Source organism: Variovorax sp. CCNWLW225 (genome assembly GCF_037204045.1).
GTDB lineage: Bacteria > Pseudomonadota > Gammaproteobacteria > Burkholderiales > Burkholderiaceae_C > Variovorax.
In genome coordinates this window covers 341,187-451,294 of record NZ_JBBCBV010000002.1, presented here as the reverse complement: position 1 = coordinate 451,294, position 110,108 = coordinate 341,187, and the positions used below count along the sequence as shown (strand labels likewise).

At 66.1% G+C, this 110,108-nt stretch carries 109 protein-coding genes, 2 tRNA genes and 1 other RNA gene (2 of these 112 cut by a window edge); 71 read left to right on the top strand and 41 right to left on the bottom strand.

Annotation, left to right across the window (positions count from 1 at the left end):
- From V9L20_RS06735 to V9L20_RS06720, 4 genes are all read left to right on the top strand, one after another.
- Positions 1-117, top strand: partial view of an ATP phosphoribosyltransferase regulatory subunit gene (locus tag V9L20_RS06735; RefSeq protein WP_337295974.1) — the final stretch only. The gene continues 1,044 nt to the left of window position 1, outside the view; the window shows 117 of its 1,161 coding nt (coding positions 1,045-1,161); the start codon falls outside the window, past its left edge; it ends in the stop codon at positions 115-117.
- A gap of 23 nt (positions 118-140) precedes the next feature.
- Positions 141-1,472, top strand: coding sequence for an adenylosuccinate synthase (locus V9L20_RS06730; RefSeq protein WP_258505860.1), 1,332 nt, complete (start codon positions 141-143; stop codon positions 1,470-1,472).
- 18 nt (positions 1,473-1,490) lie between these two features.
- Positions 1,491-2,015, top strand: coding sequence for a phosphoribosyltransferase (locus V9L20_RS06725; RefSeq protein WP_258505861.1), 525 nt, complete (start codon positions 1,491-1,493; stop codon positions 2,013-2,015).
- Positions 2,016-2,196: 181 nt separating this feature from the next.
- The gene (locus V9L20_RS06720; RefSeq protein ID WP_337295973.1) at positions 2,197-2,730 is read left to right on the top strand and encodes a hemerythrin domain-containing protein; all 534 of its coding nucleotides are present in this window, start codon (positions 2,197-2,199) and stop codon (positions 2,728-2,730) included.
- Positions 2,731-2,759: 29 nt separating this feature from the next.
- Here V9L20_RS06720 and V9L20_RS06715 read toward each other — a convergent pair whose 3' ends face one another.
- The gene (locus tag V9L20_RS06715) at positions 2,760-3,212 is read right to left on the bottom strand and encodes a VOC family protein (RefSeq protein ID WP_258505864.1); all 453 of its coding nucleotides are present in this window, start codon (positions 3,210-3,212) and stop codon (positions 2,760-2,762) included.
- Positions 3,213-3,297: 85 nt separating this feature from the next.
- Between V9L20_RS06715 and V9L20_RS06710 the strand changes: the two genes are divergently transcribed.
- From V9L20_RS06710 to V9L20_RS06700, 3 genes are all read left to right on the top strand, one after another.
- Positions 3,298-4,491 carry a PLP-dependent transferase gene (locus tag V9L20_RS06710; protein WP_337295972.1) on the top strand — a complete coding sequence of 398 codons (1,194 nt, stop codon included), beginning with the start codon at positions 3,298-3,300 and terminating at the stop codon, positions 4,489-4,491.
- Positions 4,492-4,506: 15 nt separating this feature from the next.
- Positions 4,507-5,472 (top strand): hypothetical protein, encoded by a 966-nt coding sequence (locus V9L20_RS06705; protein ID WP_337295971.1) that lies wholly within the window; start codon positions 4,507-4,509, stop codon positions 5,470-5,472.
- A gap of 69 nt (positions 5,473-5,541) precedes the next feature.
- Positions 5,542-5,745 (top strand): hypothetical protein, encoded by a 204-nt coding sequence (locus V9L20_RS06700; protein ID WP_126747299.1) that lies wholly within the window; start codon positions 5,542-5,544, stop codon positions 5,743-5,745.
- 76 nt (positions 5,746-5,821) lie between these two features.
- On the opposite strand, the gene V9L20_RS06695 is transcribed toward V9L20_RS06700, so the two are convergent.
- On the bottom strand, positions 5,822-6,502 hold the full coding sequence (locus tag V9L20_RS06695; protein WP_337295970.1) for an arylesterase: 681 nt from the start codon (positions 6,500-6,502) through the stop codon (positions 5,822-5,824).
- Between V9L20_RS06695 and V9L20_RS06690 the strand changes: the two genes are divergently transcribed.
- The 3 genes from V9L20_RS06690 to rlmB are packed head-to-tail and all read left to right on the top strand — an operon-like array spanning position 6,501 to position 8,980.
- Entirely contained in the window at positions 6,501-7,223 is a 723-nt protein-coding gene (locus tag V9L20_RS06690; protein ID WP_126747300.1) for an ABC transporter ATP-binding protein, read from the top strand. The genes V9L20_RS06695 and V9L20_RS06690 overlap by 2 nt on opposite strands.
- A complete protein-coding gene (locus V9L20_RS06685) occupies positions 7,220-8,200 on the top strand; it encodes a hypothetical protein (protein WP_337295969.1) in 981 nt (326 codons plus the stop codon). Before V9L20_RS06690 ends, V9L20_RS06685 begins: the two co-directional genes overlap by 4 nt.
- A 33-nt stretch (positions 8,201-8,233) precedes the next feature.
- Positions 8,234-8,980 carry a 23S rRNA (guanosine(2251)-2'-O)-methyltransferase RlmB gene (gene rlmB, locus V9L20_RS06680; protein ID WP_258505868.1) on the top strand — a complete coding sequence of 249 codons (747 nt, stop codon included), beginning with the start codon at positions 8,234-8,236 and terminating at the stop codon, positions 8,978-8,980.
- Between the two features lie 232 nt (positions 8,981-9,212).
- Here rlmB and V9L20_RS06675 read toward each other — a convergent pair whose 3' ends face one another.
- Both V9L20_RS06675 and V9L20_RS06670 read right to left on the bottom strand, forming a co-directional pair.
- Positions 9,213-9,383 (bottom strand): SoxR reducing system RseC family protein, encoded by a 171-nt coding sequence (locus V9L20_RS06675; RefSeq protein WP_148110631.1) that lies wholly within the window; start codon positions 9,381-9,383, stop codon positions 9,213-9,215.
- A gap of 121 nt (positions 9,384-9,504) precedes the next feature.
- Positions 9,505-10,092, bottom strand: coding sequence for a helix-turn-helix domain-containing protein (locus tag V9L20_RS06670; RefSeq protein WP_337295968.1), 588 nt, complete (start codon positions 10,090-10,092; stop codon positions 9,505-9,507).
- A gap of 70 nt (positions 10,093-10,162) precedes the next feature.
- Between V9L20_RS06670 and V9L20_RS06665 the strand changes: the two genes are divergently transcribed.
- A complete protein-coding gene (locus tag V9L20_RS06665) occupies positions 10,163-10,684 on the top strand; it encodes a GNAT family N-acetyltransferase (protein WP_337295967.1) in 522 nt (173 codons plus the stop codon).
- A 14-nt stretch (positions 10,685-10,698) separates the two neighbouring features.
- On the opposite strand, the gene V9L20_RS06660 is transcribed toward V9L20_RS06665, so the two are convergent.
- From V9L20_RS06660 to V9L20_RS06650, 3 genes are all read right to left on the bottom strand, one after another.
- Positions 10,699-11,664 (bottom strand): aldo/keto reductase, encoded by a 966-nt coding sequence (locus V9L20_RS06660; protein ID WP_337295966.1) that lies wholly within the window; start codon positions 11,662-11,664, stop codon positions 10,699-10,701.
- Between the two features lie 27 nt (positions 11,665-11,691).
- On the bottom strand, positions 11,692-12,300 hold the full coding sequence (locus V9L20_RS06655; RefSeq protein ID WP_337295965.1) for a chromate transporter: 609 nt from the start codon (positions 12,298-12,300) through the stop codon (positions 11,692-11,694).
- Between the two features lie 79 nt (positions 12,301-12,379).
- Entirely contained in the window at positions 12,380-12,970 is a 591-nt protein-coding gene (locus V9L20_RS06650; RefSeq protein WP_258505872.1) for a chromate transporter, read from the bottom strand.
- 82 nt (positions 12,971-13,052) lie between these two features.
- On the opposite strand from V9L20_RS06650, the gene V9L20_RS06645 reads away from it, so the two are divergent.
- Positions 13,053-13,970 (top strand): YihY/virulence factor BrkB family protein, encoded by a 918-nt coding sequence (locus tag V9L20_RS06645; RefSeq protein WP_258505873.1) that lies wholly within the window; start codon positions 13,053-13,055, stop codon positions 13,968-13,970.
- Here the strand turns inward: V9L20_RS06645 and V9L20_RS06640 are convergent.
- Positions 13,967-14,518 carry a DUF924 family protein gene (locus tag V9L20_RS06640; RefSeq protein ID WP_337295964.1) on the bottom strand — a complete coding sequence of 184 codons (552 nt, stop codon included), beginning with the start codon at positions 14,516-14,518 and terminating at the stop codon, positions 13,967-13,969. The two genes, V9L20_RS06645 and V9L20_RS06640, sit on opposite strands and share 4 nt — an antisense overlap.
- A gap of 125 nt (positions 14,519-14,643) precedes the next feature.
- On the opposite strand from V9L20_RS06640, the gene V9L20_RS06635 reads away from it, so the two are divergent.
- The 6 genes from V9L20_RS06635 to V9L20_RS06610 all read left to right on the top strand — a co-directional run bounded on the left by V9L20_RS06635 (position 14,644) and on the right by V9L20_RS06610 (position 20,409).
- Positions 14,644-15,093, top strand: coding sequence for a CHRD domain-containing protein (locus V9L20_RS06635; RefSeq protein WP_337295963.1), 450 nt, complete (start codon positions 14,644-14,646; stop codon positions 15,091-15,093).
- 51 nt (positions 15,094-15,144) lie between these two features.
- On the top strand, positions 15,145-16,353 hold the full coding sequence (locus V9L20_RS06630) for a patatin-like phospholipase family protein (RefSeq protein ID WP_337295962.1): 1,209 nt from the start codon (positions 15,145-15,147) through the stop codon (positions 16,351-16,353).
- An 84-nt stretch (positions 16,354-16,437) separates the two neighbouring features.
- Entirely contained in the window at positions 16,438-17,220 is a 783-nt protein-coding gene (locus V9L20_RS06625; RefSeq protein WP_258505876.1) for a 3-hydroxybutyrate dehydrogenase, read from the top strand.
- Positions 17,221-17,345: 125 nt separating this feature from the next.
- Positions 17,346-18,368: a tripartite tricarboxylate transporter substrate binding protein gene (locus tag V9L20_RS06620; RefSeq protein ID WP_337295961.1), complete on the top strand. Its 1,023-nt coding sequence runs from the start codon at positions 17,346-17,348 to the stop codon at positions 18,366-18,368.
- A gap of 43 nt (positions 18,369-18,411) precedes the next feature.
- A complete protein-coding gene (locus V9L20_RS06615) occupies positions 18,412-18,885 on the top strand; it encodes a tripartite tricarboxylate transporter TctB family protein (RefSeq protein WP_258505879.1) in 474 nt (157 codons plus the stop codon).
- A 15-nt stretch (positions 18,886-18,900) separates the two neighbouring features.
- Positions 18,901-20,409, top strand: coding sequence for a tripartite tricarboxylate transporter permease (locus V9L20_RS06610; RefSeq protein WP_337295960.1), 1,509 nt, complete (start codon positions 18,901-18,903; stop codon positions 20,407-20,409).
- Here V9L20_RS06610 and V9L20_RS06605 read toward each other — a convergent pair.
- The gene (locus V9L20_RS06605; RefSeq protein WP_337295959.1) at positions 20,396-21,352 is read right to left on the bottom strand and encodes a bifunctional helix-turn-helix transcriptional regulator/GNAT family N-acetyltransferase; all 957 of its coding nucleotides are present in this window, start codon (positions 21,350-21,352) and stop codon (positions 20,396-20,398) included. The two genes, V9L20_RS06610 and V9L20_RS06605, sit on opposite strands and share 14 nt — an antisense overlap.
- A gap of 155 nt (positions 21,353-21,507) precedes the next feature.
- Between V9L20_RS06605 and V9L20_RS06600 the strand changes: the two genes are divergently transcribed.
- On the top strand, positions 21,508-23,907 hold the full coding sequence (locus V9L20_RS06600) for a YgiQ family radical SAM protein (protein ID WP_337295958.1): 2,400 nt from the start codon (positions 21,508-21,510) through the stop codon (positions 23,905-23,907).
- 7 nt (positions 23,908-23,914) lie between these two features.
- Here V9L20_RS06600 and V9L20_RS06595 read toward each other — a convergent pair whose 3' ends face one another.
- Positions 23,915-24,370 carry a DUF1294 domain-containing protein gene (locus tag V9L20_RS06595; RefSeq protein ID WP_337295957.1) on the bottom strand — a complete coding sequence of 152 codons (456 nt, stop codon included), beginning with the start codon at positions 24,368-24,370 and terminating at the stop codon, positions 23,915-23,917.
- Between the two features lie 222 nt (positions 24,371-24,592).
- On the opposite strand from V9L20_RS06595, the gene V9L20_RS06590 reads away from it, so the two are divergent.
- Together V9L20_RS06590 and V9L20_RS06585 are read left to right on the top strand one after the other, a co-directional pair.
- The gene (locus tag V9L20_RS06590) at positions 24,593-25,357 is read left to right on the top strand and encodes a hypothetical protein (protein ID WP_337295956.1); all 765 of its coding nucleotides are present in this window, start codon (positions 24,593-24,595) and stop codon (positions 25,355-25,357) included.
- A gap of 132 nt (positions 25,358-25,489) precedes the next feature.
- The gene (locus tag V9L20_RS06585; RefSeq protein WP_337295955.1) at positions 25,490-27,604 is read left to right on the top strand and encodes an esterase-like activity of phytase family protein; all 2,115 of its coding nucleotides are present in this window, start codon (positions 25,490-25,492) and stop codon (positions 27,602-27,604) included.
- On the opposite strand, the gene V9L20_RS06580 is transcribed toward V9L20_RS06585, so the two are convergent.
- Positions 27,605-28,483 carry a CoA transferase gene (locus V9L20_RS06580; protein ID WP_258505886.1) on the bottom strand — a complete coding sequence of 293 codons (879 nt, stop codon included), beginning with the start codon at positions 28,481-28,483 and terminating at the stop codon, positions 27,605-27,607.
- A gap of 146 nt (positions 28,484-28,629) precedes the next feature.
- Here V9L20_RS06580 and V9L20_RS06575 point away from each other — a divergent pair, with 146 nt between their 5' ends.
- Together V9L20_RS06575 and V9L20_RS06570 are read left to right on the top strand one after the other, a co-directional pair.
- Positions 28,630-29,532: an SDR family oxidoreductase gene (locus V9L20_RS06575; protein ID WP_337295954.1), complete on the top strand. Its 903-nt coding sequence runs from the start codon at positions 28,630-28,632 to the stop codon at positions 29,530-29,532.
- A gap of 70 nt (positions 29,533-29,602) precedes the next feature.
- A complete protein-coding gene (locus tag V9L20_RS06570) occupies positions 29,603-30,211 on the top strand; it encodes a glutathione S-transferase (protein ID WP_337295953.1) in 609 nt (202 codons plus the stop codon).
- A gap of 1 nt (position 30,212) precedes the next feature.
- On the opposite strand, the gene V9L20_RS06565 is transcribed toward V9L20_RS06570, so the two are convergent.
- Together V9L20_RS06565 and V9L20_RS06560 are read right to left on the bottom strand one after the other, a co-directional pair.
- On the bottom strand, positions 30,213-30,605 hold the full coding sequence (locus V9L20_RS06565; RefSeq protein WP_337295952.1) for a DUF488 domain-containing protein: 393 nt from the start codon (positions 30,603-30,605) through the stop codon (positions 30,213-30,215).
- A gap of 28 nt (positions 30,606-30,633) precedes the next feature.
- On the bottom strand, positions 30,634-32,487 hold the full coding sequence (locus V9L20_RS06560) for a PhoX family protein (RefSeq protein WP_337295951.1): 1,854 nt from the start codon (positions 32,485-32,487) through the stop codon (positions 30,634-30,636).
- Between the two features lie 96 nt (positions 32,488-32,583).
- Here V9L20_RS06560 and V9L20_RS06555 point away from each other — a divergent pair, with 96 nt between their 5' ends.
- A complete protein-coding gene (locus tag V9L20_RS06555) occupies positions 32,584-33,411 on the top strand; it encodes a crotonase/enoyl-CoA hydratase family protein (protein WP_337295950.1) in 828 nt (275 codons plus the stop codon).
- A 244-nt stretch (positions 33,412-33,655) separates the two neighbouring features.
- Positions 33,656-33,967 (top strand): hypothetical protein, encoded by a 312-nt coding sequence (locus V9L20_RS06550; RefSeq protein ID WP_126747326.1) that lies wholly within the window; start codon positions 33,656-33,658, stop codon positions 33,965-33,967.
- A gap of 68 nt (positions 33,968-34,035) precedes the next feature.
- Here V9L20_RS06550 and V9L20_RS06545 read toward each other — a convergent pair whose 3' ends face one another.
- The 3 genes from V9L20_RS06545 to V9L20_RS06535 all read right to left on the bottom strand — a co-directional run bounded on the left by V9L20_RS06545 (position 34,036) and on the right by V9L20_RS06535 (position 36,621).
- On the bottom strand, positions 34,036-35,178 hold the full coding sequence (locus V9L20_RS06545; protein WP_337295949.1) for a DSD1 family PLP-dependent enzyme: 1,143 nt from the start codon (positions 35,176-35,178) through the stop codon (positions 34,036-34,038).
- 115 nt (positions 35,179-35,293) lie between these two features.
- The gene (locus tag V9L20_RS06540) at positions 35,294-35,608 is read right to left on the bottom strand and encodes a hypothetical protein (protein WP_337295948.1); all 315 of its coding nucleotides are present in this window, start codon (positions 35,606-35,608) and stop codon (positions 35,294-35,296) included.
- Between the two features lie 65 nt (positions 35,609-35,673).
- Positions 35,674-36,621: a LysR family transcriptional regulator gene (locus V9L20_RS06535; RefSeq protein WP_337295947.1), complete on the bottom strand. Its 948-nt coding sequence runs from the start codon at positions 36,619-36,621 to the stop codon at positions 35,674-35,676.
- 109 nt (positions 36,622-36,730) lie between these two features.
- On the opposite strand from V9L20_RS06535, the gene V9L20_RS06530 reads away from it, so the two are divergent.
- Both V9L20_RS06530 and V9L20_RS06525 read left to right on the top strand, forming a co-directional pair.
- Positions 36,731-37,795, top strand: coding sequence for a tartrate dehydrogenase (locus V9L20_RS06530; protein ID WP_337295946.1), 1,065 nt, complete (start codon positions 36,731-36,733; stop codon positions 37,793-37,795).
- Between the two features lie 127 nt (positions 37,796-37,922).
- Complete coding sequence (locus tag V9L20_RS06525; RefSeq protein ID WP_337296126.1) at positions 37,923-38,861, top strand: tripartite tricarboxylate transporter substrate binding protein; 939 nt, start codon at positions 37,923-37,925, stop codon at positions 38,859-38,861.
- Positions 38,862-38,881: 20 nt separating this feature from the next.
- Here the strand turns inward: V9L20_RS06525 and V9L20_RS06520 are convergent, their stop codons facing one another.
- Entirely contained in the window at positions 38,882-39,916 is a 1,035-nt protein-coding gene (locus V9L20_RS06520) for an antibiotic biosynthesis monooxygenase (protein WP_337295945.1), read from the bottom strand.
- Positions 39,917-39,927: 11 nt separating this feature from the next.
- Here V9L20_RS06520 and V9L20_RS06515 point away from each other — a divergent pair, with 11 nt between their 5' ends.
- Together V9L20_RS06515 and V9L20_RS06510 are read left to right on the top strand one after the other, a co-directional pair.
- Complete coding sequence (locus tag V9L20_RS06515) at positions 39,928-41,019, top strand: AraC family transcriptional regulator (protein ID WP_337295944.1); 1,092 nt, start codon at positions 39,928-39,930, stop codon at positions 41,017-41,019.
- Positions 41,016-41,906 (top strand): LysR family transcriptional regulator, encoded by an 891-nt coding sequence (locus V9L20_RS06510; RefSeq protein ID WP_337295943.1) that lies wholly within the window; start codon positions 41,016-41,018, stop codon positions 41,904-41,906. Before V9L20_RS06515 ends, V9L20_RS06510 begins: the two co-directional genes overlap by 4 nt.
- On the opposite strand, the gene V9L20_RS06505 is transcribed toward V9L20_RS06510, so the two are convergent.
- Positions 41,894-42,802, bottom strand: coding sequence for a LysR family transcriptional regulator (locus tag V9L20_RS06505; protein ID WP_337295942.1), 909 nt, complete (start codon positions 42,800-42,802; stop codon positions 41,894-41,896). The genes V9L20_RS06510 and V9L20_RS06505 overlap by 13 nt on opposite strands.
- 214 nt (positions 42,803-43,016) lie before the next feature.
- Between V9L20_RS06505 and V9L20_RS06500 the strand changes: the two genes are divergently transcribed.
- Together V9L20_RS06500 and V9L20_RS06495 are read left to right on the top strand one after the other, a co-directional pair.
- Positions 43,017-43,493 (top strand): (R)-mandelonitrile lyase, encoded by a 477-nt coding sequence (locus V9L20_RS06500; protein WP_337295941.1) that lies wholly within the window; start codon positions 43,017-43,019, stop codon positions 43,491-43,493.
- An 88-nt stretch (positions 43,494-43,581) separates the two neighbouring features.
- A complete protein-coding gene (locus V9L20_RS06495) occupies positions 43,582-44,244 on the top strand; it encodes a carboxymuconolactone decarboxylase family protein (RefSeq protein ID WP_337295940.1) in 663 nt (220 codons plus the stop codon).
- A 21-nt stretch (positions 44,245-44,265) separates the two neighbouring features.
- Here the strand turns inward: V9L20_RS06495 and V9L20_RS06490 are convergent, their stop codons facing one another.
- The gene (locus V9L20_RS06490) at positions 44,266-44,706 is read right to left on the bottom strand and encodes a MarR family winged helix-turn-helix transcriptional regulator (RefSeq protein WP_337295939.1); all 441 of its coding nucleotides are present in this window, start codon (positions 44,704-44,706) and stop codon (positions 44,266-44,268) included.
- Between the two features lie 125 nt (positions 44,707-44,831).
- Here V9L20_RS06490 and V9L20_RS06485 point away from each other — a divergent pair, with 125 nt between their 5' ends.
- The 9 genes from V9L20_RS06485 (at position 44,832) to V9L20_RS06445 (ending at position 53,819) form a co-directional block, all read left to right on the top strand.
- Positions 44,832-45,569 carry an SDR family oxidoreductase gene (locus tag V9L20_RS06485; RefSeq protein ID WP_337295938.1) on the top strand — a complete coding sequence of 246 codons (738 nt, stop codon included), beginning with the start codon at positions 44,832-44,834 and terminating at the stop codon, positions 45,567-45,569.
- A 30-nt stretch (positions 45,570-45,599) separates the two neighbouring features.
- Complete coding sequence (locus V9L20_RS06480) at positions 45,600-46,286, top strand: response regulator transcription factor (RefSeq protein WP_337295937.1); 687 nt, start codon at positions 45,600-45,602, stop codon at positions 46,284-46,286.
- Entirely contained in the window at positions 46,255-47,673 is a 1,419-nt protein-coding gene (locus V9L20_RS06475; protein WP_337295936.1) for a sensor histidine kinase, read from the top strand. The genes V9L20_RS06480 and V9L20_RS06475 overlap by 32 nt, the downstream gene beginning before the upstream one ends.
- A gap of 153 nt (positions 47,674-47,826) precedes the next feature.
- Positions 47,827-48,828, top strand: coding sequence for a glycosyltransferase family 2 protein (locus tag V9L20_RS06470; RefSeq protein ID WP_337295935.1), 1,002 nt, complete (start codon positions 47,827-47,829; stop codon positions 48,826-48,828).
- Entirely contained in the window at positions 48,828-50,378 is a 1,551-nt protein-coding gene (locus V9L20_RS06465; RefSeq protein ID WP_337295934.1) for an ArnT family glycosyltransferase, read from the top strand. Before V9L20_RS06470 ends, V9L20_RS06465 begins: the two co-directional genes overlap by 1 nt.
- Positions 50,366-50,920 (top strand): phosphatase PAP2 family protein, encoded by a 555-nt coding sequence (locus V9L20_RS06460; protein WP_337295933.1) that lies wholly within the window; start codon positions 50,366-50,368, stop codon positions 50,918-50,920. Before V9L20_RS06465 ends, V9L20_RS06460 begins: the two co-directional genes overlap by 13 nt.
- A 39-nt stretch (positions 50,921-50,959) precedes the next feature.
- Positions 50,960-52,603, top strand: a complete 1,644-nt coding sequence (locus V9L20_RS06455) for a S8 family peptidase (protein WP_337295932.1) — start codon at positions 50,960-50,962, stop codon at positions 52,601-52,603.
- A gap of 5 nt (positions 52,604-52,608) precedes the next feature.
- Positions 52,609-52,851, top strand: a complete 243-nt coding sequence (locus tag V9L20_RS06450) for a hypothetical protein (protein ID WP_148110632.1) — start codon at positions 52,609-52,611, stop codon at positions 52,849-52,851.
- 53 nt (positions 52,852-52,904) lie between these two features.
- A complete protein-coding gene (locus tag V9L20_RS06445; RefSeq protein ID WP_337295931.1) occupies positions 52,905-53,819 on the top strand; it encodes a DNA/RNA non-specific endonuclease in 915 nt (304 codons plus the stop codon).
- 1 nt (position 53,820) lies between these two features.
- On the opposite strand, the gene V9L20_RS06440 is transcribed toward V9L20_RS06445, so the two are convergent.
- Positions 53,821-54,345 (bottom strand): arsenate reductase ArsC, encoded by a 525-nt coding sequence (locus V9L20_RS06440; RefSeq protein WP_337295930.1) that lies wholly within the window; start codon positions 54,343-54,345, stop codon positions 53,821-53,823.
- A 301-nt stretch (positions 54,346-54,646) separates the two neighbouring features.
- Here V9L20_RS06440 and V9L20_RS06435 point away from each other — a divergent pair, with 301 nt between their 5' ends.
- The gene (locus V9L20_RS06435; RefSeq protein WP_337295929.1) at positions 54,647-55,570 is read left to right on the top strand and encodes an arginase family protein; all 924 of its coding nucleotides are present in this window, start codon (positions 54,647-54,649) and stop codon (positions 55,568-55,570) included.
- 69 nt (positions 55,571-55,639) lie between these two features.
- Here the strand turns inward: V9L20_RS06435 and V9L20_RS06430 are convergent, their stop codons facing one another.
- A complete protein-coding gene (locus V9L20_RS06430; RefSeq protein WP_337295928.1) occupies positions 55,640-57,709 on the bottom strand; it encodes a hybrid sensor histidine kinase/response regulator in 2,070 nt (689 codons plus the stop codon).
- Between the two features lie 315 nt (positions 57,710-58,024).
- On the opposite strand from V9L20_RS06430, the gene V9L20_RS06425 reads away from it, so the two are divergent.
- A complete protein-coding gene (locus tag V9L20_RS06425) occupies positions 58,025-58,495 on the top strand; it encodes a DUF6130 family protein (RefSeq protein WP_337295927.1) in 471 nt (156 codons plus the stop codon).
- Between the two features lie 73 nt (positions 58,496-58,568).
- Here the strand turns inward: V9L20_RS06425 and V9L20_RS06420 are convergent.
- The 4 genes from V9L20_RS06420 to V9L20_RS06405 form a co-directional block, all read right to left on the bottom strand.
- Positions 58,569-58,645, bottom strand: a tRNA-Arg gene (locus V9L20_RS06420).
- Between the two features lie 45 nt (positions 58,646-58,690).
- Positions 58,691-58,767 (bottom strand) — tRNA-Pro (locus tag V9L20_RS06415).
- Positions 58,768-58,802: 35 nt separating this feature from the next.
- Entirely contained in the window at positions 58,803-59,507 is a 705-nt protein-coding gene (locus V9L20_RS06410; protein WP_258505919.1) for a glutathione binding-like protein, read from the bottom strand.
- A 129-nt stretch (positions 59,508-59,636) separates the two neighbouring features.
- A complete protein-coding gene (locus V9L20_RS06405; protein WP_337295926.1) occupies positions 59,637-61,316 on the bottom strand; it encodes an FAD-dependent oxidoreductase in 1,680 nt (559 codons plus the stop codon).
- Positions 61,317-61,487: 171 nt separating this feature from the next.
- Here V9L20_RS06405 and V9L20_RS06400 point away from each other — a divergent pair, with 171 nt between their 5' ends.
- The 4 genes from V9L20_RS06400 to V9L20_RS06385 all read left to right on the top strand — a co-directional run bounded on the left by V9L20_RS06400 (position 61,488) and on the right by V9L20_RS06385 (position 66,169).
- The gene (locus V9L20_RS06400; protein WP_337295925.1) at positions 61,488-62,363 is read left to right on the top strand and encodes a GNAT family N-acetyltransferase; all 876 of its coding nucleotides are present in this window, start codon (positions 61,488-61,490) and stop codon (positions 62,361-62,363) included.
- Positions 62,364-62,539: 176 nt separating this feature from the next.
- Positions 62,540-64,678 carry a polyphosphate kinase 1 gene (gene ppk1 / locus V9L20_RS06395; protein ID WP_337295924.1) on the top strand — a complete coding sequence of 713 codons (2,139 nt, stop codon included), beginning with the start codon at positions 62,540-62,542 and terminating at the stop codon, positions 64,676-64,678.
- Between the two features lie 19 nt (positions 64,679-64,697).
- Positions 64,698-65,159 carry a SixA phosphatase family protein gene (locus tag V9L20_RS06390; protein WP_185868070.1) on the top strand — a complete coding sequence of 154 codons (462 nt, stop codon included), beginning with the start codon at positions 64,698-64,700 and terminating at the stop codon, positions 65,157-65,159.
- Between the two features lie 248 nt (positions 65,160-65,407).
- Positions 65,408-66,169 carry a hypothetical protein gene (locus V9L20_RS06385; protein WP_337295923.1) on the top strand — a complete coding sequence of 254 codons (762 nt, stop codon included), beginning with the start codon at positions 65,408-65,410 and terminating at the stop codon, positions 66,167-66,169.
- Positions 66,170-66,175: 6 nt separating this feature from the next.
- Here V9L20_RS06385 and V9L20_RS06380 read toward each other — a convergent pair whose 3' ends face one another.
- Positions 66,176-67,696, bottom strand: coding sequence for a Ppx/GppA phosphatase family protein (locus V9L20_RS06380; protein ID WP_337295922.1), 1,521 nt, complete (start codon positions 67,694-67,696; stop codon positions 66,176-66,178).
- 249 nt (positions 67,697-67,945) lie between these two features.
- Here V9L20_RS06380 and pstS point away from each other — a divergent pair, with 249 nt between their 5' ends.
- From pstS to phoR, 7 genes are read left to right on the top strand one after another with little or no spacing between them, the layout of a single operon-like run.
- Complete coding sequence (gene pstS / locus V9L20_RS06375) at positions 67,946-68,983, top strand: phosphate ABC transporter substrate-binding protein PstS (protein ID WP_126746522.1); 1,038 nt, start codon at positions 67,946-67,948, stop codon at positions 68,981-68,983.
- A gap of 34 nt (positions 68,984-69,017) precedes the next feature.
- Entirely contained in the window at positions 69,018-70,097 is a 1,080-nt protein-coding gene (gene pstC, locus V9L20_RS06370) for a phosphate ABC transporter permease subunit PstC (protein ID WP_126746521.1), read from the top strand.
- Positions 70,094-70,984 carry a phosphate ABC transporter permease PstA gene (gene pstA, locus V9L20_RS06365; RefSeq protein ID WP_126746520.1) on the top strand — a complete coding sequence of 297 codons (891 nt, stop codon included), beginning with the start codon at positions 70,094-70,096 and terminating at the stop codon, positions 70,982-70,984. The genes pstC and pstA overlap by 4 nt, the downstream gene beginning before the upstream one ends.
- Positions 70,985-71,004: 20 nt before the next feature.
- Positions 71,005-71,784 carry a phosphate ABC transporter ATP-binding protein PstB gene (gene pstB / locus V9L20_RS06360; RefSeq protein ID WP_021007056.1) on the top strand — a complete coding sequence of 260 codons (780 nt, stop codon included), beginning with the start codon at positions 71,005-71,007 and terminating at the stop codon, positions 71,782-71,784.
- Between the two features lie 16 nt (positions 71,785-71,800).
- Positions 71,801-72,502 carry a phosphate signaling complex protein PhoU gene (phoU, locus tag V9L20_RS06355; protein ID WP_126746519.1) on the top strand — a complete coding sequence of 234 codons (702 nt, stop codon included), beginning with the start codon at positions 71,801-71,803 and terminating at the stop codon, positions 72,500-72,502.
- Between the two features lie 27 nt (positions 72,503-72,529).
- Positions 72,530-73,222, top strand: a complete 693-nt coding sequence (gene phoB / locus V9L20_RS06350; RefSeq protein ID WP_126746518.1) for a phosphate regulon transcriptional regulator PhoB — start codon at positions 72,530-72,532, stop codon at positions 73,220-73,222.
- Between the two features lie 44 nt (positions 73,223-73,266).
- Positions 73,267-74,604, top strand: coding sequence for a phosphate regulon sensor histidine kinase PhoR (phoR, locus tag V9L20_RS06345; RefSeq protein WP_337295921.1), 1,338 nt, complete (start codon positions 73,267-73,269; stop codon positions 74,602-74,604).
- Here phoR and V9L20_RS06340 read toward each other — a convergent pair.
- From V9L20_RS06340 to V9L20_RS06330, 3 genes are all read right to left on the bottom strand, one after another.
- A complete protein-coding gene (locus V9L20_RS06340) occupies positions 74,593-75,936 on the bottom strand; it encodes an MATE family efflux transporter (protein ID WP_337295920.1) in 1,344 nt (447 codons plus the stop codon). The genes phoR and V9L20_RS06340 overlap by 12 nt on opposite strands.
- A 3-nt stretch (positions 75,937-75,939) precedes the next feature.
- Complete coding sequence (locus tag V9L20_RS06335) at positions 75,940-77,676, bottom strand: hypothetical protein (protein ID WP_337295919.1); 1,737 nt, start codon at positions 77,674-77,676, stop codon at positions 75,940-75,942.
- Positions 77,677-77,757: 81 nt separating this feature from the next.
- A complete protein-coding gene (locus V9L20_RS06330; RefSeq protein ID WP_019653042.1) occupies positions 77,758-78,027 on the bottom strand; it encodes a type B 50S ribosomal protein L31 in 270 nt (89 codons plus the stop codon).
- A gap of 151 nt (positions 78,028-78,178) precedes the next feature.
- On the opposite strand from V9L20_RS06330, the gene V9L20_RS06325 reads away from it, so the two are divergent.
- Entirely contained in the window at positions 78,179-79,249 is a 1,071-nt protein-coding gene (locus V9L20_RS06325; protein WP_337295918.1) for an oxidoreductase, read from the top strand.
- A 53-nt stretch (positions 79,250-79,302) separates the two neighbouring features.
- On the opposite strand, the gene rho is transcribed toward V9L20_RS06325, so the two are convergent.
- Together rho and trxA are read right to left on the bottom strand one after the other, a co-directional pair.
- A complete protein-coding gene (rho, locus tag V9L20_RS06320; RefSeq protein ID WP_012747432.1) occupies positions 79,303-80,568 on the bottom strand; it encodes a transcription termination factor Rho in 1,266 nt (421 codons plus the stop codon).
- A gap of 179 nt (positions 80,569-80,747) precedes the next feature.
- On the bottom strand, positions 80,748-81,080 hold the full coding sequence (trxA, locus tag V9L20_RS06315; RefSeq protein WP_012747433.1) for a thioredoxin TrxA: 333 nt from the start codon (positions 81,078-81,080) through the stop codon (positions 80,748-80,750).
- A gap of 158 nt (positions 81,081-81,238) precedes the next feature.
- On the opposite strand from trxA, the gene V9L20_RS06310 reads away from it, so the two are divergent.
- From V9L20_RS06310 to V9L20_RS06300, 3 genes are read left to right on the top strand one after another with little or no spacing between them, the layout of a single operon-like run.
- Positions 81,239-83,836 carry a PD-(D/E)XK nuclease family protein gene (locus V9L20_RS06310; protein WP_337295917.1) on the top strand — a complete coding sequence of 866 codons (2,598 nt, stop codon included), beginning with the start codon at positions 81,239-81,241 and terminating at the stop codon, positions 83,834-83,836.
- A complete protein-coding gene (locus tag V9L20_RS06305; RefSeq protein ID WP_337295916.1) occupies positions 83,833-87,093 on the top strand; it encodes a UvrD-helicase domain-containing protein in 3,261 nt (1,086 codons plus the stop codon). The genes V9L20_RS06310 and V9L20_RS06305 overlap by 4 nt, the downstream gene beginning before the upstream one ends.
- On the top strand, positions 87,090-88,334 hold the full coding sequence (locus tag V9L20_RS06300; RefSeq protein WP_337295915.1) for a TIGR03862 family flavoprotein: 1,245 nt from the start codon (positions 87,090-87,092) through the stop codon (positions 88,332-88,334). Before V9L20_RS06305 ends, V9L20_RS06300 begins: the two co-directional genes overlap by 4 nt.
- A gap of 68 nt (positions 88,335-88,402) precedes the next feature.
- On the opposite strand, the gene V9L20_RS06295 is transcribed toward V9L20_RS06300, so the two are convergent.
- Both V9L20_RS06295 and ffs read right to left on the bottom strand, forming a co-directional pair.
- Complete coding sequence (locus V9L20_RS06295) at positions 88,403-88,735, bottom strand: YegP family protein (protein WP_337295914.1); 333 nt, start codon at positions 88,733-88,735, stop codon at positions 88,403-88,405.
- A 256-nt stretch (positions 88,736-88,991) separates the two neighbouring features.
- An RNA gene (gene ffs, locus V9L20_RS06290) (signal recognition particle sRNA small type) lies at positions 88,992-89,088 on the bottom strand.
- Between the two features lie 179 nt (positions 89,089-89,267).
- On the opposite strand from ffs, the gene dnaX reads away from it, so the two are divergent.
- The 7 genes from dnaX to V9L20_RS06255 all read left to right on the top strand — a co-directional run bounded on the left by dnaX (position 89,268) and on the right by V9L20_RS06255 (position 95,406).
- Positions 89,268-91,133: a DNA polymerase III subunit gamma/tau gene (dnaX, locus tag V9L20_RS06285; RefSeq protein ID WP_337295913.1), complete on the top strand. Its 1,866-nt coding sequence runs from the start codon at positions 89,268-89,270 to the stop codon at positions 91,131-91,133.
- Positions 91,134-91,185: 52 nt separating this feature from the next.
- Positions 91,186-91,518, top strand: a complete 333-nt coding sequence (locus V9L20_RS06280) for a YbaB/EbfC family nucleoid-associated protein (protein WP_012747441.1) — start codon at positions 91,186-91,188, stop codon at positions 91,516-91,518.
- Between the two features lie 7 nt (positions 91,519-91,525).
- Positions 91,526-92,116 (top strand): recombination mediator RecR, encoded by a 591-nt coding sequence (recR, locus tag V9L20_RS06275; RefSeq protein WP_126746508.1) that lies wholly within the window; start codon positions 91,526-91,528, stop codon positions 92,114-92,116.
- Between the two features lie 15 nt (positions 92,117-92,131).
- On the top strand, positions 92,132-92,524 hold the full coding sequence (locus tag V9L20_RS06270; RefSeq protein ID WP_337295912.1) for an MAPEG family protein: 393 nt from the start codon (positions 92,132-92,134) through the stop codon (positions 92,522-92,524).
- Positions 92,525-92,671: 147 nt separating this feature from the next.
- Complete coding sequence (locus V9L20_RS06265; RefSeq protein WP_258505943.1) at positions 92,672-93,706, top strand: ABC transporter substrate-binding protein; 1,035 nt, start codon at positions 92,672-92,674, stop codon at positions 93,704-93,706.
- Between the two features lie 54 nt (positions 93,707-93,760).
- Positions 93,761-94,576 (top strand): ABC transporter ATP-binding protein, encoded by an 816-nt coding sequence (locus V9L20_RS06260; protein WP_258505945.1) that lies wholly within the window; start codon positions 93,761-93,763, stop codon positions 94,574-94,576.
- Positions 94,573-95,406 carry an ABC transporter permease gene (locus V9L20_RS06255; protein WP_126746504.1) on the top strand — a complete coding sequence of 278 codons (834 nt, stop codon included), beginning with the start codon at positions 94,573-94,575 and terminating at the stop codon, positions 95,404-95,406. The genes V9L20_RS06260 and V9L20_RS06255 overlap by 4 nt, the downstream gene beginning before the upstream one ends.
- Positions 95,407-95,411: 5 nt before the next feature.
- Here the strand turns inward: V9L20_RS06255 and V9L20_RS06250 are convergent, their stop codons facing one another.
- Entirely contained in the window at positions 95,412-97,025 is a 1,614-nt protein-coding gene (locus V9L20_RS06250; protein ID WP_337295911.1) for a transglycosylase SLT domain-containing protein, read from the bottom strand.
- Positions 97,022-97,801, bottom strand: a complete 780-nt coding sequence (gloB, locus tag V9L20_RS06245) for a hydroxyacylglutathione hydrolase (protein WP_337295910.1) — start codon at positions 97,799-97,801, stop codon at positions 97,022-97,024. The genes V9L20_RS06250 and gloB overlap by 4 nt, the downstream gene beginning before the upstream one ends.
- Between gloB and V9L20_RS06240 the strand changes: the two genes are divergently transcribed.
- Together V9L20_RS06240 and rnhA are read left to right on the top strand one after the other, a co-directional pair.
- Positions 97,800-98,573: a class I SAM-dependent methyltransferase gene (locus V9L20_RS06240; protein ID WP_337295909.1), complete on the top strand. Its 774-nt coding sequence runs from the start codon at positions 97,800-97,802 to the stop codon at positions 98,571-98,573. The genes gloB and V9L20_RS06240 overlap by 2 nt on opposite strands.
- Before the next feature lie 41 nt (positions 98,574-98,614).
- Positions 98,615-99,064: a ribonuclease HI gene (rnhA, locus tag V9L20_RS06235; protein ID WP_126746501.1), complete on the top strand. Its 450-nt coding sequence runs from the start codon at positions 98,615-98,617 to the stop codon at positions 99,062-99,064.
- A 17-nt stretch (positions 99,065-99,081) separates the two neighbouring features.
- Here rnhA and moeA read toward each other — a convergent pair whose 3' ends face one another.
- The 4 genes from moeA to V9L20_RS06215 all read right to left on the bottom strand — a co-directional run bounded on the left by moeA (position 99,082) and on the right by V9L20_RS06215 (position 103,020).
- A complete protein-coding gene (gene moeA, locus V9L20_RS06230; protein ID WP_337295908.1) occupies positions 99,082-100,398 on the bottom strand; it encodes a molybdopterin molybdotransferase MoeA in 1,317 nt (438 codons plus the stop codon).
- Entirely contained in the window at positions 100,395-101,045 is a 651-nt protein-coding gene (gene mobA, locus V9L20_RS06225; RefSeq protein WP_337295907.1) for a molybdenum cofactor guanylyltransferase MobA, read from the bottom strand. Before mobA ends, moeA begins: the two co-directional genes overlap by 4 nt.
- Complete coding sequence (gene moaA, locus V9L20_RS06220; RefSeq protein ID WP_337295906.1) at positions 101,042-102,193, bottom strand: GTP 3',8-cyclase MoaA; 1,152 nt, start codon at positions 102,191-102,193, stop codon at positions 101,042-101,044. The genes mobA and moaA overlap by 4 nt, the downstream gene beginning before the upstream one ends.
- A gap of 65 nt (positions 102,194-102,258) precedes the next feature.
- A complete protein-coding gene (locus V9L20_RS06215) occupies positions 102,259-103,020 on the bottom strand; it encodes an SDR family oxidoreductase (RefSeq protein WP_258505951.1) in 762 nt (253 codons plus the stop codon).
- A 205-nt stretch (positions 103,021-103,225) separates the two neighbouring features.
- Between V9L20_RS06215 and V9L20_RS06210 the strand changes: the two genes are divergently transcribed.
- Entirely contained in the window at positions 103,226-104,110 is an 885-nt protein-coding gene (locus V9L20_RS06210) for a ZIP family metal transporter (protein WP_258508389.1), read from the top strand.
- A 31-nt stretch (positions 104,111-104,141) separates the two neighbouring features.
- On the opposite strand, the gene V9L20_RS06205 is transcribed toward V9L20_RS06210, so the two are convergent.
- Positions 104,142-105,575 (bottom strand): aldehyde dehydrogenase family protein, encoded by a 1,434-nt coding sequence (locus V9L20_RS06205; RefSeq protein ID WP_258505952.1) that lies wholly within the window; start codon positions 105,573-105,575, stop codon positions 104,142-104,144.
- A gap of 48 nt (positions 105,576-105,623) precedes the next feature.
- Positions 105,624-106,178 (bottom strand): peroxiredoxin, encoded by a 555-nt coding sequence (locus tag V9L20_RS06200; protein WP_258505954.1) that lies wholly within the window; start codon positions 106,176-106,178, stop codon positions 105,624-105,626.
- 149 nt (positions 106,179-106,327) lie between these two features.
- Between V9L20_RS06200 and V9L20_RS06195 the strand changes: the two genes are divergently transcribed.
- The 4 genes in view from V9L20_RS06195 to V9L20_RS06180 are tightly spaced (at most 9 nt apart) and all read left to right on the top strand, a layout consistent with a single transcriptional unit that may run on beyond the window.
- Complete coding sequence (locus V9L20_RS06195; protein ID WP_337295905.1) at positions 106,328-107,902, top strand: phospholipase D family protein; 1,575 nt, start codon at positions 106,328-106,330, stop codon at positions 107,900-107,902.
- 9 nt (positions 107,903-107,911) lie between these two features.
- On the top strand, positions 107,912-108,700 hold the full coding sequence (locus tag V9L20_RS06190; RefSeq protein WP_258505957.1) for a sterol desaturase family protein: 789 nt from the start codon (positions 107,912-107,914) through the stop codon (positions 108,698-108,700).
- On the top strand, positions 108,684-109,655 hold the full coding sequence (locus V9L20_RS06185; RefSeq protein WP_258505959.1) for a fatty acid desaturase family protein: 972 nt from the start codon (positions 108,684-108,686) through the stop codon (positions 109,653-109,655). Before V9L20_RS06190 ends, V9L20_RS06185 begins: the two co-directional genes overlap by 17 nt.
- A 3-nt stretch (positions 109,656-109,658) precedes the next feature.
- On the top strand, positions 109,659-110,108 hold the 5' portion of the coding sequence (locus tag V9L20_RS06180; protein WP_258505961.1) for a 3-oxoacyl-[acyl-carrier-protein] synthase III C-terminal domain-containing protein. Its footprint extends 1,506 nt past the window's final position; 450 of the gene's 1,956 nt are visible here — the first part of the coding sequence; its start codon is at positions 109,659-109,661; the stop codon falls past the right edge of the window.

Sequence of the window (110,108 nt, the reverse complement as noted above, 5' to 3'; positions counted from 1 at the left end):
AAGGCCGGCGAAACCGTGGTCTGCGTACTGCCCGGCCACGGCAGCGAAATCGATGAATTCCATTGCGACCGTGAGCTCGTCGAGCAAGCAGGGCAGTGGCAAGTCCGAGCCATCTGAATTTTTGAAGTAATGGAACGAGCATGAGCGTAACCACCGGAAGAAACGTGGTCGTCGTCGGTACCCAGTGGGGCGACGAGGGCAAGGGCAAGCTGGTCGATTGGCTGACGGAAAGCGCCCAGGGCGTGGTCCGCTTCCAGGGCGGCCACAACGCGGGCCACACGCTGGTCATCAACGGTGTGAAAACCGCGTTGCACCTGATCCCGAGCGGCATCATGCGCCCGGGCGTCAAGTGCTACATCGGCAACGGCGTGGTGCTGTCGGCGGCCAAGCTCTTCGAGGAAATCGAAGGCCTGGAGAAAGCCGGCGTCGAAGTGCGTTCGCGCCTGCGCATCAGCGAGGCCTGCCCGCTGATCCTGCCGTTCCATGCCGCGCTCGACATCGCGCGCGAGACCTACCGCGAAAAGGGTGGCGTCGAGAAGATCGGCACCACCGGCCGCGGCATCGGCCCGGCCTACGAAGACAAGATTGCCCGCCGTGCGCTGCGCGTGCAAGACCTGAAGCACCCCGAACGCTTTGCCACCAAGCTGCGCGTGCTGCTCGACCTGCACAACCATGTGCTGACCCAGGTGCTCGGCGCGCCCGCCATCGACTTCGACCTAGTGTTCGACGAGGCCATGCGCCATGCGGCACTGCTCAAGCCGATGATGGCCGACGTGTCGCGCGAACTGAACGACGCGCACAAGGCCGGCGCCAACCTGCTGTTCGAAGGCGCGCAAGGCACGCTGCTCGACGTCGACCACGGCACCTACCCGTACGTCACTTCGAGCAACTGCGTGGCCGGCAATGCCGCCGCCGGTTCGGGCGTGGGCCCGGGCATGCTGCACTACATCCTGGGCATCACCAAGGCCTACTGCACGCGCGTGGGCGGCGGTCCGTTCCCGACGGAGCTCGACTGGGCGACGCCGGGCACGCCCGGCTATCACATGAGCACCGTGGGCGCTGAAAAGGGCGTGACCACGGGCCGCAGCCGCCGCTGCGGCTGGTTCGATGCCGCGCTGCTCAAGCGCTCGGCGCAGGTCAACGGCCTCTCGGGGCTGTGCATCACCAAGCTCGACGTACTGGACGGCCTCGAAAAGCTCGAGCTGTGCACCGGCTACGAACTCGACGGCGAGATCACCGACATCCTGCCGATGGGCGCGGACGAAATCGAACGCTGCACGCCCATCTACGAAACCCTCGAAGGCTGGAGCGAAAGCACCGTCGGCGTCACGCAGTACGACAAGCTGCCCGTCAATGCGCGGCTCTACCTGCAGCGCATCGAGCAGATCACGGGCGTGCCGATCCATATGGTGTCGACCAGCCCCGACCGCGATCACACGATCATGATGCGCCACCCTTATCTTGCCGACTGAACAGGAACGAACCAGACCATGTTGACCGAAGACGGCAAACATCTCTACGTCAGCTACGACGAGTACCACAACCTGATCGAGAAGCTCGCGATCAAGGTGCATCAGTCGGGCTGGGAGTTCGACACCATTCTTTGCCTTGCGCGCGGCGGCATGCGTCCGGGCGACGTGCTTTCGCGCATCTTCGACAAGCCGCTCGCCATCATGTCGACCAGCTCGTACCGCGCCGACGCCGGCACGGTGCAGGGCCACCTCGACATCGCCCGCTACATCACCACGCCCAAGGGCGAGATCGCCGGCAAGGTGCTGCTGGTCGACGACCTCGCCGATTCGGGGCACACGCTGCATGCGGTGATGGACATGCTGCGCAACAACTACGCACCGATTACCGAGCTGCGCAGCGCCGTGCTCTGGACCAAGGCGCTGTCGACGTTTACGCCCGACTACTCGGTCGAATACCTCGCGACCAATCCCTGGATTCACCAGCCCTTCGAAGGCTACGACTCGCTCGGGCCTGAAAAGCTGCTCGAGAAGTGGTCGGTCTGAGCTGATAGCGGCCCCAGGGGCTGCAACTCATCAGTTCCCCAGGCTCCCCGGCATGTAGGCGCACGGCGCGTATGCGCCGCCACGGCTTGCAGTCCCTGCTGCAACGATGTAGAACGATAGCGTTAAAGCTTGAAGTTCACAGGCAGTTTTGGAGCCGTCAGCGGCTCCAAAGGAGTCAGGCATGTTGGCAGCCGAATGCGCGTGGGCCATCTTGCGCGCGGAGCACGTTCGCACCCGGGAATTGCTGGATTGCCTCCGCGAGGCGATGAAGGCGGGGGGCGAGGCGAGCGTTCGGCAACGCGCAACGTCCGCCATCGAGATCATCGAGCGGCTTCGGGCCTTCGAAGAAAACACGCATCGCCCCAAAGGCGTTGTCATGCTGAACATACTTCGCGGCAGGTCACGCGAAGCCGACGAGCTCCTTGAGCAGCTCGATGCCGAGAGCGAGTGCTGCAACGGCCTCATCTCGCAGGCGCGGCTGCTGCTCGAGCGCGCCCGGTCCGGCGACACCGATGCGGCCGGGCAGGCCGGCGCCCTGTTGCGGCAGCACCGGCAGTTCATGTCCACGCATCTGGACAAGGAAGACACGCTCCTGCATTCGCAAACCGCGCTGCTGCTCACGGCCGAAGAGTGGGCGACCGTGGTCTCGTCCATCTCGAAGGAAGTAGGCGCAGCGAGAAAGCGCGAGCATCGGCGCCCAACGGTGAACGGGTAAACCTCTCGGAAACCCAGTGCGACCGGTGCCTACGCTCCGCCGGAATCGAACATCGCGGTGTAGCGACGCTGCATCTCTTCAGGCGTCAGCTTCTCGATGCTGTGGCCCACGTTCCAGCGATGCCCGAACGGATCGCGGAACACGCCCGATCGCTCGCCATAGAACTGGTCCTGCGGCGCCATGTCGAGCGTGGCACCGGCCTCGACGGCCCGCGCCACCACGGCATCGGCATCGTCCACGTGCAGATGCAGCGTGACCGCGGTGCCGCCTAGCGTCCTGGCGCTGTGGATGTTGTATTCGGCGAACTCGTCTGAAAGCATCAGGATCGCACCGTTGTGGAAGTCGAGTTCCGCATGCCCGATGCGGCCGCTCGGTTCGGTCAGCCGGAAGATTTCCTTGACCTCGAAGACCTTGCAGTAGAAGTCGATGGCGGCGCCGGCGTTGTCGACGCAGAGATACGGAAAAAGCTCGTGGATGGCCATGGAAGCTGCCTTTCGGGTGAGGGGAAAAACAGGCTGTTGCCCATCGGCGCATTGTGCGGCGAAACGCCGCGCTAGCATCGGGGCCATGAGCAAGCCCTCCACGACCCTGATTCACCATCCCTACAAGCCCCCCGCCAACTTCGCCGCGCCGCAGCCGGGCATCTACAAGGCCTCGACCGTGTTCTTCGCCGACGTGGCCGCCATGCGCGCGCGTGACTGGAAGACCAAGGCCGGCTACACCTACGGCCTGCACGGCACGCCGACCACCTTCACGCTCGAGGAACGCCTGGCCACCCTCGAAGGCGGCACCGAATGCCTGCTGGTGCCGAGCGGGCTTGCCGCCATCTCGCTGGTTGCCTTCGCTTTCCTGAAGAGCGGCGACGAGGTGCTGATTCCCGACAATGCCTATGGCCCCAACAAGGCGTTGGCCACCGGCGAGCTGGCCAACTTCGGCATCACGCATCGCATGTACGACGCGATGAACCCGGCCGACCTGCAGGCCAAGCTCTCGGAGCGTACGCGGCTCGTCTGGGTCGAGGCGGCGGGTTCGGTGACGATGGAGTTTCCCGATCTGCCGGCGCTGGTGGACATCTGCCGCGCCCGCGGCGTGGTCACGGCGCTGGACAACACCTGGGGCGCGGGGCTGGCGTTTGCCCCCTTCGACTTCAACGGCAGCGGGCAGGGCGTGGACATCTCGGTGCATGCGCTCACCAAATACCCGAGCGGCGGAGGCGACGTGCTGATGGGCAGCGTCATCACGCGGGACGAGCGGCTGCACCGCGCTCTCAAGCTCACCCACATGCGGATGGGCTTCGGCGTCGGCGTGGGCGACGTGGAGACGCTGTTGCGCTCGCTGCCCAGCGTCGGGCTGCGCTACGCCGCCCATGACCGCACCGCGCGCGAACTGGCACGCTGGCTCAGCGGCCGCGAAGAGATCGCGCAGGTGCTCCACCCGGCGCTGGAGGAATCGCCGGGCCATGAAAACTGGCGCGCCCTCTGCGGCGAAACCGACCTGGCCGCGGGCCTGTTCTCGGTCGTGTTCGATGCGAGCTACAGCACCGAACAGGTCGACCGCTTCTGCGACAGCCTGAACCTGTTCCGTCTCGGCTACTCATGGGGCGGCCCGGTCAGCCTGGTGGTGCCCTACGACATCGGCCTGATGCGCGATGCCAACGTGGCGCCCTGGCCGCACAAGGGCACGCTCGTGCGCTTCTCGGTCGGCCTGGAGGACGTGGAAGACCTGCGCGCCGACCTGCAGCAGGCGCTACTGCAGATGTAGGCCTTGCCCAGGCGCATGGCAAGAAAGAATCGCAAGAGCCAGTCCATCGCCGCGCCGGCCGCCCGCGGCATGGCGCCGGCACGCGCAGCGGATGCCCATGTCGCCGTGCCGCGCGTGCTCGAGGTTCCCGCGAACGTGCTGGAAGCGCTCGCGCGTGATGGAGCGGTGGAGGGTGTGCCGGACCTCGTCGCCACGCGGCTCCTGCTGGGCGGCTTGGTGGCGCTTTTTGCGCTGATGGCGCTCTCCTTTGCCGCCGCGGTGGTGCTGCAGGACGACTGGTCGAACTTGCACGGCAACGAGGGGATCGTCGCGCTGGCCGTGCTCGCGCTTCTCGCCGGTCTGGGCGGCGGCCTCTGGTATCTGCTGCGGCAGTTTGCGCACGTGGGCCAGGGCTCGATCCGGATCGACGCCGACGGCATGCGCTGGGGCAATCCGGCGTCGCCGCAGGCGGTGGCCTGGCGCGAGGTCTGCCGCGTGCGCACCGGCCTGCAGGATGTGAAAACCGAATTCATTTCGAGCGATGCGATCGTCAAGCGGCTGGTCTTCCAGCGGGCTGCGGGCGGTGGTGAAACCATGGATGTGAGGCTGCCCTTGGCGCTGACCATGGACGCCCCGCGCGTGCTGCGCTTTCGCAACCGCGCCGCGCTCCTGCGGGCGCTGCTGCTGCGGCTCGCCACCCGGCCCCGGCCTCGGCTGCGCTTTGCCGCTGAGGTGTTCATCGACGCCGGCATCGATCCTCAGACCTGGGAGCCCATGCTGGCACCTAGGCGGTGGATGTGGTTTTCGTCCCTTGCCGCGCTGCTGCCGGTACTGGCCGTGTTTCTGGTCTGGCCGCTGGGCGAACACGTCGGCTGGATGATTGCGGTCCTTGTCCTGGCAATGCTGGCCGGCGCCGGTGCCATGGGCTGGTTCATGGACCAGCGCTATCCAGGTTTGCAAGGTGTGTTCGAGTTCGAAACACCCGCCGGCCCCGCGCCTTGAGACTGCACCGTTATCGCTTACAGTAGGCTACGCACAGTCACCGTGACTGTCTCGCCTCAAGGAGAAGCAGTGGCAACACCAAATTACGGCTACGAAAAGCGCCAGAAGGAGCTGGCCAAGAAGAAGAAAAAGGAAGAGAAGCTCCGCGAGAAGGCCAATCGCAAGCTCTCTCCAAGCAGCGAAGGACTCGCCCCGGGCGACCCGGAAACCGACGTGGCATCGCTCGAGCGCGACCCGCCGACGGTGCCCGAGTTGCCGACCAAGAACGGTTGATTCACCGATCGACGCTTTCGAAAAAAAGCCGCTGCAAGCCCTAAGGCCTGCAGCGGCTTTTTTGTTTGTGCCGGGCCTATTTGGCAGCGAGCAGCTTGCGCAGTTCCGGCCACACGTTCTCTAGCAACTGGGGCTGTGCCGCGGCCGTGGGATGAATGCGGTCGGCCTGGAAGAGCGCAAGCGCATCGGGGGCATCGGCCACGCCCTTGAGAAGAAAGGGCACCAGTGCCGCCTTGGTGGCGCTGGCCACCTTGCCGAACACCGCTTCGAAGCGCCGCGTGTAGTCGCCGCCGTAGTTGGGCGGCACCTGGATGCCGACGATCAGCACCTTGGCTCCGGCCGCCTGCGCCGCCTTGGTGATCTGCAGCAGGTTTTCCTCGGTGTTCTGAAGCGGCAGGCCGCGCAGCGCGTCGTTGGCGCCAAGCTCCACCACCACGTGGCTGGGCTTGTGCTGCGTCAGCAGCGAGGCAAAGCGAGCGCGGCCGCCCGAGCTGGTGTCGCCGCTGATGCTGGCGTTGACCACCGTGGCCGGGATCTTTTGCTCGGCAAGCCGCTTCTCAAGCAGGGGCACCCAGCCTTCGCCGCGCTTCAGGCCGTATTCGGCGCTCAGCGAATCGCCGAGCACCAGAATCACCGGTTTGCGAGGCGGCGCAGCCTGCGCGGTCTGGGCGTGCGCCGTTGCCGATGCCCCTGCAATGCCGGATGCGGCGGCGGTCAAGATAAAGTCACGTCGATTCAAAACGAAAAGCCTTTCCATGTCCCAACTCCCGTCTGAAGCCATTGTCGCCGTCGAGCACGTGTTCAAGTCCGTTACAGACTCGACCGGTACGCTGGACATTCTGCAGGACATCGATTTCACCCTGGGCGCGCGGGAAACCGCCGCCATCGTGGGGGCTTCGGGCTCCGGCAAGAGTACCTTGCTGTCGATCATCGCGGGGCTGGACACGCCCACGCGCGGCACCGTCAAGCTCGCGGGCGACGACATCTTTGCCATCGACGAAGACGCGCGCGCCGCTCTCAGGGCCCAACGCGTGGGTTTCGTCTTTCAGAGCTTCCAGTTGCTCGGCAACCTGAGCGCACTCGAAAACGTGATGCTGCCGCTGGAGCTGGCCGGCCGCAAGGACGCGCGCAAGGCCGCCACAGAGATGCTCGGACGGGTCGGGCTCGGGCAGCGGCTCGGCCACTATCCCAAGGTGCTTTCGGGCGGCGAACAGCAGCGCGTGGCGCTGGCCAGGGCCTTTGTGGTCCAGCCGGCCCTGCTGCTGGCCGACGAGCCCACCGGCAGCCTCGACTTTGCGACGGGCGAGCAGGTGATGCGGCTGATGTTCGACCTGAACCGCGAACTCGGCACCACGCTCGTGCTCGTTACCCACGACCGCGGCATTGCGGCACAGTGCGAGCGCCGCATCACCATCGAAGCGGGGCGCATGGCGCTCAATGAGTCGAAGCCTGTGCTGGTGGCCTCGCTCGAGGCATGATCGTTCCGCAGTTCTGGGCCGAAGGCCGAATTCAGGAGCGGGTCGCGGGCAAGCAGATCACCGTGCGGCGCTACGGCTGGTCCGACGACAGCCCGATTGCCGCGCAGGCGCATGCCGACCAGCGCACGCAGGAAGCCTTCGAGCGCATCGCCCGTGGCGAGCAGCTCGACCGCCGCGAGCGCAAGCTGGCCTACAACGGCGCCCACGGCGTGCCCATCCGCGAGGAAATCGTCGAGCGGCAGGGCGACACCGTCATTACCCGCAACAGCTACGGCGCGCGCTGCCTCAACACGCCCGATGTGCTGTTCGTGGACATCGACTTCGACGAGCCGCTGCGAGGCAGCGTGTTCGGCTTTGCGCTGGCGCCTGCGCTGATTGCGGGCGTTGTCGGCGGATGGGCCGCCAAGACGTGGCTGGGCGGCCTGATTGCGGCTCTGGTGGTCTTCATCGTTGCCTACCGCATCGGCCTGGCCAGGAAGCGCGGCGAGGCCAGCAGCAACCCCTCGCCCGAAAAGCGCGCTGCCGAGCGTATCGGGCGCTTCGTGTATCAAAACCCGGACTGGCACCTGCGCCTTTACCGCACCCCGGCCGGCTTTCGCGTGCTGGCGATGCACGACGTCTTCAGCCCGGCCGACCCGGCGGTGGCCGAGTGCTTTGAAGCGCTGGGCGTCGACAAGACCTATGCGCGCATGTGCCGCAACCAGAACTGCTTTCGCGCCCGGTTGAGCGCCAAGCCCTGGCGCATCGGCATCGGCGAACACATGCGGCCGCAGCCGGGTGTCTGGCCCGTGTCGCCCGAGAAGCTGCCGGTGCGCGACGCCTGGGTGGCGCGCTACGAAAAAGCCGCCGAAAGCCATGCCGCGTGCCAATATCTGGAAAGCGCTGGCAACAGCGATCGGGTGCATCCGAACGCGCTGGCCGTGCAGGAACTGCACGACGAAAAAACCCGGGCGCACAGCGGATTGCCGATTGCCTGAAAGGCAGGGCGCGCGGCCCTCGATAATCAGGGGATGTCTTCCCCTAAAGTGATCTTCGGCTTCCATGCCGTGGGCGTGCGCATCAAGACCGCGCCCAAATCGGTGCTCGAAGTGATGTTCGACACCAGCCGGCGCGATGCGCGCATGAAACAGTTCATTGCGCGTGCGCAGGAAGCCGGCGTGAGGCTGGTCGAGGCGGATGGCCTGCGCCTTGCCAAGCTCAGCGGCAGCCACGGCCACCAGGGCGTGGTGGCGCGGGTCGAACCCATCGCGCAGGTCCGCTCGCTCGACGAACTGCTCGAGGGCCTCGAAGAAGCCGGCACCGTGCCCCTTCTGCTCGTGCTCGACGGGGTGACCGACCCCCACAACCTGGGCGCCTGCCTGCGCGTGGCCGACGGCGCCGGGGCGCATGCGGTCATCGCCCCCAAGGACCATGCGGCCGGCATCAACGCCACCGTGGCCAAGGTGGCGAGCGGTGCCGCCGAAACCGTGCCGTATTTCATGGTGACCAACCTGGCGCGCACGTTGAACGAGCTCAAGGAACGCAACATCTGGTGCGTGGGCACCAGCGACGATGCGCCCGGCACCCTCTACCAGAGCGACTTCAAGCGGCCCCTGGCGCTGGTGCTCGGCGCCGAAGGCGAGGGCATGCGCCAGCTCACCCGCAAGACCTGCGACGAGCTCGTGAGCATTCCGATGGCCGGAGCGGTCGAAAGCCTGAACGTCTCGGTGGCCAGCGGCGTGTGCCTCTACGAGGCGATGCGCCAGCGCGGCACCTGAGGCCGATTGCTCGGCTGGAGGTGATCGAACCCCTGTTCGGCCACCATCAGCGGGGCAGCCGTGCAACAACGGGAGAAGAGGCGTCGCCGAGACGGCGAAGGACGTGAGGCGGAGATGGGCGAGCTGACTTGCAGGGATACGCACCGCGACCTGCGATGCGCACACGAAGTCAGCTACGCCATGCGCGTGCGGCGTGAAGCCTGTGTGGAATGGGCTGCAGCCAGCATCGAACTCAGGAAGGGTCTTTGCTGCGCGTGCGTCCCACGGCGCTGAAGATGCCGATGCCCAGGATGATCAGCGCGCCAATGCCGATGTAGAGCGTGGGCACGCCGGCGACCGATGCGCCCCAGGCGAGACCACCCAGGAAAATCAGAAAACCGATCATGTAGAGCACAAAAGACATGCTTGTTTCCCCGAAACTGTGATGCCTTGCAGTATCCCGGCCAGTGCCGGAGCCGGCACAGGCCTTCGTCGCCAGTCGCTGTGGGAACTTGCCTACTACTTCTGGGCGGGCCGGCGCCGGCTTACGGGGGCGATGCAACCAGCAGGTAGCGGCAGCCAGTGCGGCCAAGCGCCTTGAAGACCAAGGGGCGGTCCACGCCAAAATCCAGGCAATCGCCCTCGGCCAGTTCGAAACGCTCGTCGCCATAGTCCACTCGCAGCGCGCCTTCGAGCATCCAGAGGCACTGGCGATACGGCTTGCCGCTCCATCGCGGATAGCCGACCTGCGCCGAGCGCGGCAGTTCGATCTCCACCATCTCCACGCCGCCGTTTGCACCGCGCTCGGCAATCTGGCGGCGCAAATAGCCGGCCTCGGGGTCGCGCCAGACCTCCTGCTGCGCCCGGGCGCGTAGCCGGCGCGGCGAGCCCTTGTCTTCGGTCAGCAGCTGCGCAAGCGGCACGCCCAGTCCCGCGGCAAGCCGGCCCAGCAACACGGCGGTCGGGCTGCTTTCCGCACGCTCGACTTTCGAGATCATCGCCTTGCTGACGCCTGAAAGACTGGCCAGCTCCGCAAGGCTCAGCCCCTTGGCCTGGCGCAGCCCAAGAAGCCGGCCGGCGATGAGCGAGTCGATGTCGGCGGGTTCGTCGGGCGGAGAAGAATTGTTTCTCATATGAGACTATTATTCTCCTATATTAGACAAAACTACCCCACACGTCGCCGCCAGTTCGAAAGGAACCCACATGCGCCTGATTACCTGCACCGAAGAAGCCCACGCGGGCGCGATCCTCGCCATCCTCAACGAAGCCATCGTCAATTCGACCGCGCTGTACGACTACAAGCCGCGCACGCCCGAGAGCATGGTTGCGTGGTTCGCCACCAAGCGCGCCAACGGTTTTCCCGTGATCGGCGTGGAAGACGAGAGCGGCAAGCTGCTGGGCTTTGCAAGCTACGGCGCGTTCAGGGCCTTTCCGGCCTACAAGTACACGGTGGAGCACTCGGTGTATGTCGAGGCCGGGCACCGCGGCGCGGGCCTCGGCCGCACGCTCATGGAGGCGATCATTGCAGAGGCGGCGGCACGCGATGTGCATGTGATGGTCGGCGCCATCGATGCTGCGAACGCCGGCAGCATCGGCCTGCACGAACGGCTGGGCTTCGAACATGCTGGCACGGTTCGGCAGGCCGGGTTCAAGTTCGGCCGCTGGCTCGACGTAGCCTTTTATCAGCGGATTCTCTCGACGCCGCTGAATCCGGTCGACGGGTAGGCAGGCCCCCGGTGTCAGGCCGGGGTTTCTTCGCTGGCACGGTCCAGCATCTGGATGGTGCCGGCGTCCAGCTTGAGCTGGGTGGCCACGACCAGTTCTTCCAGCTGGGCAATCGAAGTTGCGCTGGCAATGGGCGCCGTGACCGAAGGCCGAGCGATCTGCCATGCGATGGCGACCTGCCCCGGCTTGGCGTTGTACTGCTGGGCCACCTTGTCCAGCGCCTCGAGAATGCGCAGCCCGCGCGGGTTCAGGTACTTCTTGGTGGTATTGGCACCGCGAGCGCTCTTCGAGGCGTCGGCCTCGGTGCGGTACTTGCCGGTCAGAAAACCGGCCGCCAGCGCATAAAAGTTGATGACGCCCACTTCGCGCTTCACGCACAGCGGTTCCAGTTCGTCCTCGAACACTGCGCGGTCGTACAGGTTGTACAGCGGCTGCAGGCTTTCGTAGCGCGCAATGCCAAGCCGCTCGGATATATCGAGCGCTTCGGCCAGCCGCGGCGCGCTGTAGTTCGAGGCACCGATGGCACGCACCTTGCCGGCCTTGATCAGCTCGTCGAAAGCGCCCAGTGAATCCTCCAGCGGCGTGGCGGTATCGTCGTCGTGCGCCTGGTACAGGTCGATGAAGTCCGTCTGCAGGCGCTTGAGCGAAGCCTCCACCGCTTCGCGGATGTACGTAGGCGACAGGCCCGACTTGCCTTCACCCATGGGCTTGCCGACCTTGGTGGCCAGCACCACGCGGTTGCGCTTGCCGCTCTGCTTGAGCCACTTGCCGATGATGGTTTCGGACTCACCGCCGGTATGGCCCGGCACCCAGCTCGAATAGACGTCGGCCGTGTCGATGAAGTTGAAGCCCGCATCCAGCCAGGCGTCCAGCAGGCGGAACGAGGTGGCTTCGTCCACCGTCCAGCCGAACACGTTGCCGCCGAAGGCGAGCGGTGAAACCAGGAGGCCCGAGCGGCCCAGCGAGCGAAGTTGCGACATGAATTTCTTCCCTAAAAAGAGCGAGGATCAGACAAAACCGATGGCGCCGAGCAGCGCGCCCGCGCCGAGCAGCCACAGCAAATGAATGCGCGTGCGCCACACGACAAGGGTTGCCGCCGCGCTCAGCAGCCACAGATGCCAGGCGGGCGCGTCGCCCGAATGATTGCCCGCTGCGAGCACCCAGCCGGTGGCAATCAACAGGCCCACCACCACCGGCGCCATGCCCTGCTTGAAGGCGCGCACGCCGCGCTTGTCGCGGTTGCGGTGGCCCCAGCGGGTGGCAAGATAGGTGAGGGTGGTGCTCGGCAGCATGATGCCGACCATGGTGATCGAAAGCCCGAGAAAGCCGAGCAGCCAGGCGCTCGGCCCGGCGCCGATGCCGCCGCCCGCATTGAGGCCGACGTTCCAGCCCATGAGCGCGACAAAAAGCACGTTGGGCCCAGGCGCTGCCTGGGCTATGGCCACCGACGAGCTGAACTGCGCTTCAGTGAGCCAGCCGTGCTGCGCAACCAGGTAGCGGTGCATGTCGGGCACCGTGGTGATGGCGCCGCTGATCGACAGCAGCGACAGCAACAGGTATTGGCCGAAGAGTGCAAGCCAGTCGTGCCACTGCATCGCGATCGTGACAGGGCTCATGTGGCCCCCACGCTCGGCACTGGCGTGTGCTCGCTGCCCCCCGAGGGGGCGCTCGCACCTTGGGGCGGTCCGGCGGTGCTCATGGCGCAATCCTCCGCCAGGTCCACGCACAGGCCACGCCGCCCACCGCCAGCAGCACCCAGCCGAGCGGAATCTTCAGTACCGCGATGGCGCCGAACACCAGTGCCACGAACACCAGGCAGGCGGCAAAGCCCAGCGGGTGCTTGCGCAGCTGCGGAATCAGCTTGATGCCGGTGGCGGCAATCAGCCCGCCTGACACCGCGCCCATGCCGCGCAGTGCGCCCGCCACCTGCGGGTTGCCGGCGTAGTGCGCGTACAGCACGGCCAGCATCAGGATGACGACGAGCGGTATTGCGAGCATGCCGGCCACGGCGGCGATGGCGCCGCGCAGTCCGAAATACCGGTCGCCGATCATCAGCGCAAGGTTGACCACGTTGGGGCCCGGCATCACCTGGGCCACGGCCCAGTCTTCCAGAAACTGCTCGGGCGTGAGCCAGCGCTTTTTCTCGACCATTTCGCGCTGGACGATAGCCAGCACGCCGCCGAATCCCTGCAGCGCAAGCCAGGTGAATGAAACAAAAAGGTCGCGTGGCGACTTCGGTTGCGGAGGGTCGGATGGCGCCGCCGCGCCTGAGGGAGACGGATGCATGTGGAGCGATTATCGTAGTCCTACCTGCAACACGCCGGGCAGCGGGCTGACATGCCGTTGTGTCATTCAAAAGGGAGACTTCATGATCATGCAGATGCGAGCGCTGTTCGAACTGTGCAAAGAGGCCGTGGCCTCATGGTCGAACGACTATGCCCCGAGCATGGGGGCCGCGCTGGCCTACTACACGGTGTTTTCCATTGCGCCGCTGCTGCTGATCGTGATCGCCGTGGCGGGCCTGGTGTTCGGGCAGGAGGCCGCGCGAGGCGAAATCTTCCTGCAGCTTGCGGGCCTCATGGGCGAGCAGGGCGCGGCCGCGGTGCAAAGCATGCTGCAGGCGGTCAACAAGCCGGCCGAAGGCATCGTGGCCACGGTGGCCGGCATCGGCCTGCTGGTGATTGGCGCGACCACCGTCTTCGGCGAACTGCAGGACGCGCTCGACCGCATCTGGCGCGCACCGGCCCGCGCAAAGAACAAGGGGCTCTTCAACTTGCTGCGCGTGCGCCTGCTGTCGTTCAGCATGATCATGGGCATCGGCTTTCTGCTCATGGTGTCGCTGGTGGCGAGCGCGGCGCTGGCTGCGCTCAGCAAGTGGTGGTCGCCGGTGTTCGGCGCCTGGGCGACGCTGGCGCAAGCGGTGAATTTCGTCTTCAGCTTTGCAATGGTGACGGTGATCTTCGCGATGATCTACAAGATCATGCCGCGGGCCAAGGTGCAATGGCGCGACGTGTGGGTGGGCGCCGCGGTCACGGCGCTGCTCTTCACCGTGGGCAAGCATCTCATCGGCCTGTACATCGGCAAGAGCAGCGTGGCCTCCGGATATGGCGCCGCGGGCTCGCTGGTGGTGGTGCTGGTGTGGGTGTACTACTCGGCGCAGATTTTTCTTCTGGGCGCCGAGTTCACCTGGGTGTATGCCAAGACTTACGGCTCGCTCAAGAACGCCAGGGACAGCGCCAGCGCGAATCCTTCGCCCACCCGGTCGGAGCCGCTGCCCCAGCGCTAGCCGGCAAAGCCGCCTTCGTCGAGAAAGCGCTGTTCCTCGGCGCTGCTGGTGCGCCCGAGCAGCTTGTTGCGGTGCGGAAAGCGGCCGAAGCGCGCAATGATGTCGCGGTGCAATACCGCAAAGCGCTGCGTGTTGGCATCGAGCGCCGCATTGAGCTCGACCGAACGCTCCTGGTCGGCCAGCGATTCGGAGTGCATGAAGGGCAGGTAGAAAAAGCGCCGCAGCGCTTCGTCCACCTTCAGGTCGAGGCCTGCCTCGATCGCCTTGCGGGCCACCGCCAGCGCCTTGGCGTCCGTAGCGAGTATGCGCGCGTTGCCGCGCCAGGTGTTTCGCGGGAACTGGTCCAGCAGCACCATCAGCGCAAGCGCGCCCTCGGCGTCGTTCGCCCAATCGTCGAGCTGGCCGAGAGCTGCGGCTTCGTGCGCAGAGAGAAAGCGCCCGCCGAATTCGGCATCGAAGGCATCGTTCTTGGCAAACCATCGGTCGGGTCCGGCGCTGCGCCAGAAGTCGACCACATCACGGGCGGTGGGAAGGTTGGCAGGGTTCATCGCCGCATTCTCTTTCAGCCTGGGGCGCCGCACCGGCGGCCCTGAAAGTCGCGGTGGTGGCCGACATCGGCTCGGGCCGGGGCTGCCTATGCTGAAGCGGTTTCATAACTCAGGAGATAAAGCTCATGAACCGATATGGCACTCTTTTGCGCGCAACCCTCATCGCCGGCGCAGCCAGCGCTGCGCTGGCCGGCTGCGGGATGATGTCGAAGTCGAACGTCGCGAGCTTCAGCGGCACCATGAACGCCGCCAGCGAAGTGCCGCCCAACATGACGCGCGGCAGCGGCCTGGCTGAAGCCTGGCTGAACAGGGACACCAATGTCCTGAAATACAAGATCACCTACAGCGGCCTCAGCGGCCCGGCCACCGCCGGCCACTTCCACGGACCCGCGGCAGCGGGTGCCAATGCAGGCGTGGTGCTGCCCTTTGCCAGGACGGAGAGCCCGATCGAAGGCCAGGCCACGCTCACGCCGGCACAGGCCGCCGACCTGCTTGCAGGCAAGTGGTACGCCAACATCCACACGGCGGCCAATCCGGCGGGTGAGATCCGGGGACAGATGCTGCCCAAGATGTAAGGGCGACTGCGGTCAGCTTGCAGTCGCGGGGCTGGTGTCAAATGACACCATATGACGACGAAGAAGCCCCGGAAGCCTCGCACGGCAAGCAAGAAGACCCTGAGCCCGTTCGCAGCGCCCCGCGAAGACATGCGCTCCGCGCGCAAGGCGCTGGTGCTGCAGGGCGGAGGCGCCCTCGGCGCCTACCAGGCCGGCGTTTATGCCGCGCTCAGCGAGACCGACCTGCAGCCGCACTGGATTGCCGGCGTCTCGATCGGCGCCATCAACGCCGCGCTGATCGCGGGCAACGCGCCCGACAAGCGGGTCGACAGGCTGCGGGAGTTCTGGCACCTGGTGTCTTCCGGGCCGGCGCAGCGTCTGCCGGCATGGCTGGGCGACCGCGCCGCGCAGAACCAGTGGAGCGCCTCCATGGCGATGCTGGTCGGCATTCCGGGTTTCTTCGAGCCGCGCTATTCGCCCGCATTGTTGATGGGGGCCGCGGCACCGCTCCTGAGCTACTACGACACCACGCCGCTCAAGCTCACGCTCGAGCGTCTGATCGATTTCGACCGCATCAATGCGTGCGAGGCGCGCTTCAGCGTGGGCGCGGTCGATGTGCGCACCGGCAACTCGGTGTACTTCGACAACACGCGCCAGCGCATCGGCCCGGAGCACATCATGGCCAGCGGCGCGCTGCCGCCGGGCTTTGCGCCGGTGACCATCGACGGCGACGATTACTGGGACGGCGGCATCGTCTCGAACACGCCGCTGCAATACGTGCTCGACATTCACCCGCGCTCCGAGCCGCTGGTGGTGCTGCAGGTCGACCTTTTCAATGCGCGCGGCGAGATGCCGCGCACGCTTTCCGGCGTGCTGGAGCGCCAGAAGGACATCACCTATTCAAGCCGCACCCGCATGAACACCGATGCGCTGGCCGCCAACCTGAACCTGCAGCAGGCCATTGCGGACCTGATCTCCAAGCTGCCCGCGAACCTGCGCAACGACCCCTCGGTGCTTGCGGTGCAGGCCGAGCTCACGCACCACCCGATCGACATCTTTCACCTGATCTACCGCGACAAGCCCTATGAGGCCGAATCGAAGGACTACGAGTTCTCGCGCGCCGCGGTCGAAGAGCATTGGGAAGCCGGCGCGCGCGACATGCGGCGAACCCTGGCGCACCCCGAAACGCTGCGCAGCGATGCCACGGTGAACGGCGTGACCACCTTCGACCTCGGCGAGCCGGGTGTGGGGCGCATCAAGCGGCCCGGGCTCTCCCGCTGATGCAAGGCGCCGCTCGCGTGCTCGCCTGAATCCCGCAGTTCCGTTTTCTTTCTTTTTCTTCTTTCAACCTCAAGGACGTTCACCATGCAACTCAAGGACAAGGTCGCCTACATCACCGGTTCGGCCAGCGGCATCGGCAAGGAGATTGCCGTTCTGTTTGCGCGCGAAGGCGCCAAGGTCGTCATTGCAGACCTCAACAAGCAAGCGGCCGAGGCTACGGCTGCCGAGCTCAAGGCCGCCGGCGCGCAGGCCATCGGTGTGGCGGTGGACGTGACGAGCGAAGAGCAGGTCAACGCTTCGGTCGAAGAAGCGGCCAAGGCCTTCGGCGGCATCGACATTCTCATCAGCAATGCCGGCGTGCAGATCGTGCACCCGGTCGATGAGTTCAGCTTTGCCGACTGGAAGAAGATGCTCGCCATTCACCTGGACGGCGCCTTCCTCACCACCAAGGCCTGCCTCAAGCACATGTACGCCCAGGGCCGCGGCGGCAGCGTGATCTACATGGGCTCGGTGCATTCGAAGGAAGCTTCGCTGCTGAAGGCACCGTACGTCACGGCCAAGCACGGCCTCATCGGCCTGGCCAAGACCGTTGCGAAGGAAGGTGCCAAGCACGGCGTGCGCGCCAACGTGATCTGCCCGGGTTTTGTGCGCACGGCGCTCGTTGAAAAGCAGATTCCGGAGCAGGCCAAGACGCTGGGCATCACCGAAGAGCAGGTCATCAAGAACGTGATGCTCAAGGAAACCGTCGACGGCGAGTTCACCACCACCGAAGACGTCGCCCGCGTGGCGCTGCTGTTCGCGGCCTTTCCGACCAATGCGCTGACCGGGCAATCGCTGGTGGTGAGCCACGGCTGGTTCATGCAGTAACCAAATCACGCCGCCGGGTGCGGCACACGATGGTTCACCCTAATGTCTCCGGCGAGTGAACTGTGCGAAAAATCGCATGGCCATTCAAACGTCATACCAATGACCTTCGCCAGGAGACAACAACCATGCGTGTCAGTTCGTCCCGTGACAGTTCGTCCAATTTCTTTTCGCGCCGCTCCTTCGTTGCCCATGCCGCGGGCGTTGCGGCCGGGCTTGCCATGTTTGCAGCGGCGGCTCCCGCAGCCGCGCAGGCTTATCCGAGCCGCCCGGTTACGCTGATCGTTCCCTGGGGCGCCGGCGGCGGTACCGATGCCACGGCGCGCATCATTGCGAGTCTGCTCGAAAAAGAACTGGGCCAGCCGTTCACCGTGGTGAACCGCACCGGGGGCAACGGCGTGGTGGGCCATTCCGCCATTGCCGCCGCACCGCCCGATGGCTACACCATCGGCATGGCCACCGTCGAGATCGGCATGATGCATTGGCAGGGGCTCACGCAACTGACCAGCACGTCGTACACCCCTATCGGCCTTGCCAACCTCGATCCGGCCGGCATCCAGGTTCGCGCCGATGCGCCCTACAAGACCGTGGCCGAATTGCTCGCAGCCATCAAGGCCAGCCCCGGCAAGCTGAAGGCATCGGGCACCGGGCAGGGCGGCATCTGGCACCTAGCCATTGCGGGCCTCTTGCGCGACCAGAAGATCGATCCCGCGGCCGTACCCTGGGTGCCGAGCAACGGCGCTGCGCCAGGGCTGCAGGACGTGGTGGCCGGCGGCGTCGACATCGCGCCGGTCTCGCTGCCCGAGGCGCGCTCGCTCATCGACGCCGGCAAGGTCAAGAGCCTTGCAATCATGAGCGACAAGCCTTCGGCGCTGTACCCGAATGTGCCCACGCTCAAGGCGTCCATCGGCAGCGACTGGTCGATGGCGGCCTGGCGCGGCATCGTCGCGCCCAAGGGCCTTCCGGCCGACGTGCGCGACAAGCTCGCGGGCGCGCTCAAGAAAGTGGTAGCGAGCAAGGAGTACACCGACTTCATGGCCTCGCGCGGCTTTGGCGTGATCTATGCGGGCCCCGAGGACTTTGCCGCCTACATGGCCAAGTCCGACGCCGAACTCGGCGCAACCATGAAGGCCGTGGGTATCGTCAAGTGAGCGCCGCGCGGCGTGCATGCGCGCCCGGCAAGCGGGCAGCGCAATGAAGTTCAACGACGCGGTCTTCGGCTTGATTCTGCTGGTGCTCGGCGCGTTGGTGCTGGCCGTGGTGCGCAGCTATCCGGGCATACCGGGCCAGCAGGTCGGGCCGGCGCTTTTCCCTGGGCTGATTGCCATCGGCCTATGCGTCTGCGGCCTCATGCTGCTGGTCAAGGGCTGGCGCGAACGCCAGGCCGTGGCCTGGATGCGGCTCGGCGACTGGGCCGCTTCGCCGCGCCACGTGCTGTCGGCCGCGCTGGTCATCGGCTCGGTGCTGTTCTACATGTTCGCCTCGGAGCGGCTGGGCTTCCTGCTGACCGCTTCTGTCTCGCTGCTGGCACTGATGCTTGCCATGCGCGTGCCGGCGGGCCGCGCGGTGCTCATTGCGCTGGTTGCCTCGCTGCTCATCCATGCCGCGTTCTACAAGCTGTTGCGCGTTCCTCTTCCCTGGGGCGTGCTGACGCCCATTGCCTGGTAACCGGGGCCTCTACTCATGTCGGCAGCACTCTTGCAGGCTTTCTCGATGGTCTTCGAGCCCTACACCCTCCTTGTGATGGTGCTGGCCTCGCTCTATGGCCTGTTCGTTGGCGCGGTACCGGGGTTGTCGGCCACCATGGCGGTTGCGCTGCTGGTGCCGGTCACTTTTTTCATGCCGCCCATTCCCGCCATCGCGGCCATGGTGACGGCCACCGCCATGGCCATCTTCTCGGGCGACATTCCCGGCTGCCTGCTGCGCATCCCGGGCACGCCCGCATCCGCCGCCTATACCGACGAAGCCTTCGCGATGACGCGCAAGGGCATGGCCGAAACCGCGCTGGGCGCGGGGCTGGTGTTCTCCGCCGTGGGTGGGCTCTTCGGCACCGTGGTGCTCATCGTGGCGGCGCCTGCGCTGGCCGACTTTGCGCTCAACTTCAGTTCGTTCGAGTACTTCTGGCTCGTGCTGCTGGGTCTGACCTGCGCGGTGTTCATCACTTCGGACCGGCCGCTCAAGGGCATGGTCACGCTGCTGCTCGGCCTGCTGGTGGCCTGCGTGGGGCTCGGCAACCCGGCGGGCTTTCCGCGCTTTACCTTCGGCAATGCCGAGATGACGGGCGGCATCGGCATGATCCCGATGATGATCGGCATGTTCGCCATCTCGGAGGTGATCCGCTTCGCGGTCGACACGCTGCCGCCCGGCGAGATCGTGGTCGAGAAAGTGGGCCGCGTGCTCTCGGGCCAATGGGCGCTGGCCAAGAAGTACCCCGTGCAGATATTGCGCGGCAGCGTGCTGGGTACGGCGGTGGGCGCGCTGCCGGGCGCGGGCGCCGACATCGCGGCATGGATGTCGTACGCCATGAGCAAGAAATTTTCGAAGGAGCCCGAGAAGTTCGGCACGGGCCATGTCGAAGGTATTGTCGAATCGGGTTCGGCCAACAACAGCGCGCTGGCCGGCGCGTGGATTCCGGCGCTGGTGTTCGGCATTCCGGGCGACTCGATCACCGCCATCGTGATCGGCGTGCTCTACATGAAGAACCTCAACCCGGGCCCGACGCTCTTCACCACCAACCCGCAGAACATCTATGCGGTGTTCATGCTGTTCATCATTGCCAACATCATCATGATTCCGCTCGGCATCCTGTGCATCAAGGTGGCCAAGCGCATCTTGCGGGTGCCGCGCAACGTGCTGATGCCGCTGATCCTGCTGTTCTGCATCGTCGGCGCATTCGCCATCAACAACTCGCTGTTCGACGTGGGCGTGATGCTCGCGGCCGGCATCGTGGCCTACCTGCTCGAGGAGAACGGTTTTCCGATTGCGCCCGCCATTCTGGGCGTGGTGCTCGGCGGCATGCTCGAAGAGAACTTCATCACCTCGATGATCAAGTCCGGCGGCAACCTGGCGGGCTTCGTGTCGCGGCCCATTGCCGCTTCGCTGGCCGCGGTGGTTGTGCTGGTGTGGCTCGCACCCCTGCTTCGAAAGCTGTGGGTCAGGGGGCGGCGAACCGCTTCGTCTACTGCAGCTTGAGCGACCAGGTCTCGCCCACGAGCTGCTGGCCGAAGCCTTCATAGGGCTCGGACTTGTCCAGCTTGAAACCGCGCTTGGCGTAGATGGCACGGGCGGCCTCCAGGCAGCTGTTGGTCCAAAGCACCATCTTCCTGTAGCCCTTGGCGCGTGCGAAGGCGATGCATTCGTCGGTAAGCCGGCCGCCAAGCCCCAGGCCGCGTGCAGACGGCGCGAGCAAAAGCAGCCGCAGCTGGGCCGTGGTGGCCGATTTGCGCACCACGAAGATCGCGCCCACCCGCTCGCCGTCGAGCTCCGCAATCCAGCACTTCTCCCATGCCGGTTGAAACTTGCGGACGAACTGAGCCACGATTTCGGCCACCAACGCCTCGAACTCGCTGTTCCAGCCGTACTCGCGCGCATACAGCTCGCCGTGCTGCTGCACCACCCAGCCCATGTCGCCGGGCAACGGGTCGCGCAGCACGACGGTGCGGGTGCGCGCCGCAGGGGCGGTGGCCGGATCGAGCAGGCGCTCGATGCGCGCCATGGCATCGACCACCTGCTGGCGGTCGTGCGGCGGCAACGGGGAGAGCAGGGCGGCCGCCTCGTCGCGCGACTTTTGTTGCAGCGGCGCAAATGCGGCGTGGCCGGCTTCGGTAAGGCGCAGCACGCTTTGCCGCGCGTCGCGGGCGTGGGGCTGGCGCGTGAGCCAGCCTTCGGCTTCGAAGCGGCGCAGGATGCGGCTCAGGTAGCCGGCGTCCAGCCGCAGGTCGCGGCCGATCTCGCTTGCCACGGGCGTTGGCCGGTGGGCCAGCTCGTACAGCACGCGAACGTCGGTCAGCGACATGTCGCTGCCAAGGTACGGATCGAGCACGCCGATTCGGCTCGTATAGAAGCGGTTGAACTGCCGGATCGCCTTGACGGCGGCGGTATCGGGAGTGGCCAGGGTGCTCGACATGGTTGCCATTGTCATATTGATAGTTGACTTTGGCAACTAATAAAAGGCCTTGCCGCAGTCACGCCAAAGCGACCGGACGCGACAGAAGTGATGGAAAACCCTAAAATCGTGGGTTGCCCACTGCGGCGCCGAGCCCGCCAAGCCGCGCCGCCAACTTCCCACTGATGAACGCCCCCGTCGACGTCTCCTTTTTTGCGCGTGCCGCCAAGCCGCTGACCAGCTACCGCAAGTACTGGGCGGCCCGTTTCGGCACGGCCAAGTTCTTGCCCACCACGCGCAAGGAAATGGACGCGCTCGGCTGGGACAGCTGCGACATCATCGTGGTGACGGGCGACGCCTACGTCGACCATCCGAGCTTCGGCATGGCGGTGATCGGCCGCATGCTCGAGGCGCAGGGCTTTCGCGTGGGCATCATCGCGCAGCCCGACTGGCAGAGCGCCGAGCCCTTCAAGGCGCTGGGCAAGCCGAACCTGTTCTTCGGCGTGACCGCCGGCAACATGGATTCGATGATCAACCGCTACACGGCGGACCGCAAGATTCGCAGCGACGACGCCTACACGCCCGGCGACGTGGGCGGCGCGCGGCCCGACCGCGCGGCCATCGTCTATTCGCAGCGCTGCAAGGAAGCCTGGAACGACGTTCCCATCATCCTCGGCGGCATCGAAGGCTCGCTGCGCCGTATTGCGCATTACGACTACTGGCAGGACAAGGTCCGCCGCTCGATCGTGGTCGACTCGAAGTGCGACCTGCTGCTGTACGGCAACGCCGAGCGGGCCATCGTCGAAATTGCCCACCGCCTGGCAGCCCGCGAACCGGTGCACGAGATCACCGACGTGCGCGGCACCGCATTCGTGCGGCGCGACACGCCAGAAGAGTGGTTCGAGATCAACTCCACCAGCGTGGACGAACCCGGCCGCGTCGAGGCGCACGTCAACCCGTACCTCATGGTGTCGGAGCAGGCCAAGGCCAACGGCGCGACCTGCGCGAAGGAAGACGAAGCCCAGGCCGTGGCGCAAGCTGCTGAAGCAGGCGCCGCGGCCAACCCGGTGAACCCGGCCATCAAGCCGCTGACCTTCGTGCCGAACCCCGCGCTCCAGCAGCGCGCCAAGATCAAGGTGCCTCCGCGCGACCGCAGCGTGATTCGCCTGCCTTCGTACGAGCAGGTGCGCGCCGATCCGGTGCTCTATGCCCACGCCAACCGCGTGCTGCATCTCGAGACCAACCCCGGCAACGCCCGCGCGCTGGTGCAGGCGCACGGCGAGGGCGCCACGGCGCGCGACGTGTGGATCAACCCGCCGCCCATTCCGCTCACCACGGCCGAGATGGACTACGTGTTCGACCTGCCGTACGCACGCAGTCCGCATCCGCGCTATGCCGACGAAAACGGCAGCCACGACGGCCCGACCAAGATCCCCGCGTGGGAAATGATCCGCTTCAGCGTGAACATCATGCGCGGCTGCTTTGGCGGCTGCACCTTCTGCTCCATTACCGAGCATGAGGGCCGCATCATCCAGAGCCGCTCCGAAGAATCGATCATCAAGGAGGTCGAGGCCATTCGCGACAGCGTGAGCGGCTTTACCGGCACCATCTCCGACCTGGGCGGCCCCACGGCCAACATGTACCGTCTCGGCTGCAAGAGCCCCGAGATCGAAGCCGCCTGCCGCAAGCCAAGCTGTGTGTACCCGGGCATCTGCCAGAACCTGGGCACCAACCACGATCCGCTCATCAAGATCTACCGCCGTGCGCGCGCGCTGCGGGGCATCAAGAAGATCCTGATCGGCTCGGGCCTGCGCTACGACCTGGCCGTGCAGTCGCCCGAGTACGTGAAGGAACTGGTGCAGCACCACGTCGGCGGCTATCTGAAGATCGCGCCAGAGCACACCGAGCAGGGCCCGCTCACCAAGATGATGAAGCCCGGCATCGGCAGCTACGACAAGTTCAAGCAGATGTTCGAGAAGTTCTCGGCCGAGGCGGGCAAGAAGCAGTACCTTATTCCGTACTTCATTGCCGCGCATCCGGGCACCAGCGACGAGGACATGATGAACCTCGCGATCTGGCTCAAGAAGAACGGTTTCCGCGCCGACCAGGTGCAAACGTTCTACCCGAGCCCGATGGCCACGGCCACGACGATGTACCACACCAACAAGAACCCGCTGCGCAAGATCACGCGCGACAGCGAGACGGTGGACATCGTGCGCGGCGACAAGCGCCGCCGCCTGCACAAGGCGTTCCTGCGCTACCACGACGCCAACAACTGGCCGCTGCTGCGCGAGGCCTTGAAGAGCATGGGCCGCGCCGACCTCATCGGCAACGGCAAGCACCACCTCATTCCAACGTGGCAGCCGCTGACCGACGGCGGCTACACGAGCGCGCGGCGCAAGAACTCGACCACTGCGCCAGTGGCGGCCAAGGCATCGGCACCGGTCAGGCTCGCGCCCGTGAAGCCCTCGAAGGGCCGCATGCTCACCCAGCACACCGGCCTGCCGCCGCGCGACAACGGTTCGGCACCACCGCGTAAGGCTGCGGCCGGCCCGGTGCGCGGCAGCATTCGCAAGCCACGCTGAGCCGAGCTCAGCCCGCGAGCAGTCCGGCCGGCACCAGCTTGCCGACCCAGGCAGCCACAGCGGCGATATTCAGCAGCACGGTGGCCCAGTAGCCCGCCATGAAGCTCGCCTTGCGCGACTTGTGGCGAAAGAGCCGCTGCGCGCACCATGCGCCCGGCCATCCTCCCGCCAGAGACAGCAGATGCAGCGTGCTCTCCGCGGTGCGCCAACGTCCGGCTTGCGCAGCGCTCTTGTCAAAGCCGTAGACCGCGAAGGTCAGCAGGCTGACCAGCAGCACCACGCCCAAGGCAAGCGGAGGCAGCCGCGCGGTCCATGCGCCATAGCCGAGCAGGGCCGCATAGCCCAGGAGCAGCTGGCCCATCGGCAGCATCGACGATGAGGAGGACGGCGCTGCTCCGCTGCGTCGTCGCGAATCGGCTGCGGTGCGGCCTGCATTCGGCGATGCGGGAGCTTGGCGCTTCACGGTTTGCAGACTGAAAGAGAAGGATGCATGGCGGGATTCTCGCCGCCCGTTGTATCGTGTGGCCCCATGAGTACTTTGTTCTCTCCGCCGGTTTCATGGTTGCGAGCCCTGGCGGGGGGCATTCTGTTCGCCACTTCAGTGCATGCGTTGGCGGCGCCTTCCGAATCTCCATCTGCATCGGCCAGCGCTTCGGCTGAAGCGCTGCGCGCTACGCACCAGCGCATGAAGGGCAAGCTCGAGCGCAGCGGCTTCGGAAGGCCCATTCAGCTCGATTCGCTGGAAACGCCGGGCGGGCTGCAGGGCGACATCTACGCGGTGGTGGACCACTCGCTGCCGGAGATCAGCGCTGCGCTCAAGGAGTCGTCCCACTGGTGCGAACTGCTCAAGCTGCACGTCAACAATCGCCGATGCCGCGCGGGCACCACGCCGCAGGGGCAGGACATGCTGACGCTGTTCGTCGTGCGGCGCTACGACAAGCCGGTCGATCAGGCGTTTCAGCTGCCCTTCATCTATCGCGTGGCCAACGCAACGCCGGAGTACCTGTCGGTCGAGATGAACGCCGCCAGCGGGCCGCTGGGCACGAGCAACTACCGCGTCACGCTCGAAGCGGTGGCGCTCGACGAGAAAAAGAGCTTCCTGCATTTTGGCTACAGCTACGACCACAACATGATGGTTCGCATGGCCACGCAGGCATACCTGGCCACCTTCGGCCGCAACAAGGTGGGCTTTACCGTGGTGGGCAAGGAGGACGATGGGCAGCCCGAGTACATCCGCGGCGCGCGCGGGCTGGTGGAGCGCAATGCGATGCGCTACTTTCTGACTCTTGACACGTACCTCTCTTCGGAAGCGGGCGCGCCGGCCGAGCGCCGCGAGCGCTCCTGGTTCGCTGCGGCCGAGCAGTATCCGCGGCAGCTGCACGAGATCGAACTCGAAACCTACCTTGCGATCAAGCGCGAGGACCGCGAACGCGACGGCACAAAGCGCTAAGAGGCACTGAAGGGGCGCTGGAAAAGCGAACCCGCCGCAACCTTTCGACTGCAATTTCACGGACTTGTCATCTGCCTCGGCGCTAATCGCCGGGGCCTGCGCCTTTGCGCGGGCGCTTCACAAGGACAAGCAATGCGGAAGACAAGAGGATCGAGGATGGGTTGGCTGGCGCTCGCAGGTGCCAGCGTGCTGTTGGGTGCCTGCGGCGGCAGCGGCGGCGGGGGGAGCGGCGGATGGGCGTTTCCCCCCGCGTCCGGCGGCGGGGGCGGCGGCGGTGGCGCCACGAATCCACCGGCCGCCCAGTCGAAGACCGGCACCTTCCTCGATTCGGCGGTCGAAGGCCTGGACTACGTTGCCGGCAGCGCCGCCAAGGCCACCACCAACGCAGCGGGCGAATTCACCTGCAAGGACGGCGAGACCGTTGTCTTCAGCGTCGGTGCGCTCGCGCTCGGCAGTGCCGCCTGCGGCGACGCGATCACCCCGTTGACCCTGGCCGGCGGCACCGACGTAAAGGCCGATGCCGTCGTCAACCGGCTGCTCGCGCTGCAGAGCTTCGACGAGGACCGCGATCCTTCGAACGGCATCCGCCTGACCCCGGCACTGAAGGCCGCGCTCACGGCCGGCGCCATCGATTTCAGCGCCGCGGCCGCGAGCTTCGACACCGCTCTCAACGCGGTGCTCGCGGGCCTGCCTGCTCCCTACAATGCCCGCATGGTCGATTCAAGCCGCCGCACGCTGGCGCGTGAACACTTCGAGGACACGCTGGCTTCGCGCCTCGGCGCGCCGGTGACCGAAACCTCGACGCAGACCAACGCGCTCGGCACCATCGGCATCGACGTCACGCGCTACCAGCTGCAGGCCGATGCCAGCTTCAACGTGCCCTACGAGGGCGACAACGAGAAGACCAAGGCCGACTTTCCCGCGGGCTTCCTGCCGGCCTACGGATCGGGCCTGGCGTTCAAGGGCAAGGCCGACGACGGCACGCTCGAGTTCTATGCCATTACCGACCGCGGCCCGAACGGCGACGGCCCGACGGCGCCAGTGCCCAATGGCGGCGGCGCCACCAGCATCAGCAAGGTGTTTCCCGCGCCGTCGTTCGCGCCGAGCTTCGGCATCGTGCGCATCGGCAAGACGGGTGCGGTGCTCTCGTCGAGCCTGCCGCTCAAGCTCGATGCCGGCAAGAAGATCACCGGCCTGCCCCCGCAGTCGGGCGTGGGCTCGACGGGCGAAACGCCGCTGACCGACCGCTATGTGTTCGATGCCGCCAAGGCGAACTACGACGCCAACGGCCTCGACCCCGAGACGATGGTGCTCGACAAGGCGCGCAACGTGCTGTGGACCAGCGACGAGTACGGCCCGTTCATCGCACGCATCAACATCGCAACCGGCGTGATCGAGAAGAAATACGCCCCCGGCAGCGGCGCCGCCGACCTGCCGCTGGTGCTCGCGCAGCGCCGCGCCAACCGCGGCATGGAGGGGCTGACGCTCGACGCGGCAGACGGCAAGCTGCACGGCTTTCTGCAGAGCCCGATCGATCCGAAGGACGGCGCGGGCAAGTCGATCCAGGCCACGCCGCCGGGCGGCAGCAAGACCGATGTGCGCCACATCGCGAAGTTCACGCGCTGGCTCGCATTCGATCCGGCCACCGAGACATCGAAGCTCTACGCTTACCCGATCGACGGCAGCCAGTACGACAAGAACCGCACCGGCAACGCCAAGCTCGGCGACGTGGTGAGCCTGGGCAACGGTCGTTTCATCGTGATCGAGCAGGGTGCGCGCAAGAGCGACGGCAAGGTGTTCAACAAGCTCATGCTGGTCGAACTGCCGGCCAATGCAACCGACATTGCGGGCTTCGACCACAACCTGGAAATCAGCAGCATCACGCAGGCGCCTTCGGGAGCCGCTGACTACTCTGCGGTGGTAGCGATGCGCAAAACCGAGCTGCTCGACCTCAACGCGCTGGGCTGGCTGGCCGAAAAGGCCGAGGGCCTGACCGTGGTGGACGACCAGACGCTGGCATTGGTGAACGACAACGACTTCGGCCTGAGCACGATCCTGCTCGATGCCGACGGCAAGACTGTCGCAGGCAGCGTCGAGGATTGCACGGTGGATGCCACCGGCGCGATCATTGCCAAGTGCCCGGCGGGCGTGACGGGCGCGCGCATTACGCGCGGCAGCGACCTGGAACGGCCGGTGCGCATCTGGCTCATCAAGCTCGATCGCAAGCTGAGCGAACTGCGCCTTTGATCAGTCGGCGAGCGTGAGCAGCGGCACGTCGCGCTCGCGCGCCATGGCTTCGAGCTGTGCGCGGGTGCGGGTGCCAATCCATGCGGCAATGCCCTCGTGCGTGGATGCGGCGAACATGTCGCGCGAAGCCACGCCGGCGGCTTCGCAGAGGCGCTCCGCAAAGTGCGGCTCCAGCGCGGCAACCGCCACGCGTCCGTCCGCGCAGGGATACACGCGGTAGCCCGCGTGCGCGCCGCCCACGGCGCCCTGGGGCCGGGTGAGGCCCCAGGTGCGCGGCAGCGCCAGCCAATCGGCCGATGCATTGAGTGCCACCTCGAGGTACACGCCGCTCGCCTTGGCCGCGGACCGGGCATGCAACGTGGCCTGCAGCACTGCTTCACTCGCGAGCAGGGCGCCGCCCATGTCGGCGTAGAGCGTGGGCGGCAGTTCAGTGCCGGTGACCAGGCCGCTTTCCGCAACGTAGGTGAGATCGTGGCCCGGCTCCTCGGCACGCTCGCCGGGGGCGCCGACGATGGCGACCTGGGACAGCGACGGATGGCGCGCCTGCAGCGATGCCCAGTCGAGCTTCAGCTTGACGAGCGCTGAAGGCCGGAAAGAGGTGAGCAGCACGTCCGTGCGCGAGAGTTCGGCGTGCAGCTGTTGCTGGCCGGCTTCGGTCTTCAGGTCGGCCGTGCGAACCTCGATGCCCTCGTGCAGCGCGGCGTACGCGGCCTTGTCGTAGAGCGCCATCGGGTCGCGGGCGGGCGGTTCGAACTTCAGGCAGGTGGCACCCATGCCGCGGCAGCGCAGCAGTGCCGCGGGGCCCGGCAGGTTGAGCGCAAGGCTCAGCACACGCACGCCGGCGAGCGATTGGAAAGACGAAGCAGCGGGGCTTTGCATGGTCATGTATCCGGTGATCAGGGCGAAGGACATTTTTACCCGCGCAGAGCCAGATTTCGCAAGCCATGGCATTTGCCGGCGGCGTAGCATGCGCCATGGCGGCGCCGCGCCTTGCCGCTCTGTTGCAACCACCAAGGAGATTCACCATGTTTGAAGCTTCCCTCATGAGCGGCCAGCGCATTCTCGTGACAGGTGGTGGCACCGGCCTCGGCCGTGCGATGGCCGAGCGCTTTCTGGGCCTGGGGGCCGACGTTGCAATCTGCGGCCGGCGCCAGTCGGTCTGCGAAGAAACCGCTGCAGAGTGGCGCCAGCAGTTTCCCGGGCGCCGCATCGACACCTTCGGCGTGGACATCCGCATTGCGCAAAACGTGGACGAGATGGTCGAGAGCCTCTTCCAGAGCGGCGGCCTCACGGGGCTCGTCAACAACGCGGCGGGCAACTTCGTGGCCCCGACCGAAAGCCTCTCGCCACGCGCTTTCGACGCCATTGCCAACATCGTTTTTCACGGCAGCTTCTACGTCACGCAGGCCGTGGGCAAGCGCTGGGTGGCCGAAGCGAAGGCCGGCAAATGGAAGGAGGGCGACGCGCTGCGCAGCGTGATGAGCATCATCGTGACCTGGGTCGACAACGGCAGCCCCTACGTGGTGCCTTCGGCCATGAGCAAGGCCGGCATCGAAGTCATGACCAAGTCACTGGCGGTGGAGTGGGCGCGCCACGGCATTCGCCTGAACGCCGTGGGGCCGGGCGAAATTCCGACCGAGGGCATGAGCAAGCGCCTGAACCCCGGCGAGGAGCCCGGCGCGCGCAGCAAGAAGACCAACCCGATGGCGCGCACCGGCCGCATGAGCGAGCTGCAGAACCTGGCGGCCTTTCTCATGGCGCCGGGCCAGTGCGACTGGCTCACCGGCCAGAGCATCATGATGGACGGCGGCAACGCGCTGGCCACGGGCGGCAACTTCTACGAGCTGCGCCAATGGAGCGATGACGACTGGCAGGCCGCGCGCGAGCGCATCGAGGCGCAGAACCAGAAGGACAAGGCGCAGCGCTGACGGGCCCACCCTGCCGCCGGCAGCCGATCGCGCGGTATCGTTGCGCCATATCAACCAGGAATAAAAGCAGATGCAACTCATCGGCATGCTCGATTCGCCCTATGTCCGCCGCGTGGCTGTCTCGCTGCGGCTGCTCGGGCTTTCGTTCGAACACCGGTCGATTTCGGTCTTCAGCACCTTCGAGCAGTTTCGGGAGATCAATCCCGTGGTCAAGGCACCGACCTTGGTGTGTGACGACGGCACGCTGCTGATGGATTCCACGTTGATCATCGACTACGCCGAAACACTCGCCGGCCGCAGCCTCATGCCTTCTGGACTGGAGGAACGGCAGCATGCGCTGAAGGTGCTCGGGCTTGCGCTGGCAGCGTGCGAGAAGTCGGTTCAGATCGTCTATGAGCGCAAGCTGCGCCCACCGGAAAAGCAGCACGCGCCATGGGTCGACAGGGTACGAGGCCAGCTTGGTGCGGCTTACGCAGGGCTCCAGGCCGAGCTGCGGAAGCTGCCTGCGCCCAGCGCCGAAGGCACCATCGGGCAGGCCGCGCTGACAAGCGCCGTGGCATGGAGCTTCACCCAGCTGGTGCTCCCGGACGTGATTGCGCCCGCCGATTACCCCTCGCTTGCAGCCTTTGCGGCCGATGTGGAAAAGCTGCCTGCGTTCGTGGCTCTTCCGCAGGTCTGAATCAGTTCGCGGCGATGTCCGCCCCGCGCTCGGCCAGCAGGGCGCGCAGCAGCGAGCGATGGCAGCGCGACTCGTCTTCGCAATAGCAGCCCACCGAAAACGCCGTGCTGTGGGAGAGCGCCGCGAGCAGGTCGAGGCTGCGGCTCGCGTCGGCCTCGGCCATCTCGGCCTTGTACTTGCGCATGAAGGCGTTCCATTGCACGGGCGTTTCCGCTTCCTGGCCGAGCTTCATGGTCTCGGCCGAAGGTGCAAGGTTCGGGTACCACACGTCGTACCAGTCTTGCGAGGCGAACTCGGTCTTGGGAACGCCGCGCGGCGGACGGCGCACGGTGCCGATGCGCAGGCCCTCGCCCTGGGCGCGCGGTGTGCCGAGGCGAACGATGCGAATGCTCATGCAGGGTCTCCTTTTTTTTGGACGGGCTTCAGCTGCCGACGATACCGCCGTCGCGCCGGCGAATGGCCAGCGTGGCCGAGCGTGGGCGTGCGCTGCCTGGCTCGGTGCCGTCGGGCCAGGCGCTGGTCGGCGTTCCGCTGCCGTCGTCGCGCGATTCGCCCGGGTGCTGGATGTTGACGAACAGCGTGTGCCGGTCGGGCGTTACCACGCAACCCGTCACCTCGCTGCCGTTCGGTGCGGTCAGAAAGCGCTTGATGCGGCCCGTCGCCGGATCGGCGCACAGCATCTGGTTGTTGCCCAGCGATGCATAGGGCGGCTTGCCGATGAGCTGGCCGCTCATGTCGGTCTGTATCCAGAGCAGGCCGCCGCTGTCGAAGTGCAAGCCGTCGGGGCTGCCGAAGACGTCTGCATTGGCGGAGGGATAGCGCGCGCCGCTGTCCGTTTGTGCCGGGTCGCCGGCGAGCGCGAAATGGTCCCAGGCGAAGCCTTCGCTGCCTGCATCGCCGCCGTCCTCGCGCCACCGCAGGATGCCGCCGAAGAGGTTGCCGGCGCGCGGATTGGCTGCGTCCGGCGCTGGCTTGCCGGGCTCGCCGCGCTGGCTGTTGTTGGTGAGCGTGACGTACACCTCGCCGGTTTGCGGATGCACCGCAATCCATTCCGGGCGGTCCATGCGGGTGCCGCCCACCACGTCGCCCGCCAGCCGGGCGTGGATCAGTACCTCGGCCTGGTCGGCAAAGCCGCCCGCCGCATCGAGGCCGTTGCGCCCGTGGATGAGTTCGAGCCATCGGCCGCGGCCGTCGGCGTCGAACCGGGCGACGTAGAGCGTGCCTTCGTCGAGCAGCCGGCCGTTGGCGGCACTGCCGCCGCCGGATGAAACTTTTCCGTGGCTGACGAACTTGTAGATGTATTCGAACCTCGCATCGTCGCCCATGTAGACCACCAGGCGCTGGTCCTTGGCGAGTGTGCAGGTGGCGCTTTCCTGGCGCTTGCGGCCGAGCGCCGTGCGCTTGACGGGCTTGGCCGCGGGATCGAAGGGATCGATTTCGACCACCCAGCCGAAGCGGTGGGCTTCGTTCGGATGCCGGCTCATGTCGAAGCGTTCGTCGAAGCGCCAGTAGTCCACCCAGTGCGAGCCCGGCACCGTGCCGTAGCGGCGCTGTGCGGGTGTGAGGTCATTGGCCGCTTCCTTCGGGCCGCCGAAGTAGCCATGAAAGTTTTCTTCGCAGGTCAGGTAGGTGCCCCATGGCGTCACACCCATCGCGCAGTTGGCGAAGGTGCCGAACACCTCGTCACCGGCGGGGTTGGCCTGTGTGCGCATCAGCGGCGTACCCGCTGCGGGGCCTGCAATGCGCATGGACGTGTTGCCGTGCACGCGGCGGGCATAGGGCGACGGGCGCACCTGCCGCCAGCCATCGCGCGTGCGCCGGATTTCGATGACCGACACACCCATGGCATACAGCGACTTGCGCACCTTCTCGGCGGTCCATTCCTTGATGCCGTCCGCGTGGAGCAATTGCTCGTCGGTGTATTCGTGGTTCATCACGAGCAGTGCGCGGTCCGGTGTTGCAAGCGGAAAGAAATGCATCCCGTCGTGGTGCATGCCCGCCTGCAGTGCCTGGTCGGCTGCGCTGTGGGAGCCATCGGGCGCAAAGGCCGGCATCGGCTGGCCCTTCACGCCCGTGGGCGTGCCCCACGGATAGAGCAGCTGCCATTCGTATTCCGGCGGCACCACGACCGCGTCGCGCAGCGAAGCGGGCACGGCGGTAAAGCCGAGCATGGCCGGCTCGTTGGGGCTGGGGGATGCGTGGGCACCGCTTCCGTGGAGCAGCGCCACCACGGCGGCGGCGCCCGATTGCAGAAAGATCCGGCGATCCAGGGGCATGGGTCGAAGCAGGTGTTGGGTGGGCGACAGGCGCCATCATCGCCGAGCGCCCGCACCGGGCGATACTGGCGCAAAGAAAACCGAAGGAGACACGACATGGCCGACCGAATCGAATGGACCCGCCACCCCGACGGCGTGGTGGAACTGCAGCTTGCGCGCGCCGACAAGATGAACGCGCTCGACCCCGCGATGTTCGACGCGCTGATCGAGGCCGGCGAATCCTTGCGCCGTGATGCCGCGGTGCGCGCCGTGGTGATCTCGGGCCAGGGCAAGGCGTTTTGCGCCGGGCTCGACATGGCTTCGTTCGAGCGCATGGGGCAGGGCGCCGCGAGTGCCGTGCTGGGCGCCGCGGCCGGCGGCACCGACCTGGCGACCCGGACCCACGGCATTTCGAACGCGGCCCAGTACGTGGCGATGGTCTGGCGCGAAGTGCCGGTGCCCGTCATCGCCGCCGTGCATGGCGTGGCTTTTGGCGGCGGCCTGCAGGTGGCACTGGGCGCCGACGTCCGCATCATGGCGCCGGACACCAAGCTTTCGGTGATGGAGATCAAGTGGGGCCTGGTGCCTGATATGGGCGGCATGGTGCTGATGCGTGAACTCGCCCGGAGCGACGTGGTGCGCGAGCTCACCTTCACCGGACGCATCTTCTCGGGCGAGGAGGCGCTGCAGCTTGGCTTTGCCACCCGGCTGGCCGCCGAACCGTTGGCCGAAGCCCTTCAGATGGCGCGGGACATCGCGGGCAAGAGCCCCGACGCCATCCGGGCAGGCAAGCGCCTGCTCAACGCCGCGCTGTCGCAAAGCGCGGCCGATCTGCTGGTTGCCGAGTCGGTGGAGCAGCGCGCGCTGATCGGGAGCGCAAACCAGACCGAGGCGGTCAAAGCCAACATCGAGCGGCGGCCGCCCCGATTCAACGCAGCCGCCTGACTGCATCGCCCCGGCAGAAAACCCGGTGTTTTTCGCCTTTGGCCGCTAAAAGCAGCCAATTCCGCGCGGCTGGATCTTGATTGTAAGAATTAAGCGTTCTTGCCAAGGGCTGGTCGCCGCGCGGACAAACATGACCTTTGTGTGACTAAGGTCACGTCTTGGTTGGGATTAAGGGTTCGGAAGGGTGGCTGATTCAGTCACATTCCTTAACAATTAATCCTTTTGACTGCGACGGCGATCCTGCATGTCGACCACGTTTTTCTGCAATCTCAGTGTGCCCATCCTGGTGGGCGAGGATCGCTACAAGTACATCCCTGTCGTCGGCGTCTTCCGAAGCATTCCGTTCGAGCAAATAGACGAGTGGGTAATGCACCCCGACGGCAAGCCCCGGAGCGACCGCGAACTCGCGGCCGAAGTTCTTGTCGAGATCCGCGTACCGCCCGAAATGAGCGGAAGCGCTGCTGCGCGCGCGTTCGACGTTGCGGACATCCTGCAGCTGGACCGCGCGGCGGCGATCGTGGTGTCTACCTATCTGGCGGCGCTGCCGAGGGTTTGACCGCCCGCTCGGCGATTCTTCGCCATTGCCTCAGCCCGGAGTCGCAGCGCCAGCCCTAGCGCCCGGCCCTAGTGCCTGCCGCGCGCATCCACCGGCCAGATGGCCACCAGGGTGTCGCCATCGACCACGTGGTAGGCGTCATGCAGGTTGACCGTCGGGTCGCAATGCGGGGTGACGAACTCGACACGCTCCCCCAGCGCCGGCCGCGCCCCGGCAAACAGCAGCTTGCCATGCTCGTCGCCAAAAAACGCGTAGCGGCTCGCCGGGTCGGCGCCGCGCGCCACCAGCGGCACGCCGGCGTCGGTGGCAAAGCACTTGGTGCCACCGTCGACCGTGACCCAATCCGCCGCATTGGCGCTCACCACTGCCGTCTGCACGAACAATGACACCTCGAAGGGCGACGGCTGCCCGGGGGCACCAAGCACCTGGGCGTATTCCGCGTCCATGAAGACATAGGAGCCCGCCTGCAGTTCGGTGAACGCGTCGCGCTGCGCGTCGAGATCGTGCGTGCCGGTGCCGGCGCCCGTCACGATCTCGAAATGAATGCCCTCCTGCCCGGCCTGCGCGACGATCCTTGCAACGGTTTCTCGCAGGCCGGCAGCCGCGGCGCTGCGCTCTTCCCGATCAACAATGTGCTGCAGGTTGCCGGCGTAGGCCTGCAAGCCGCGCAGCTTGAGGCGCGGCTCGGCCGCGATCCGGCGCGCCAGGTCGAGCACCTGCGCTTCGGTTGCGGCGCCGGTGCGGTTGTAGCCCGCGCCGTAGTCGACCAGCACCTCGAGCGGGTGCGGCAGCCCGAGCGTGGCGGCGGCAAGGTCCGCGGCATTGCGCGGGTCGTCCACCACCACCATCATTCCGCCGGGGCCCGCGAGCCTGGCAAGCTTGACCACCCGCGCGATCTTGCTCGGCGTCACGGCGGGCGAGGTGATCAGCACATCCGGAATGCCCGCCTTGACCATGACCTCCGCCTCGCCCAGCGTGACGCAACTCACGCCGATGGCGCCCGCGGCCACCTGGCGCCGCGCAATCTCCACCGACTTGTGCGTCTTCACGTGCGGGCGCAGGCCCACGCCGCGCGCCTTGGCAAAGGCGGCCATGCGCTCGATGTTGCGCATGAGAGCGCCAAGGTCGAGCAGGAGCGCGGGTGTATCGAGCGATTGCCGGCCGCCGGCCAGGCCGATCAGCGGCGTGTTGACTTGCGTATCAGGGAGCATGGGAAACCTTCGTATGCAGAGTTCAGGGTGCGCGCGCCAGGCACGAGGCAGGCGAAATGATCGCATCGAAAAGCCGCTTGCGGTACTGGGCGCAGCGGCTGAAAAAGAGTGTCGCTCAGTCGGCCCGTGACGGCGCCCGGTGCCCCGAGCGCCCCGAGCGCCTGAGCGCCAGCCACCAGAGCAGCGCCGCATTGACGGCCCAACCACCCGCGAGCAGGAGCAGCGCCGTCTGCGCAACGCCCGGTTCGAGATCGAGCGTCAGCAGCGCCAGCGACCATGGCAGCGCCCCCGCAATGGCCGCCAGCATGGCCAGTTCGTTTGCGGGAAAGGCGGCGGACGACACCACGCACACCACGCCCACCGTGGAGTAGGCGAGCGCGCCAATGCGCCACCAGGAGGGGAAGGGCGGCCGACGGTCTGTGGTGTCCATGTGGCAACGATTGCAGGCACCCGCAGTGTGCCGCGACAGCCGCCTGCGCGAAGCGATGTAAGTCTTCAGGCGATGCCTGCAGAGCCAGGGTCGCTTTTGTTCCCCAGGCGCGCGAAGGCGTCGGACAGGCAATCCACGAACACCCGTATGCGCGAAGAAAGCTGATGCCGTTGCGCGTACACGGCGTAGATGTCCGCGCCGGGCGTGCGGTACTGCGGCAGCACCTGCACGAGGCGGCCGCTCGCGAGATACCGCTCGATGTCCCATTCGGCCCGCATGACGATGCCATGGCCGTCCAGCGCCCAGCGCACCGCAATCTCCCCGTCGTTGGTGGTCAGCGCGCCGCGGACCTTGATGGTCTCGGTCTGTTCGCGGCGGCCTTTTCCGCTGGAAAGGCGCCACACCCCATAGGCGTCGTTGCCCTGGCGAATGCCGATGCAGTCATGGCGCGCCAGGTCGCTCGGAACCACCGGCATTCCGCGTTGGGCCAGGTACTTGGGCGAGGCGCACAGCAGCCGCCGGTTCGGCGCCAGGCGCTTGGCGATCACTCTCGCGTCCGGCGGCTCGCCGAAGCGCACGCAGACGTCGAAAGCATCGTCCGTCAGCGGCGGCGGATCGGCGGACAGCTGCAGCTGCACCTCCACGTCGGGACACAGCCGGCTGTAGCGCGAGATCACCGGTGCCACATGCATGCGGCCGAACCCCAGGGTCGCGTTCACCCGCAGCAGGCCCTTCGGCGACCCTCTGCCCTTGGCCAGGAGCTGGTCGAGGTCATCGAGCTCGCCGAGGATGCGGCGCGCATGCTCCAGGAACACCTCGCCCTCCGGCGTCAGGCTCATGCGCCGCGTGGTGCGGTTGACCAGCGGCATACGAAGCCGTTGCTCCATCTGCGAAAGCCGCTTGCTCACCGCCGGCGTGGACACCCCCAGGTTGCGCGCCGCGGCGCTCAAGCTGCCGCCGGTAGCAATCTGCACGAAAAAGCCCAATTCGGAGGGCTGGATGCCGTGGCTCATGGTCGATTGATTGTTGACTTGCGGTTAATGATGGATTCACTTTACCCGTGCGACGCCATCGGGTGCAAACCACAGAATCGGCCGAACCACTCAAAGGACGACGGCCCAAATGAAGACGTACAAGATTGCAACCATTCCCGGAGACGGCATCGGCAAGGAAGTGATTCCCGCAGGCCAGCAGGTGCTCCAGGCGCTGGCCTCGGCCGGCGGAAGCTTCAATTTCGAGTTCGAGAATTTCGATTGGGGCGGCGACTACTACCGCGAGCACGGCGTGATGATGCCCAACGATGGCCTGGAGGCGCTGCGCGGCAAGGACGCCATCCTGTTCGGCTCGGCGGGCGACCCTCACATTCCCGACCACATCACGTTGTGGGGGCTGCGCCTGAAGATCTGCCAGGGCTTCGACCAGTACGCCAACGTGCGCCCGACGCGCATCCTGCCTGGCATCGACGGCCCCCTGAAGCGCTGCGGGCCAGGAGACCTCAACTGGGTGATCGTGCGCGAGAACTCCGAAGGCGAATACGCCGGCGTCGGTGGCCGCGTGCACCAGGGGCACCCCATCGAAGCCGCTACCGATGTCTCGATGATGACCCGCGCGGGCGTCGAGCGCATCATGCGCTTCGCCTTCGGGCTGGCGCGGTCGCGGCCCCGCAAGCTCCTCACGGTCATCACCAAGAGCAACGCCCAGCGTCATGCCATGGTGATGTGGGACGAGATTGCGCTGCAGGTCTCCAGGGAGTTTCCGGACGTCGCCTGGGACAAGGAGCTGGTCGACGCATCGACCGCGCGCATGATCAACCGGCCGGCCTCGCTCGACACCATCGTTGCCACCAATCTGCACGCCGACATCCTCAGCGACCTGGCCGCCGCGCTCGCGGGCAGCCTGGGCATTGCGCCGACCGGCAACATCGACCCCGAGCGCCGTTATCCGTCGATGTTCGAGCCGATCCACGGCTCCGCCTTCGACATCATGGGCAAGGGCCTGGCCAATCCGGTCGGCACCTTCTGGTCGGTCGTGATGATGCTCGAGCACCTGGGCGAGGCCGAGGCCGCAAGGCGCGTCATGCAGGCGATCGAAGCCGTGACAGCCAACCCCTCGCTTCATACCCGCGATCTGGGCGGCACCGCCACCACCGCGCAGGTCACGCAGGCCGTGTGCGCACGGCTCGCATAGAGACCGCTGCATTTCCGCCGCCAACCGCAAGAAGAACGGCGCACGCCGTCAGCCTGGAGACAAAGACATGAAGAAGCAACCATTCGCCATGGGGCGCCGCGCCATTGCGGGAACTGTGCTGGCAGCCATGGCACTCTCCGCCGCGCCCTGGGCCGCTGCGCAGGAGCCGTGGCCGGCCAAGCCGATCAGCCTGGTCGTGCCTTTTCCGTCCGGCGGCACCACCGACGTGCTGGCCCGCGCGCTCGCCGATGCGCTCTCCAAGAGCCTGGGGCAGCCCGTGATCGTGGAAAGCAAGCCGGGCGCCGGCGCCACCCTCGGTGCAGACTACGTCGCCAAGGCCAAGCCCGATGGCTACACGCTGCTGATGGGCGCGGTGCACCACACCATTGCCACCAGCGTGTACAAGAAGCTGCCCTACGACTTCCAGAAAGACCTGGCGCCCATCACCACGGTGGCGATGGTGCCCAATGTGCTGGTGGTCAATGCGTCGCTCACGCCCGCAAGGTCGGTGGCTGAGCTGGTTGCCGCCGGCAAGTCATCGTCCAAGGAACTGGCCTACGGCTCGAATGGCAACGGCACCGCGCAGCACCTCATCGGCACGCAGTTCCAGGCCAGCACCGGCGTGAAGCTGCTGCACGTGCCCTACAAGGGGAGCGGGCCGCTCACCACCGACCTGCTGGGCGGGCAGGTGGACATGTCCTTCGACACCATCACGCCGGTGCTTCAGCACATCAAGGGCGGCAAGCTACGCGCCTTGGCCGTGACCACGGCCAAGCGTTCTGCCGTGCTGCCCGATGTGCCGACGCTCGAAGAGGCAGGCCTGAAGGGCTTCGACATCGGCACTTGGTTCGGCGTGCTGGCACCAGTTGGAACGCCGAAGGACATCGTCGTGAAACTGAATGCCGAGATGGTGAAGATCATCAAGTCGCCGGACTTCGCAGAGAGAATGCGCGCGATCGGCGCCGACCCGATAGGCGACAGCTCCGCCGACATGGCAGCGCGCATCCGCGACGAGACGGTGAAGTTCGCAAGGCTGGTGAAAGAAGGCAAGGTGGCGGTGGAGTAGGGCGAGGCGCTGCGCACCGGTCAAGGTGGCGCGCCCTCGACGATGTACACGCGCGACTTCGCCGACCTGAAGCGGATGGGACGGATCTCTCGATACTGCGGCGAGTCGTACCAGGCCTGTGCCCGCTCCAGGCTGGGAAAGGCGATCATGACGATGCGCTTTGCAGGCTCGCCTTCGAGCGCGCTCACCTTTCCGCCCCGCACGAAGTAGTAGCCGCCGAAGGGCCTGAAGGTTGCCTCTACTTGTGCGCTGTAGGGCTTGATGCCTTCGGGGTCGGTGAGTTCGAATTCGGAGACGTAGTACGCGGGTGCCTTGGCTGCCGGCGGCAGGCCGAGGAACACCGGCTCAGCTTCCAGCAGCGTGCGCGAGGTGATCATCGACTTGGTGGCTTCCACATACTTCTTGAAATGCGGCGAGTCGATGTGCTGCCGGTAGGCCGCTTCGTCGGCATAGATTTCGACGAAGCGCAGTTGTGCCGGCTGCTCTTTCAGTGCGAAGGCGTAGATGCCCAGCACGCCCGGTTCAACGCGGATCGATGTGTCGATTTCTTCCGACACCGCGTCCTTGTAGGCCTGGAGTTGGGCCGGATCGATCGTCAGCTCTGCAACCCGCACATGAGGAGGCCGGGAAGGCAAGCTCTTCTTGGCGCCCAGGCGCACGGGCACGGCTTCATGCAGTTCGCGGCGCAGCATCATCGTGTCTGTCTGCGCGCGAAACTTCTGGAAGTGCGACGTCTGCACGTGGGCCTGGTAGGCCTTTGCGTCGACATACATCTCGAACACCCGCACCCGGCCCGGATTGCCTTTTTCAGCCACGGCATGGAAGGCGAGGACCCCCGGCTCCAGGCGCAAAGTGGCTTCGCCGTTTTCAAGGGCGGCCTTGCGAAACTCTTCGAGCCTGGCATTGTCGATGTCGAGTTCGGCAAATCGCACGAAGGGCGTGGGGCTGGGCGGTTGGGCGAGCGCAGGCCGGCACAGCGCCAGCGTCAGCAGCGATGTGCCGACAAGCGCCAGCTTCCAGAGGCGACGTGGCATGTGAATCGTGGAGAACAGCATGCTGCAATTCTTTGAGCAGACAGGACCACGGCAATAGACAAATCCGACCGAGTTCTTGCCTGATCCGACTGTTGCTGCAAGCAATGGGCAGCCACCATACAGTCACGCCCTACCATGGAGCTTTTCAGCCGCGGAGTGAAGAGGTGAAGCAGGAATTGCCCGGTGTATCGGCGGATACGTTCGAAGCCTTGCGCGCGGCGCTGGCTCAACGCATTGCGCGCTGGACAGACGGTGCCGAGCAATTCGACACGGCCATTCCCGGGCTTGCGTTCTACAGGCATGACACGCCGACCCCGCCCATGAACTGCATGGTCGGGCCGAGCATTGCGCTGACGGTGCAGGGCGCCAAGCGCGCGCTGCTGGGAGGCCGGAGCTACAGCTATCACAGCGGCCGCCACCTCATTGCCGCGCTCAACCTGCCCGTGGTGCTGCAGGCTGTCGAGGCGCATCCCGATCAGCCATACCTGAGCCTGGTGCTGGAACTGGATGCACGCGGTATCGCGGAGTTGCTGCTCATGCAGGCCGAGCCGCCCACATTGCCCGCGCATGCGTCCACGGCATCAGGCTTGGCACCGAGCCTCGTATTGGGCGATACGACCGAGGCGCTTCTCGAGCTCTTCCTGCGCCTGGTCAAGCTGCTGGACGAGCCGGCCGCTCTTGCTGTGATTGCGCCGCTGGTGCGTAAGGAAATTTTCTATCGCCTGCTCACGGGCGAACAAGGCGCATGGTTGTGGCAGATGGCTTCTGCGGGCAGCCAGAACCAGCGCATCGCGCGTGCCATCGAATGGCTGAAGCTCAATTTCGCCCAGCCGCTGCGCATCGAGGAGCTTGCCGCCCATGTGCAAATGAGCCCATCGCGGTTCCATCATCATTTCCGCGCCCTGACGGCCATGAGTCCGCTGCAGTTTCAGAAATGGCTGCGCCTCAACGAAGCACGCAGGCTGATGCTGGCGGATTGCATCGATGCCTCGAGTGCGGCGTTCCAGGTCGGATATGAGAGCCCGTCGCAGTTCAGCCGTGAATACGGCCGCCTGTTCGGCGCCCCGCCGCGGCGGGACATCGACGACCTGCGGCAGAAGGGCGGTGCCGGGGGCACGAAATGAAACGTGACTCGATCAGTGACCTGCTGGCCTTCATGGCGGTGGCGCGCGAGCGCAGCTTCACGCGTGCGGCCTCCAAGCTTGGCGTGTCGCAATCTTCACTGAGCCACACCATCCGTGCGCTGGAAGCCCGCCTGGGGGTGCGCCTGCTGACGCGCACAACGCGCAGCGTGGCGCCCACCGAGGCCGGCGAGCGGCTGCTGGAAACGGTGGCCCCACGGCTGCAGGAAATCGAAGCCGAAGTCGCCGCAGTCAGCGAGCTCGGCACCAAGATGGCCGGCAGCATCCGCATCACGGCCATCGACTACGTGGTGGACACGGTGCTGTGGCCCCGCCTGAGGCCGCTGGTTGCCGAATACCCTGATCTCAAGATCGAGATCAGCTCGGACTACCGCATGGTCGACATTGCGGCCGAGCGTTTCGACATCGGCGTGCGCTGGGGCGACCAGGTGGCCAAGGACATGATTGCGGTGCGCCTTGCGCCCGACCAGCAGATGGTGATCGCCGGCGCGCCGGGCTACCTGGCGGAACGCGGTGTGCCGGCCACACCGCAGGAATTGCTTGCGCACAACTGCATCGCGCTGCGCCTGGCGGGCGGCGGCCTGTATGCATGGGAGCTCAAGAGCGGCGACCGCGAGTTGCAGGCTCGCGTGGGTGGGCAGGCGACCTTCAACAGCGCCTACCAGATGCTGAACGCCGCGTTGAGCGGCTGCGGCCTGGCTTTCTTGCCGCAAGACCTGGCCTGGCCTCATCTGCAGGTGGGGCGCTTGCGGGCCGTGCTGGAGGACTGGTGCCCGGTATTCCCGGGCCTGCATGCCTATTACCCGAACCGGCGCCAGTCGACGCGTGCGTTGACGCTGGTGATCGACGCGCTGCGCTACCGCGGCTGAGGCCCATCGGGCAAACGCAGCGCGTCGATCACCATGGAAACCGCCTGCGTTTTCTGGCGGCGGCTGGGGTAGTACATGAAGAAGCCGGGCGAGGTTGGAAACCACTCCTCCATCACGCAGCGCAGGCGGCCGGCCTCCACGTGCGGCCGCGCCAGATACTCTGGCGTGAAAGCGAGTCCGCAGCCGTCCAGTGCCGCCTGCAGGATCTGGTAGCTGCCGTTGAAGGTGAGCTGCCCCTGCACCTGCACGCGTTCGGCCTGTCCGTTGCGTTCCAGCGGCCAGGCAAAGAGGCCGCCGCGCGTTGCCAGCCGCAGCGTGATGCAGTTGTGCGCAAGCAGGTCCTGCGGCGTTTGCGGCACCGGGTGGCGCTCGAAGTAGGACGGTGCACCGACGATCAGGCGCCGAAAGTCCGGCGTCATGCGCACCGACACCATGTCGCGTGCAATGGCTTCACCGGTGCGCACGCCGATGTCGTAGCGCTCCTCGAAGATGTCGACCATGCGGTAGCTGGTATCGATCTCGACCTTGATGTCCGGGTGCTTGTGCAGCAGCGGTGCGAGGCGCGGCCAGATGAACAGATCCGCCACGGTGTCGACCGCGGTAATGCGCACCGTGCCGGCCGGCTTGTCGCGGAACTCGGCCAACGCCTCCAGCTCGGTCTCGATTGCATCGAACTGCGGCGCAACCGTCGCCATCAACCGCTCGCCCGCTTCGGTCGGCACCACGCTGCGGGTGGTGCGGGTCAGCAGGCGCACGCCCATGCGGCTTTCGAGTGCGCGCATCTTGTGGCTCAGTGACGATGGCGACACGGCGAGCGTGGCCGCCGCGCGCGTGAAGCTGCGCTCGCGCGCCACCGCGAGGAATGCGAGCAGGTCGTTGAAGTTGTCGCGCGGCATGGCTGCCTCAAGCCACCATCGACAGCTGCGGCAGTACGGCCGGGCCGCGCGGCCCGTGAAAGAGGGCGGTCGTCATGCCCTCGAGTCTAGGTGCGCTTCGCGTAGGAAAACGGCTCGCGATTCATGCGCCCGGTCGATAAGTGCATGCGGACGAGGGCGGCTAGTCAGGGTGGGCGAGCCCGCCTACGCTTGGAGCCAGTGAAAGGTCTTCCGCATGAAAACATCCTTGTATTGCGCGCTCTGCGCCGTATCGCTTCAGGCCGGGGTTGCCGAAGCGCAGCCCGAAGCCGGCCAGCAGGTCACGCGCGCCGGCAGCCAGACACCGTCCACGGGCCCGGTCGAATACTTCACCGGCCGCGTCCGGGTCGATCCGGTGTGGCCTGCCAACGCGCACATCAATGCCTCGGGCGGCGTGGTGACTTTCGAGCCGGGCGCGCGCTCGGCCTGGCATACCCATCCCGCAGGGCAGCGGCTGCTGGTGATGTCGGGTGTGGGGCTGACCCAGGAGTGGGGCAAGCCCGTGCAGGAGATCCGCGCGGGTGACACGGTCTGGTGCCCGCCGGGCGTCAAACACTGGCACGGCGCGGCGCCGGGCTCCGCGATGAGCCACCTGGCCGTGACCGGCACGGTGAACGGCAAGAACGTCGAATGGATGGAGAAAGTCAGCGATGAGCAATATGGCGCGCGCTAAACATCGCACCGCCGCCGTGGCGGCCTTGGCCCTGGTGCTCGCGGTCCCGGCCATCCAAGCATCCCAGAACCAGCAGGAGCCAGCCGGCATGACCAGCACACCCCAGTCCCAGGCCTTGTCGGCCACGCACCAGGCCATCGTGCCGATCGCGGCCTTTGCCGCCGCGGGCGACATTGCCAGGCTGAACGCGGCCTTGAACCAGGGGCTGGATGCCGGCCTGACCGTGAGCGAAGCCAAGGAGGTGCTGGTGCAGCTCTACGCGTATGCCGGTTTCCCGCGCAGCCTGAATGCGTTGACGGAGTTGATGAAGGTGGTCGACGCGCGCAAGCAGCGCGGCGTGAAAGATACCGAGGGCCGCGGGCCGAGCCGCCCCATTCCGAAAGGCGACGCCTTGATGGCTGCGGGAACCGCCAATCAGACCAGGCTGTCGGGTGCGCCGGTCCAGGGGCCGCTGTTCGACTTTGCGCCGGCAGCCAACGAGTACCTGCGGGCCCATCTGTTCGGCGACATCTTCGAGCGCGACAACCTCGACTGGCAAAGCCGCGAAGTGGCCACGGTCAGCATGCTGTCCGCGCTTGCGGGTGTCGAGTCGCAGCTGCAGTCGCACATCCGCATCAGCATGAACGTGGGCCTCTCGGTGCAGCAGCTGCGGCAACTGGGCAGCGTGCTGGCCGACCGCGTGGATGAAGAAAGCGCCAAGCGCGTGCGCGATGCGCTGGAGCGCCACCTGGCGAGCAAGCCGGCAAGTTGACAGAACCGCGGCTGGAGCCGGTCAGCCTTGCTCTTCGTCCTCCATGTCGTGCTCCAGCTTCTGCCGAATCGAGGCCATGACTTTCTGCATGGTCTTGATGTCGTCCACCGCAACCCCGTCCGAGAGGCTGTTGATCCACGGGGCTTGCAAGGCCATGGCGGCCGTGTAGACCTGCCGGCCCCTGTCGGTCAGCACCACGAGCTGCGCCCGCCGGTGGTGAGGGTTGGTCTCGAACGCGACGAGATTTTCCTTCTCCAGGTCGTTGACGATCCGCTGCACGTTCTGCCGGTTGGCACCCAGCGTGCGGGCAAGCCACGCCACGGGCTGCGGGTGTTCGCCCTTGAAGATCGTGCCAAGAATCTGCCAGCGAGCGCTCGTCAGCCCGAGCGGCGCCACCAGCCGGTCGCCTGCAGTCAACAGGCGGCTGTTCAGCCTGAACAGTTCGAGCATCAAGCTGCTCATCGCTTCGCCGGCAGCAGTTCGCTTGGTCTTTGTCATTTGTCGCTATAAGGCTTTATTGACAACATGGTGTCATATTGGCATCATTTGATCGTACCAGACTGACCTCAGTCTCAAAGGCCCAGACGATGACATTGAGCAACAGCACCATCCTTGTGACCGGGGGCGCCAGCGGTATCGGATTTGCGCTTGCGCAGCAGCTTCTTCAGCGGGGAAACCGCGTCATCGTCTGTGGCCGCGGGGCCGAGTCGCTGGCGCGCGCGCAAGCGATCGAGCCAGCGCTTGTCACGCGAATCTGCGACGTGACCGACGCGGAAAGCCGAAGGGCGCTGATCGACTGGATTGCCGCCGAGCACCCGGACCTCAGCGTCGTTTTCAACAATGCCGGTGTTCAATATCGCCGCAGCTTCGCCGGCGATCATGCGCTGGACGATCTGGAGCAAGAGGTTGCGGTCAACTTCACTGCGCCGGTGCAACTTATCGGCGAGATCCTGCCGCTGCTGCGCCGCCAGAAGCAGGCTGTGATCGTCAACGTCACGTCAGGTCTGGCCTTTGCACCGATGGCCGACGTGCCCGTGTATTGTGCTGCCAAGGCCGCGCTGCACTCGTTCACTCTCACGCTCAGGCACCAACTCCGCCACACTGCGGTCAAGGTGGTGGAAATGGTGCCCCCCATCGTCGACACCGGACTGGGCGGCAATACCCGAAGCGACGGCACGAAGAACGCCGGAATGATGAGCCCCGACGCCTTTGCAACCGAAGCGTTGGCACTCCTCGAAGAGGGGCACGACGAAGTGCTGGTCGGGCTTTCGGTGGGCACGCGCCAGCACGGCGAAAAACTCTTCCAGCGCATGAATGGCAGTTGAGCCTGTCGAGCCGCTTCCATATCGCATGCGATGAATCGCATTCTCCTGGTCGAGGACCACGAGCGGCTGGCCCGGCTCACGTGCAGCGGGCTGGAAGCCGCCGGTATTGCGGCCGATGTTGTCCACCGCGGCGATGCTGCGTGGGCGGTCATCCAGGAGGTGCCGTACGGTGCGCTGGTGCTCGACCGGGGGTTGCCCGACGGAGACGGGCTCGCCTTGCTGCAGCGCCTGCGCGCGCGGGGGGTGGGCGTGCCGTGCCTTGTTTTGACGGCCCGCGATGCCTTGCACGACCGCGTGGAAGGGCTCGAGTCCGGGGCCGACGACTACCTTGCCAAGCCTTTTGCCATGGACGAAATGGTGGCGCGCGTGCGGGCGCTGCTGCGCCGCCCGGTGCAATGCCGGCCGCTCGAGCCCGCGCATGGCGATCTGCAGCTGAAACCGGCCGAGGGAAGCGTTTGCTGCGGTGAGGGGCGCGTGTCATTGGCGCCGTCGGAAATGCAGATCCTGCTGTTGCTCGTGCAGGGAGGCGGCGACACGGTGCGCCGCGCCGCGCTCGAACTGGCTGCATGGGGTTTGGGAGGTGCGGTGACGCCGAATGCACTGGACGTGGCCCTGCACCGGCTTCGCCGAAAACTACTCGCCATTGGCTCGCGGCAGCGGGTTGTCAACGTGAGAGGCCTCGGCTATGCGCTTCGTCCAGTCGGCGTGGCTGAATAGCCTCAGCTTCAAGATATTGCTCGCATTCGTGGTCGGGGTGGTGCTGAGCATCGTGCTGATCGCCTCGATCCTCATCACGGTGCTGACAGTGCGCAGCGACCTCCTGTTCGTTGCCGACCTGGTGGGGCGCGCGGAAGAATTGGCGGGCGCGCTGCAGTTCGACAGCTCGGGAACACCCATCGGGTTCGATGCGCGTGAAAGCAGTGCGGACTGGATGTACGACAGCCTGAGGCAAGAGGTGGCGTACCGCGTCCTGGACGCATCAGGCAATGCCGTGATGTCTTCTGTTGGGGGCGATGGATTCTGGGCAGGCGCTGCCCGGCAGGCCGGCCGTGGGTACTTCAAGTTCGAACACAACGGGGAGCCGATCCACGGTGCCGCCGTGCCCGTGGAGCACGCGGGCCAGAAGTGGCTCTTGCAGTTTGCTGCGAGCGCACGGCTTGCAGATCTCATGCACCGGCATTTCGCGCTGCCGTTCATGGTGGCGGGGATCGGCGTCTTCAGTCTGGTCCTGCTGGTGGTTTTTGGCGCATGCGCTTACCTGGCGCTGCGTTGCACGCTCAAGCCCCTGCGAAACGTGACTGCTTCCGCTGCCGCCATTGCACCGAGGTCGATTCATGCCCGGCTCCAGGTGGCCGGAGTGCCGTCGGAGGTTGTGCCGCTGGTCGAAAGCTTCAATCGCGTGCTCGAACGGCTGGAGCACGGGTTTCGCATTCAGCAGGAGTTTCTTGCGACTGCGGCGCATGAGCTGAAGACGCCGCTCGCGTTGATTCGCGCGCAAATCGAACTGAGTGAAGCAGGCGCCGGCCGCGACTCACTGCTCATGGACGTCGAGCACATGGCGCGCCAGGTGCAGCAACTGCTTCATCTTGCCGAGGCCAGCGAGGTTCAGAACTACAGCTTCGCGCAAGTCGATGTGCGGGAGGTTGCAGGGCAGGGCGTTGCCTACCTGGAGCGCATGGCGCAGGCGGCAGGCGTGCATCTTTCAGCACATTTCAACAATCAGGACAGCCAGGCAGTTCACTGGACCGCCGACAGAGGGGCACTCTTCACGGTGCTGAAGAACCTCATGGAGAACGCCATCCAGCATGCACCGCGAGGCACCAAGGTGATGGTGGAGGTGGGCGCCGAGGCAGTGGCGGTTCGGGACTGGGGGCCGGGCGCAGATCCGGAGCAACTCTCGAAAATGTTCACGCGCTTCTGGCGCGGGCCGCATCGCCGCGACCATGGCGCCGGCCTGGGCTTGGCCATATGCCAGGAGATCGCGCAGGCGCACGGATGGAAGCTCTCCGCTCAAAGGGCCGAACCGGGCATGAGATTTCTGCTGGCTCGTTCGGACGCGCAGGAGGAGATCGCGACGACCCAGGTGACAACGCAGGGCCGGTAAGTCGCCGGAAAGTCTTTCAGGCGGAGGATTCAGACATCCTGTTTGTCCTGGTGCGATGTCATGCTTCACTCTGTCGGTCCACGTCCCCTTCATCGCGCGCGCATTGCTGAGCGGTTCCGCGCCGACCGCACTGCAGGCGGATTGCTGCCGGACATGGCACCAAGCCAGCCCGCACGGCCAGCATCGGGCTCGGCGTCCAACGTGGCGCTCGGCGTGGTGGTGCCGGTTTTCAACGAAGAGGCGGTGCTCGTCGAGTTCCAGCGTCGCCTGAACGCCGTGCTGGCTGGCCTTGGCGTGAGATACGAAGTCGTCTATATCGACGACGGGAGTACCGACCAGACCGCTCATCTGCTGCAGCGCCTGCAGCGCAGCCATCCGGGAATCTCGTATGCGCGCCTGACCCGAAATTTTGGCAAGGAAGCCGCCATGAGCGCGGGGCTGCAACTTGCAAGCGGCGAGGCGGTGGTGGTCATCGATGCCGACTTGCAAGACCCTCCAGAGCTCATCCCCGCGATGCTTGCGGCATGGCGTGGCGGGGCCGACGTGGTGAACATGAGGCGGCGAGAGCGGCTTGGCGAGTCCTGGTGGAAGCGGGCCACCGCCAGCGCGTTCTATCACTTCATCGAGCGCGTGAGCGACGTGCCGATCGCGCGGCACGTGGGTGACTTTCGCTTGTTCAGCCGCCGCGCAGTCGATGCATTGAACCAGCTGCCTGAGCGCGGCCGATTCATGAAGGGCCTGTTCGCCTGGATCGGCTATCCGCAGGCGACCATCGACTACGAGCGCGCTGCCCGCGCGGCCGGCGAGACCAAGTGGCCTTTTCTCAAGCTTGTCGGGTTGGCCTTCGACGGCATCACGGCGTTCTCGGCCGCTCCGCTGAAAGTGGCCACGCTGCTGGGAATGGCCAGCGCGGGCAGCGCCTTCGCCTATGCGATGTTCTTCTTTTTCAAGGCGCTGATTCTTGGCGATGCGGTGCAGGGCTTTCCGACGCTGATCGTGACGATGCTCTTTCTCGGCGGGCTGCAGCTGCTGTGCATGGGCATGCTCGGCGAATACGTGGCGCGCATCTTCACGGAGACAAAGGGCCGCCCGGTCTACCTGATCGACGTGTATGAACCGGCGACCGTGCCATCGAACGCAAGCGCGGGCCGCTGATGCCGCGCGTTCTTACCGATACCCGGCAGACGCTGGGCACTGCGACCACCTGCGTGCTGGTCTTTCTCATCGTGCTGCGCCTGGCTTCACTGGCGGGCTATCCACTGATGGACACCACCGAGGGGCGCTACGGCGAAATCGCGAGAAAGATGGCGGAGCGCGGCGACTGGATCACGCCGTGGTTCACCGATAGCGAGCCGTTCTGGGGCAAGCCGCCGCTGGCTTTCTGGCTGACCGCGGCAAGCATGCGGATCTTCGGAGTCAACGAATTCGCCGCTCGCCTGCCTCACTTCCTGATGGCTGCAGCGATCGTCGTGCTCACGTTCGACTGGGCGCGGCGGGCCGGCATGAGGCGGCCCGCCTGTGTGCTGCCTGTGCTCGCGACCACCGTCCTTTTCTGGATGGTCTCCGGCGCCGTAACCACCGACATGGCGCTGTGCCTGGGCACGGCGTTGTCGATGCGCGGTTTCTGGTTGGCGCTGCAAGGGCCGGCCGAACATCGGCGGCGCGAGACGTGGATTTTCTTCGCCGGGCTCTGGATCACGCTGTTGGCGAAGGGGCCGGTGGGGTGCGTGCTGATTCTGCTGCCTGTTGGCGTGTGGTCCCTGTGGACACGACAGGCACGCAGCGTGTGGCGGGCAGTGCCGTGGCTGCGAAGTGGTGCGCTGCTCGTTGCCGTGGCCGCGCCCTGGTATGCATTTGCCGAGGCACGCACTCCTGGTTTCCTGGACTACTTCTTCATCGGAGAGCACTGGAACCGGTTCGTGGTCGCGGGCTGGCAGGGCGACCGCTACGGCTCGGCGCATGCGTTTCCGCGCGGCACCATCTGGCTCTTCCTGGCAGGAGCCATTTTTCCGTGGAGCATCGTGGTGCCGCTTGCGGCCTGGCGTGCGCGCCAGCGCAAGAGCACAGGTTTGCAGGTGGACGGTGCGAGCGATACGCAAGCGCAGCCATCGTTCATGCGCTACCTGCTGATCTGCGGTCTTGCTCCGTGCGTGGTCTTCACGGCGGCCGGCAACATTCTCTGGACCTATGTACTTCCAGGCCTGCCGCCGCTCGCGCTTGCGACGGCGCTCTGGCTGGGCCACCGCGACGACGGTTTTGCGCGCCGGGCGCTGCTCGCCGGGACTCTTCTCGCAACGGCACTGTTCGTGGGAAGGCTGCTGGACCTTACCGCGGGCGGCCGGGCTGAAACCAAATCGGCCGAGGCGGTGGTGCAGCTGTATCGTGCGCAGCTGCAGCCGGAGACGCCGTTGGCATTTGTGCAGGAGCGCATGTTTTCTGCTGCGTTCTATTCGGCAGGGCAGGCGCTGCACATCGCCGACCCGCTGCGGCTCGCGCATGAACGGCCGCACGAGCCGCTGTTTGTCGCAACGCCGCGTGCTGTGCTGGCGCAGTTGCCCCAGGCCGTGTGGCCATGCCTGCAAGTCGTAGGAGACGCCGGGAGCTACCGCCTTTTTCTGCGCACGCCGTGCACCGAGCGGAGTTCTGCCATGGCGTCGCGCGCCAGCGCCAATCAAGAGGGCGGGGCGGGCGAATGGAAGAACTGAATCTTCTTCTGTTCCTGTGGATTGCCGCAGGGCACGCACCCTGCGCCTGGCTGGTGTCGGCTGCGGGGGCCATCGCCGTTGGCGGGCCTTGGCTGTGTGCGGGCTTGCTGGGCTGGATGGCCTGGCTGCATCCCCGGGAGCGCGGCTACCTGCTGGCGGTGTTGGGCTGCGCGGCGCTTGCTTCGATGCTGGCCCACGCCATTGCGGCAGAGCTGAACCTGCCGCGTCCATTCATGGTGGGCCTGAGCCCGGCGTACATCGAGCACGGCGCGCGCGGTTCGCTGCCGAGCGCGCACGCGACGGTCATGTTCACCGTTGCGCTGCTGTGCTTGCGCCGGCCTGCGTTGCGGCGCGCCGGTGCGGTGGTATTTGTGGCCGGCATACTCACCGGTTGGGCACGCATCCACGTCGGTGTTCATTTTCCCGCCGACATTCCGGCCGGGCTGCTGCTGGCCTTGGTGCTGGTGGCGGTCTTCGGCGGGCTGGAGCATGTGGGTCGGCGTGTGCGCGGTGTGCTGGAGCGCGGTTCGTCATCCGCGTGAAACCCCCTCGTGCGACAAGCAGGCAACAGGAGAGAACGCATGGCTGCAGCGAGCAAGCGACAAAAACCGCAGAAACAAGCCGCCCCTGCGCATCGAGCGGAGCGCGCCTATCAGCACGCGAAGGGCGACATGTCGAAGTCCGACAGCAAGAAGTTGGAGCGGCTGCTGCAGGAGTTGCGTCTGCGCCGCATTGCGGCCGAGCCCAAGTTTTCTGACGACGTTATCGTGTGGCCGTCGAAGAGCGCCGTGCCCGGTGGCACGGAGCTGGCGGCCCTTGGAGCCATCAACCTGGGCAATGCAGAAGAGGCGCTTGGGCAAGGAGTGCAAGGCCGCGGCGCGCCGCGGATGAATCTGGTCAAGCAACTGGACGGCGTGTCGGTGATGAAGGCCAATTCATCCGCGTTGCTGGCGATGCGCCGGAATACGCCGGGCCTGCGGATTGCGCCCGCTGCATGGGCCTATCTCCAATACATCCGCCCGCTGGGCGACGAGCTGGAAGCCTCCGCAATCCAGGTGACCGCGGGAGCCAAGGTCAAGAGGTTCGAGCTGCGCCTTGCCGATCCCAAGGGAAACGCCGTGGCGGGCGTTCGGGTCAAGGCGCTCGTCGATTGGGACGGCGCGCACGTGCCTGCGGTCACCGACGCGCAGGGAATCGCGAGCCTGGGAATTCCGGTGCTCTACCCTCGTGTCGAATTGATTCTGGTCGAACCGGAACACACGCACTGGTCGGTCTTCGTGAAGGGGTTCGACCGTGTTGCCGCACCGAAGCGCCTGGATGTCCAGATCACGCCGCTGGTGCCTGATGCTTACCAGCTGCTCTCGAATTACGCGCCCTACGATCCCCAGGGGGGAGCGGGCGTCACCGTCGGCGTGATCGACAGCGGCGTCGGGCCGCACGCCGACATTGCCGTGGCGGGTGGCGGCTGCTTCGTTACCGGCGAAGACCCGGCGGATTTTCTCGACAACGGCATCGGACACGGCACGCACGTCGCGGGCATCATCGCGGGCAAGATGGCCGCGGGCAGCGGCATCTACGGCCTGGCGCCGGCTTGCCGCCTGCTCGCGTATCGCGTGTGTCCCAAGACCGGTGAACGCGGGCGTGCCAGATCCAGCGACATTGCCAGCGCGCTCGAACGTGCGATCGCCGACGGCTGCGACATCGTCAACATCAGCATGGGCAGCCTCGAGCCGATGCCGGAGATGCCCGACATTCTTGAAAAAGCGCGCAATGCCGGCATTGCCGTGTTCGCGGCCACCGGCAACGACGGCCAGTCGCTGCTGCGCTATCCCGCCCGGTACAGCCACACGCTGGCAGTCGGCGCGCTTGGCCGCGACGGAACATTTCCGGCGGACTGCCCGGAGAGCTTTCAGGAGAGCGAAATCCGCCGCAAGAAAGAGTTTGTTGCCGAGTTTTCGAACTACGGCCTTTCGACGGATTTCATCGGCCCCGGCGTTGCCGTTTTGTCGACGTTTCCGGGCGGGCGATACGCAATGATGTCCGGCACTTCGATGGCCACGCCGTTCACATCGGGCATGGCGGCCCGTCTGTTGTCAGGGAATCCGAACCTGCTTAACATGCCCAGAGGTCCTGAAAAGGCCGACGCCATCGTCAAGATGCTGTCGCAGGCAGCCCGAAAGGTGGGCTGGTCGGCCGAGTACGAAGGGTTTGGAGTTCTGAAGTGACAAGCGTGGTATTGACCTACACAGGCAGTCCCGACCAGAAGTTGTCGGCCGAGGCGCGGCTGCGGCGCTGCGTGCCGGGCGTCGTCTTGACGCCGAAGACTGGCACCCTGGTCGAGGCCCAGGTCGACGACACGCAACTCGCGGCGCTCGAGCAGAACCCCGAATGGGTGGTGACCCAATCGACGTTCGCGGAAATCCGCAAGCCTGTCTTCAATCTGAAAAACGCACGCGCCAAGCTCGGCAAATAGTCGCAAGGCGCCACGGCCGCTGTTGGCCGCTGGTTTTTTGGAGAGGAAGTCCCATGTCCGATACAGACGTCCAGGTCGTGAGCAACTCCTGGGCCGGAATTCAGCGCGTTGCCGCAACGCCCAAGCCACCGGAATTCTTCAGGGGCCGGGAAGGCTACGCGCCGGACTTTTTCGGAGACGGCAACCGCGTGGAACTGCCTTCGATGAGCGACGCGATATCGATGGACGACATCGCCACGCTCGAAGACGGCTCCTTCGAGCTCAAGTACCAGCACTTCAGCACGGTGCAGTGCATTTCCCGCCGCGTGCCGCTCTATTCCGCCTGCAACGTCGATGGGTCGAAGTCCAAGAACGTTCCGCGCCACGACACCTGGAACTACGACGGCCGCATCAAGAAGGAATACCAGATGCTGCGGGAAGCCTATGGCCCCGAGCAGGACAAGAAGTTTTCCCGTGGCCACATGACGCGCCGGCAGGACCCGAACTGGGGCTCGCTGGCCACCGCGCAGCGGGCCAACATCGACACCTTCTTTGCAACCAATGCATGCCCGCAGTGGCAGCCTTTCAATGACGGACTGTGGGGCGACCTGGAGGACTACATCCTCGCCAACGCCCAGGGCGACGACAAGCGCATCAGCGTCTTCACGGGGCCCATTCTCCGGACGGACGATGCCGAGAGATTCGGCATCCAGATCCCGCGCGACTTCTGGAAGGTCGTCGCATTCATCAGCGAGGCGACCGGTGAGCTGAGCGCCATTGCCTACCTGATGAGCCAGGGCATCTACCTCGATTCAGGGGTGGCGCGTGACCTGGAAGACTTCGGCACCTCGCAGCGCCCGCTGTCGTTCATCGAGGCCGAGACTGGCCTCAGGTTTGAAAGCCTCCAGGGACGCGATGTGCTCGACGGCGCGGACATCAGCTTCGTGCAGCCGATCCGCCGCTTCGCCGACACCCGGCTTCCGGGCTGATCTACGGGGTAGGGGAGACTTGCTCCCCGGTGGTGGTGCCGATATGCCGAGCCTCGGACTCGATCACCAGGCGGTCGATGCGCTCGTCGGGCAGGTTGACCAGCAGTTCCACGTGTCTGCGAATCGCGTGCATCGTCTTCACGAAAGCCTCGGCGCCGCCGGCGTCGTCCGCTCGGGGGTCTGGATGCGACCAGTGCGCGGCGGCGGGTTGCCCGGGCCAGACCGGGCAGGTTTCGCCCGCGGCCTCGTCGCACAGCGTGACGACCAAGTCCATGTGCGGCGCCGAGGCCAGGCCGTACTCGTCCCAATTCTTGCTGCGCAACCCGTCGGTGGGCAGGCCGGCACCCTTCAGCGCTTCGATGGTGCGCGGATCGGGCTGGCCGTCTGGCGTGGGCTCATGGCCGGCGGAATACGCGGCGAAGCGGCCCTTGCCGAGGTGGTTGAGCAGCGCCTCTGCAATCAGGCTGCGTGCCGCATTGCTGTTGCAGAGGAAGAGAACATGAACAGGGTGTGTGGAAGTGGTCATGGTGCGTCCAGGCGGCCGCGTACAGGCGGCCTTCAAGTGGTTGGCTGCGCCATTGATCCCGACATGGATGACGTGTGTATGACGAGTGGAAGACGCGACCGATGCTTGCTCGGGAGGGAGTTTCGTTCCGTTACTCACAAGGCGCGCAGACTTGCTGCCAAGTCATCCGCTTTTCATGCCGCGGAGCCATACTGCAGCGGATGCCTGTCGGCGCTGGTAGAGGTTGCCTTCGGCACCCGCCACAGTGCGGGACCTCGAGCCGGCGGCATCCTCGGTTATTGCAGTCGCTTATGGAGGCGCCATGCCGACACTTCCCTATGCAATTCTCGAAGCCCCTTCCACGCTGGGCTTGGCGACGGACGGAGTGGAGCGCTTGCCCGAGCAGCTCCTGGGTCTCGGCCTTGCCGAGCGCATCTGTGCACGGCGCGCCGTGCGGCTGGCAGTGCCGCCGAAGTACCCTGTACCCGACCCAGCGACCGGCGTCCTGAATGCCGGGGCCATTGCGGCGTGGTCACCCCGCCTTGCCGATGCGGTGGAAGCGGTGCTCGACGCGCGCGAATTCCCGGTCGTGCTGGGCGGCGATTGCACGATCATCCTGGGCTCGATGCTCGCGTTTAAACGGCGCGGCCGCTACGGTTTGTTCTTCATCGACGGCAACGCCGATTTCTTCCAGCCCGAGGCGGAACCCAATGGCGAGGGCGCCTCGATGGACCTTGCCCTCGTCACCGGCCACGGCCCCTCGCTCCTGACCGGCATTGAAGGCCGCGCTCCCCTGGTCCGCCCCGAAGACGCGGTCGCGTTCGCGTATCGCGATCACAAGGATCAGGAGGAGTACGGAAGCCAGCCGCTCCCCAAAGCGCTCATGGCGATCGACCTTCCCGCCGTGCGCGCGATGGGCATCGAGGCCGCGGCGCGCCAGGCGGTCGACCACCTGACACGCGAGGAGCTGGATGGCTTCTTCATCCACCTCGACGCCGATTGCCTCGACGACGCCATCATGCCGGCCGTCGATTTCCGTGTGCCGGGCGGGTTGTCGTGGGACGAACTGGGGACTGCGCTTCGCGTTGCCTTGGCAAGCGGCAAGGCGGTCGGCCTCGAGGTCACCATCTACAACCCTCGCCTTGATAAAGACGGCAGCGCCGGTCGCGGCCTGGCAGACGTACTGGCCGCGGCGCTTGGAACAGCGGCGTCCTGGAGCACAGCGGGCAGAAGACCGCACCAATGAGCTCTCGAGGATGCGACAGGTCCATCGAACGAACCGTTGGCAAGATGCTCGCAGGGGCCGGCCGGCGAACTAGGGGCTGACCTGGCCGGCCATTGCCACTCTTCGTTCGAGGACGTCCAAAAGCTCCATCGGATCGAAGGGCTTGATCAGGTGGGCGTCGAAACCTGCGGCGCGTGCCCGTGCCTTGTCTGACTCCTGGCCCCATCCAGTGGCAGCAAGCAGGAAGGCTTGCCGGCCCCACGGAGTAAGGCGCACCGCCTGGGCGACTTCATACCCGGTGAGCTTGGGCATGCCTATGTCAAGAATCAGCACCGAAGGGCGGACCGCCTCCGCAATGGCGAGGGCTTGCGCCCCGTCGGTGGCGACGTGCACCTGATGGCCTTCCATGCGCAGCAGTTCGGCCAGGAGCGTCACGGCACTGACGTTGTCATCGGCAATCACGATGCTTGCAGCGCGCCGCCCGCTGGTGGTGAGCACAGGAGGCGCGTTGTCCAACGCCGGTTTCAGCGGGATGCTGCCGATGGGAAGCCGCACGACGAAGCGGCTGCCTTTTCCCAGGCCCTCGCTCTCCGCCACGATGCTGCCTCCGTGTGCGGCGCAGATTGCGCGCGACAGGGCGAGACCGATGCCGAGGCCGCCCTCGGGCCGATGGAGCACGGCACCCTCCTGCGAGAACATCTCGAAGATGCGCTCGAGCGATTGCGGCGTCAGCCCCATTCCGTTGTCGCTGACCACGAACTCGCAGAACTCGCCGGCGCTCGACGCGCTCACCTGGATGCGCCCGCCCGCCCGGGTGTATTTGGCGGCATTCGTCAGAAGATTGGTGATGATCTGTGCGAGACGCACAGGGTCGGCGTGGAGCGCAAGGTCGTCTTCGACCTGCAAGGTCACCGTGTGACTCCGTCTGCGCAGCTCGGGGCCTGTGTTTTGCAACGCCAGATCGATCGCTGTACGCGCGTAGACAAGCTCCTTCTTGACTGTCATGCGACCGGTCTTGATGCGGCTGGTGTCGAGCAGGTCGTCCAGCAGTCTCGATATCTGGACGACTTGCGTGCGGATCAGCTCGGCGGTGTTCTGCGTGGCAGGGTCAGGCGACTGCCTGAGCATCTGAGCGGCAAGGCCTATGGGCGCGAGCGGGTTGCGCAGCTCATGCGCGAGCACCGCAAGAAATTCGTCCTTTTTCTGATCGGCCTCCCGCAGATCCTGTTCCATCTGCTTTCTGGCCGTGGATTCCTGCACCACACCGAAGATGCCCGCGACAGCACCTGCATCATCGGTTTGCGGCGTTCCCCAGACCGCCAGCCACCGCGGCGGGCGGCTCCCGGCCAGGCGGTACTCCTCGCGATAGGTCATGCCGCTGCGCACGCTGGCCTGGACAGCGCCAAGCGTTCGTTCCCTGTCATCCTCATGAATGAGTTGCGCCAGTTCATGCCAGGTGATGGGGGCAACCGGAACACCGAAAAGTGCTGCCGCTCGCGGCGACAGCGAAACCACGTCCGTGGCCGCGCTCCAGCTCCAGTCGCCCATCTCAGCCGCGGCGAGCGCAATGTTCAAGCGCTCGTTGGTCAGCTGCATCGCATGGTGGGCGCGGGTGCGCTGCAGGCTCTCCCAGCATCGGCTGCAGACCAGCTGGACCAATTCGATCTCTTGCTTGTTCCATCGTCTCGGCGCGCGCTGGTGCACGGCCATGGCCGCCACGAAGCGGCCGTCCTTGTGCAGTGGAACGCAGATCACGGCCTGGATGGCAGTGAGCCGATAGGCACTCAGATCCATGCCCGCCGCGCGCGGATCGGTGTCGATGTCGTGGACCACGTAGGGCAGGTTGGCGCGCATGAGCTGAAGGCAATCCAGCCCGAACTGGGAGAACGTGTAGCGGCCGACGATGGAATCGACACCCTGGCTGAAATCCCCGGTCAGCGTGAAGTGGTCCTCGTCGGCGTCGACTTCGGCGTACGCGCACCGGTTGACCCCCAAATGCGCTCCAAGCAAACGCGCGGTGATCTGCATGACTTCCGCGGGATCGCTCAGTGGCTGCGTTGTTCTGGCGAGGCTGTCCAGAAACGCGATCTGCGGTTCCAGGTCTGCGACGGAGTCCGCCGTCGCGTCTGATCGAGAAGGCGGGGCGGCTTCTGAACTCACGGCATTGTCTCTGGTGGAAGGAGGAATTCGATGGCGCCCCCTGATGGTCGACCAGCGAGTGGATCATCGCGGCTCTCTGGCCAGTGTCAGCCGAATTCGCTATTTACAAGACATGCCAAGACCTTGACCGCCTTCCGTGACTCACGATTTCTGTATGGCCATGTGTCGGATGGCGATCCGGATACATGAGCGTCCAAATCCCCGGGTCCACGACACATCGGAGATACAAGCCGTCGATTCAATCCACTCATCGCATAAGACCCGGGTGAGACCGGTTCAGTCGATGTACCGCTCTCTCTCTCTCTCCCAAGCTTCATGAAACTGCCCCTCTTTGCCGCCGCAGCGCTTGCCTCGCTCACCCTGACGTCCGTCCATGCAGGGGGCGAGACCGCGACGGACCTCGGGCGCCCCGCGCCGATCCTTCCGATCGCGTCGGAGTCGCTAGCGAAGCTGGTCGTGTACCCGCCGTTGCCCGAGGCACTGGCGCGGGGAGTCGTGATCATCCAGTACCGGACCGAGAACGTGCGCGTCATCCCGGTGTTCGGCGAGGGCGCACGCGGCGTGTCGCCGCGTGTCGGCCACCTTCATGTGACGGTCGATGACCGGCCGGGCACCTGGGCGCACACCAGTGCGGACCCGATCATCGTCGTCGGGCTCACACCTGGCGTGCACAAGATGCTGATCGAGGTCGCAGACCCGGCGCACAAGATTCTGACCAGCGAGACCGTTTTGGTAACGGTTCCCGAACGGCCGGCTTCAGCAGCGCCCCAGGCGCATGCGCATTGAGGCCGTTGCCTCGGTTTCAGATAGGCGCCCGCGAGTGCGGCCGAGCCGCTTTGGCTAGAGAGAGGAGGGAGATTGGCCTGCCCGGAGGGGATCGAACCCCCGACAACCTGCTTAGAAGGCAGGTGCTCTATCCAACTGAGCTACGGGCAGATTCCGGGCCGGACAGAAGCAAAAACGAAAGATACAGAAGAAACTTGGTCGGGGCGAAAGGATTCGAACCTTCGACCCTCTGGTCCCAAACCAGATGCGCTACCAGGCTGCGCTACACCCCGACAAGCCTTCCATTCTAGCTTGAATATCGGTGCTCTCAGCGTTTCTCGTACTGAGTCTTGCCGAAAAGAATCTCGCGTTCCTTGTCGCCGGTGATCGGCTGGCGCAAATCGGCCAGCACTTTCACGCCGCGCTGCACGGCGGGCCGTGCGGCAATCGCGTCGAACCAGGCCTTCAGGTGTGGGTAGTCGGTGAGGGTGATGCCCTGTTTGTCCCAGCTGCGCAGCCACGGGAAGATGGCGATGTCGGCAATCGAATAGGTCTTGCCGGCAATGAACTTGTTCTTCGACAGCTGCTTGTCGATCACGCCGTAGAGCCGCTTGGCTTCGTTGCTGTAGCGCTCGATGGCGTAGCTGATCTTTTCAGGCGCATACATCCGAAAGTGATGCGCCTGGCCGAGCATGGGCCCCACGCCGCCCATCTGGAACATGAGCCACTGCAGCACGTCGTAGCGTTCGCGGTCGGTCTTGGGCAGCAGCTTGCCGGTCTTGCCCGCCAGGTACACAAGGATGGCGCCGGATTCGAAGAGCGAGATCGGCTTTCCGTCCGGCCCGTCCGGGTCGGTAATGGCGGGAATCTTGTTGTTCGGGCTGATCTGCAGGAAGTCGGGCGCGAACTGGTCGCCTTTACCGATGTTGATCGGGCGGGCGTTGTACGGCAGGCCGCACTCCTCCAGCATGATGTGAATCTTGTGGCCATTGGGCGTGGGCCAGGAATAAACCTCGATGGGCGATGCGGGCATGTCTAGCGCTCCGATATGCGGGTTGTGATTTGCGGGTTGTGATTCGAGGCAGGCAGCATATACGCGGCCATTCAAATGCGTGCAGCGCCGGGAATTGCGGTGCGCCGCGCCACCGCGTTGCGAAGCCGCTCAGGCAACGGCCGAGCTGGACGACAGGTGCTGGTGAATCAACGCCACCACCGCGGCCCCTTCACCGATGGCGCCGCCCACGCGCTTGACCGAGCCCGAGCGCACGTCGCCCACGGCAAACACGCCTTGCACGCTGGATTCGAGCGCGGTGGAGGGCCGTGCCGGAAAGCCGCTGCTCGCCGCGTCGCCTGTCAGCACAAAGCCGTGCTTGTCGACCGAAACCCCGCAGCCCTCGAGCCAGCTGGTTTCAGGCTCGGCGCCAACGAAGAGAAAGATGTTGCGGGCCGCACAGTCGTGTTCGTCCCCGGTGGTCTGGCAGCGCCACCTGGCGCCGGTCAGGCCTTCGTCGGAGCCGCCGTTCAGCTTGACCAACTGGGTGTGCGGATGCAGTTCGATGTTGGGCGTGGCCTCGATGCGGTCGATGAGGTAGCGCGACATGCTGGCCGCCAGCGAAGGGCCGCGCACCAGCACGTTGACCTTGGCCGCGTGGCGCGACAAGAACACCGCGGCTTGTCCGGCCGAGTTGCCGCCGCCGACAAGCGCCACTTCCTGCTGCGAGCAAAGCTTTGCTTCGATGGCCGATGCCCAGTACCAGATGCCCCGGCCTTCGAACTCGGACAGCCGTGGCACATCGGGCCGCCGGTAGCGCGCGCCGCTGGCAATGACCACGGTGCGCGCATTGATGGTGCGGCCGTCGGCCAGTGCAATGCGCAGGCTGCCCATCGGGTTGTTGCGGGTGCAGTCCAGCGAGGTGACCTTCACCGGAATGAGCATCTCGACGCCGAATTTCTGGGCTTGCACGAAAGCCCGGCCCGCGAGGGCTTGCCCCGAGATGCCGGTCGGAAAGCCAAGGTAGTTCTCGATGCGCGCGCTGGCGCCGGCCTGTCCGCCGAAGGCGCGGCAGTCGAGCACGATCACGTGCAGGCCTTCAGACGCTGCGTACACCGCGGTTGCCAGGCCGGCGGGGCCGGCACCGACCACGGCCACGTCGAACAGCTCATCGCGCTCGGCGGTGTCCACCATGCCAAGGCAACGCGCCAGTGCATCTTCGGCCGGGTTAACCAGGACCGAGCCGTCGGGGCATACGGCCAGCAGCTTGCAGGTGCCGTACTGTTCGAGCAGCGCCGCGGCGTCGGGATCTTCCGCCGCATCGACCAGGTGATAGGGGTGGCCGTTGCGACGCAGAAAGTTTTCGAGCCGCGCCATGTCGGGCGACTCTGGCTTGCCGATGAGCACCGGCCCGCTCGCGCCCGATTCAATCAACGCCACGCGCCGCAAGATCAGTGCGCGGGTGATGCGTTCGCCAAGATCCGCTTCGGCCACGAGCAGCGCGCGCAGTTGCGGCGGCGGAACGACCAGCGCCTCGACTTCTTCGTCTGCATGGCCGTCGACGAGGGCAGGGCGGCCGCTCAGCTGGCCCACCTCGGCAAGGAACTCGCCCGGCCCCTGGCGAACGATGGGCACCACATGCCCGAGGCCGTCGCGCTGGGTGATGGCCACCACGCCCTTGAGCAGCACGAACATGCCCGGGCCTGTTTCTCCGGCGGTAAAGAGCCGTTCCCCGCGCGCGAATCGCTGCACCGTTCCGAACCGCGCAATGCGCGCGATCTCGGCATCGCTGAGAACGGGAAAGGTCTGGTGAAGGCGGTTGTCGAAATTGCTGCTTGCGTCTGTGGCCATTTAAAGAAACTCCAGTGTCGCGACCCACCGCATTAGACAGCCTTGCGGGCCGAATGGGGCGGCCCCGAAACAGGGCCCAAACACGCTGTAACACCGTCATGCAAATGCCATGCCGCTGACATGCCGGTTTCACCGCGAGTGCAGAGACTCCATCGGCAGAAAGGGTTCCCAATGAAAGAACTGCCCAATCCGACGTTTCCGCTGTCGCAGATCGGACTGCGCGCCGCCTTGTGGCCCGTCCCTGCCGTTGCAAACGCCGCGCGCACGTCGGTGCCGGAGGCGCCCGCCGCGGTTCTGGTGCCGCCGGTCGTCGATGCCAAGCAGGGCATCACGGTGAGCTGGGCACGCCACCTCGATGACGTGCGCGCCGCGCAGCGCTTGCGCTATGAAGTGTTCGTCGGCGAAATGGGCGCACGCGTGAGCACGCCGCTGGCGGGGCACGACATCGACCTGTTCGACGACTTCTGCGAGCACCTGCTGGTGCGCGACGAGCTCACGCAGCAAGTGATTGGCACCTACCGCGTGCTCACGCCGGCCCAGGCCCGTCGTGTGGGCAGCACCTACAGCGACACCGAGTTCGACCTGACCCGGCTGCGCGACCTGCGCGAGCGCATGGTGGAGCTCGGCCGCAGCTGCGTGCATCCCGATCACCGCCAGGGCGGGGTCATTCTTGCGCTGTGGGGCGCGCTGGCGGGCTTCATGCATCGCAACAAGCTCGACACAATGATCGGCTGCGCGAGCATTCCCATGTCACACAACGGCGTGACCAACGGCGATGCGGCCGCCAGTATCTGGCGCCAGCTGTCGGCCAGCCACATGGCGCCGATCCAGTACCAGGTGCAGCCAAGGCTGCCGCTGCCGGTCGAGCGCCTGGACAGCGCGCTCGACGTCGAGCCGCCCGCGCTCATCAAGGGTTACCTGCGCCTGGGCGCCAAGGTGCTGGGTGCTCCCGCATGGGACCCGGATTTCAACACCGCGGACCTGCCGATGCTGATGCGCATCGACGACTTGCCGGCGCGCTACCGCAAGCACTTTCTGGGCGCATGAAACCAGCGGTCGCCCGGCCCGCTGCCCGGCCATCTGCTTCTTCGGCTGCTTCGGGAGAGCCGGGCACTGGCCAATCGACGTCACAGGAGCGTCACGGAAACGTCACAAACAAGGACGAAACTGTCATATTTCCGCCTACGTGTGCTCCCGTGCCCCTTGCCCCAGAATCAGTGCCCATGCAATCTGCTACCGCTGACCGGACACTTGAGGTCGCGGCATCGGCGCTCACGCTGCTCGACCGCGATCACAGCATCCTGTCATTCAACGAGCGTGTGCTCGATTGGGCCCACAGGCCCGAGGTGCCGCTCATCGAGCGCCTTCGCTACCTGTGCATCGTTTCATCCAACCTCGACGAATTCTTCGAGGTCCGCGCCGCACCGCACCTGATCGCCAGCAGCGCCAGCGACCAGAAGGGCACCTACACCACCGAGTCGTTCGAGCGCCTGGCCGAGGCTGCCCACACGCTGGTGGGCCGCCAATACGCGCTCTACAACGACGAGCTGATGCCCACGTTTGCCAAGCACGGCATCCACATCATTTCGCACGGGGAGCGCAATGCGGCGCAGCGCAAATGGGTCAGCGAATATTTCGAGCGCGAAGTGCGCCCGTTGCTGATCCCGGTGGGGCTCGATCCGGCACACCCGTTTCCGCAGGTGGCCAACAAGTCGCTCAACTTCATCGTGCGGCTTGGCGGCAAGGACGCATTCGGGCGCGAAAACCCGATCCAGATCGTCAAGGTGCCGCGCGTGCTGCCGCGCGTCATTCGCATGCCGGCCAAGGTGTCCGACGGCAAGACGCTGTTCGTGGCGCTTTCGAGCGTGGTGCGCGCACATTTGTCGAGCATGTTTCCGGGCCGCGAGGTGGGCGACTTCTCGCAGTTCCGTGTCACACGGCATTCCGATCTTGCGGTCGACGAGGAAGACGTCAAGAACCTGCGCACCGCGTTGCGCCAAGGGCTGCAGCACCGCCACTACGGCCAGGCCGTGCGGCTCGAAGTGTCGGCCAGTTGCGCCGAGTCGCTCGCGAGTTTTCTGCTGGCGCAGTTCAACCTGCCGCCGCAGGCGCTCTATCGTGTGCACGGCCCCGTGAACCTGGCGCGGCTCACGCAACTGATCGACCTGCTGGACGAGCCGCAGCTGCGCTTTCCGCCTTACTCGGCTTCGTACCCGGTCACGCTGTCTCCGGCGCAGTCGTTCTTCGAGCGGCTGCAGCGCGGCGATGTGCTGATCCATCAGCCCTTCGAAAGCTTCGACGGCGTGCTCGCCTTTTTGCGAGAGGCGGTGCAAGACCGGCAGGTGCTGGCCATCAAGCAGACCATCTACCGCACAGGTGCCGATTCGGAACTGATGGACCTGCTGCGCGAGGCCGTCCGCCGCGGCAAGGAAGTGACGGTGGTGGTGGAGCTCAAGGCGCGCTTCGACGAAGAGGCCAACATCAATTGGGCCGAAATGCTCGAGTCGATTGGCGCGCAGGTGGTGTACGGCGTGGTGGGCCTGAAGACGCACGCCAAGATGCTGTTGGTGACGCGCCGCGAGGGCAAGCAGATGCGCCGCTACGGCCATCTTTCCACGGGCAACTACAACCCGCGCACCGCCAAGCTCTACACCGACATCAGCCACCTGACGGCCGATCCGCTGCTGACGGCCGACATGGAAGCGGTGTTCGTCCATCTGGCAAGCCAGAGCCGCCTGCCCAAGCTCAACCGCATGTGGCTGGCCCCGTTCGACCTGCACAAGAACCTCATTGCGCAGATCGATGCCTTGAGCCTGGCAGCCGCAACCGGCGAGACCACGCGCATCGTCGCCAAGATGAATGCGCTGACCGACGACCAGCTGGTTGCCGCGCTGATGCGCGCGGGGCAGAAGGGCGTGAAGATCGACCTCATCGTGCGAGGCGCCTGCACCCTGCCGGCGCAGGTGCCGGGGCTGACCGACAACATCCGCGTGCGCTCGGTGATCGGCCGGTTCCTGGAGCATTCGCGGGTTTTCTACTTCCGCAGCGGCGAGGAAGAGTCGCTTTACCTCTCGAGCGCCGACTGGATGAACCGCAACATGATGCGGCGCGTGGAACTGGCCTGGCCGGTCACCGATCCGAGCCTTCGCCAGCGCTTGATCGACGAATGCCTGGTGGCCTACCTGCACGACGGCCGCGACGCATGGGATCTTGGCGGCGACGGGATCTACACGCGCGTCGACCACGACACCCATCGCGGCGAGGCGGGTGCTTCTCGCGCCGTCGAGGCGCACGGCGCACAGACCGCGCTCATGAACCGATATGCATCGCGAGGGCATCACTCCGATGCATCCAGCAACTGACCATCGAAAGACGATGAGCATGGACTTGATCTTCTGGCGCCATGCCGAAGCCGAGGACTGGACCGAGGGCTGCGACGACCTGCAGCGCTCTCTTACCGCGCGCGGCGAGAAGCAGGCCAAGCGCATGGCAAGCTGGCTCGACCGGCAATTGCCCGACGGCACCCGCATCATCTGCAGCCCCGCGCGGCGCTGCGAGCAGACCGCGCTCGCGCTCGGCCGCAAATACAAGCTGCGCTCCGAACTCGCGCCCGACACCACGGCCGAGGCCATGCTGGGCGCGGCGGGCTGGCCCAACGGCAAGTCGGTGGTGCTGATGATCGGGCACCAGCCCTCGGTGGGGCAGGCCATTTCGCTTCTGCTGGGACTCAAGCAGGACAGCTGCCCGGTGCGCAAGGGCGCGCTGTGGTGGATTCGAACGCGCGAGCGCGACGGCGACGTGCAGACCGTCGTGGTCACGGTTCAGTCGCCCGAGCTTCTCTGACGGTAACGAGGGCAGAAAATTTGCCCAAAACTGTAAACTAATTGGCCAAATTCGGGCCGCGCGGCAGCCATATGTAGGCACAATGGCCGCGCCAGATGCATTTAGTCACAAATTGCATCCATACTTACAACCACAAGGCGATTGCGCAGCAAGTGCCTTGTGTGCCGCGGATTTCCGGGCGCCAGGTGGCGAGGGCTGTTGCAGCCGTCTTTCACCGCGGATGCCCTATGAAAGCGCTCGTTTCCCTGTTGGCTGCTGCAGCCCTCCTGGCCGGATGCGCCACGAGCACGCCCGAGCCTGCGCCGCAGGTTCGCCACGACGCCACCCGGTCGATCTCGAAGATCGAACTCGTCTACAACGAACAGGACCAGCTCACGGTGATGGACGGCGGCGGCTCCGCGATCATCGGATGGGCTGGGGTTTTCGGGCCGGTCGGAACGCTGGTGGCGCTTGGTGTCGAGGTCGGCACCCGGGTGACGAAGGCCAGTCGCATGGAGCGGCGCACCCTCGAGTTCACGGCCGCCGTAAAGAACAGCGGGGCGGCGTCGCTCAACCGGCAATTCGCCGAGCAGCTGGCGGCGCGGCTGCGTACCGGGGGCCGCGAAGTCAAGCTGACGCCCGCGCCACGCGTGGACGGCGAGCTCGCGCAGCTGCACGCAGCCGGCTTCCGGCCCACGCCCGGCTACAGCACGTTGGTGGTTCGGGTCACCACGATCTATTCGGCGCCTGACATGACGTCGAGCTTCAAGCCCTTCGTGGCGATCGAGCAGTCCCTCAAGAACGAGCAGCAGGCCGTTCTCTACCAGACGACTCACACTTCCGACATGGAGGAGCCGGCCTTCCTGGCCTACGACGGCCTGCTTCAGGAGAACGCCAAGGCGCAGGACGGCCTGCGGCAGGGGCTTTCCGAGATCCTCCACACCGCCTATGCCGGCATGTTCGGTGAAGACGAGTCGTCGCGCATGGCCAGCGCGGAAGCTACCCGCACCGCCGGACTCGAGGCGAAGTGAACGGGCTCAGGCGCCGTTGAGTTCCACGCGCCAGTTGCTGGTCTTCTGCCAGGCCAGCACTTCTTCGCGCAGCAGGTGCGCGGACTGGGGGTAGGCATCGGCCCAGTCGGGCGCGCAGACAATCGTGAAAGCCCTTTCGCCCAACGCCGCGAGATGCAGCGCCTGCGGATCGGGATCGCGGCGCGCGTGGCAGAGGATGACCGCCAGGCGCAGCGACAGCAGCTGCATCACGAAGGTCTCGTCGTCCAGCGCCGCCTCTAGCTTGCGCAGTTTTCCGCGCTGGCCCAGGACCAGTTGGCCGAGCGCGTGCAGTTCGTTCACGGCAAAGCCGGGCGCGTCGGTGTTGTCCAGGATGTAGGCGCCGTGCTTGTGATAGTCGCTGTGCGACACCAGCGTGCCAATTTCATGCAGCTGCGCCGCCCAGCCCAGTTTGCGCAGCGCCCGGCCGGCGCGGCTGGTGGAACTGCCGCCGCGTGCCGCCGGCGCCAGTTGCACGAACAGCGCGGCGGCCGTGTCGCCCACGCGCTTGGCCTGGGCGGCATCGACCGAGAAGCGGGTGGCCAGCCGCGCCACGGTGGCGGTGCGCAAATCGGCCACGCCTTCGTCTCGTTCCAGCAACTCGTAGAGCACGCCGTGGCGAAGCGCGCCCTGGGCCACTTTCATTTCTTCGATGCCGAGCAGGTCGAACACCGCCCGCAGCACGCTCACGCCGCCGCCGATCACGGGCTTGCGGTCTTCGCGCATGCCGTCGATGCGCAGCTTGTCGGCGCTGCCGGCCTTGAGCAGGCGGTCGACGAGCCAGTCGAGCCCGTCTCGGGTAATCAGCCCTGGCTCGCCGCCGGCCGCGGCCAGCACGTCGCCCACCGCGCCGATGGTGCCGGAGGCGCCGTAGGCCACGTCCCACTGGTCGCGGGTGTAGCTTGAAAGCGCATCGTCCAGCACGGCCTTGGCGGCCACCTCGGCGGCGCGGAATGCGGCGGGGGTGAAGAGGCCTTCCGCAAAGTGCTTCATCGACCAGGCGACGCTGCCAACGCGGTAAGACTCCATGAGCTCGGCCTCGAGCGCCTGGCCGATGATCATTTCGGTCGAGCGCCCGCCGATGTCCACCACCAGGCGGCGCTCCCGGTCGGAGGCATCGGTGTGCGGCAGCATGTGCGCCACGCCTTGGTAAATGAGGCGGGCTTCCTCGCGACCCGGAATCACGTCGATGCCGAACCCCAGGATGGTGCGTGCGCGCAAAAGAAATTCTTCGCGGTTGCGGGCTTCGCGCAGCGTTTGCGTGGCCACGGCCCGCACCTGCGAGCGCTTGAAGCCGGCCAGCCGCTCGCCAAACCGGGCGAGCGCGTCCCAGCCCCGCTGCATGGCCTCGGGCGTGAGGTTGCGGGCGCTGTCCAGGCCGTTGCCCTGGCGCACCGTCTCCTTGAGGTATTCGGTGCGGTGAATCTGACCGTGGTCGACCTGTCCGATTTCCAGCCGAAAGCTGTTCGAACCGAGATCGACCGCTGCGAGGCGGGTGCCGTTTTGCATTTTGTAGTGAAGAGGGCGGGGCTGTGATCGTAGCGCCATGGCCTGGCGCGCCGCCCCCGGTCGCGTAGCGGCGAGGGTTGGAAGGCTAGAGACCGTGCATGACGGTTCCATGACAGCGTCACAAAAGCTCTCGCCGCAAAGATGGCTTTTCCCTCTATGGCAGGGTGTCACATTGATGTCACACAAGCTTTCTAGAGTCCGTCCCAAGCCCGAAAGGGACTACTTCTTACTTCTAAAAAAGGAAGCCTTATGAAAACGACTTTCAAGTTTGCAGCTGCCGGCCTCGTGGCCGCGGCCTTCGCCCATGTTCCCGCTTTTGCACAGGACGTAACCGGCGCCGGCGCCAGCTTCCCGGCACCGCTGTATGCCAAGTGGGCCTCCGATTTCAACAAGAGCACCGGCGTCAAGATCAACTACCAGTCGGTCGGTTCGGGTGCCGGCCTCAAGCAGATCGAAGCCAAGACGGTCGACTTCGGCGCTTCCGACGCCCCCCTGAAGGACGAAGAACTCCAGGCCAAGGGCCTGATGCAGTTCCCCACCGTCATCGGCGGCGTGATTCCCGTGGTCAACATTCCTGGCATCAAGCCGGGCGAACTGAAGCTCAACGGCCAGGTGCTGGGCGACATCTACCTGGGCAAGATCACCAAGTGGAACGACCCGGCCATCAAGGCGCTGAACGGCTCGCTGGCCCTGCCGGACGCCGCCATTGCACCGGTTCGCCGCGCCGACGGCTCGGGCACCAGCTTCCTGTTCACCAACTACCTGAGCAAGGTCAATGCCGAGTGGAAGAGCAAGGTCGGCGAAGGCACGGCCGTGAACTGGCCCACCGGCGCGGGCGGCAAGGGCAATGAAGGCGTCGCCGCTTTCGTGAACCGCCTGCCCAACTCGATCGGCTATGTCGAATACGCCTACGTGAAGCAGAACAAGATGACGTACGCCCAGCTGCAGAACGCGGCCGGCAACTTCGTCTCGCCGGAAGACACGGCCTTCAAGGCCGCTGCCGCCGCTGCCGACTGGAACAAGAGCTTCTACCAGGTGCTGACCAACCAGGCCGACAAGGGTGCATGGCCGATCACCGGCGCGACCTTCATCCTGATGCACAAGGCGCAGGACAAGCCCGCCAACGCCACCACGGTGCTGAAGTTCTTCGACTGGGCCTACAAGAATGGCGACAAGACCGCCGACGAGCTCGACTACGTGCCGATGCCCGATACGGTGAAGGCCACGATTGCCAAGGCATGGGGCGAGGTGAAGGACGCATCGGGCAAGCCGGTCGCGTTCAAGTAAGCAACCCACCCACCCAGCCCAGAACGGCGCATCCATGAGCAGCACACCGCTCCAGGATGCGCCGCATTCGTCTTTGCCGGAGCGACCCGTGTCATCCACTTTTCCTGCTTCCGCATCCGCGCTCGACCTCGCTGCCGAGCGCGGCCGCGCCACTGCTCCACCGCCCGCCAAGGCACCGCGCTCGGGCCCCATGGCCGACCGCCTGTTCGGCTGGGCCGCCAAGGGCGCCGCGCTGCTCACGCTCGCGATGCTGATCGGCATCCTGCTGTCGCTGATCGCCGGCGCATGGCCCGCCATTTCGAAATACGGCCTGGGCTTTCTCACCAGCAGCGTGTGGGACCCCGTACAGAACGAGTACGGCGGCCTGGTCATGATCTACGGCACGCTGGCCACCTCGATCATCGCGCTGGTGATTGCGGTGCCGGTGAGCTTCGGCATTGCGCTGTTTTTGACTGAGCTTTCGCCCAGCTGGCTCAAGCGCCCGCTGGGCACGGCCATCGAGCTGCTTGCCGCGGTGCCGTCCATCGTGTACGGCATGTGGGGCCTGCTCGTGTTCGGCCCGATTCTTTCCACCTGGGTGCAGCAGCCGCTGCAGAAGCTGCTTGCCGGCGTGCCGTACCTCGGCGCCCTGGTGTCCGGCCCGCCGGTGGGCATCGGCATTCTGTCGGCCGGCATCATCCTCGCGATCATGATCATTCCGTTCATTGCCTCGGTGATGCGCGACGTGTTTGAAGTGACGCCGCCGCTGCTCAAGGAGTCGGCCTACGGCCTCGGCTCCACGACCTGGGAAGTGGTCTCGAAGGTCGTGCTGCCCTACACCAAGGCCGGCGTCATCGGCGGCATCATGCTCGGCCTTGGCCGGGCGCTCGGTGAGACGATGGCGGTCACCTTCGTGATCGGCAACATGAACCAGCTCAATTCGCTGTCGGTGTTCGAGGCTGCCAACAGCATTACCTCGGCGCTTGCCAACGAGTTTGCCGAAGCCGGCGCCGGCCTTCACCAGGCCGCGCTGATGTACCTCGGCCTGGTGCTGTTCTTCATTACCTTCGTGGTGCTGACGCTCTCCAAGGTGCTGCTGGCCCAGATGAAGAAGAGCGAAGGGACCAAGTCATGAATACGAGCACTGCCCAAAACCTGCTGAGCGCCAAGGCGCTTGCAGAAACCCGCCAGGCCAAGTTCGCCTCGCGCAAGCGCGTGAACCAGATCGCGCTCACGCTGTCGCTCGCCGCGATGATGTTCGGTGTGTTCTGGCTCATCTGGATTCTTTGGGAAACGCTGCGCCTGGGCCTTGGCGGCCTGGCGCTTGCCACGTTCACCGAAATGACCCCGCCGCCGAACGAGGCGGGCGGCATCGCCAACGCGATCTTCGGCTCGTTCGTGATGGTGGCGCTGGCCACCTTCGTGGGCACGCCGATCGGCATCATGGCCGGCATCTACCTGGCCGAGTACAACCCCAAGGGCTGGCTCTCGTCGGTGACGCGCTTCGTCAACGACATCCTGCTGTCGGCCCCGTCGATCGTGATCGGCCTGTTCGTGTATGCCGTGGTGGTGGCGTACTTCAAGACCTTCTCGGGGCTTGCGGGTGCGCTCTCGCTGGCGCTGATCGTGATTCCGGTGGTCATTCGCACCACCGAGAACATGCTGCAGCTGGTGCCGCCGGGCCTGCGCGAAGCGGCCTATGCACTTGGCACGCCGAAGTGGAAGGTGATCTTGAGCATCACGCTGCGCGCCGCGCGTGCCGGTGTGGTCACGGGTGTGCTGCTGGCCGTGGCGCGCATTGCCGGCGAAACCGCGCCGCTGCTCTTCACCGCGCTGAACAACCAGTTCTGGACCGCCGACATCAGCCAGCCAATGGCCAGCCTGCCGGTGACGATCTTCAAGTTTGCGATGAGCCCGTACGAAAACTGGCAACAGCTGGCCTGGGCCGGCGTGTTCCTGATCACCGTGGCCGTGCTTGCCCTCAACATCCTGGCGCGCGTTCTTACGCGCAACAAACTCTGATTCAAGAAGAAGTAGCAACCATGCCAAACACTGTCGCACAACCGTCGCGCTCGAAGATCTCGGTCAAGGACCTGAACTTCTACTACGGCAAGTTCCACGCGCTCAAGGGCATCAACCTCGAGATTCCCGAGAACAAGGTCACGGCCTTCATCGGCCCGTCGGGCTGCGGCAAGTCGACCCTGCTGCGCACCTTCAACCGCATGTTCGAGCTCTACCCGGAGCAGCGCGCCGAAGGCACCATTGCGCTGGACGGCGAGAACCTGCTCACCTCCAAGCAGGACGTGGCGCTGATCCGCGCGAAGGTCGGCATGGTGTTCCAGAAGCCCACGCCGTTCCCGATGTCGATCTACGACAACATCGCCTTCGGCGTGAAGCTGTTCGAGAACCTGAGCGCCAGCGAAATGGACGACCGCGTCGAGTGGGCCCTGAAGAAGGCCGCCCTCTGGACCGAGGTGCGCGACAAGCTGCAGCAAAGCGGCTCGGGCCTTTCGGGCGGCCAACAGCAGCGCCTGTGCATTGCACGCGGCATCGCCATCAAGCCCGAAGTGCTGCTGCTCGACGAACCTTGCTCCGCGCTCGACCCGATTTCGACCGCGAAGATCGAAGAGTTGATTGCCGAGCTGAAAAACGAGTACACCGTGGTCATCGTGACGCACAACATGCAGCAGGCCGCACGCTGCAGCGACTACACCGCGTACATGTACCTGGGCGACCTGATCGAGTTCGGCGCGACGGAACAGATGTTCTTCAAGCCGCAGCGCAAGGAGACCGAGGACTACATCACCGGCCGTTTCGGCTGATGCCAAGGAGGCACACATGACTGAAAAACATCTCTCCAGCCAGTTCGACAGCGAACTCAACGGCGTTTCGTCGCGCGTGATGGAACTCGGCGGCATGGTCGAGGCGCAGATCCACCAGGCGGTGTACGCGCTGCTGCAGTTCGACCCCGAAGCGGCCGACCGCGTGATGGAAACCGAGCACCGCGTGAACGCGATGGAGATCGAGATCGACCGCGAGCTGTCGTCGATCATCGCGCGGCGCCAGCCGACCGCGCGCGACCTGCGCCTTCTGATCGCCATTTCCAAGACCACGGCCAACCTCGAGCGCGTGGGCGACGAGGCCAACAAGATCGCACGCATGGTCAAGTCGATCATCGAGAGCGGTTCGGCCCGCGCGCTGCCCTCGAACGAACTGCGCATCGCCGCCGACCTGGCCTCGGGCCTGCTGCGCACCGCGCTGGACGCGTTCGCGCGCCTGGACACGGCCGCCGCGCTGTCGATCCTGAAGGACGACGACCTGATCGACAAGGAGTTCGACGGCTTCGTGCGCAAGCTGGTCACCTACATGATGGAAGACCCGCGCACGATCTCGGCCAGCCTCGACCTGCTGTTCCTGGCCAAGGCCATCGAACGCATCGGAGACCACGCCAAGAACATCGCCGAGTTCATCATCTACATCGTCAAGGGCGCCGATGTGCGGCACACTTCGATGCAGGAAATCGAATCGGCGCTGCAGTAACAACGAGCGCCAGACTCCCCAGAAAGCATGAAGAAACCCCGAGTCCTGATCGTCGAAGACGAGTCGTCGATCGCCGAGCTGATCGCCGTCAACCTGCGCCACAACGGCTTCGAGCCGATCTGGTCGGAAGACGGTGCCGCAGCCCAGCGCGAGATCGACGCTTTCCTGCCGGACCTGATCCTGCTCGACTGGATGCTGCCGGGCCAGAGCGGCCTGCAGCTCGCCCGCCAGTGGCGCAAGGACGCACGCACCAAGGCCATCCCGATCCTGATGCTGACCGCGCGCGGCGATGAGCCCGACAAGGTGGCCGGCCTGGACGCGGGTGCCGACGACTACATCACCAAGCCGTTCTCCACCCAGGAAATGCTCGCGCGCATCCGCGCCGTGCTGCGCCGCCGTGCGCCCGAGGTGGTGACCGAGCGGGTTGAAATCGGCGAGCTTGCGCTCGACACCGCCACGCATCGCGTCACCTGGCAGGGCAATGCGCTCAAGGTGGGTCCGACCGAGTTCAAGCTGCTGGCGTATTTGATGCAGCATGCCGAGCGCGTGCACAGCCGCGCGCAGTTGCTCGACAAGGTCTGGGGCGACCATGTCTACATCGAGGAACGCACGGTCGACGTGCACGTCAAGCGGCTGCGCGAATCGCTGGGTGCCGCGGCACCCATGGTCGAAACCGTGCGCGGCGCCGGCTATCGCCTGACTGCCCAAGTCACGGTTTGAAGAGCGCGGTGTTCATCGGCCGCGGGCGCGGATAATCGCGCGCCATGCCTTTCCGTATTGCTACTTTTCTTATAGCGTCCATCGTCTTTGGCTTGGGCGCTGCAGGCATTTTCGGCTGGAAGTTCGGATGGCTGGGTGCCTGGCTGGGCGCGGTGCTCTGGCTCGCGCTGGACGCGTGGCGGGCCGAGCGCCTGCTGCGGGTGTTGCGCAACAACGCATCGGGGCTGCCCACGCGCGGAGCCGGCGTGTGGGGTGAACTCGCGGAGCGAATCCGCAAGCTGCTGCGCGAGCGCGAGCAGCAGACCCGGCAGGCCGAAGAGCGCCTTCAGGAGTTTCTGGCGGCCATCCAGGCGTCCCCCAACGGCGTGATCCTGCTCGATGAGCAGGGCCGTATCGAATGGTGCAATCAGACGGCGGCCGCCCAGTTCGGCATCAATGCCGAGCGCGATCTTTTGCAGCACCTTGCAAACCTGGTGCGCGACCCGGCCTTCGTGGCCTACCTGGCCTCGTGGAACTACAGCCGCGATGTCGTCATCGATGCCTCCGGCCACGGCCAGGCGCAGCAGCGCAGCCATCCGGTGCGGCTTTCGGTGCAGGTGCACCCCTATGCCGGCAATCGCCGCATGCTGCTCACGCGCGACATCACCGCGGTAGAGCAGGCGGAAGCCATGCGGCGCGACTTCGTCGCCAATGTCTCGCATGAAATCCGCACGCCGCTCACGGTGCTGGCCGGCTTTGTCGAAACGCTGCAGAACCTTCCGCTCGATGCGGAGGAGCGCACGCGGTACCTTTCGCTGATGAGCCAGCAGTCGCACCGCATGGAAACGCTGGTGAACGACCTGCTGACGCTCTCGCGCCTCGAAGGCAGCGCGCCGCCTTCGGGCAACCAGTGGATCCGGATTCGCGCGCTGCTTGCGCAGTGCGAGGACGAAGGGCGCGGATTGTCGGGCCGGCTGGTGCCGCAGGGGCATCGGCTTTCCTTCACCATCGAGGCCGAGTCCGAAATCTCGGGCGCGCCGACAGAGCTGCAAAGCGCCATGTCGAACCTGCTGACCAACGCCATTCGCTACACGCCCGGCGGCGGCGAGGTGGCGGTGACCTGGCGGCGGTTGCCCGACGGGCGCGGTGAATACGCAGTGCGCGACACCGGCCCCGGCATTGCCGCCGAGCACATTCCACGCCTGACGGAGCGCTTCTACCGCATCGACCGCAGCCGCTCGCGCGAGACTGGCGGCACCGGGCTGGGCCTTGCCATCGTCAAGCACATTGCGCAGCGGCACGGAGCTGAACTGCGCATCGAGAGCACGGTGGGCAAGGGCTCCCGCTTTGCGCTGGTTTTTCCGGCGAACCGGGTGCGGGAAGCGCGGCTGCTAGCGAAGTGAACGCTGCATCGTCCACCGCAGCAGGGCGCCGAACAGCACTGCAGTGACCGCGAGCGCGCCCGAGCCCATGAGCCAGAACGCCAGGGGCGATTGCATCGCGGGCCAGGGCCCCAGGCCGCGGTAGGCCAGCAGATAGCTGCCGCCAAGGCCCAGCCCCCACAGCAGCGTGCAATAGATGACGAGCGGCGCCAGCGCGACGCGGTAGCAGCGCAGCACGAAGACGCACAGCGTCTGCAGCGCATCGGCAAAGTGGTAGGCCGCCACCACCAGCAGCAACGCCGCGGCAATTGCCACCACGGCCGGGTTGTCCGAATACACGTGGGCCAGCTTGAAGCGCAGGGCCACCATGGCCCCCGCGAAGAACAGCGCGCAGAGGGCGGTGAGTTCAAACCCCATGCGGCAGGCGCGGCGCGCCTTGGCCGCATGGCCGGCACCGAGCCAGAAGCTCACGCGCGCGCTGGTGGCAATGGCCAATGAAAGAGGCACCATGTAGGCCACCGCCAGCAGGTTGGAGGCAATCTGGTGTGCTGCTGCCGCGGCCGTGCCGAGCCGAGCGATGAACAGCGCCATCAGGGTGAACGAAGTCACCTCCACCAGCACCGCCAAACCCCCGGGAATGCCAAGGCCTGCAAACTGGCGGATCTGCCGCCAGTCGGGTGCCTCGATGCGTTCCCACAGCCGGTAGTCCTTGTAGAACGAACTGCTGCGCAGGAGCCATGCCGCACAGGCCAGCATCGCCCAGTTCACGCACAGCGTGGCCCAGGCGCAGCCCACCAGGCCCATGGCCGGCAGGCCCGCGCCGCCGAAGGTGAACCAGATCGACAGAGGAAGCTTCACGAACAGCGAGCCGAGCTGCAGCCAGGTGACCACCTGCGGCTTGCCGAGGCTCTGGTTCAGCGTGCTGAACAAGCGGAAGAGCAGGGCAGGCGGCAGCGCAAAGGCCAGCACTGCCAGGTACGCCTCCACGCCGGCACGCATGTCGGGAGGCACCTGGGTCCAGCGCAACACCGCGCCAGGGAAAAGCAGCACCACCATGCCGATCGCGATGGTGATGGCGCTCAGGTAAAGCGACTGCCGCACCGAGCGGCCGACTTCGCTCCTGCGGTCGGCGCCGTGCAGTTCGGCCCACACCGGCAGCAGCGCCTGCAGCACGCCCATCAGCGAGACGAACACGCTGATGAAGACGGCCGCGCCCACCGACAGCGCGGCGAGGGCGCTTTCGGCATAGCGCCCGGCCACGATGGTGTCGGTCACGCCGAATGCCATCACGGCCAGCTGGCCGACCAGCACCGTGCCGGCGTGCCGCGCGATCAGACCTCTTTCGCCGGTCACTTGCTACGGTGCGATCTTTTGATAGAGCAGCAGGTCGTCGGTCGCGCTGCTGGGGCGGCGCAGCGTGCCGCTGAAACGCCATTGCTCCAGGGGAATGATGGTGTGCAGCCGCTCGATGGTCTCGGGGCTGACCAGCAGCCACGGGCAGTTGGTGCCAAGCAGCAGCGGCTGCAGGTTGAAGCGGCCATGGTGCTGCAGGGCCGCAATGTGCGCACGGCTGAGCGCCAGTTCGGCAACGCAGCTCGGCTGTCCGACCCGTTCGGCCACCGCGCGCACTTGCGGAACGTAGCTGCGCGCGTAGTCGATGGAGGGCAACCAGAGCGTCATCAGCAGCATCCAGCACAGCGCGGTGCCGCCGGCAGGGAGCACCAGCGTTTTCCAGAGCGCGGCTTGGTGCCGCCCGGTACGCCAGCGCACCACCCAGCACCAGGCGATGGTTGCGGCCAGCGCCAGAACGAACGGAACCATAGAGAACTCGGGCACGAAGCCCGGCACCAGGCGTGCCACGCTGGCCGCCGGCTTGGGCGGCACACCGGTCTGCATGGCGATCCAGTACACCCAGCCCAGCACGGCCAGGCCGCTGAAGAACAGCACGTTGAACCAGTCGATCAGCGCCGCCGCGCTGCGCCGGAAGGTCGGCAGCGCGAAGGCCGCCAGCGTGGCGAACGCGGGCAGCGCCAGCAGCAGCGACCGGTCGGAATAATCGGTGGTCCAGGTGGCGGCCAGCGGCACCAGCGCAAACCAGAAGGGCAGCGCCACGTGGCGCGCGGTGAGTTGCCGCCGCCAGCGCCAGAGCGTCCAGATGGCAAGGGGCCACACCGGCCAGGTGAACCACACCAGCAGCTTGGCCTGGCTGCGCACGTCGCCCAGCACGGAGGTGCTGCTCGGGTGCCTGCCCGGCAGCTGGATTTTCCATTCGAGCAACCCGAGGCCCACGGCCAGCGCCGCGGCCACCAGAGCGACTGCGATCATCGTCGCGAGCGCCCCCCGGGTGTAGATGGGCCCTTCGTCCGTCGTGGTGTCGGCCTTGCGGGCGGTGCGCCGCTCGTAGGCCATGAAAAGCGCACTACCGATTGCCAGCGCCAGCCCGACCGTCGGGCCGCCGCTCAGCGTCATGCCGACCGTGCCGACGATCAGCGCGATAACGGGGCCGACTCGGCGATACGGCAACGCGGCCACGCCGTAGAAGAGATGCGATGCGAAATACAGCTGCGCCAGCGCCGGCGTGGTTTCGTGGCCGAGTTGGGCCAGGCCCAGGCAGGCTATCAGCGCGAGCAAGCCGCCGTCGGCGATGGCGCGTGCGTAGTCGGTGGGCCGTGCCTCGCCGCCGAAGGCAAAGGCCACCGGCTGGGCCCGCGAGGTGCGGGCAAGGTAGTAAACCGCGTACCAAGTGGCGGTGAACGTGCCCCAGAGCATCAGCGCAAAGACGATGCGCACGGCCAGGTCGGGGTGCAGCCACGAGGGCGCGATCTTGATGGCCCAAGCGCCGATCCAGTACGGAATGAGCGCTGGCGTTTCAGGCCGCAGGCCCAGCAGCATGGGGTCGAACCAGCGTGCAATGCCTTCGGTGGTTCGCGCCAGCTCGGCCATGTAGCCGAACGACGTGATGTCTGCGCTCTTCCACGGGCCGCGTCCCACGAGGCCCGGCAGAAGGTAGGCGGCGCATAACAACAGCAACGCAATGCGCGGCAACCGGCGCACGGCGCTCTGGGCAACGATCGCAGGAGTGGGTTGATTCACAAAGATGAGCGAACGGCGGTTTTGGGAAAGAAAAAGGGCAGCGCGGTAAACCGGGCTGCCCTCAGTGCGAAAGCGCGTGCTTTACTTGGAAGCAGCGCCGGTCGTCTTGCCGAAGCGGTTGCGGAACTTCTCGACGCGACCGCCCATGTTGTCGACCGACTTTTGCGTGCCGGTGTAGAACGGGTGCGATTCGCTCGTGGTGTCGAGCTTGAACAGCGGCAGTTCGCGGCCGTCGTCGGTCTTGCCCATTTCCTTGGTGTTCGCGCACGAACGGGTCACGAACTTGAAGCCGTTCGACATGTCGACGAACAGAACTTCGCGGTAATTCGGGTGAATGCCTTCTTTTGCCATGGTGTTTCCTTTGGGGTCGATGCGAGAGCCACAAGCGTGCCGGCAGGGCAAGCTGTTCCTTGGGGAAGCGCCGGGCAAAACGCCCAGCCGCACTTTTCGCGGAGCCGCCGATTATCGCATACTGGCCGTTTCGAGCGAAAGGCCTCCGTAAATGACCTCCAGAACCTTGCGCGCCGGCCTCGTCGGCTACGGCTTTGCCGGCCAGACCTTCCATGCGCCCGTGCTTTCGGCCGTTCCGGGGTTCGAACTGGCGGCCGTGGCCAGCTCGCAGCCGCAAAAAGTCAATGCCGACTGGCCGAATGCAGCCGTGGTGCCCGACGTGGCGGCTCTCGTGGCCCGGCCGGACATCGACCTGGTGGTGGTCGCCACCCCCAATGCGCTGCACTATCCGGTTGCCAAGGCGGCGCTGGAGGCCGGCAAGCACGTGGTGGTGGACAAGCCTTTCACCCTCGATGTGGCCGAGGCCCGGGATCTGGAGCTGTTGGCCCGGCGCAACAACCGGGTGCTGGCGGTTTACCAAAACCGGCGCTTCGACGCCGACTACCTCACGCTCAAGGACGTGCTGGCCAGCGGCGAGCTCGGCCGCCCGGTGTACCTGGAATCGCATTTCGACCGCTTTCGCCCCGAGGTGCGCGACCGCTGGCGCGAGCAGAAGGTGCCCGGCGCCGGCCTGTGGGTCGACTTGGGCGCGCACCTGGTCGACCAGGCTGTCCAGCTGTTCGGAAAGCCCGACTCGCTGCAGCTCGACACCGCGGCGCTGCGCGACGGCGCGCAGGTCGAAGACTATTTCCATGCCGTGCTGCGTTACGAAAGCGGCCCGCACGCGCCGCTGCGCGTGGTGCTGCATGCCACCACGCTCGCCGCCCATGCCGCACCGCGCTACATCGTGCACGGCACGCGCGGCAGTTACGTGAAGCACGGTGTCGATCCGCAGGAAGACGCGCTGCGTGCCGGGCAGCGTCCGCCGGCTGCAGGGTGGGGCGCCGATCCGCTCGACGGCGAGCTCACGGTGCATGGCAGCGATGGCGTGCCGCAAAGCCGCATCCTGCCGACGCGGGCCGGCAACTACGTCGACTACTACGCCGCGGTGCGCGATGCGATCCTGGGCAAGGGCCACAACCCTGTGCCTCCCGAGCAGGCCGTCGCGCTGATGGAACTGCTCGATATCGGCCAGCGGAGCGCGGCCGAGGGGCGGGCGATCCGTATCGTCGAACGCCCATGAAAAAAGCGCGTTGACCGGGAGGGTCAACGCGCTTTTGCGGTGAGCGTGGGAGCTCAGCCGCCGCGACGCATCATGTCGAAGAACTCGACATTCGTTTTCGTCGCCTTCATGTTCTTGAGCATCAGCTCCATCGACTCGATCTCGTCCATGTTGTACATGAGCTGGCGCAGGATGCGCGTCTTCTGCAGGATCTCGGGGGCGAGCAGCAACTCTTCGCGGCGCGTGCCGCTGCGGTTGAGTTGGATCGACGGGAACACGCGCTTTTCGTACAGGCGGCGGTCCAGGTGGATTTCGGAGTTGCCGGTGCCCTTGAACTCTTCGAAGATCACTTCGTCCATGCGGCTGCCGGTATCGATCAGCGCGGTGCCGATGATGGTCAGCGAGCCGCCTTCTTCCACGTTGCGCGCCGCGCCCAGGAAGCGCTTGGGGCGCTGCAACGCGTTGGAGTCGACACCGCCGGTCAGCACCTTGCCCGACGAGGGCACGACGTTGTTGTAGGCGCGGGCAAGGCGGGTGATCGAGTCGAGCAGGATCACCACATCCTTCTTGAGCTCGACCAGGCGCTTGGCGCGCTCGATCACCATTTCGGCCACGTGCACGTGGCGCGCTGCGGGCTCGTCGAAGGTCGAGGCAATGACCTCGCCCTTCACGGTGCGCTGCATTTCGGTCACTTCTTCAGGCCGCTCGTCCACCAGCAGCACCATCATGTGCACTTCGGGGTAGTTGGCGCTGATGGCGTGGGCGATGTGCTGCATCATCACCGTCTTGCCGCTCTTGGGCGGCGCCACCAGCAGGGCGCGCTGGCCCTTGCCGATGGGGGCGATGATGTCGATGATCCGGCCCGTGATGTTCTCGTCGCTCTTGATGCCGTCGCGTTCCAGCTTCATCTGTTCCTTGGGGAACAGCGGCGTCAGGTTCTCGAACATCACCTTGTGCTTGTTCTGCTCGGGCGGACCGTCGTTGACCTTGTCGAGCTTGGTCAGCGCGAAGTAGCGCTCGCCGTCCTTGGGCGTGCGCACTTCGCCTTCGATCATGTCGCCGGTGTGCAGGTTGAAGCGGCGCACCTGGCTCGGCGAGATGTAGATGTCGTCCGTGCTGGCGGTGAAGCTGGTGTCGGGGCTGCGCAGAAAACCGAAGCCGTCGGGCAGGATTTCGAGCACGCCGTCGGCGAAGACCTGCTCGCCGGCCTTGGCGCGCTTCTTGATGATCGCGAACATCAGCTCCTGCTTGCGCATGCGGCCGACGTTTTCGATCTCAAGCGCTTCAGCCTGCTTGAGGACTTCAGACACGTGGAGTGCCTTGAGTTCGTTTAAGTGCATGGAATGACCCCTCGCGGGGTAATCGATCGGAAAACGGGGGGAGGTTAAACGTGAAGCGAGAACTGCTTCACTAACCGGGGAACTCGAACCGGTTGCCTGAAAGGGCCGGTGATCTGTGGGAGATTATGACAGGAAAAATCGTCCGGCCAACGCATTGCGCGCTGGCCGGTTGAAATGTCTCAGGCGAGCTGCTGGTCGATGAAGGCCGTGAGTTGCGCCTTGCTCATGGCGCCGACCTTGGTGGCGGCCAGCTGGCCGTCCTTGAACAGCATGAGCGTGGGGATGCCGCGGATGCCGAACTTGGCCGGAATGTCGCGGTTTTCGTCCACGTTGAGCTTGGCGATCTGCAGCTTGCCTTCGTAGGCGGTCGACACTTCATCCAGGATGGGTGCGATCATCTTGCAGGGGCCGCACCATTCGGCCCAGTAGTCGACCAGCACGGGCTGGCTGGACTTGAGCACGTCGGCTTCGAAGGAAGAATCGGAGATGTGTTTGATCAGGTCGCTGGCCATGTGATGTGTCCTTGTGCGCGGAGAGTTTCGGTGCAGCTAAAGTGCTGGTCATTGTGACAGAAACCAAGGGGTGGGGTGCCGTGCGGGAACGCTATGGCGCCGATAGCAAAAGCCCGTTGCGCGTCGCGCTCCCACGCCCTCCAACCCCTCGATAGAACATGAACGAAGGCCACCCCGTCCGGGCCCTGTGGTGCGACCCCGCCGACGGCGTGGTTGCCCGCATTGCCGCCGCCATCGCGCAGCGCCAGCTGCACGCGGCGCGCACCGTGGTGCTGGTGCCCTATGCACAACTCATGGGAGTCGCCCGCGGCATGTGGGCGCGCTGCGGCAGCCCGGGCTTCGTGCCCCGGTTCGAGACCACCCGCAACTGGGCGCGCAGCTCGGGCGGCTTTTTGCCCACGGGCTACGACATCGCATTCGACATGGCGCGCGACCTGGTCACGGCCCAGGCGCTGCTGTCGCAGGCCGGCTTTGCCGCCGAACGCTTTGCGCTGGCCGGGCGGGTGGTCGAACTGGCCTACCAGCTGGCTCCGCTGGCGGCCGCCGCGTTACCGCAAGAGCGCGGCGGCGAATGGGCGCAGAAGGCGGCCCACGTGGCCGAAGCGGGCAGCGAGTCGGAGTGGTTCCGCATCGAAAGCGCGCTGATCCGCGTTGCGGTGGCCTGGGCCGCCAACTCGGGCTATGCCACCGATGTGTTGCTGCGCGAAAACGTGCGCACGCAGGTCGATGCGCTCATCGTGCTCGAGGGCTTCCAGACCGATCCGCTCACGCAGACGCTGTGCAACCTGTGGGGCGATCGCGCGATTCATCTCTCGCTGGTGCCCACGGCGCCGCCCGCCGCGGCCGCCAGCGCGCACATTGCCGACGACCCCGAAGACGAGGCGGAACTGGCTGCCGCCTGTGTGCTGCGGCACCTGGCCGAGGGCCGCGCGCCGGTCGCGCTCATCACCACCGACCGTGCGCTCACGCGGCGCATCGGCGCGCAGCTCCAGGCGCACGGCATCACGGCGCACGACGAAACCGGCTGGAAGCTTTCCACCACGCGCGCCGCCGCCACCGTGATGAGCGCGCTGCGCGCCTGTGCGCACGACGCGGGCAGCGACCAGGTGCTCGAGTGGCTCAAGAGCAGCGTCGACGGCGATGCGCTCGCCGTGCAGGCGCTCGAGGCGCGGCTGCGGCGCGAGGGCGTGCGCGAGTGGGCTGCCTGGTGCGGGCAGGCCGCGCGCAGCGAAAAGCCGCAAGACATCGCATTGCTGCCCTTCACCGAAGCCGTCGAAGGCCGCCGCATGGCCATGGCCCGTTCCAGGCCGCTTGCAGACTGGCTCCGGGCCTTGCGCGAGCTGCTCGAAGCCGGCGGGCAGTGGGAGCCGCTCGCCGCCGACATGGCCGGTGGCAAGGTGATCGGCGCCCTGTGGCTCGACGCCGGCGCGCACGGCGACGACGACGAATTTCCCGGTGGACGCCACACGCTGGCCGAGTTCACCGCGTGGGTGCGCGACGTGCTCGAAGATGCCAGCTTTGTACCGCCAGCCGGCGGCGACGTGCCGCAGGTGGTGGTGCTGCCGCTGCACCAGCTGCTGGGGCGCGCATTCGGCGCGGTGGTCATTCCAGGCTGCGACGACCGGCGCTTGCCGGCTTCGCCCGAGCCGCCCGGCAACTGGAGCGCTGTCCAGCGCGCCGAACTGGGCTTGCCCGCGCGCGAAACGCTCGAGGCCGCGCAGCGTTCGGCCTGGGCCGCGGCCTTGTGCAACCCTTGCTGCGAATTGCTGTGGCGCCAGTCCGATGCGAGCGGCGAGCCGGTGCGGCCGAGTCCGCTGGTGCAGGCGCTGCAGCTCGACCATGCGCTGCAAATGGCGGCGGACCCACGCACGCCGCGCGAGATTGCGCTGCAGCCGACCCTGTACCCGACCCCCTCTGGAGCGCTGCTGCCGCTGCGGAACATTTCGACCAGCGTCTACGAAGACCTGCGCCGCTGCCCCTACCGCTTCTTCGCGTTGCGCCAACTTGGTCTTCGCAGTGCCGACGAGCTCGACGCCGAAGTCGACAAGCGCGACTTCGGCAACTGGCTGCATGCCGTGCTGGGCCACTTTCATGAGGCGCTGAAAGAAACCCCCACCAATGAGATGGCGGAGCGGTTGGCGTACATCACCGCCGCGGCCGAGCGCGCCACCCACGAGTTCGCGTTGTCCGATGCCGAGTTCCTGCCGTTCGCCGCGGCGTGGCCGGCGGTGCGCGACGGCTACCTGCAGTGGCTTGCCGGCCATGAGGCAAGCGGCGCTGTCTTCGCCGAATCAGAACCGTGGATGGAGCAGCCGCTGGGCCACCTGCAACTGGTCGGCCGGCTGGACCGCATCGACCGCATGCCCGATGGGCAGGCCTTCGTGATCGACTACAAGACCGAATCGGCCGCGGTCACCAAGGAGCGCGTGAAGGACCCGACCGAGGACACGCAGCTTGCCTTCTATGCCGCGCTGGTGGCCGACGACACGCTGCGCGCGGCCTACGTCAACGTCGGTGAGAAGTCGTCCGGCACGCAGACTGTCGAGCAGCCGGTGGTGGTGGAGGCGCGCGATGCGCTGGTCGCGGGCATCCTCGACGATTTCACCCGCATCGCCCAGGGCGCGGCGCTGCCGCCGTTGGGGGAGGGCGCAATTTGCGATTACTGCGCGGCGCGCGGGCTTTGCAGAAAAGATTTCTGGGAAGTCGAACAACCTCCACTTTTGACTGAAGCTGTGCCCGGAGGGCCTGCCCAATGAACGGCGCCGCCTACGAACACAACGGCCGGCACGTCACGCGCGAGGCCTTCTACACCGTCGCCTGCGATCCGCGTCGCTCCGTTGCGGTCGAAGCCTGCGCCGGCGCAGGCAAGACCTGGATGCTGGTGTCCCGCATCTTGCGCGCGCTGCTCGAAGAGGGCGAATCCGCCTGCGAGCCGCACGAGATCCTGGCGATTACCTTCACCAAGAAGGCCGCCGGAGAAATGCGGGAACGGCTCGACCAATGGCTGGAGCAGTTCCCCGAGCGCAGCCCCGAAGAACTGGTGCACGAGCTCGTCATGCGCGGTGTCGATCCCGCGGCCGCACTTGCCGCCGTCCCGCGCCTGAAAGGCCTCTACAGGCGCTTGCTCGAAGGCGGCCGGCCGGTGCAGTTTCGTACCTTCCATGCCTGGTTTGCAGGGCTGTTGCGCAACGCGCCACTGGCGGTATTGCGTGAACTCGGCCTGCCTGCGAACTACGAACTGCTCGAAGACGATGCCGAGGCGCGCGCGCGCACCTGGCGGCCCTTCTTCGAGGCCGTGACGGCCGACAAGGAGGCGCTGGCCGACTACTACGCCGTCGTGGCCACCTACGGCCGCTCGCAGACCGCCAAGGCCCTGGGCGAAGCGCTCACGCGCCGCGTCGAGTTTGCGCTGTCCGACCCGGCGTCGGCGGTGCAGCACTTCAGCGCCATGCATCCTTCGCTCCGAGGCCTGGACGAGCCGACCGATGCCTTGAGTGGAGACCTTGTCAGGCGCCGCTGGCTCGATCGCGCCGCCGCGCTCGGCCGCGAGGCCAACAAGACGCCACAGAAGGCCGCCGAGGCGATCATCGACGTGTTCGGCACCGGCGAGCCGCCAAGCGAATCGCGTGCCGCCGCCTTGGCGCATCTGCGCAAGAATTTCTTCGTCGCGACCGAAGACCGGCTCACCAAGAACCTGCAGAAATTCCCCGCCGCGCAAGAAGCCGAAGCCGAGCTCCAGACCCTGTGCATGGCGCAGGCCCAGCACGCTGCGTGGCTCTACCAGCAGCGCATGACGCGCCTCACGCGCATCCTCGTCTCCGCGTTTGCCGATGTGAAGCGCGCGCACGGATGGGTCGACATGAACGACGTCGAGCAGGCCGCGCAGCTGCTGCTCGGCCAGTCGGCGCTGTCGGGCTGGGTGCAGGAGCGGCTCGATGCACGCATCGCCCATCTGTTGATCGACGAGTTCCAGGACACCAACCCGTTGCAGTGGCAGGCGCTCTACGGCTGGCTCAGTGCCTACACCGGCGCGGGCGGCAAGGCGCCGCGCGTCTTCATCGTGGGCGATCCGAAGCAGAGCATCTACCGCTTTCGCCGCGCCGAGCCGCAGGTGTTCATTGCCGCGAAGAAGTTCGTGCGCGAAGGCTTGGGCGGCGAACTGCTCAACTGCGATCACACCCACCGCAACGCGCGTGCGGTGGTCGGCCTTGTCAACCAGGCGATGCTCGCCGCGCAGGAAGCGGGCGAGTTCGACGGCTACCGCGCGCACACCACCGAGCGCAACGACGAGGGCGAACTGCTCAAGCTCCCGCCTATCGACCGCGATGCGGTCAGCACGGCCGCAGCCGCACCTGCCGACGACGGCATGCTGCATTGGCGCGACAGCCTCGTGACCCCGCGCGTGCTGCCCGAAGAGCAATTGCTGCAAAAGGAATGCGAGCAGGCCGCACGCTGGGTGGCGCAGCGCATTGCCGACGGCACGCCGCCGCGGCAGATCATGGTGCTGGCGCGCCGCCGCAACCGCCTGTCCGCCATGCAGGACGCGCTGCGTCAGCGGCACATTCCCGTGCAGCAGCCCGAAAAGAACGAGCTGCACGATGCGCCTGAAGTGCAGGATGTGGTCGCGCTGATTGATGCGCTGGTGTCGCCCGCGCACGACCTCTCCCTGGCACGTGCGCTCAAGTCGCCGCTGTTCGGCATCGGCGACGACGCACTGGTGCAGTTGGCGCTGCGCCAGCGCGAGCACCCCTCTGTGAGCTGGTTCGCGCTGATCCAGAAGGGCGAAGGCTTGCCGCCGGAACTGGTCGAGGCGGGCGCCAAGCTCAAGCAATGGCGGCGCTGGCTTGCTGCGTTGCCACCGCACGATGCGCTCGATGCGATCTTTCACGACGGCGATGTGCTCGCCAGGTTCGGCGCCGCCATGCCTTCGGCCATGCGCCAGAGTGCCTTGGCCAATCTGCGGGGGCTGCTGGCGGCATCGCTGGAGATCGAAGGCGCGCGCTACGCCACGCCTTATGCGCTGGTGCGCGCATTGCGGGCCGGGGGCGTCAGGGCGCCGTCCGTCGCCGTGCCCGATGCGGTGCAACTGCTTACCGTGCACGGTGCCAAGGGCCTCGAGGCCGACACCGTGCTGATGCTCGACTGCGACGCGCCGCCGCCGCGCGCCCAGACCATGGGCGTGCTGGTCGAATGGAAGGGCAGCGACAGTGCGCCCACGCGTTTCGTGTTCCTGGCGAGCGAGAAAACACCGCCGGGCTGCGCCACCACGTTGCTCGAAGAAGAACAGCGCGCGCGCCACCGCGAAGAGCTCAATGGTCTTTACGTCGCAACCACCCGGGCGCGCGAGCGCCTTGTGCTGTCGTCGGTGCAGCCGGCCCGCGCCAACGAGGGCAGCTGGTGGTCGCGGCTCGAGTCGATGTGCGAACCGGCCGAAGCCGATGAGCCGCTGATCGTGTTGCCGGTGGCTTCCGGTGCGGGCAGCTTCCCGATGAAGCAGATGCCCACGCTCGCGCCGACCGTCAAGGAACCCGTGGTTATCAAGAAAGCCGCCGACGCCACGGTCGATGCGCGCGCTGCCGCGTTCGGCCAGGCGATGCACCGTCTGCTCGAATGGGCCGAGCCGGGCGAGCCGCTGCCGGCCGCGCATGTGCGCGCCGCGGCGCGCGAGTTCTTGCTCGACGCGCAGCAGGCACGCGGCGCCGCGGTGCTCGCCGAGCGCATTCGCGGCGGCGCCGGCGCATGGGCTTGGAATGAGCGCATGATCGACTGGCACGGCAATGAAGTCACCCTGGTGCACGAGGGCGAAACGCTGCGCATCGACCGGCTGGTGCGCGAGCGCGCCACCGGTGCCTGGTGGATCCTCGACTACAAATCTGCCGCCCGCCCTGAGCGCGACGCGGCACTCATCGCACAGATGCAGCGCTACCGCGCCGCCGTGCAACATGCCTATCCCGGTGCCACGGTGCGCGCCGCGTTCCTGACCGGGCAGGGCGAACTGGTAAATCTCGAATGACTCTTTCCCATACCGTCGCCGTGATCGGCGGCGGACCTGCCGGCCTCATGGCGGCCGAAGTCTTGAGCGCGTCCGGCGTGCAGGTGCACGTGTACGACGCCATGCCCTCGGTGGGCCGCAAGTTCCTGCTGGCCGGCCGTGGCGGGCTGAACCTTACGCACTCCGAGCCCTTCGACATCTTCATGAGCCGCTTCGGCGACCGGCGCGCGCAGCTCGAACCCATGCTCACCCAGTTCGGCCCTGAGCAGGTGCGCGAATGGGCTGCAGGCCTGGGCATCGAGACCTTCGTCGGCACCTCGGGCCGCGTCTTCCCGACCGACATGAAAGCCGCGCCGTTGCTGCGTGCGTGGCTGCAGCGGCTGCGCGCAGCGGGCGTGCAGTTTCATATGCGCCATCGCTGGCTTGTCGAAGGCGATGCGCCGATCGCCGCGGCTTCGCTGCGGTTTGCCACCCCGGCCGGCGAGGCCGCCGTGAACGCCGATGCGGTAGTGCTCGCGCTCGGTGGTGCCAGTTGGGCGCGGCTGGGCTCCGATGGCGCGTGGGCGCCGTGGCTTCAGGCGCGCGGGATCGACGTTGCGCCGCTGCTTCCCGCCAATTGCGGCTTCGATGGAGCAGGGTGGAGCGAACATTTCTCCAGCCGCTTCGCGGGCCTGCCTTTCAAGTCTGTCGCCATTTCGTTTACCGACAGCCACGGCCGCCGCTTTGCGCGCAAGGGCGAGTTCGTTGCGACTGCCACCGGCATCGAGGGTAGCCTGATCTACGCAGCATCGGCATTGCTGCGCGACGAGATCACTGCGCACGGCAGCGCCACGCTGCTGCTCGATCTGCTGCCAGACCGCAGCGCCGAGCAAGTGCTGGCCGCCGTCACGCATCCGCGCGGCGCCCGTTCGCTCAGCAGCCACCTCAAGAGCCGGCTCGGCCTGGAAGGCATCAAGGCCGGCGTGCTGCACGAAGTGCTGAGCCGAGAGGCCATGCAAGACCCTGCGCAGCTGGCAGCAACCATCAAGGCCGTACCGCTGCGGCTGGTTGCGGCACGCCCCATCGATGAAGCCATCAGCACCGCGGGTGGTGTGCGCTTCGATGCGCTGGACGAAGGGCTCATGGCGAGCGCATTGCCGGGCGTGTTCGTTGCGGGGGAAATGCTCGATTGGGAGGCGCCGACCGGCGGTTACCTGCTGACGGCCTCCATGGCCAGTGGTGCGGCCGCGGCCCGCGGAGCGATCGAACGACTGGGGCGTTGAACGCCTCGCACCGGTAGATTCCGGCGCGAGAGATTTGAGCTGCAAGCCTGGCACAGGCTTGCAGTTTTTCAGGTGTTGTCTTTGATGGTCTTGGTGACGCCGTTCGCTTTCACCGATGCAATTCCCACCTCGCGCGCTTGCTCCGACGCATACATCTGGCTTGTGCCGATGACCTGATGGTTCATGGCCTTGAGATTGAAGAACAGCTTGTCGTTGGTGCTGGTCTTCTTTTCATAGCGGTCATCCGCCGCGCAGTTGGCTTGCACGGACGCAATGCCGTTTTCTGCCGAACTCCTGGCCACGTATTGCTCGCTGCTCAAGATACTCTCTGCGTTGCCTGCCTTCAGAACAAAATAGTACTGATCATTGGTGCTCTTGTTCAGTTCAAACCAGCCTGCCATCTGAGTGCTCCTGTGATGCGGGGAAGTGACAACACCGAGGGCGCCGGTTTTCCCACCAGATTCAAAATCGAATCCGCGCCAGCCTATAGGCCCGCGAGCGCAACGGACGAGTCTGGCGTAAAGGAACTTAGAAGGACACTGCAATTGTTCACGAACAGAACCCGCAGATGCGTTGGTGTGTGGGTTCCGCTGGCGGGGGCGCACAGCCCTTTGGGCGCGCGCAAGTTCTTGAGAACTCGCGGTTTTTTGATGTTAGGTTGACGAGCCTTACCCCTGGCACTGACTACGCAGTTAGGGCTGCTTGGTTCCCCACCTGACCCGGTTGGCCACTTCACCATGCAGGGAGGCCCGTCAAAGGCTATTGTAACCCCCCAGGCTGCGCGCACTTCGTGTCGCTTCGCCCACCCCCCTGCTGGGGGCGATACCAGAGGCCCGGCAAAGCCGGTTCCTCGGTATCCCACGAAAAGAGGGGGGCTTTTTTGATTCCGGGATAGCTCCGGGAACGGGTGCGGCGCCTTTTAGAATGCCCCCAATGTCTTATCTCGTGCTCGCTCGCAAGTTCCGTCCGAAAACCTTTGGTGAGATGGTCGGCCAGGGGCACGTGGTGCAGGCGCTCGAGAACGCGTTGACCACGCAGCGCCTGCATCACGCCTACCTTTTTACCGGCACGCGGGGCGTGGGCAAGACCACGGTTTCGCGCATTCTGGCCAAGTCGCTCAACTGCCAGGGCCCGGACGGGCAGGGCGGCATCACGGCCACGCCTTGCGGGGTGTGCCAGGCCTGCAAGGACATCGATTCGGGCCGTTTCGTCGACTACACCGAGCTGGATGCGGCCTCGAACCGCGGGGTGGACGAGGTGCAGGCGCTGCTCGAACAGGCGGTTTACAAGCCGGTGCAGGGGCGCTTCAAGGTCTTCATGATCGACGAAGTGCACATGCTCACCAACACCGCGTTCAACGCGATGCTGAAGACGCTCGAAGAGCCGCCGGAATACCTCAAGTTCGTTCTGGCAACGACCGATCCGCAGAAGGTGCCGGTCACGGTGCTGTCGCGCTGCCTGCAGTTCAACCTGCGACCAATGGCGCCCGAAACCGTGCTCGAACACCTGACGAGCGTGTTGCAGACCGAGCAGGTGCCGGCCGAGCCGCAGGCATTGCGGCTGCTGGCACGTGCCGCGCGTGGATCGATGCGCGATGCGCTGTCGCTCACCGACCAGGCGATTGCCTTCGGCAACGGCGAACTGCTCGAAACCGGCGTGCGGCAGATGCTCGGCAGCGTCGACCGCGGCCATGTGTTCAAGCTGATCGAGGCGCTGGCGCAGGGCGACGGCAAGACGGTGGTCGACACCTCCGAGGCACTGCGGCGCGACGGTATGTCCGCTGCGTCCACGCTGGAAGAAATGACCGCCGTGCTGCAGGCCATGGCCGTGCTGCAGGCGGTGCCTTCGCGCGCGGAATCGGCCGATTCGGCCACCGACCCGGATGCGGCCGACACGGCGCGCCTGGCGTCGTTGATGCCGGCCGACGAAACGCAATTGCTCTACAGCCTGTGCCTGCACGGCCGCGGCGAGCTGGGACTGGCGCCCGACGAGTACGCGGCGCTCACGATGGTGCTGCTGCGGCTGCTGGCCTTCAAGCCTTCGGGCGCCGCAACCTCCGCATCGGCCTCTTCGGGCTCCGCGGAAAAAAAAACTCTGAATGACGCCCCAAGGGCGGTTTTCGCGCCCGCGGCGGCACCTGCGGCCCGGGTTGCACCGGTAGCCGAAGCGCCCGCTCCGGCTGCCGCACCGGTGCCCCCGCAAGCCAATTCGGCCCCGGCAGGCCAGCGCCTTGCGGTGGTGAGCGAACCGATGCGCCAAGGTGGGCCGCCGAGGCCGCAACCTTCGGCGGAGCCGTCGCCCGGCGAAGACCGCCCCAAGGTGCTTGCGGTGCCGATTCGCGTGCAGCCGCCGCCAAGTCAGCGGGACGTGCCGCGGCCCGACGGACAGCGCGCCCCCGCACCGCCCATTCCCCCCAGCGAAGACGGCGATTTCTGGCATGCCACCGTCACGCAGATGATTGCGGCCGAGAGCATCAACGCCCTGGCGCGCGAGCTTGCGCTGCAGTCGCAGCTGGTGGCGCGCGATGTCGACCAGTGGATACTGCGCGTGGAGCGGGAACTGCTCAACCAGCCTTCGGCGCGCGAGAAGCTCGCCGACGCCCTGGCGGCCCTGGGCCACAGCGTGAAGCTGGCCATTGAAATCGGCGGCGTGGTCGACAGCCCCGCGCGCCGCAACAAGCACGCGGCCGACGAACGCCAGCGCGTGGCCGAAGAGGCGATTCGCAACGACCCCGAGGTGCAGATGCTGATGCGCGAATTCGATGCGAAGATCGTGCCTGGAACGCTCAAGCCCGCCTGAGCGCCGTCTCTTATCCTTCCCCATTTTTCCAACCAATCAATCAGGACCAACGATGTTCAACAAAGGACAACTGGCCGGCCTCATGAAGCAGGCGCAGGCAATGCAGGACAACCTCAAGAAGGCCCAGGAAGAGCTGGCCACCATCGAGGTCGAAGGCGAATCGGGTGCCGGCCTGGTCAAGGTCGTGATGACCTGCAAGCACGATGTGAAGCGCATCACCATCGACCCGAGCCTCCTGGCCGACGACAAGGACATGCTCGAAGACCTGGTGGCTGCCGCCTTCAATGCCGCCGTGCGCAAGGCCGAGGAAACCAGCGAGCAGAAGATGGGCAAGCTCACGGCCGGCATGCCGGGCCTGCCGCCCGGCATGAAGCTGCCGTTCTGAGCCGTTGATGGCGGATGCCAGTTCGCTCGACGCATTGGTCGATGCGTTGCGCCGCCTGCCCGGTGTCGGCGTGAAGTCGGCCTCGCGCATGGCTTTTCATTTGCTGCAGCACGACCGCGAGGGTGCGCAGCTGCTCGCGCGCGCCCTGCAGCAGGCGGCCGGCAACGTGCGGCATTGCGAGCGCTGCAACACCTTCACCGAGGCGCCGGTCTGCAACGTATGCCTGGACCCGCGCCGCGACGCGAGCAAGCTCTGCGTGGTCGAAACGCCCGCCGACCAGGCGGCGCTCGAGCGCACTGGTGCGTTCCGCGGCTATTACTTCGTGCTGATGGGCAAGCTCAGTCCGCTCGACGGCATCGGGCCCAAGGACATCGGCCTGCAGAAGCTTTTTGATCGCGCGCTGGACGGCACAGTCAGCGAGGTCATCCTTGCCACCAACTTCACGGCAGAAGGCGAAGCCACCGCGCACGTGATCGGCGAAGCGCTCAAGCAGCGTGGGCTCAACGTGACACGGCTTGCGCGCGGCGTGCCGGCGGGCAGCGAACTCGAATACGTCGACCTCGGCACCATCGCGCATGCGCTGGTAGACCGCAGGTAGGCACAGACAACCGACATGACTTTTTCATTGCTCACCATTGCCTACTGGTGCGTGTTCATTGCCTGCGGCCTGCCGTACCTGGCGGCATGGATCGCAAAGGTCGGCAGCTTCGGGCCGCGCGACAACGTTCAGCCGCGCGATTGGGCCGCAAGGCAGAGCGGCTGGCGCGCTCGCGCCAACAGTGCGCAGGCCAACAGCTTCGAAGGACTGCCGTTCTTCATCGGCGCGGTGATCATTGCGCATCAGCTCGGCGCGGCGCAGGCAAGGCTCGACATGCTCGCGGCCGCATACGTCGTCTTGCGCGTGATCTACATCGCGGTGTACATCAAGGGCATCGGCAGCGTGCGCAGCGCGGTGTGGGCACTCGGATTCCTGGTCAACATCGCGATTCTTTTCATCGCGCGATAGGCGCACGCACGCCATTCGCAAGAGGCCTCGTAGAGGTCTTCATGTTTACGTGAAAACCCGCACGGGATGACCCCGATGCAGGCAACGCGGGCGCACCCCTAAGCTCGATTCAGTTCACCAGAATCAAAGAGCCCGCAGGACCGCTCCATGCTCCATCGCAGAACCCTCATCACCGCCTCCGCAGTCGCTGCCGCAGCAGTTGCGCTGCCGCGGGTCTTTGCGCAAGCCAAGCTCGAGAAGACGAAGATTTCCATCGCAGTCGGCGGCAAGGCAGCCTTCTACTATCTGCCTCTCACCATCTCCGAGCAGCTCGGCTACTTCAAGGCCGAAGGCCTCGAGGTCGAGATTTCCGACTTTGCCGGCGGCGCACGCGCTCTGCAGGCCGTGGTGGGTGGTTCGGCCGACGTGTGCTCCGGCGCCTACGAACACACCATCAACCTGCAGGCCAAGAACCAGTTCTTCCAGGCCTTTGTGCTGCAGGGCCGCGCGCCGCAAATTGCGGTGGGGGTGTCGACCAAGAACATGGCGGGCTATGCCGGCATTGCCGACCTGAAGGGCAAGAAGATCGGCGTCTCCGCGCCGGGCTCGTCGACCAACATGGTGGCCAACCTCGTGCTCTCGCGCGGCGGCCTGAAGGCCAGCGACGTGAGCTACATCGGCGTGGGTGTCGCGGCCGGCGCACTCACGGCGCTGCGCTCGGGCCAGATCGACGCCATCAGCAACACCGACCCGGTGATGACCATGCTCGAGCAGAAGGGCGACGTGAAGATCATCAGCGACACGCGCACGCTCAAGGGCACGCAGCAGGTGTTCGGCGGGCCGATGCCCGCGGCCTGCCTCTACGCGCCGATGGACTTCATCCAGAAGAACCCCAACACCTGCCAGGCGCTGGCCAACGCCATCGTGCACGGCCTCAAGTGGCTGCAGACGGCGGGGCCAGGCGACATCATCAAGACGGTGCCCGAAACCTATCTGCTCGGCGACCGCGCGCTGTACCTTGCGTCTTTCGACAAGGTGCGCGAATCGATTGCCACCGATGGCCTCGTGCCGGCCGAGGGGCCGAAGACGGCGCTCACAGCCATTTCGAGCTTCGACGCGGCAGTGAAGGCCGACAAGATCGATCTTGCCAAGACCTACACCAACGATTTTGCCCGGCGCGCGAAGGACAGGTTCAAAGCCTGACCTCCGGACGTCCTCGCGACCCGGCTTCGGCCGGGTTTTTTCTTGCAGCCAGACATGTCCGACTACGCACTCGAACTTCTCTCCATCAGTTGCACCTTTCACTCGAAGGACGATCCGGGCCAGCGCTACACCGCGGTGGCAGACACCACGCTGCGCGTCAGGGCGGGGGAGTTCGTGTCGGTGGTGGGGCCGACGGGGTGCGGCAAGTCGACGTTGCTGAATGTGGGCGCGGGCCTGCTCGAACCGTCGTCGGGCACGGTGAAGGTGTTTGGCCAGACGCTTGCCGGCGTGAACGCGCGGGCCGGCTACATGTTCCAGACCGAGGCGCTGATGCCGTGGCGCAGCGCCGTCGCCAACGTGATGGTGGGGCTGCAGTACCGGGGCGTTTCGGATGCCGATGCGCGCGAGCAGGCCGAGGCCTGGCTTTCGCGCGTGGGCCTTTCGGGTTTCGGCGACCGCTACCCGCATCAGCTGTCGGGCGGCATGCGCAAGCGCGTGGCATTGGCGCAGACGCTGGTGCTCGACCCCGACATCATCCTCATGGACGAGCCCTTCAGCGCGCTCGACATACAGACCCGGCAGCTGATGGAAAACGAAGTGCTTGAACTGTGGAGTGCCAAGAAAAAGGCGGTGCTCTTCATCACGCACGATCTCGACGAGGCCATTGCGATGAGCGACCGCGTGGTGGTGCTGTCGGCCGGCCCGGCCACGCACCCCATCGGCGAATTCGCCATCGACCTCGCCCGCCCGCGCGACGTCGCCGAGGTGCGCACGCAGCCGCGCTTTGTCGAACTGCACACGCAGATCTGGGAGGTGCTGCGCGACGAAGTTCTCAAGGGCTACGCGCAGCAACTGAGGAAGGCCGCATGATGCCGCGCCTGAACGAACGCAACGCGCGCTTCTGGCAACTGGTGCTGCTCGTGGTGTTGCTCGTGGCCTGGCACGTGGCCTCGCGCAACCAGCAGATCGCGTTCTTCCTGGGCGAGCCCATTCAGGTGGCCGGCCGCATCTGGAGCTGGTTTCTGCCGTTCGAAGTGCCGCCGAACCTGCTGTTCCCAGAGGGGCTGAAAGGCAATGCGGACATCTACCGCCACCTGGGCACCACGCTGCTCGAGACGGTGCTGGCCTTCGGCATCGGCACGGTGCTGGGCCTGGCGTGCGGACTCTGGCTGGCGCTGGCGCCCACGGCGAGCCTGATACTCGACCCCTACATCAAGGCCGCCAATTCGATGCCGCGCGTGATCCTGGCGCCGATCTTCGCGCTGTGGTTCGGCTTGGGCATCTGGAGCAAGGTGGCGCTGGCCGTCACGCTGGTGTTCTTCATCGTGTTCTTCAACGTCTACCAGGGCGTGCGCGAGGTCAGCCCCGTGGTGCTGGCCAACGCGAAGATGCTGGGCGCGAATCAGCGGCAGCTGCTGCGCACCGTCTATCTGCCCAGCGCCACCAGTTGGGTGTTCTCGAGCCTGCACACCTCGGTGGGCCTGGCCTTCGTGGGCGCGGTGGTGGGCGAGTACCTGGGCTCGGCGCGCGGCGTGGGCTACCTGATACTGCAGGCCGAAGGCACCTTCGACGTCAACACCGTGTTTGCCGGCATTGTGGTGCTCACCGCTTTTGCGCTGCTGCTCGACGGGCTGGTGGGGCTCATCGAGAAGCGCCTGATGAAGTGGCAGCCGCGCAGCGGCGAGACTGAAAAGCTCTAGCCGGGTTAGCGCTTCTTCTTTGCCGGCGTGCCGCCGCGCTTTTCGCGCACGACCTGCTGCTTGCCGCTCGACTTTGCCACGTTGCTGCCGCGCGCGGCAGTCGCCTTTACCGCGCTGCCGCCGCGCTTGGCGCTTGCGGTGGCGCGGCCGCGAGCCGGTCCTGCGCCCGATCCGACGCGAGTCGCGGGAGCGGCGCGAACCGGCAGGTACACGACCACGCTGTAGCCGCGCTTGAATGCGTGGTTGGGCTTGACGTCGTTCCACTCGGCCACGTTGGAGGGCGCGAGCTTGTAGCGGCGCGCAATGCTGGCCACGCTGTCGTTGCGGCCGGCCTTGATGGTGGTGCGGCGGTTGACAATTTCGGGCTGGAAGCTCAGATGTCCGCTGTCTGCGACCACGGCCGTCACGTCTTCTTTCACGCGGGCGCCGCGCGGCACGATGAGCGTGGAGCCCGCCTTGATGAGCATGCGCGGCGGAATGCTGTTGAGCGCACGCAGATCGGCCTCGCTCATGCCCGAGCGCTGGGCGGCATCGGCCACCGTCATGGTGTTGGGAACCACCCATGCCGTCCAGCTGGCGTACTGGCCTTGTGAGTAGGCGTCGAAATTGCGCTGGAACACGGCCGCGTTGTCCCAGGGCAGCAGGATCTGCTGCGTTCCGGCCGCAAGCAGCACCGGCTTGTGCGCGGCGGGGTTCAGGGCGCGAAAGTCTTCGAGCCGAACGTCGGCCAGCTTGGCGGCCAGCTCGACGTCGAGGTCGCGCGTGAGCGTCACCGTCTGAAAGTATGGGTGGTTGGCGATCAGCGGCAGTTCGGCGTTGAACGCCTGCGGGTTCGCAACGATGTTCTTCACGGCCTGCAGCTTGGGCACGTAGAGCCGCGTTTCGGCCGGCATGGAAAGATCGCTGTAGGTGGTGGGCAGGCCGAGGCGCTGGTTCTTGGCAATGGCGCGGCTCACGCTGCCTTCACCCCAGTTGTACGCGGCCAGCGCAAGCTGCCAGTCGCCGAACATGCGGTAGAGCTTTTGCAGGTAGTCCAGCGCGGCGCGAGTCGATGCCACCACGTCGCGGCGGTCGTCGCGGAAGATGTTCTGCTTCAGGTCGAAGTCGGTGCCGGTGGCCGGCATGAACTGCCACATGCCCGCGGCGCGTGCGCTGGAAATGGCCTGCGGGTTGAATGCGCTTTCGATGTAAGGCAGCAGCGCGAGTTCGGTGGGCATGTTGCGCCGCTCGAGTTCCTCGACGATGTGGAACATGTACTTGTTCGAGCGCTCGGTCATGCGCTGGATGTAGTCGGGCCGGCTGGCATACCACTGCTCGCGGTCGCGCACGAGGTCGCTCTCGAGGTTGGGCATCTTGAAGCCACGGCGGATGCGGTCCCACATGTCTGCGGGCGGTGCGAGCGTGACGACGCTTTGCGAATGCGCTTCGCTGCTGGTGATGGGAGTGAGAGGGCCGCCCGGGTAGACGGGCGCCGCGCTGCCGGCCACCTTGGAGGCGGTGCCGCCGGTGGTGGCGGTGGATGGGGCGGAAGTGCCGGACGAAGAGGGGGCCGTGGTGGTGCCCGCGCAGCCCGCGAGCAACAGTGAGCCTGCAAGGCAGGCAGCAGCGATAAATTTCATCGGAAGTCGTTTTTCCATTGGCGCAGTGCGGCAAACACATCGGCTTCGCCCGCATTCGCGGAAAGCTCGGCGTGCTCGCGCACCGCTCTAAGGACAGTGGCTTCGCGGCTGCGAAGAAAGGGGTTGATTCGGCGTTCGGTGGCCAATTGCGAAGGCAGCGTGGGCTGCCCCTGCGCGCGCAGGCTTTCGCAATGCGCGGTGTACTGAGTCAGATCGGCATTGCCGGGTTCCACCGCTTGGGCAAAACGCAGGTTAGCAAGTGTGTATTCGTGCGCACAACACACGCGGGAGTCGCCGGGCAGCGCTGCAAGCGCATCGAGCGAAGCCAGCATTTGCGCCGGCGTGCCTTCGAACAGGCGGCCGCAGCCGCCGGAGAACAGCGTGTCGCCGCAAAACAGCAGCGGCGCCTGGCCCTGGTGTGCGGGCAAGAAGTAGGCAATGTGGCCGGCCGTGTGGCCCGGCACGTCGATGACCTGGAAGCGCAGCCCGAGCACTTCGGCGCTGTCGCCATGCGAAAGCGGCGTGAAGGGTTCGGGGATGCGCTCGCGCGCGGGGCCGAAGACCGGCGTGCCGGTTGCCGCATGGAGCGCGGCCACGCCGCCCGTGTGATCGGGGTGGTGGTGCGTGACTAGAATCGCGGCGAGCTGCAGCTTGTCGCGCGTCAACGCGTCGAATACCGGTTGAGCGTCGCCCGGGTCCACCACGATCGCGTTGGACCCGTCCTGCAGCATCCAGATGTAGTTGTCAGCGAAGGCGGGCAGCGGAACAAGGGTCATGAGCGGTCAAATTATAGGTTTGCAGGATTGGTTCGCGACCCCCCCCGGCCGCTACCTCCTGGCGTGGGAGCAGGCCCAGTTCGACGAAGCCGTGGCGGATGTCTTCGGCTATCACGCGCTGCAACTGGGCGCAGCCGAGATCGAGGGACTGCGCGCCAACCGCATGCCGCACCGCTGGCTCGCCTTGAGCGACCCCTTGCAGCAACCCGGCAGGGCCGCGCTGTTCACCGACTTCGCGGCGCTGCCGTTCGCGGCCAACAGCCTGGACCTGGTGGTGCTGCCGCACGCACTGGAGCTGAGCCCCGACCCCCACGCCACCTTGCGCGAAGTGGAGCGGGTGCTGGTGCCCGAAGGCCGCGTGGTGATCTGCGGGCTCAACCCGGCCAGCCTGTGGGGCATGCGGCAGCGCCGCGCGCACCTCTACCGCAAGCTCGGCTTCGGCGAACTCTTCTTGCCCGAGGGCGGCGAGTTCATCGGCTACTGGCGCATTCGCGACTGGCTGCGGCTCTTGAGCTTCGAGGTGGAGTCGGGGCGTTTTGGCGTTTACCGGCCCGCGGTGCGCAGCGAGGCATGGCTGGAGCGCTGCCGCTGGATGGACACAGCCGGCGAGCGCTGGTGGCCCATTTTTGGCGCCGTGTATTTCCTGGTGGCCGTCAAGCGCGTGCGCGGCATGCGACTGCTTGGGGCCGAATGGCGCCGCGCCGCCGCGGCCCGCGCCACAGCGCCGGTGCCCCTGGCCGGCAAGGTGCACAAGGCCGACCACGCCGAATGATTGAATCAATGATCGATTGAAAGAAGAAGGAAAAGAAAGTTTTGAACGAAGTCGTGATCTACACCGATGGTGCGTGCAAGGGCAACCCGGGCCCCGGTGGCTGGGGCGCGTGGCTCAAGTCGGGCGCCACCGAAAAGGAACTGTTCGGCGGCGAACTGAACACCACCAACAACCGCATGGAACTCACGGCCGTGATCGAGGGCCTGGCCGCCCTCAAGCGGCCATGCAAGGTCATTCTTTATCTCGACAGCCAGTACGTGCGCATGGGCATCACCGAGTGGATCCGCGGCTGGAAGGCCAAGGGCTGGCGCACCTCCACCAAGCAGCCGGTAAAGAACGTGGAACTCTGGCAAAAGCTCGACAAGCTGGTGGCCGAAGGCGGCCACGTCATCGAATGGCGGTGGGTCAAGGGCCACTCGGGCGATCCGGGCAACGAGCGCGCCGACATGCTCGCCAACAAGGGCGTGGACAAGGCCCTCGGCCGGATCTAGGCCGGATCCGGACCGGACTAGTCCTCGAGCATCATCACGTCGACTTCATCGCCCGCGGCCACGCTGCCCTGATCGTGGTGCAGCACCACGAGCCCGTTGGCCTCGACCATCGAACTCAGCACCCCCGAACCCTGGTTGCCCGCAATGCGAACCTCGGGCAGGGCGCCGGCCACGGCCGTTACGAAGCCGCGCTGGTATTCGGTGCGGCCTGGCTTCTTGCGGATAGCGCCCACGCTGCGTGCACGCAGCAGCGGCCGCGGCGCGGCGGCAATGTCGTGGCAGCCCATCATGCGCAGCAGTGCAGGCCGCACGAACGCAAGAAAAGTGACCATCACGGCCACCGGATTGCCAGGCAGCCCGAACAACACGGCTGCGCCCGGCTGCGATGAAGAGGTTTGGTTGCGCGGGATCAGCCCGACGGCCATCGGCCGACCAGGCCGCATGGCAACCCGCCAGAACGCCATGTCGCCAAGCTGCTGCATCACCGCGCGCGTGTGGTCGGCGGCACCGACGCTCACGCCACCGCTGGTGATGATGGCGTCCGCCTCGCTGGCGGCGCGCTGCAGCGTGGCGGCGAGCGTGGCGGGGTCGTCGCGCACCAGGCCCAGGTCGATGACTTCGCAACCCAGCCGCGTGAGCAGGCCGAACACCGTGTAGCGGTTGCTGTCGTACACGGCGCCTTCGCGCGGCGGTTCGCCAAGGCTCAGGATTTCGTCGCCGGTCGAAAAGTAGGCCACGCGCAGGCGCCGCAGCACGGAAATCGAAGGCAGGCCGAGGCTCGCAATCATGCCCAGGGCTGCGGGCGACAGGCGCTCGCCGCGCCTCAACGCCGGTTGCCCTTGCATCAGGTCTTCGCCCGCGAAGCGGCGGTTGTCGCCGCGGCGGAGCACCTTGGCCGGAAAGCTCACGCGGTCGCCGTCGACCTTGCAGAACTCCTGCGGAATCACGGTGTCGAGCCCTTCGGGCATGACCGCGCCGGTCATGATCCGGACCGCGTCGCCCGCACCCAGGGAGCCGCGCCACGCCGCGCCGGCCAGAGCGGTTCCCACCACGCGCAGATCGATCGATGCGTCGATGGGCGCATCGTCGCGCAGGACGGCGCCATCGAAGGCAAAGCCGTCCATCGCGGAGTTGTCGTGCGGCGGCACGCTCACAGGCGAGATGATGTCTTCGGCCAGCACGCGGCCGAGCGCTTCGCGCACGCCGACTTCTTCGCGTTCGGAGACCACGGCCTGGGCGACGAGCTGGGCCAGGAAGGACTGGACCCCGTCGACGCTCAGCGCCTGGGGGTCATAGCCCGCAAGGGCGGCGGCAATGTCGGCGATGCGGCTCATCGGCTTTCTAGGGCGTGCAGTTCGGCCAGCGTATTGGCGTTGAAGAAAGCATCGGGCGCATCGCCGGGCCGGTCGAAAGGCACGAGCACGGTGCGGTGCTGCGCGGTCCACGCGTCGATCTTGCGGCCACCGGACTGGGTGAAGTTCACCAGGCTTTCGAGCAACGCGGTGTGTAGCAGGCAGAACACCGGCTGCGGCCGCAGCACCGGCGCCGCGCCGGGTTCGGCGGCGGCTTCGGGGGCGCTGACCATGGCAATTTCCGCGTTGTCGGCAACCAGTGCCTCGGCCATGCGGCTTGCCAAGTCGAGCGGGAACAGCGGCGTGTCGCAAGGCACGGTCAACAGGTAAGGCGTTTCGCAGCGCTCGAGGCCGGTCAGGAAGCCCGCGAGCGGACCCGCGTAGTCGGCCAGGCTGTCGGGCCATACCGGCACGCCGAAGGACTCGTAGGCGGCCAGGTTGCGATTGGCATTGATCATCACCTCGCCGACCTGCATGCCCAGCCGCAGCACGGCGTGCATTGCAAGCGGCGAACCATTGAAGTTCTGCAGGCCCTTGTCGACGCCGCCCATGCGGGAGCCGCGGCCGCCGGCCAGCAGCAGGCCGGTGATCTCGCTGGGGGAAATGGGTTCTTGTGTCTCTGGGGTCATCCGCCGATGTAGCTCATTTCGACGCGTCGCGGCGCCTTGTCGTTGGTGTCGTGCTCGGCGCTTTCGGGGCCGCGAAGCGCGCGCAGTTCGGAATAGCGGTCGGCGCGGCCCTGCCAGATGTGGCCGATGGCGGAGGCGATCTCCTCGTCGGTGGCGGTGCCGCGCAGCAGCGGGCGCAAGTCGTGGCCCGCGCTGGCAAAAAGGCAGAGGTAGAGCTTGCCCTCGGTGGACAGGCGCGCGCGGCTGCAGTCGTGGCAGAAGGCCTGGGTCACGCTGCTGATCACGCCGACCTCGCCGCCGCCGTCGGCATAGGCCCAGCGCTGCGCGGTCTCTCCGGGCGCGCTGGCCTCGAGGGGCACCAGCGGAAACTCGGCGCCGATGCGCGCGATGACTTCCGCCGAAGGCAGCACCTCGTCCATGCGCCAGCCGTTGGTGGCGCCCACGTCCATGTATTCGATGAAGCGCAGCACGACCTTGCCGCCGTGGTTGTCGCGAAAGTAGCGCGCCATCGGCAGGATTTCCTGCTCGTTGGTGCCGCGCTTGACCACCATGTTGACCTTGATCGGGCCGAGCCCGGCGGCCAGCGCCGCCTCGATGCCGGCCAGCACATCGGCCACCGGAAAATCGACGTCGTTCATGTGGCGGAACACCGCGTCGTCGAGGCTGTCGAGGCTCACGGTCACGCGCTGGAGGCCGGCGGCGGCCAATGCTGCCGCCTTGCGCCGCAGTAGCGAGCCGTTGGTGGTGAGCGTGAGCGCCAGCGGGTCACCGGCCGGTGTGCGAAGCTCGGAAAGCTGCTCGATCAGCCCCTCGATGTTCTTGCGCAGCAGCGGCTCGCCGCCGGTGAGGCGGATCTTGCGCACGCCGTGGGCTGCAAAAAGCCGCGCGAGCCGCGTCATTTCCTCGAAGCTCAGCAGGGCGCTGTGCGGCAGGTATTGGTAGTCCTTGTCGAACACGTCTTTCGGCATGCAGTAGCTGCAGCGAAAGTTGCAGCGGTCTGTCACGCTGATGCGCAGGTCGGTCAGCGGCCGGCCGAGGCGGTCGAGCAGGTGGCCTGTGGCGGGCACGGCAATCTCCGGCACCGAAACCGCCGGGCGTGCGCGGCCGATTTCGGAGAGCGGAATGACGGTGGTGCTTTTGCTGTTCATGGGGCAGCGGCCAATTTACTCCATCGGCGATGGGCCGAGCCGGAAAGGGCTACTCGGCAGGGCTGCTAGACGCAGCGCGCGCCGTCCACTTCGATGCACACGCCGCTGATGAATGCGGCCTCGTCGCTCGCGAGGTACAGCGCAGCGTTGGCCACATCGAGCGCCGTCGAGAAGCGGCCGAGCGGAATGGTGGCGCGGAACTTGGCCTTGCGCTCTTCGGTGAGCGGACCGCCGGCGAATTCGGCGGCCAGGCCCGTGTCGGGGTTGAAGACCGGGTTGATGCAGTTCACGCGGATGTTGTCGGGGCCGAGCTCGGCGGCCAGCGACTTGCTCGTCGTGATGACGGCGCCCTTGGAGCCGTTGTACCAGGTGAGCCCCGGACGCGGACGCACGCCGGCCGTGGAGGCGATGTTGATGAACGAGCCGCCGCCGTTGGCGCGGAACGCCGGCACCGCGTGCACGGTGGCCAGATAGATGCTCTTCACGTTGACCGCGTAGCACTTGTCGAACTCGTCTTCGCCAACCTCGAGGGCAGGGCGGTTGCGGTGCGTCCAGCCGGCGTTGTTGACCATGGCGTCGAGCTTGCCGTGGCGCTCGACCGCGGCTTCGACCAGGGCCTTGACCTGTGCCGACTGCGTGACGTCCGCCGCAAAGAACGAGGCCCTGCCGCCTTCGCGCAGGATGGCTTCGACCACCTGCTGGCCGGCTGCCGGGTTGATGTCGTTCACGAGCACCTGGGCGCCCTCGGCCGCGAGCCGCTTGGCGATGCCTTCGCCGATGCCGCCGCCGGCACCGGTCACGATGATGGATTTGTCCTTGACGCGCACGCTGTGTCTCCTCGAAAAAAGTGCAGCGGGGCAGTGTATCGGGCCATGCTGCCAAGTGCTTGTGCATGGCGCCTTTTGCGCAGTGCGCCCAGCGCGTGCTGGACGCCGTTGTTGAGAATTACTATCATCCAAGTGCCTGAGTACGCAGCACTCGAATGGACGCAAAGGGCTCTTTCAACACAAGGAGCTTGCAATCGTGCTTTACATGCAGCGCACCGATCTCTCGGCACGCCAATGGATCGGTCTGGCAATCGTCTCTGCCGGCGCGCTTGCGCTGGCCTTCCGGTTCTGCGAATTCGTTCGCGCCGACCCGGTGGTCTGGAGCGCTCTACTGGGCGGTTCGGTAGCGGCGCTGGCCACTGCGCTGGGCACGCTGCCCGTGCTGTTCTCCCAGAAGCTTCCTGAGCGGCTGCAGGACACGCTGTTCGGTTTCGGCGCCGGTGTGATGCTGGCCGCCTGCGCCTTCTCCCTGATCATTCCCGGCCTGGAGGCGGCGCGAAAGGCGGAAATGTTCGGCGGCGGCAGCTGGGCCGCCGGCGGCGTGTTGGGCTCGGCCATCCTGCTCGGCGGCATCGCGCTGATGCTGCTGGACCGCGTGCTGCCGCACGAGCACTTCATCAAGGGCCTGGAGGGCCAGACCGCGCACAGGCTGCGGCGCACCTGGCTTTTCGTGTTTGCCATCGCACTGCACAACCTGCCGGAGGGTCTCGCGATCGGCGTCGGCTATGCGGCCGGCAACGGGTTGCGCGCCGACGCGCTGGCCACTGGCATCGCAATCCAGGACGTGCCCGAAGGCCTGGTGGTGGCCGTGGCGCTGCTGGCGGCGGGCTACAGGCGCGGGTTCGCCGTCTTCATCGGAATGGTTTCAGGCGTGGTCGAGCCCCTTGGTGCGGTGCTCGGTGCCGCCGTGGTCGGCCACTCCGTCTTGCTGCTGCCGTGGGGGCTGGGCTTCGCGGCCGGCGCCATGCTGTTCGTCATCAGCCACGAGATCATTCCGGAGTCGCACCGCAAGGGGCACGAAAGCTTTGCGACCAGCGGGCTGATGCTCGGCTTCGTGCTGATGATGCTGCTGGACACGGCGCTGGGGTAGACCTGCGCCACGACCCGGCCGGCCCGGCCTCTTAACCGTGCTTGATGGCGACGGTCTTGAGGGTGGTGAAGCCGTAGAGCGCCTCAAAGCCCTTTTCGCGTCCGTAGCCCGACGACTTGACTCCACCGAACGGCAGTTCCACACCGCCGCCCGCGCCGTAGTTGTTGATAAACACCTGGCCGCTGCGCACCCGCTTGGCCATGCGGAACTGGCGTGCGCCGTCTGCTGTCCAGATGCCGGCAACAAGGCCGAACTGCGTCGCGTTGGCCAGCGCCACCGCTTCGTCCTCATCGGCGAACTGCATTGCGGCAAGCACCGGGCCGAACACTTCTTCCTGTGCGAGGCGGTGGTTCACCGGCACGTCGCGCAGCAGGGTGGGGGCCTGGTAGAAGCCGGTTTCGGGCGCTTCGTCGACCACGACGCCGTGGGCCACCATTGGAATGCCGGCCACCTGGGCGTCGCTCAAAAAGTCCCACACACGTTGCTGCTGGGTCTGGCGGATCAGCGGGCCCACGTCGAGGTCCATGGCCGCGGGGCCGACGCGCAGGGCCTCGAAGGCATGGCCGAGGCGTTCGAGCAGCGGCTCGTAGATGCCGCGCTGGATCAGCACACGCGAGCCGGCCGAACAGGTCTGACCGGCGTTCTGCACGATGGCGTTGATGATCACCGGAATGGCCGCGTCGAGGTCGGCGTCGGCAAAGATGATCTGCGGGCTCTTGCCGCCGAGCTCGAGCGTGACCGGGCAATGCCGCTCGGCCGCCACCTGCTGGATGAGCGTGCCGATTTTTGGGCTGCCGGTAAAGCTGATGTGGTCGATGCCTTCATGCCGCGCGAGCGCGTCGCCCACCTCGTGGCCATAGCCCGTCACGATGTTGAGCGCACCGGCCGGAAAGCCGACTTCGGCCGCGAGCTGTGCCACGCGGATCAAGGAAAGGCAGGCGTCTTCGGCCGGCTTCACCACGCACACGTTGCCGGCCGCCAGGGCCCCGCCCACGCTGCGCCCGAAGATCTGCATCGGGTAGTTCCAGGGAATGATGTGGCCCGTGACGCCGTGCGGCTCGCGCCAGGTGAAAACGCTGTACCCGTCCTGGTAGGGAATCGTCTCGCCGTGCAGCTTGTCGCAGGCGCCGGCATAGAACTCGAAATAGCGCACCAGCGCCACCGCGTCGGCACGCGCCTGCTTCACGGGCTTGCCGCAGTCGCGCTGCTCGAGCAGGGCCAACTCGTCGACGTGCTCGGCAATCTTCTGCGAAAGCTTGTAGAGAAGGCGGCCGCGGTCGGCTGCGCTCACCTTGTGCCACACGCCCTCGAAGCAATCGCGTGCCGCGCGCACCGCGGAGTCGATATCGGCGGCGTTGCTGCGCTGGATTTCGTCGAAAGGCTGGCCGTCGGACGGGTCGAGCACCTGCAGGGTGCGGCCTGAGGAAGACGGGACGTCGGCGTTGGCGATGAAGTTGAGTTGCATGGAACGGGATTTTGCGCGAAGCCGGGCAAACCCGCCGGCGGCCCCGGGCTACCTTGGTGCGCCGGGGCGCGGCAGCGCCCGCACCGCATTGAGCATGCGCTCCACATGCTTGTCCGGGTTCAGGTTCTGGTAGTAGTAAGCCACCGTGCCGTTCGGCGCAATCACGTAGGACAGGCGGTTGGCAAAGTCTGGCCGCGTCTGCATCAGGGCGTCGAACCCGTTGATTACCGTTTTCGATTCGTCCGAGGCCACGGGAAAGCGGCTTTGGCACGACTTGACCGAGAACTTCGAGAGCGTGTCGATGTCGTCGGCCGAAACGCCGATGACAGTGGCGCCGAGCGCCGTGAACTGGTCGATGGCTTCGGCGAACGCATGGGCCTCGATCGAACAGTCGCTGGAGTCGGCCGCGGGAAAGAAGTACAACACCACCGGCCCTTTGGCCAAGGCTTCGGCCAGCGAGTAGCGGAAGGTTTTGCCGCCGAGTGCGGCATTGGCGGTGAACTTGGGTACCGGGTCGCCGATGTCGAGGGCGGCGCTGGCGGGGAGCGCCATTGCGGCGGCGACCGACATCAGTGCGATGCGTGAGAGGATCGGTCTTGCCATGGTGTAACTCCGAACAGGTGTGAAGCGAATTCTAGGATGGGCGAGCAATTAAAGATGGCGCGAATGAAACCGGCAGGCGCCGGCCAGCGTATACCCGGCAGCAGTCAAGAAAAACCAAAGAAAACCAAAGAGAACACCGATCCACGATCATGAACGCCTGGTCTCGACTCCTTCGAATTTGCCTTGCGGGCGTGATGATCGCGTTGCTGGGTGCCTGCGGGTCGCTGCCGCCGGCGCGCGAGCGGGCGGCCGTAACTGCAGACGCGGCCGACCCCTCCACCACGCTCTCGAAGATCGTGGCGGCCTCGACGCCGCCCAGTGAGCATTCGGGCTTCCGGCTGATGCCGCTCGGTGTGTATTCGCTGGACGCGCGCATCCAGCTTGCGCAGCGTGCCCAGCGTTCGCTGGTGGTCCAGTATTACCAGCTCGAGAACGACGCCACCGGCCGGCTGCTGATGCGCTCGCTGCGCGAAGCGGCGGCGCGCGGGGTGAAGGTGCGCTTGCTGGTGGACGATCTCTACACGGCCAGGAGCCAGCAGCTGCTGCTTGCGCTTTCGCAGACGCCCAACGTGGACGTGCGGCTGTTCAACCCGTTCTGTTGCGGGCGCAACGGATTTCTGTCGCGCTTCGCGGCGTCGCCGCACGAGATCGGGCGGCTCAACCACCGCATGCACAACAAGCTCTTCATCGCCGACGGCGTCATGGCGGTGGTGGGCGGGCGCAACATTGCCGACGAGTATTTCGTGCTGAGCGAGGCGCAGAACTTCATCGACATGGACGCGCTGGTGGTGGGCAAGGTGCTGCCGCAGCTCGAATCGATCTTCGATGCCTACTGGAACAGCAAGCAGGTCTGGCCCGTGGCGGACATCGTGCGGGGCGAGGGCGGGCGCACGCCCACCACCGCGGACTTCGATGCGTGGATCGGCATGGCGGCGGCGCCGCCGAAGATCGTGCTGCCGCCCTCCGACATCCTGGGTTACGGGCCGATTGCCGAAGAGCTCGACGGCGGCCGCATGGGGCTTTTGTGGGGCGAGGCCCGAGCCATTGCCGACCCGCCCACCAAGCCGACCACCATGACGGCGGACGAAGCCATTGCCACCAGCGTGACGATGCAGGTCTGGGCACTGTTGATGGACGCCAAGATCCAGGTCGACCTGACCTCGCCGTACCTGGTGCCCGGCGAGCGCGGCATGGCGGCCTTCGAAGACCTGGCAAAGCGCAACGTCAAGCTCACGCTGCTCACCAATTCGCTGGCCGCCAACGACGAGCCGCTGGTGCACACCGGCTACGCGCGCTACCGCGAGCGGTTGCTCAAGGGCGGGGCCGACCTGTACGAACTGAGCCCGCAGCGCACCACCGCGGGAGAACGCTTCGGCGTGTTCGGCAAATCGCTCGGGCGGCTGCACTCCAAGACGGCGGCCATCGACAAGACGCGCATCTTCATCGGCTCGATGAACCTCGATCCGCGCTCGGCGAGCCAGAACACCGAGATGGGCCTGGTGGTCGACAGCCCCCAGTTGGCGCGCGAGATGCTGCGTGTCATCAACATCAGCAAGCTGCAGAACTCGTACCGCCTGCGCCTTGCCAAGGACACCGGCACGCTGCAGTGGCTCACGAGCGACGGGGAAAAGGAAGTCATCCTGACCTCGGAACCGGAGTCGACGTTCTTTCAACGGCTCCACAACCTGATCATTGCGCCTCTGGTTCCCGAAATGCTGCTGTAGCCTCGGGGGATGGCGCAAACCTTTACAAATTTGTCCGTCCTCCAGGTGATGTGCTGGGGGCTGGCGTTTTTCGGCTCGATCTACCTGGGGTTCGGCGCGCTCAATTGGCTGTTGACCCGTCGGGCGCTGCCGGCACTCGGAATCGGGCGGGTGCTCGATCCGCGCCCGCTGCAGCCGGGGCAACTGCGCCGCGAACTGACGCAGTCGGGCGTTTCGGTGCTGGTTTTCGGGCTGGGCATGGTGTTTCCGTGGGGCTTGCTTCAGCTGGGCTGGGCGCGGCTCGACGCGGACGCGGGCTGGCGGCAGATCGCGCTTGAAATCGTGGTGCTCGCGGTCTGGAACGACGTGCATTTCTGGTTCAACCATCGCGTGCTGCACATGCGGTGGCTGCGGCGCTTTCACGGGCCGCACCACCGCTCGGTCGTGACAACGCCGTGGGCCACGTACAGCTTTCACCCGATCGAGGCGGCGATGCTCGGCAACGTGATTTTGCTGCCGATGCTGCTGCACGACTTCAGCTTCTGGTCGCTTGCCTCGGTGCCGCTGTTCAGCCTGTTCTTCAACAGCGTCGGCCACTCGAACTACGACTTTTTTCCCGGGGTGTCTTACAGCCACTGGTTCGCCGCGAGCCGTCGGCACCATTTGCACCACGCCTGCCACGGCGGCAACTACGGGTTCCAGTTCACTTTCATGGACCGGTTGTTCGGCACGCGCATCGCCGCCGATGCGGCCGAGCCGCAGTTCCAGGCTTTTCAAGACAAGCAGCAACGCCAACAGCAGCATGGCACGCCGGCCTGACGCGCTGCGCCGGCCGGCACGCCTGCGCCATTGGCGCGACTGGCAGAGCCTTGCCTACCTGGTGGTGCTTCCGGCGCTGGTGGCATGGCAGTGGGTGCATGGCTTTGCCGTGCTGCTCTATGGATTGATGCTGTTTCTGACGTTGGGCGTGGGCGTGATCCACCACAACCACGTGCACTTGCGCATGTGGCGCGGGCGGCGCATGAACCGGCTCACCGACTTCTGGATCACGCTGCTGCAGGGGCACCCGACTTTCGTTTTCTGGCCCGCGCACGTGGCCAACCACCATCGCCACCGACATGGGCCGCAGGACGTGGCGCGCACCTACCGCTTCGGCGGCGATACCAACCACTTGCGCGGGTACTTGCTGCATCCGTTCCAGGCGGTGTGGGTGCTGGTGCCCGTGTTCCTGGGCTGGCTCGGGCGGCTTCGAAGGCACCAGCCGGGGCCTTGGCGTTATTGCATGGCGCAATACGCGCTTTGGCTCGGGAGCTGGAGCGCGCTGCTGCTGCTCGACTGGCGCAAGGCGCTGCTGTTCGTCATCGTGCCGCAACTGCACGGGCTGCATTGGCTGCTGGCCACCAACTATCTGCAGCACGCGCATGCGGACGGATGCAGGCCCACACCGAAGGCAGAGGCGAGTGCGGAGGCGCGGCGCGATACCGCGGGTACCCGCTTGAACTACGCACGCAATTTCGAAGGGCTGGTGAACCCGTTGCTGTTCAACATCGGCCTGCACACCGCACATCACGAGAACCCGCATGTCCATTGGTCCGAACTCACGCAATTGCACCGCACGCACTACCGCGCGCGGGTCGATCCCGCACTCAACGAGCAAGGACTGGTGCCCTACATGGTTCGCGTGTTCGTGCTGGGAGCGCTGTGGCCGCGCTTTCGCAGCCGCTCGCTGATGTCATCCGTGCCTTTGGTGCCGCCCGAGTCTTCAACCCACTGAACCATGCCTGTTCCATTTCAACGCGTCTACATCGAGAGCGCCGGCTACTACATGCCCGGCGAGCCCATTCCCAACGAGCGCATGGATGCCTACATCGCGCCGCTCAACCGCATGTCGGAGCGCATCAAGCGGCGCATCCTGGCCGAGAACGGCATTCTCACGCGGCACTACGCAATCGACGAGGAGGGCATGACGCGTCAAACCAATGCGCAACTGGCGGCGGGCGCGATCCGCGATTGCCTGCAGCGCGGCGGGGCCGAGCTGTCGCGCGTTTCGCTGCTGGCCAGCGGTTCGTCGGGCGGCGACACGCTCATGCCCGGCTTTGCCAACATGATTCAGGGCGAACTGGCGGCGGCGCCAATGGAGACCTTGTCGGTACACGGCATCTGCGCCGCGGGCGTGTCGGCCATCCAGTCGGCCGCGCAAGGCATCGAACTGGGCGCGCACCGCAGC

Bases quoted from the DNA above. Each gene is read 5' to 3' on its own strand.
- V9L20_RS06630 (WP_337295962.1), top strand. From the start codon at position 15,145: ATGACGACGAAGAAGCCCCGGAAGCCTCGCACGGCAAGCAAGAAGACC.
- V9L20_RS06330 (WP_019653042.1), bottom strand. From the start codon at position 78,027: ATGGCAAAAGAAGGCATTCACCCGAATTACCGCGAAGTTCTGTTCGTC.
- V9L20_RS06435 (WP_337295929.1), top strand. From the start codon at position 54,647: ATGCCGACACTTCCCTATGCAATTCTCGAAGCCCCTTCCACGCTGGGC.
- V9L20_RS06530 (WP_337295946.1), top strand. From the start codon at position 36,731: ATGAAGACGTACAAGATTGCAACCATTCCCGGAGACGGCATCGGCAAG.
- V9L20_RS06500 (WP_337295941.1), top strand. From the start codon at position 43,017: ATGAAAACATCCTTGTATTGCGCGCTCTGCGCCGTATCGCTTCAGGCC.
- V9L20_RS06195 (WP_337295905.1), top strand. From the start codon at position 106,328: ATGAACGCCTGGTCTCGACTCCTTCGAATTTGCCTTGCGGGCGTGATG.
- V9L20_RS06650 (WP_258505872.1), bottom strand. From the start codon at position 12,970: ATGCATCCGTCTCCCTCAGGCGCGGCGGCGCCATCCGACCCTCCGCAA.
- V9L20_RS06270 (WP_337295912.1), top strand. From the start codon at position 92,132: ATGACTTTTTCATTGCTCACCATTGCCTACTGGTGCGTGTTCATTGCC.
- V9L20_RS06305 (WP_337295916.1), top strand. From the start codon at position 83,833: ATGAACGGCGCCGCCTACGAACACAACGGCCGGCACGTCACGCGCGAG.
- V9L20_RS06310 (WP_337295917.1), top strand. From the start codon at position 81,239: ATGAACGAAGGCCACCCCGTCCGGGCCCTGTGGTGCGACCCCGCCGAC.
- pstS (WP_126746522.1), top strand. From the start codon at position 67,946: ATGAAAACGACTTTCAAGTTTGCAGCTGCCGGCCTCGTGGCCGCGGCC.
- V9L20_RS06685 (WP_337295969.1), top strand. From the start codon at position 7,220: ATGATCGTTCCGCAGTTCTGGGCCGAAGGCCGAATTCAGGAGCGGGTC.
- dnaX (WP_337295913.1), top strand. From the start codon at position 89,268: ATGTCTTATCTCGTGCTCGCTCGCAAGTTCCGTCCGAAAACCTTTGGT.
- V9L20_RS06440 (WP_337295930.1), bottom strand. From the start codon at position 54,345: ATGACCACTTCCACACACCCTGTTCATGTTCTCTTCCTCTGCAACAGC.
- V9L20_RS06520 (WP_337295945.1), bottom strand. From the start codon at position 39,916: ATGCTGTTCTCCACGATTCACATGCCACGTCGCCTCTGGAAGCTGGCG.
- V9L20_RS06555 (WP_337295950.1), top strand. From the start codon at position 32,584: ATGGCCGACCGAATCGAATGGACCCGCCACCCCGACGGCGTGGTGGAA.
- V9L20_RS06725 (WP_258505861.1), top strand. From the start codon at position 1,491: ATGTTGACCGAAGACGGCAAACATCTCTACGTCAGCTACGACGAGTAC.
- V9L20_RS06510 (WP_337295943.1), top strand. From the start codon at position 41,016: ATGAAACGTGACTCGATCAGTGACCTGCTGGCCTTCATGGCGGTGGCG.
- V9L20_RS06405 (WP_337295926.1), bottom strand. From the start codon at position 61,316: ATGGCCACAGACGCAAGCAGCAATTTCGACAACCGCCTTCACCAGACC.
- V9L20_RS06260 (WP_258505945.1), top strand. From the start codon at position 93,761: ATGTCCGACTACGCACTCGAACTTCTCTCCATCAGTTGCACCTTTCAC.
- V9L20_RS06730 (WP_258505860.1), top strand. From the start codon at position 141: ATGAGCGTAACCACCGGAAGAAACGTGGTCGTCGTCGGTACCCAGTGG.
- trxA (WP_012747433.1), bottom strand. From the start codon at position 81,080: ATGGCCAGCGACCTGATCAAACACATCTCCGATTCTTCCTTCGAAGCC.
- V9L20_RS06590 (WP_337295956.1), top strand. From the start codon at position 24,593: ATGAAGGGCAAGCTCGAGCGCAGCGGCTTCGGAAGGCCCATTCAGCTC.
- V9L20_RS06540 (WP_337295948.1), bottom strand. From the start codon at position 35,608: ATGGACACCACAGACCGTCGGCCGCCCTTCCCCTCCTGGTGGCGCATT.
- V9L20_RS06550 (WP_126747326.1), top strand. From the start codon at position 33,656: ATGTCGACCACGTTTTTCTGCAATCTCAGTGTGCCCATCCTGGTGGGC.
- V9L20_RS06620 (WP_337295961.1), top strand. From the start codon at position 17,346: ATGCGTGTCAGTTCGTCCCGTGACAGTTCGTCCAATTTCTTTTCGCGC.
- V9L20_RS06490 (WP_337295939.1), bottom strand. From the start codon at position 44,706: ATGAGCAGCTTGATGCTCGAACTGTTCAGGCTGAACAGCCGCCTGTTG.
- V9L20_RS06390 (WP_185868070.1), top strand. From the start codon at position 64,698: ATGGACTTGATCTTCTGGCGCCATGCCGAAGCCGAGGACTGGACCGAG.
- V9L20_RS06645 (WP_258505873.1), top strand. From the start codon at position 13,053: ATGATCATGCAGATGCGAGCGCTGTTCGAACTGTGCAAAGAGGCCGTG.
- V9L20_RS06610 (WP_337295960.1), top strand. From the start codon at position 18,901: ATGTCGGCAGCACTCTTGCAGGCTTTCTCGATGGTCTTCGAGCCCTAC.
- V9L20_RS06580 (WP_258505886.1), bottom strand. From the start codon at position 28,483: ATGCAAAGCCCCGCTGCTTCGTCTTTCCAATCGCTCGCCGGCGTGCGT.
- V9L20_RS06660 (WP_337295966.1), bottom strand. From the start codon at position 11,664: ATGTCGCAACTTCGCTCGCTGGGCCGCTCGGGCCTCCTGGTTTCACCG.
- V9L20_RS06200 (WP_258505954.1), bottom strand. From the start codon at position 106,178: ATGGCAAGACCGATCCTCTCACGCATCGCACTGATGTCGGTCGCCGCC.
- moaA (WP_337295906.1), bottom strand. From the start codon at position 102,193: ATGAACAGCAAAAGCACCACCGTCATTCCGCTCTCCGAAATCGGCCGC.
- V9L20_RS06460 (WP_337295933.1), top strand. From the start codon at position 50,366: ATGGAAGAACTGAATCTTCTTCTGTTCCTGTGGATTGCCGCAGGGCAC.
- V9L20_RS06475 (WP_337295936.1), top strand. From the start codon at position 46,255: ATGCGCTTCGTCCAGTCGGCGTGGCTGAATAGCCTCAGCTTCAAGATA.
- V9L20_RS06625 (WP_258505876.1), top strand. From the start codon at position 16,438: ATGCAACTCAAGGACAAGGTCGCCTACATCACCGGTTCGGCCAGCGGC.
- V9L20_RS06465 (WP_337295934.1), top strand. From the start codon at position 48,828: ATGCCGCGCGTTCTTACCGATACCCGGCAGACGCTGGGCACTGCGACC.
- V9L20_RS06470 (WP_337295935.1), top strand. From the start codon at position 47,827: ATGGCACCAAGCCAGCCCGCACGGCCAGCATCGGGCTCGGCGTCCAAC.
- V9L20_RS06505 (WP_337295942.1), bottom strand. From the start codon at position 42,802: ATGCCGCGCGACAACTTCAACGACCTGCTCGCATTCCTCGCGGTGGCG.
- V9L20_RS06690 (WP_126747300.1), top strand. From the start codon at position 6,501: ATGTCCCAACTCCCGTCTGAAGCCATTGTCGCCGTCGAGCACGTGTTC.
- V9L20_RS06570 (WP_337295953.1), top strand. From the start codon at position 29,603: ATGCAACTCATCGGCATGCTCGATTCGCCCTATGTCCGCCGCGTGGCT.
- rho (WP_012747432.1), bottom strand. From the start codon at position 80,568: ATGCACTTAAACGAACTCAAGGCACTCCACGTGTCTGAAGTCCTCAAG.
- V9L20_RS06710 (WP_337295972.1), top strand. From the start codon at position 3,298: ATGAGCAAGCCCTCCACGACCCTGATTCACCATCCCTACAAGCCCCCC.
- V9L20_RS06425 (WP_337295927.1), top strand. From the start codon at position 58,025: ATGAAACTGCCCCTCTTTGCCGCCGCAGCGCTTGCCTCGCTCACCCTG.
- V9L20_RS06560 (WP_337295951.1), bottom strand. From the start codon at position 32,487: ATGCCCCTGGATCGCCGGATCTTTCTGCAATCGGGCGCCGCCGCCGTG.
- V9L20_RS06255 (WP_126746504.1), top strand. From the start codon at position 94,573: ATGATGCCGCGCCTGAACGAACGCAACGCGCGCTTCTGGCAACTGGTG.
- V9L20_RS06445 (WP_337295931.1), top strand. From the start codon at position 52,905: ATGTCCGATACAGACGTCCAGGTCGTGAGCAACTCCTGGGCCGGAATT.
- V9L20_RS06605 (WP_337295959.1), bottom strand. From the start codon at position 21,352: ATGGCAACCATGTCGAGCACCCTGGCCACTCCCGATACCGCCGCCGTC.
- V9L20_RS06400 (WP_337295925.1), top strand. From the start codon at position 61,488: ATGAAAGAACTGCCCAATCCGACGTTTCCGCTGTCGCAGATCGGACTG.
- V9L20_RS06635 (WP_337295963.1), top strand. From the start codon at position 14,644: ATGAACCGATATGGCACTCTTTTGCGCGCAACCCTCATCGCCGGCGCA.
- V9L20_RS06205 (WP_258505952.1), bottom strand. From the start codon at position 105,575: ATGCAACTCAACTTCATCGCCAACGCCGACGTCCCGTCTTCCTCAGGC.
- rlmB (WP_258505868.1), top strand. From the start codon at position 8,234: ATGTCTTCCCCTAAAGTGATCTTCGGCTTCCATGCCGTGGGCGTGCGC.
- pstB (WP_021007056.1), top strand. From the start codon at position 71,005: ATGCCAAACACTGTCGCACAACCGTCGCGCTCGAAGATCTCGGTCAAG.
- V9L20_RS06615 (WP_258505879.1), top strand. From the start codon at position 18,412: ATGAAGTTCAACGACGCGGTCTTCGGCTTGATTCTGCTGGTGCTCGGC.
- V9L20_RS06565 (WP_337295952.1), bottom strand. From the start codon at position 30,605: ATGAGCATTCGCATCGTTCGCCTCGGCACACCGCGCGCCCAGGGCGAG.
- V9L20_RS06455 (WP_337295932.1), top strand. From the start codon at position 50,960: ATGGCTGCAGCGAGCAAGCGACAAAAACCGCAGAAACAAGCCGCCCCT.
- phoB (WP_126746518.1), top strand. From the start codon at position 72,530: ATGAAGAAACCCCGAGTCCTGATCGTCGAAGACGAGTCGTCGATCGCC.
- V9L20_RS06585 (WP_337295955.1), top strand. From the start codon at position 25,490: ATGCGGAAGACAAGAGGATCGAGGATGGGTTGGCTGGCGCTCGCAGGT.
- phoU (WP_126746519.1), top strand. From the start codon at position 71,801: ATGACTGAAAAACATCTCTCCAGCCAGTTCGACAGCGAACTCAACGGC.
- V9L20_RS06265 (WP_258505943.1), top strand. From the start codon at position 92,672: ATGCTCCATCGCAGAACCCTCATCACCGCCTCCGCAGTCGCTGCCGCA.
- recR (WP_126746508.1), top strand. From the start codon at position 91,526: ATGGCGGATGCCAGTTCGCTCGACGCATTGGTCGATGCGTTGCGCCGC.
- V9L20_RS06545 (WP_337295949.1), bottom strand. From the start codon at position 35,178: ATGCTCCCTGATACGCAAGTCAACACGCCGCTGATCGGCCTGGCCGGC.
- pstC (WP_126746521.1), top strand. From the start codon at position 69,018: ATGAGCAGCACACCGCTCCAGGATGCGCCGCATTCGTCTTTGCCGGAG.
- V9L20_RS06190 (WP_258505957.1), top strand. From the start codon at position 107,912: ATGGCGCAAACCTTTACAAATTTGTCCGTCCTCCAGGTGATGTGCTGG.
- V9L20_RS06665 (WP_337295967.1), top strand. From the start codon at position 10,163: ATGCGCCTGATTACCTGCACCGAAGAAGCCCACGCGGGCGCGATCCTC.
- V9L20_RS06575 (WP_337295954.1), top strand. From the start codon at position 28,630: ATGTTTGAAGCTTCCCTCATGAGCGGCCAGCGCATTCTCGTGACAGGT.
- V9L20_RS06535 (WP_337295947.1), bottom strand. From the start codon at position 36,621: ATGAGCCACGGCATCCAGCCCTCCGAATTGGGCTTTTTCGTGCAGATT.
- V9L20_RS06715 (WP_258505864.1), bottom strand. From the start codon at position 3,212: ATGGCCATCCACGAGCTTTTTCCGTATCTCTGCGTCGACAACGCCGGC.
- pstA (WP_126746520.1), top strand. From the start codon at position 70,094: ATGAATACGAGCACTGCCCAAAACCTGCTGAGCGCCAAGGCGCTTGCA.
- V9L20_RS06695 (WP_337295970.1), bottom strand. From the start codon at position 6,502: ATGGAAAGGCTTTTCGTTTTGAATCGACGTGACTTTATCTTGACCGCC.
- V9L20_RS06410 (WP_258505919.1), bottom strand. From the start codon at position 59,507: ATGCCCGCATCGCCCATCGAGGTTTATTCCTGGCCCACGCCCAATGGC.
- gloB (WP_337295910.1), bottom strand. From the start codon at position 97,801: ATGACCCTTGTTCCGCTGCCCGCCTTCGCTGACAACTACATCTGGATG.
- V9L20_RS06600 (WP_337295958.1), top strand. From the start codon at position 21,508: ATGAACGCCCCCGTCGACGTCTCCTTTTTTGCGCGTGCCGCCAAGCCG.
- V9L20_RS06185 (WP_258505959.1), top strand. From the start codon at position 108,684: ATGGCACGCCGGCCTGACGCGCTGCGCCGGCCGGCACGCCTGCGCCAT.
- V9L20_RS06640 (WP_337295964.1), bottom strand. From the start codon at position 14,518: ATGAACCCTGCCAACCTTCCCACCGCCCGTGATGTGGTCGACTTCTGG.
- V9L20_RS06495 (WP_337295940.1), top strand. From the start codon at position 43,582: ATGACCAGCACACCCCAGTCCCAGGCCTTGTCGGCCACGCACCAGGCC.
- V9L20_RS06210 (WP_258508389.1), top strand. From the start codon at position 103,226: ATGCAGCGCACCGATCTCTCGGCACGCCAATGGATCGGTCTGGCAATC.
- mobA (WP_337295907.1), bottom strand. From the start codon at position 101,045: ATGACCCCAGAGACACAAGAACCCATTTCCCCCAGCGAGATCACCGGC.
- V9L20_RS06240 (WP_337295909.1), top strand. From the start codon at position 97,800: ATGAGCGGTCAAATTATAGGTTTGCAGGATTGGTTCGCGACCCCCCCC.
- V9L20_RS06325 (WP_337295918.1), top strand. From the start codon at position 78,179: ATGACCTCCAGAACCTTGCGCGCCGGCCTCGTCGGCTACGGCTTTGCC.
- V9L20_RS06655 (WP_337295965.1), bottom strand. From the start codon at position 12,300: ATGAGCCCTGTCACGATCGCGATGCAGTGGCACGACTGGCTTGCACTC.
- V9L20_RS06480 (WP_337295937.1), top strand. From the start codon at position 45,600: ATGAATCGCATTCTCCTGGTCGAGGACCACGAGCGGCTGGCCCGGCTC.
- V9L20_RS06250 (WP_337295911.1), bottom strand. From the start codon at position 97,025: ATGAAATTTATCGCTGCTGCCTGCCTTGCAGGCTCACTGTTGCTCGCG.
- V9L20_RS06380 (WP_337295922.1), bottom strand. From the start codon at position 67,696: ATGCAAAACGGCACCCGCCTCGCAGCGGTCGATCTCGGTTCGAACAGC.
- V9L20_RS06485 (WP_337295938.1), top strand. From the start codon at position 44,832: ATGACATTGAGCAACAGCACCATCCTTGTGACCGGGGGCGCCAGCGGT.
- V9L20_RS06525 (WP_337296126.1), top strand. From the start codon at position 37,923: ATGGCACTCTCCGCCGCGCCCTGGGCCGCTGCGCAGGAGCCGTGGCCG.
- V9L20_RS06280 (WP_012747441.1), top strand. From the start codon at position 91,186: ATGTTCAACAAAGGACAACTGGCCGGCCTCATGAAGCAGGCGCAGGCA.
- V9L20_RS06675 (WP_148110631.1), bottom strand. From the start codon at position 9,383: ATGTCTTTTGTGCTCTACATGATCGGTTTTCTGATTTTCCTGGGTGGT.
- V9L20_RS06720 (WP_337295973.1), top strand. From the start codon at position 2,197: ATGTTGGCAGCCGAATGCGCGTGGGCCATCTTGCGCGCGGAGCACGTT.
- phoR (WP_337295921.1), top strand. From the start codon at position 73,267: ATGCCTTTCCGTATTGCTACTTTTCTTATAGCGTCCATCGTCTTTGGC.
- V9L20_RS06295 (WP_337295914.1), bottom strand. From the start codon at position 88,735: ATGGCAGGCTGGTTTGAACTGAACAAGAGCACCAATGATCAGTACTAT.
- V9L20_RS06670 (WP_337295968.1), bottom strand. From the start codon at position 10,092: ATGAGAAACAATTCTTCTCCGCCCGACGAACCCGCCGACATCGACTCG.
- moeA (WP_337295908.1), bottom strand. From the start codon at position 100,398: ATGAGCCGCATCGCCGACATTGCCGCCGCCCTTGCGGGCTATGACCCC.
- V9L20_RS06300 (WP_337295915.1), top strand. From the start codon at position 87,090: ATGACTCTTTCCCATACCGTCGCCGTGATCGGCGGCGGACCTGCCGGC.
- V9L20_RS06705 (WP_337295971.1), top strand. From the start codon at position 4,507: ATGGCAAGAAAGAATCGCAAGAGCCAGTCCATCGCCGCGCCGGCCGCC.
- ppk1 (WP_337295924.1), top strand. From the start codon at position 62,540: ATGCAATCTGCTACCGCTGACCGGACACTTGAGGTCGCGGCATCGGCG.